Annotated in this window: 114 protein-coding genes and 1 tRNA gene (1 of these 115 only partly in view); 63 read left to right on the forward strand and 52 right to left on the reverse strand. The window is 65.0% G+C overall.

Features of this window, described 5'->3' with window-relative positions; all coding sequences use genetic code 11:
* On the reverse strand, positions 1-1,628 hold a 1,628-nt coding region (locus FHR70_RS20665; protein ID WP_183453779.1), incomplete at its 3' end, for a DNA translocase FtsK.
* Between the two features lie 179 nt (positions 1,629-1,807).
* Here FHR70_RS20665 and FHR70_RS20670 point away from each other — a divergent pair.
* The 3 genes from FHR70_RS20670 to FHR70_RS20680 are packed head-to-tail and all read left to right on the forward strand — an operon-like array spanning position 1,808 to position 3,777.
* The gene (locus FHR70_RS20670; RefSeq protein WP_183453781.1) at positions 1,808-2,188 is read left to right on the forward strand and encodes a DUF2946 family protein; all 381 of its coding nucleotides are present in this window, start codon (positions 1,808-1,810) and stop codon (positions 2,186-2,188) included.
* Positions 2,189-2,228: 40 nt separating this feature from the next.
* Entirely contained in the window at positions 2,229-3,167 is a 939-nt protein-coding gene (locus FHR70_RS20675; protein WP_183453783.1) for a DUF1775 domain-containing protein, read from the forward strand.
* A gap of 10 nt (positions 3,168-3,177) precedes the next feature.
* A complete protein-coding gene (locus FHR70_RS20680) occupies positions 3,178-3,777 on the forward strand; it encodes an SCO family protein (protein WP_183453785.1) in 600 nt (199 codons plus the stop codon).
* A gap of 278 nt (positions 3,778-4,055) precedes the next feature.
* Here the strand turns inward: FHR70_RS20680 and FHR70_RS20685 are convergent, their stop codons facing one another.
* The 3 genes from FHR70_RS20685 to tesB all read right to left on the reverse strand — a co-directional run bounded on the left by FHR70_RS20685 (position 4,056) and on the right by tesB (position 6,842).
* The gene (locus tag FHR70_RS20685) at positions 4,056-5,402 is read right to left on the reverse strand and encodes an ammonium transporter (RefSeq protein WP_183453787.1); all 1,347 of its coding nucleotides are present in this window, start codon (positions 5,400-5,402) and stop codon (positions 4,056-4,058) included.
* Positions 5,403-5,437: 35 nt separating this feature from the next.
* Positions 5,438-5,776, reverse strand: a complete 339-nt coding sequence (locus FHR70_RS20690; RefSeq protein WP_183453789.1) for a P-II family nitrogen regulator — start codon at positions 5,774-5,776, stop codon at positions 5,438-5,440.
* 205 nt (positions 5,777-5,981) lie between these two features.
* Positions 5,982-6,842 carry an acyl-CoA thioesterase II gene (gene tesB / locus FHR70_RS20695; RefSeq protein ID WP_183453790.1) on the reverse strand — a complete coding sequence of 287 codons (861 nt, stop codon included), beginning with the start codon at positions 6,840-6,842 and terminating at the stop codon, positions 5,982-5,984.
* A 148-nt stretch (positions 6,843-6,990) separates the two neighbouring features.
* Between tesB and FHR70_RS20700 the strand changes: the two genes are divergently transcribed.
* Positions 6,991-8,256, forward strand: a complete 1,266-nt coding sequence (locus tag FHR70_RS20700) for a ubiquinone biosynthesis hydroxylase (protein WP_183453792.1) — start codon at positions 6,991-6,993, stop codon at positions 8,254-8,256.
* Here the strand turns inward: FHR70_RS20700 and FHR70_RS20705 are convergent.
* Positions 8,253-8,684, reverse strand: coding sequence for a MerR family transcriptional regulator (locus FHR70_RS20705; RefSeq protein WP_183453794.1), 432 nt, complete (start codon positions 8,682-8,684; stop codon positions 8,253-8,255). The two genes, FHR70_RS20700 and FHR70_RS20705, sit on opposite strands and share 4 nt — an antisense overlap.
* Before the next feature lie 69 nt (positions 8,685-8,753).
* Here FHR70_RS20705 and FHR70_RS20710 point away from each other — a divergent pair, with 69 nt between their 5' ends.
* Together FHR70_RS20710 and FHR70_RS24420 are read left to right on the forward strand one after the other, a co-directional pair.
* Entirely contained in the window at positions 8,754-9,494 is a 741-nt protein-coding gene (locus FHR70_RS20710; protein WP_183453796.1) for a cation efflux transmembrane domain-containing protein, read from the forward strand.
* Between the two features lie 214 nt (positions 9,495-9,708).
* On the forward strand, positions 9,709-11,631 hold the full coding sequence (locus FHR70_RS24420) for a cadherin domain-containing protein (protein WP_343058858.1): 1,923 nt from the start codon (positions 9,709-9,711) through the stop codon (positions 11,629-11,631).
* Between the two features lie 99 nt (positions 11,632-11,730).
* Here FHR70_RS24420 and ppa read toward each other — a convergent pair whose 3' ends face one another.
* The gene (gene ppa / locus FHR70_RS20735; protein ID WP_183453798.1) at positions 11,731-12,264 is read right to left on the reverse strand and encodes an inorganic diphosphatase; all 534 of its coding nucleotides are present in this window, start codon (positions 12,262-12,264) and stop codon (positions 11,731-11,733) included.
* 248 nt (positions 12,265-12,512) lie between these two features.
* A complete protein-coding gene (locus tag FHR70_RS20740; protein WP_183453800.1) occupies positions 12,513-13,019 on the reverse strand; it encodes a GNAT family N-acetyltransferase in 507 nt (168 codons plus the stop codon).
* A 508-nt stretch (positions 13,020-13,527) separates the two neighbouring features.
* Here FHR70_RS20740 and FHR70_RS20745 point away from each other — a divergent pair.
* Together FHR70_RS20745 and FHR70_RS20750 are read left to right on the forward strand one after the other, a co-directional pair.
* Positions 13,528-15,312, forward strand: a complete 1,785-nt coding sequence (locus FHR70_RS20745) for a cadherin domain-containing protein (protein WP_183453802.1) — start codon at positions 13,528-13,530, stop codon at positions 15,310-15,312.
* Positions 15,313-15,763: 451 nt separating this feature from the next.
* On the forward strand, positions 15,764-18,103 hold the full coding sequence (locus tag FHR70_RS20750) for a calcium-binding protein (protein ID WP_183453804.1): 2,340 nt from the start codon (positions 15,764-15,766) through the stop codon (positions 18,101-18,103).
* A gap of 95 nt (positions 18,104-18,198) precedes the next feature.
* On the opposite strand, the gene acnA is transcribed toward FHR70_RS20750, so the two are convergent.
* On the reverse strand, positions 18,199-20,904 hold the full coding sequence (gene acnA, locus FHR70_RS20755) for an aconitate hydratase AcnA (RefSeq protein ID WP_183453806.1): 2,706 nt from the start codon (positions 20,902-20,904) through the stop codon (positions 18,199-18,201).
* A 219-nt stretch (positions 20,905-21,123) separates the two neighbouring features.
* Between acnA and ccmA the strand changes: the two genes are divergently transcribed.
* The 3 genes from ccmA to FHR70_RS20770 are packed head-to-tail and all read left to right on the forward strand — an operon-like array spanning position 21,124 to position 22,954.
* Positions 21,124-21,780, forward strand: coding sequence for a heme ABC exporter ATP-binding protein CcmA (gene ccmA / locus FHR70_RS20760; RefSeq protein ID WP_183453808.1), 657 nt, complete (start codon positions 21,124-21,126; stop codon positions 21,778-21,780).
* Positions 21,780-22,448: a heme exporter protein CcmB gene (ccmB, locus tag FHR70_RS20765; RefSeq protein ID WP_183453810.1), complete on the forward strand. Its 669-nt coding sequence runs from the start codon at positions 21,780-21,782 to the stop codon at positions 22,446-22,448. The genes ccmA and ccmB overlap by 1 nt, the downstream gene beginning before the upstream one ends.
* An 8-nt stretch (positions 22,449-22,456) precedes the next feature.
* On the forward strand, positions 22,457-22,954 hold the full coding sequence (locus FHR70_RS20770) for a GNAT family N-acetyltransferase (protein ID WP_183453812.1): 498 nt from the start codon (positions 22,457-22,459) through the stop codon (positions 22,952-22,954).
* Here FHR70_RS20770 and FHR70_RS20775 read toward each other — a convergent pair.
* Entirely contained in the window at positions 22,951-23,649 is a 699-nt protein-coding gene (locus tag FHR70_RS20775) for an ArsR/SmtB family transcription factor (protein ID WP_183453814.1), read from the reverse strand. The genes FHR70_RS20770 and FHR70_RS20775 overlap by 4 nt on opposite strands.
* A gap of 76 nt (positions 23,650-23,725) precedes the next feature.
* Here FHR70_RS20775 and FHR70_RS20780 point away from each other — a divergent pair, with 76 nt between their 5' ends.
* Together FHR70_RS20780 and FHR70_RS20785 are read left to right on the forward strand one after the other, a co-directional pair.
* The gene (locus FHR70_RS20780; protein ID WP_183453816.1) at positions 23,726-24,055 is read left to right on the forward strand and encodes an NIPSNAP family protein; all 330 of its coding nucleotides are present in this window, start codon (positions 23,726-23,728) and stop codon (positions 24,053-24,055) included.
* Complete coding sequence (locus FHR70_RS20785; RefSeq protein WP_183453818.1) at positions 24,052-24,417, forward strand: antibiotic biosynthesis monooxygenase family protein; 366 nt, start codon at positions 24,052-24,054, stop codon at positions 24,415-24,417. Before FHR70_RS20780 ends, FHR70_RS20785 begins: the two co-directional genes overlap by 4 nt.
* On the opposite strand, the gene FHR70_RS20790 is transcribed toward FHR70_RS20785, so the two are convergent.
* Positions 24,401-25,387: a M23 family metallopeptidase gene (locus FHR70_RS20790; RefSeq protein ID WP_183453820.1), complete on the reverse strand. Its 987-nt coding sequence runs from the start codon at positions 25,385-25,387 to the stop codon at positions 24,401-24,403. The two genes, FHR70_RS20785 and FHR70_RS20790, sit on opposite strands and share 17 nt — an antisense overlap.
* A 443-nt stretch (positions 25,388-25,830) precedes the next feature.
* Between FHR70_RS20790 and FHR70_RS20795 the strand changes: the two genes are divergently transcribed.
* From FHR70_RS20795 to FHR70_RS20805, 3 genes are read left to right on the forward strand one after another with little or no spacing between them, the layout of a single operon-like run.
* Positions 25,831-26,571, forward strand: a complete 741-nt coding sequence (locus tag FHR70_RS20795) for a heme ABC transporter permease (protein ID WP_183453822.1) — start codon at positions 25,831-25,833, stop codon at positions 26,569-26,571.
* 5 nt (positions 26,572-26,576) lie between these two features.
* Entirely contained in the window at positions 26,577-26,732 is a 156-nt protein-coding gene (ccmD, locus tag FHR70_RS20800; RefSeq protein ID WP_183453824.1) for a heme exporter protein CcmD, read from the forward strand.
* Positions 26,725-27,303 carry a DsbE family thiol:disulfide interchange protein gene (locus FHR70_RS20805; RefSeq protein WP_183453826.1) on the forward strand — a complete coding sequence of 193 codons (579 nt, stop codon included), beginning with the start codon at positions 26,725-26,727 and terminating at the stop codon, positions 27,301-27,303. The genes ccmD and FHR70_RS20805 overlap by 8 nt, the downstream gene beginning before the upstream one ends.
* Here the strand turns inward: FHR70_RS20805 and FHR70_RS20810 are convergent.
* Positions 27,269-27,757 (reverse strand): YaiI/YqxD family protein, encoded by a 489-nt coding sequence (locus tag FHR70_RS20810; protein WP_183453828.1) that lies wholly within the window; start codon positions 27,755-27,757, stop codon positions 27,269-27,271. The genes FHR70_RS20805 and FHR70_RS20810 overlap by 35 nt on opposite strands.
* A 137-nt stretch (positions 27,758-27,894) precedes the next feature.
* Between FHR70_RS20810 and FHR70_RS24555 the strand changes: the two genes are divergently transcribed.
* Entirely contained in the window at positions 27,895-29,238 is a 1,344-nt protein-coding gene (locus tag FHR70_RS24555) for an adenylate/guanylate cyclase domain-containing protein (protein ID WP_183453830.1), read from the forward strand.
* Between the two features lie 239 nt (positions 29,239-29,477).
* Here FHR70_RS24555 and FHR70_RS20820 read toward each other — a convergent pair whose 3' ends face one another.
* Together FHR70_RS20820 and ftsY are read right to left on the reverse strand one after the other, a co-directional pair.
* On the reverse strand, positions 29,478-30,074 hold the full coding sequence (locus FHR70_RS20820; protein WP_183453832.1) for a septation protein A: 597 nt from the start codon (positions 30,072-30,074) through the stop codon (positions 29,478-29,480).
* On the reverse strand, positions 30,071-31,399 hold the full coding sequence (ftsY, locus tag FHR70_RS20825; protein WP_183453834.1) for a signal recognition particle-docking protein FtsY: 1,329 nt from the start codon (positions 31,397-31,399) through the stop codon (positions 30,071-30,073). The genes FHR70_RS20820 and ftsY overlap by 4 nt, the downstream gene beginning before the upstream one ends.
* Positions 31,400-31,463: 64 nt before the next feature.
* On the opposite strand from ftsY, the gene FHR70_RS20830 reads away from it, so the two are divergent.
* Positions 31,464-32,159 carry an RluA family pseudouridine synthase gene (locus FHR70_RS20830; protein ID WP_183453836.1) on the forward strand — a complete coding sequence of 232 codons (696 nt, stop codon included), beginning with the start codon at positions 31,464-31,466 and terminating at the stop codon, positions 32,157-32,159.
* On the opposite strand, the gene mtaB is transcribed toward FHR70_RS20830, so the two are convergent.
* The 3 genes from mtaB to FHR70_RS20845 all read right to left on the reverse strand — a co-directional run bounded on the left by mtaB (position 32,145) and on the right by FHR70_RS20845 (position 35,089).
* The gene (mtaB, locus tag FHR70_RS20835; RefSeq protein WP_183453838.1) at positions 32,145-33,398 is read right to left on the reverse strand and encodes a tRNA (N(6)-L-threonylcarbamoyladenosine(37)-C(2))-methylthiotransferase MtaB; all 1,254 of its coding nucleotides are present in this window, start codon (positions 33,396-33,398) and stop codon (positions 32,145-32,147) included. The genes FHR70_RS20830 and mtaB overlap by 15 nt on opposite strands.
* A complete protein-coding gene (dapF, locus tag FHR70_RS20840; RefSeq protein WP_183453840.1) occupies positions 33,398-34,282 on the reverse strand; it encodes a diaminopimelate epimerase in 885 nt (294 codons plus the stop codon). The genes mtaB and dapF overlap by 1 nt, the downstream gene beginning before the upstream one ends.
* Positions 34,283-34,348: 66 nt before the next feature.
* On the reverse strand, positions 34,349-35,089 hold the full coding sequence (locus FHR70_RS20845) for a sulfite exporter TauE/SafE family protein (RefSeq protein ID WP_183453842.1): 741 nt from the start codon (positions 35,087-35,089) through the stop codon (positions 34,349-34,351).
* 215 nt (positions 35,090-35,304) lie between these two features.
* On the opposite strand from FHR70_RS20845, the gene FHR70_RS20850 reads away from it, so the two are divergent.
* Both FHR70_RS20850 and FHR70_RS20855 read left to right on the forward strand, forming a co-directional pair.
* On the forward strand, positions 35,305-36,084 hold the full coding sequence (locus FHR70_RS20850; protein WP_183453844.1) for a GyrI-like domain-containing protein: 780 nt from the start codon (positions 35,305-35,307) through the stop codon (positions 36,082-36,084).
* Between the two features lie 8 nt (positions 36,085-36,092).
* Positions 36,093-36,764 (forward strand): HAD family hydrolase, encoded by a 672-nt coding sequence (locus tag FHR70_RS20855; RefSeq protein WP_183453846.1) that lies wholly within the window; start codon positions 36,093-36,095, stop codon positions 36,762-36,764.
* Here FHR70_RS20855 and FHR70_RS20860 read toward each other — a convergent pair.
* Positions 36,721-37,785 carry an MBL fold metallo-hydrolase gene (locus tag FHR70_RS20860; protein ID WP_183453847.1) on the reverse strand — a complete coding sequence of 355 codons (1,065 nt, stop codon included), beginning with the start codon at positions 37,783-37,785 and terminating at the stop codon, positions 36,721-36,723. The genes FHR70_RS20855 and FHR70_RS20860 overlap by 44 nt on opposite strands.
* A 614-nt stretch (positions 37,786-38,399) precedes the next feature.
* Between FHR70_RS20860 and FHR70_RS20865 the strand changes: the two genes are divergently transcribed.
* The 6 genes from FHR70_RS20865 to FHR70_RS20890 all read left to right on the forward strand — a co-directional run bounded on the left by FHR70_RS20865 (position 38,400) and on the right by FHR70_RS20890 (position 42,429).
* Entirely contained in the window at positions 38,400-38,615 is a 216-nt protein-coding gene (locus FHR70_RS20865) for a glutathione S-transferase (protein WP_183453849.1), read from the forward strand.
* 2 nt (positions 38,616-38,617) lie between these two features.
* Complete coding sequence (ffh, locus tag FHR70_RS20870) at positions 38,618-40,171, forward strand: signal recognition particle protein (RefSeq protein ID WP_183454031.1); 1,554 nt, start codon at positions 38,618-38,620, stop codon at positions 40,169-40,171.
* A 73-nt stretch (positions 40,172-40,244) separates the two neighbouring features.
* Positions 40,245-40,604, forward strand: coding sequence for a 30S ribosomal protein S16 (gene rpsP, locus FHR70_RS20875; protein WP_183453851.1), 360 nt, complete (start codon positions 40,245-40,247; stop codon positions 40,602-40,604).
* An 8-nt stretch (positions 40,605-40,612) separates the two neighbouring features.
* Positions 40,613-41,296 carry a ribosome maturation factor RimM gene (gene rimM, locus FHR70_RS20880; protein WP_183453853.1) on the forward strand — a complete coding sequence of 228 codons (684 nt, stop codon included), beginning with the start codon at positions 40,613-40,615 and terminating at the stop codon, positions 41,294-41,296.
* Positions 41,293-41,976, forward strand: coding sequence for a tRNA (guanosine(37)-N1)-methyltransferase TrmD (gene trmD, locus FHR70_RS20885; protein WP_183453855.1), 684 nt, complete (start codon positions 41,293-41,295; stop codon positions 41,974-41,976). Before rimM ends, trmD begins: the two co-directional genes overlap by 4 nt.
* Positions 41,977-42,084: 108 nt before the next feature.
* A complete protein-coding gene (locus FHR70_RS20890) occupies positions 42,085-42,429 on the forward strand; it encodes a hypothetical protein (RefSeq protein WP_183453857.1) in 345 nt (114 codons plus the stop codon).
* Between the two features lie 64 nt (positions 42,430-42,493).
* Here the strand turns inward: FHR70_RS20890 and FHR70_RS20895 are convergent, their stop codons facing one another.
* A complete protein-coding gene (locus FHR70_RS20895) occupies positions 42,494-43,414 on the reverse strand; it encodes a DMT family transporter (protein WP_183453859.1) in 921 nt (306 codons plus the stop codon).
* A gap of 97 nt (positions 43,415-43,511) precedes the next feature.
* On the opposite strand from FHR70_RS20895, the gene FHR70_RS20900 reads away from it, so the two are divergent.
* On the forward strand, positions 43,512-43,988 hold the full coding sequence (locus tag FHR70_RS20900) for an Lrp/AsnC family transcriptional regulator (RefSeq protein ID WP_183453861.1): 477 nt from the start codon (positions 43,512-43,514) through the stop codon (positions 43,986-43,988).
* Between the two features lie 14 nt (positions 43,989-44,002).
* On the opposite strand, the gene FHR70_RS20905 is transcribed toward FHR70_RS20900, so the two are convergent.
* Entirely contained in the window at positions 44,003-44,956 is a 954-nt protein-coding gene (locus FHR70_RS20905) for a PLP-dependent cysteine synthase family protein (protein ID WP_183453863.1), read from the reverse strand.
* A gap of 104 nt (positions 44,957-45,060) precedes the next feature.
* Here FHR70_RS20905 and FHR70_RS20910 point away from each other — a divergent pair, with 104 nt between their 5' ends.
* The 3 genes from FHR70_RS20910 (at position 45,061) to leuC (ending at position 48,016) form a co-directional block, all read left to right on the forward strand.
* Positions 45,061-45,732, forward strand: a complete 672-nt coding sequence (locus tag FHR70_RS20910; RefSeq protein ID WP_183453865.1) for a winged helix-turn-helix transcriptional regulator — start codon at positions 45,061-45,063, stop codon at positions 45,730-45,732.
* A 269-nt stretch (positions 45,733-46,001) separates the two neighbouring features.
* The gene (rplS, locus tag FHR70_RS20915) at positions 46,002-46,379 is read left to right on the forward strand and encodes a 50S ribosomal protein L19 (protein WP_183453867.1); all 378 of its coding nucleotides are present in this window, start codon (positions 46,002-46,004) and stop codon (positions 46,377-46,379) included.
* A gap of 230 nt (positions 46,380-46,609) precedes the next feature.
* On the forward strand, positions 46,610-48,016 hold the full coding sequence (gene leuC, locus FHR70_RS20920; RefSeq protein ID WP_183453869.1) for a 3-isopropylmalate dehydratase large subunit: 1,407 nt from the start codon (positions 46,610-46,612) through the stop codon (positions 48,014-48,016).
* Between the two features lie 77 nt (positions 48,017-48,093).
* Here the strand turns inward: leuC and FHR70_RS20925 are convergent, their stop codons facing one another.
* Positions 48,094-48,387 (reverse strand): hypothetical protein, encoded by a 294-nt coding sequence (locus tag FHR70_RS20925; protein ID WP_183453871.1) that lies wholly within the window; start codon positions 48,385-48,387, stop codon positions 48,094-48,096.
* Positions 48,388-48,506: 119 nt separating this feature from the next.
* On the opposite strand from FHR70_RS20925, the gene FHR70_RS20930 reads away from it, so the two are divergent.
* From FHR70_RS20930 to leuB, 9 genes are all read left to right on the forward strand, one after another.
* Positions 48,507-48,782, forward strand: coding sequence for a hypothetical protein (locus FHR70_RS20930; protein ID WP_183453873.1), 276 nt, complete (start codon positions 48,507-48,509; stop codon positions 48,780-48,782).
* A 3-nt stretch (positions 48,783-48,785) separates the two neighbouring features.
* On the forward strand, positions 48,786-49,193 hold the full coding sequence (locus FHR70_RS20935) for a metallopeptidase family protein (protein WP_183453875.1): 408 nt from the start codon (positions 48,786-48,788) through the stop codon (positions 49,191-49,193).
* A gap of 139 nt (positions 49,194-49,332) precedes the next feature.
* Positions 49,333-49,935 carry a 3-isopropylmalate dehydratase small subunit gene (gene leuD, locus FHR70_RS20940; protein WP_183453877.1) on the forward strand — a complete coding sequence of 201 codons (603 nt, stop codon included), beginning with the start codon at positions 49,333-49,335 and terminating at the stop codon, positions 49,933-49,935.
* 31 nt (positions 49,936-49,966) lie between these two features.
* Complete coding sequence (locus FHR70_RS20945) at positions 49,967-50,347, forward strand: cupin domain-containing protein (RefSeq protein ID WP_183453879.1); 381 nt, start codon at positions 49,967-49,969, stop codon at positions 50,345-50,347.
* 80 nt (positions 50,348-50,427) lie between these two features.
* On the forward strand, positions 50,428-51,618 hold the full coding sequence (locus FHR70_RS20950; RefSeq protein ID WP_183453880.1) for a lytic murein transglycosylase: 1,191 nt from the start codon (positions 50,428-50,430) through the stop codon (positions 51,616-51,618).
* Between the two features lie 115 nt (positions 51,619-51,733).
* Entirely contained in the window at positions 51,734-52,474 is a 741-nt protein-coding gene (locus FHR70_RS20955; protein WP_183453882.1) for a metallophosphoesterase family protein, read from the forward strand.
* 3 nt (positions 52,475-52,477) lie between these two features.
* On the forward strand, positions 52,478-53,887 hold the full coding sequence (locus tag FHR70_RS20960; protein WP_183453884.1) for a serine/threonine protein kinase: 1,410 nt from the start codon (positions 52,478-52,480) through the stop codon (positions 53,885-53,887).
* Between the two features lie 97 nt (positions 53,888-53,984).
* Positions 53,985-54,374, forward strand: coding sequence for a RidA family protein (locus FHR70_RS20965; protein WP_183453886.1), 390 nt, complete (start codon positions 53,985-53,987; stop codon positions 54,372-54,374).
* 86 nt (positions 54,375-54,460) lie between these two features.
* Positions 54,461-55,567 carry a 3-isopropylmalate dehydrogenase gene (gene leuB, locus FHR70_RS20970; RefSeq protein ID WP_183453888.1) on the forward strand — a complete coding sequence of 369 codons (1,107 nt, stop codon included), beginning with the start codon at positions 54,461-54,463 and terminating at the stop codon, positions 55,565-55,567.
* Between the two features lie 46 nt (positions 55,568-55,613).
* Here the strand turns inward: leuB and FHR70_RS20975 are convergent, their stop codons facing one another.
* Complete coding sequence (locus FHR70_RS20975; protein WP_183453890.1) at positions 55,614-55,946, reverse strand: hypothetical protein; 333 nt, start codon at positions 55,944-55,946, stop codon at positions 55,614-55,616.
* A 272-nt stretch (positions 55,947-56,218) separates the two neighbouring features.
* On the opposite strand from FHR70_RS20975, the gene FHR70_RS20980 reads away from it, so the two are divergent.
* A complete protein-coding gene (locus FHR70_RS20980) occupies positions 56,219-57,343 on the forward strand; it encodes a sulfite oxidase (protein WP_183453892.1) in 1,125 nt (374 codons plus the stop codon).
* On the opposite strand, the gene FHR70_RS20985 is transcribed toward FHR70_RS20980, so the two are convergent.
* Positions 57,321-58,106 (reverse strand): hypothetical protein, encoded by a 786-nt coding sequence (locus FHR70_RS20985; protein ID WP_183453894.1) that lies wholly within the window; start codon positions 58,104-58,106, stop codon positions 57,321-57,323. The two genes, FHR70_RS20980 and FHR70_RS20985, sit on opposite strands and share 23 nt — an antisense overlap.
* A 382-nt stretch (positions 58,107-58,488) precedes the next feature.
* On the opposite strand from FHR70_RS20985, the gene FHR70_RS20990 reads away from it, so the two are divergent.
* A complete protein-coding gene (locus tag FHR70_RS20990) occupies positions 58,489-59,520 on the forward strand; it encodes an aspartate-semialdehyde dehydrogenase (protein WP_183453896.1) in 1,032 nt (343 codons plus the stop codon).
* A 50-nt stretch (positions 59,521-59,570) separates the two neighbouring features.
* On the opposite strand, the gene FHR70_RS20995 is transcribed toward FHR70_RS20990, so the two are convergent.
* The 4 genes from FHR70_RS20995 to FHR70_RS21010 are packed head-to-tail and all read right to left on the reverse strand — an operon-like array spanning position 59,571 to position 63,610.
* A complete protein-coding gene (locus tag FHR70_RS20995; protein WP_183453898.1) occupies positions 59,571-61,178 on the reverse strand; it encodes a glycoside hydrolase family 43 protein in 1,608 nt (535 codons plus the stop codon).
* A gap of 57 nt (positions 61,179-61,235) precedes the next feature.
* Positions 61,236-61,916 (reverse strand): carbonic anhydrase, encoded by a 681-nt coding sequence (locus tag FHR70_RS21000; protein ID WP_183453900.1) that lies wholly within the window; start codon positions 61,914-61,916, stop codon positions 61,236-61,238.
* Positions 61,917-61,931: 15 nt separating this feature from the next.
* Positions 61,932-62,873 (reverse strand): threonine/serine dehydratase, encoded by a 942-nt coding sequence (locus FHR70_RS21005; protein ID WP_183453902.1) that lies wholly within the window; start codon positions 62,871-62,873, stop codon positions 61,932-61,934.
* Positions 62,870-63,610: a DUF429 domain-containing protein gene (locus FHR70_RS21010; RefSeq protein WP_183453904.1), complete on the reverse strand. Its 741-nt coding sequence runs from the start codon at positions 63,608-63,610 to the stop codon at positions 62,870-62,872. The genes FHR70_RS21005 and FHR70_RS21010 overlap by 4 nt, the downstream gene beginning before the upstream one ends.
* Before the next feature lie 247 nt (positions 63,611-63,857).
* Here FHR70_RS21010 and FHR70_RS21015 point away from each other — a divergent pair, with 247 nt between their 5' ends.
* A complete protein-coding gene (locus FHR70_RS21015; RefSeq protein ID WP_183453906.1) occupies positions 63,858-64,742 on the forward strand; it encodes an HpcH/HpaI aldolase/citrate lyase family protein in 885 nt (294 codons plus the stop codon).
* A 3-nt stretch (positions 64,743-64,745) separates the two neighbouring features.
* Here FHR70_RS21015 and FHR70_RS21020 read toward each other — a convergent pair whose 3' ends face one another.
* From FHR70_RS21020 to FHR70_RS21035, 4 genes are read right to left on the reverse strand one after another with little or no spacing between them, the layout of a single operon-like run.
* A complete protein-coding gene (locus FHR70_RS21020; protein ID WP_183453907.1) occupies positions 64,746-64,967 on the reverse strand; it encodes a Trm112 family protein in 222 nt (73 codons plus the stop codon).
* Between the two features lie 10 nt (positions 64,968-64,977).
* Positions 64,978-65,649 (reverse strand): LON peptidase substrate-binding domain-containing protein, encoded by a 672-nt coding sequence (locus FHR70_RS21025; RefSeq protein ID WP_183453909.1) that lies wholly within the window; start codon positions 65,647-65,649, stop codon positions 64,978-64,980.
* Positions 65,650-65,675: 26 nt separating this feature from the next.
* Entirely contained in the window at positions 65,676-66,572 is an 897-nt protein-coding gene (gene trxA / locus FHR70_RS21030; RefSeq protein ID WP_183453911.1) for a thioredoxin, read from the reverse strand.
* 42 nt (positions 66,573-66,614) lie between these two features.
* A complete protein-coding gene (locus tag FHR70_RS21035) occupies positions 66,615-67,142 on the reverse strand; it encodes a prolyl-tRNA synthetase associated domain-containing protein (protein WP_183453913.1) in 528 nt (175 codons plus the stop codon).
* 149 nt (positions 67,143-67,291) lie between these two features.
* On the opposite strand from FHR70_RS21035, the gene FHR70_RS21040 reads away from it, so the two are divergent.
* A tRNA-Gly gene (locus FHR70_RS21040) sits at positions 67,292-67,366 on the forward strand.
* 149 nt (positions 67,367-67,515) lie between these two features.
* On the forward strand, positions 67,516-69,912 hold the full coding sequence (locus FHR70_RS21045; protein WP_183453915.1) for a transketolase-like TK C-terminal-containing protein: 2,397 nt from the start codon (positions 67,516-67,518) through the stop codon (positions 69,910-69,912).
* Positions 69,913-69,924: 12 nt separating this feature from the next.
* On the opposite strand, the gene FHR70_RS21050 is transcribed toward FHR70_RS21045, so the two are convergent.
* Positions 69,925-70,551 carry a LysE family translocator gene (locus FHR70_RS21050; RefSeq protein WP_183453917.1) on the reverse strand — a complete coding sequence of 209 codons (627 nt, stop codon included), beginning with the start codon at positions 70,549-70,551 and terminating at the stop codon, positions 69,925-69,927.
* Between the two features lie 190 nt (positions 70,552-70,741).
* On the opposite strand from FHR70_RS21050, the gene FHR70_RS21055 reads away from it, so the two are divergent.
* A complete protein-coding gene (locus tag FHR70_RS21055; RefSeq protein ID WP_183453919.1) occupies positions 70,742-72,523 on the forward strand; it encodes an ABC transporter ATP-binding protein in 1,782 nt (593 codons plus the stop codon).
* A gap of 15 nt (positions 72,524-72,538) precedes the next feature.
* Here the strand turns inward: FHR70_RS21055 and FHR70_RS21060 are convergent, their stop codons facing one another.
* The gene (locus FHR70_RS21060; RefSeq protein ID WP_183453921.1) at positions 72,539-73,261 is read right to left on the reverse strand and encodes a fused DSP-PTPase phosphatase/NAD kinase-like protein; all 723 of its coding nucleotides are present in this window, start codon (positions 73,259-73,261) and stop codon (positions 72,539-72,541) included.
* 304 nt (positions 73,262-73,565) lie between these two features.
* Between FHR70_RS21060 and FHR70_RS21065 the strand changes: the two genes are divergently transcribed.
* The 5 genes from FHR70_RS21065 to FHR70_RS21085 all read left to right on the forward strand — a co-directional run bounded on the left by FHR70_RS21065 (position 73,566) and on the right by FHR70_RS21085 (position 77,597).
* Positions 73,566-73,847, forward strand: coding sequence for an acyl carrier protein (locus FHR70_RS21065; protein WP_009490841.1), 282 nt, complete (start codon positions 73,566-73,568; stop codon positions 73,845-73,847).
* Between the two features lie 128 nt (positions 73,848-73,975).
* Positions 73,976-74,437 (forward strand): 3-hydroxyacyl-ACP dehydratase FabZ family protein, encoded by a 462-nt coding sequence (locus tag FHR70_RS21070; RefSeq protein WP_183453923.1) that lies wholly within the window; start codon positions 73,976-73,978, stop codon positions 74,435-74,437.
* Positions 74,437-75,555 carry a beta-ketoacyl-ACP synthase gene (locus FHR70_RS21075; protein ID WP_183453925.1) on the forward strand — a complete coding sequence of 373 codons (1,119 nt, stop codon included), beginning with the start codon at positions 74,437-74,439 and terminating at the stop codon, positions 75,553-75,555. The genes FHR70_RS21070 and FHR70_RS21075 overlap by 1 nt, the downstream gene beginning before the upstream one ends.
* Before the next feature lie 10 nt (positions 75,556-75,565).
* Positions 75,566-76,846, forward strand: coding sequence for a beta-ketoacyl-ACP synthase (locus FHR70_RS21080; RefSeq protein WP_183453927.1), 1,281 nt, complete (start codon positions 75,566-75,568; stop codon positions 76,844-76,846).
* Between the two features lie 4 nt (positions 76,847-76,850).
* On the forward strand, positions 76,851-77,597 hold the full coding sequence (locus tag FHR70_RS21085) for an SDR family NAD(P)-dependent oxidoreductase (RefSeq protein WP_183453929.1): 747 nt from the start codon (positions 76,851-76,853) through the stop codon (positions 77,595-77,597).
* Between the two features lie 147 nt (positions 77,598-77,744).
* On the opposite strand, the gene FHR70_RS24425 is transcribed toward FHR70_RS21085, so the two are convergent.
* Positions 77,745-77,867 carry a hypothetical protein gene (locus FHR70_RS24425; RefSeq protein WP_281381411.1) on the reverse strand — a complete coding sequence of 41 codons (123 nt, stop codon included), beginning with the start codon at positions 77,865-77,867 and terminating at the stop codon, positions 77,745-77,747.
* A gap of 6 nt (positions 77,868-77,873) precedes the next feature.
* On the opposite strand from FHR70_RS24425, the gene FHR70_RS21090 reads away from it, so the two are divergent.
* The 3 genes from FHR70_RS21090 to FHR70_RS21100 all read left to right on the forward strand — a co-directional run bounded on the left by FHR70_RS21090 (position 77,874) and on the right by FHR70_RS21100 (position 80,880).
* A complete protein-coding gene (locus FHR70_RS21090) occupies positions 77,874-78,896 on the forward strand; it encodes a zinc-binding dehydrogenase (RefSeq protein ID WP_183453931.1) in 1,023 nt (340 codons plus the stop codon).
* A 134-nt stretch (positions 78,897-79,030) separates the two neighbouring features.
* A complete protein-coding gene (locus FHR70_RS21095; protein ID WP_343058859.1) occupies positions 79,031-79,990 on the forward strand; it encodes a lipid A biosynthesis lauroyl acyltransferase in 960 nt (319 codons plus the stop codon).
* Between the two features lie 134 nt (positions 79,991-80,124).
* A complete protein-coding gene (locus FHR70_RS21100) occupies positions 80,125-80,880 on the forward strand; it encodes a DUF1223 domain-containing protein (protein ID WP_183453933.1) in 756 nt (251 codons plus the stop codon).
* Between the two features lie 46 nt (positions 80,881-80,926).
* Here FHR70_RS21100 and FHR70_RS21105 read toward each other — a convergent pair whose 3' ends face one another.
* The 3 genes from FHR70_RS21105 to FHR70_RS21115 are packed head-to-tail and all read right to left on the reverse strand — an operon-like array spanning position 80,927 to position 82,949.
* Positions 80,927-81,538 carry a TPM domain-containing protein gene (locus tag FHR70_RS21105; protein ID WP_183453935.1) on the reverse strand — a complete coding sequence of 204 codons (612 nt, stop codon included), beginning with the start codon at positions 81,536-81,538 and terminating at the stop codon, positions 80,927-80,929.
* The gene (locus tag FHR70_RS21110) at positions 81,539-82,339 is read right to left on the reverse strand and encodes a TPM domain-containing protein (RefSeq protein WP_183453937.1); all 801 of its coding nucleotides are present in this window, start codon (positions 82,337-82,339) and stop codon (positions 81,539-81,541) included.
* A gap of 4 nt (positions 82,340-82,343) precedes the next feature.
* Entirely contained in the window at positions 82,344-82,949 is a 606-nt protein-coding gene (locus FHR70_RS21115) for a LemA family protein (protein ID WP_183453939.1), read from the reverse strand.
* A gap of 147 nt (positions 82,950-83,096) precedes the next feature.
* On the opposite strand from FHR70_RS21115, the gene FHR70_RS21120 reads away from it, so the two are divergent.
* Positions 83,097-83,735 carry a LysE family translocator gene (locus FHR70_RS21120; protein WP_183453941.1) on the forward strand — a complete coding sequence of 213 codons (639 nt, stop codon included), beginning with the start codon at positions 83,097-83,099 and terminating at the stop codon, positions 83,733-83,735.
* Here FHR70_RS21120 and FHR70_RS21125 read toward each other — a convergent pair.
* Positions 83,710-84,204, reverse strand: a complete 495-nt coding sequence (locus FHR70_RS21125) for a hypothetical protein (RefSeq protein ID WP_183453943.1) — start codon at positions 84,202-84,204, stop codon at positions 83,710-83,712. The two genes, FHR70_RS21120 and FHR70_RS21125, sit on opposite strands and share 26 nt — an antisense overlap.
* Positions 84,205-84,313: 109 nt before the next feature.
* Here FHR70_RS21125 and FHR70_RS21130 point away from each other — a divergent pair, with 109 nt between their 5' ends.
* Positions 84,314-84,844, forward strand: coding sequence for a DUF421 domain-containing protein (locus tag FHR70_RS21130; RefSeq protein WP_183453945.1), 531 nt, complete (start codon positions 84,314-84,316; stop codon positions 84,842-84,844).
* 36 nt (positions 84,845-84,880) lie between these two features.
* Here FHR70_RS21130 and rlmN read toward each other — a convergent pair whose 3' ends face one another.
* From rlmN to FHR70_RS21145, 3 genes are all read right to left on the reverse strand, one after another.
* Positions 84,881-86,194 (reverse strand): dual-specificity RNA methyltransferase RlmN, encoded by a 1,314-nt coding sequence (rlmN, locus tag FHR70_RS21135; protein WP_210277729.1) that lies wholly within the window; start codon positions 86,192-86,194, stop codon positions 84,881-84,883.
* A gap of 140 nt (positions 86,195-86,334) precedes the next feature.
* Positions 86,335-87,060, reverse strand: coding sequence for a hypothetical protein (locus FHR70_RS21140; RefSeq protein ID WP_183453947.1), 726 nt, complete (start codon positions 87,058-87,060; stop codon positions 86,335-86,337).
* A gap of 309 nt (positions 87,061-87,369) precedes the next feature.
* Entirely contained in the window at positions 87,370-87,750 is a 381-nt protein-coding gene (locus tag FHR70_RS21145; protein WP_183453949.1) for a YkvA family protein, read from the reverse strand.
* 80 nt (positions 87,751-87,830) lie between these two features.
* Here FHR70_RS21145 and FHR70_RS21150 point away from each other — a divergent pair, with 80 nt between their 5' ends.
* Positions 87,831-88,616 carry an SDR family NAD(P)-dependent oxidoreductase gene (locus FHR70_RS21150; RefSeq protein ID WP_183453951.1) on the forward strand — a complete coding sequence of 262 codons (786 nt, stop codon included), beginning with the start codon at positions 87,831-87,833 and terminating at the stop codon, positions 88,614-88,616.
* Between the two features lie 57 nt (positions 88,617-88,673).
* Here the strand turns inward: FHR70_RS21150 and FHR70_RS21155 are convergent, their stop codons facing one another.
* The 8 genes from FHR70_RS21155 to FHR70_RS21190 all read right to left on the reverse strand — a co-directional run bounded on the left by FHR70_RS21155 (position 88,674) and on the right by FHR70_RS21190 (position 95,055).
* Positions 88,674-89,600: a calcium-binding protein gene (locus FHR70_RS21155; RefSeq protein WP_183453953.1), complete on the reverse strand. Its 927-nt coding sequence runs from the start codon at positions 89,598-89,600 to the stop codon at positions 88,674-88,676.
* Positions 89,601-89,870: 270 nt separating this feature from the next.
* On the reverse strand, positions 89,871-90,275 hold the full coding sequence (locus FHR70_RS21160) for a GFA family protein (protein ID WP_183453955.1): 405 nt from the start codon (positions 90,273-90,275) through the stop codon (positions 89,871-89,873).
* Between the two features lie 3 nt (positions 90,276-90,278).
* Positions 90,279-90,581, reverse strand: a complete 303-nt coding sequence (locus FHR70_RS21165) for a 4a-hydroxytetrahydrobiopterin dehydratase (RefSeq protein WP_183453956.1) — start codon at positions 90,579-90,581, stop codon at positions 90,279-90,281.
* A gap of 202 nt (positions 90,582-90,783) precedes the next feature.
* Complete coding sequence (locus FHR70_RS21170) at positions 90,784-91,800, reverse strand: YeiH family protein (RefSeq protein WP_183453958.1); 1,017 nt, start codon at positions 91,798-91,800, stop codon at positions 90,784-90,786.
* A 136-nt stretch (positions 91,801-91,936) separates the two neighbouring features.
* The gene (locus FHR70_RS21175; RefSeq protein ID WP_183453960.1) at positions 91,937-92,527 is read right to left on the reverse strand and encodes a histidine phosphatase family protein; all 591 of its coding nucleotides are present in this window, start codon (positions 92,525-92,527) and stop codon (positions 91,937-91,939) included.
* A gap of 38 nt (positions 92,528-92,565) precedes the next feature.
* Positions 92,566-93,102 (reverse strand): RNA 2',3'-cyclic phosphodiesterase, encoded by a 537-nt coding sequence (thpR, locus tag FHR70_RS21180; RefSeq protein ID WP_183453962.1) that lies wholly within the window; start codon positions 93,100-93,102, stop codon positions 92,566-92,568.
* A gap of 181 nt (positions 93,103-93,283) precedes the next feature.
* Positions 93,284-94,327, reverse strand: coding sequence for an NADP(H)-dependent aldo-keto reductase (locus FHR70_RS21185; RefSeq protein ID WP_183453964.1), 1,044 nt, complete (start codon positions 94,325-94,327; stop codon positions 93,284-93,286).
* 65 nt (positions 94,328-94,392) lie between these two features.
* Complete coding sequence (locus FHR70_RS21190) at positions 94,393-95,055, reverse strand: arylesterase (protein ID WP_183453967.1); 663 nt, start codon at positions 95,053-95,055, stop codon at positions 94,393-94,395.
* 72 nt (positions 95,056-95,127) lie between these two features.
* On the opposite strand from FHR70_RS21190, the gene FHR70_RS21195 reads away from it, so the two are divergent.
* The 3 genes from FHR70_RS21195 (at position 95,128) to FHR70_RS21205 (ending at position 99,428) form a co-directional block, all read left to right on the forward strand.
* Positions 95,128-95,820, forward strand: coding sequence for an ABC transporter ATP-binding protein (locus FHR70_RS21195; RefSeq protein ID WP_183453969.1), 693 nt, complete (start codon positions 95,128-95,130; stop codon positions 95,818-95,820).
* A 10-nt stretch (positions 95,821-95,830) separates the two neighbouring features.
* Positions 95,831-98,416 (forward strand): ABC transporter permease, encoded by a 2,586-nt coding sequence (locus FHR70_RS21200; protein ID WP_183453971.1) that lies wholly within the window; start codon positions 95,831-95,833, stop codon positions 98,414-98,416.
* Positions 98,417-98,645: 229 nt separating this feature from the next.
* Positions 98,646-99,428 (forward strand): Bax inhibitor-1/YccA family protein, encoded by a 783-nt coding sequence (locus tag FHR70_RS21205; protein ID WP_183453973.1) that lies wholly within the window; start codon positions 98,646-98,648, stop codon positions 99,426-99,428.
* Between the two features lie 66 nt (positions 99,429-99,494).
* Here FHR70_RS21205 and FHR70_RS21210 read toward each other — a convergent pair whose 3' ends face one another.
* Both FHR70_RS21210 and FHR70_RS21215 read right to left on the reverse strand, forming a co-directional pair.
* A complete protein-coding gene (locus FHR70_RS21210; RefSeq protein WP_183453975.1) occupies positions 99,495-99,821 on the reverse strand; it encodes a GYD domain-containing protein in 327 nt (108 codons plus the stop codon).
* 41 nt (positions 99,822-99,862) lie between these two features.
* A complete protein-coding gene (locus tag FHR70_RS21215; RefSeq protein WP_246408385.1) occupies positions 99,863-101,413 on the reverse strand; it encodes an MFS transporter in 1,551 nt (516 codons plus the stop codon).
* Between the two features lie 84 nt (positions 101,414-101,497).
* On the opposite strand from FHR70_RS21215, the gene FHR70_RS21220 reads away from it, so the two are divergent.
* Entirely contained in the window at positions 101,498-102,040 is a 543-nt protein-coding gene (locus FHR70_RS21220; RefSeq protein WP_183453977.1) for a GNAT family N-acetyltransferase, read from the forward strand.
* Here FHR70_RS21220 and FHR70_RS21225 read toward each other — a convergent pair.
* Together FHR70_RS21225 and FHR70_RS21230 are read right to left on the reverse strand one after the other, a co-directional pair.
* Positions 102,037-102,417, reverse strand: coding sequence for a DUF2794 domain-containing protein (locus tag FHR70_RS21225; protein ID WP_183453979.1), 381 nt, complete (start codon positions 102,415-102,417; stop codon positions 102,037-102,039). The genes FHR70_RS21220 and FHR70_RS21225 overlap by 4 nt on opposite strands.
* Positions 102,418-102,883: 466 nt before the next feature.
* Positions 102,884-103,900, reverse strand: coding sequence for a zinc-binding alcohol dehydrogenase family protein (locus FHR70_RS21230; RefSeq protein WP_183453981.1), 1,017 nt, complete (start codon positions 103,898-103,900; stop codon positions 102,884-102,886).
* 205 nt (positions 103,901-104,105) lie between these two features.
* Between FHR70_RS21230 and FHR70_RS21235 the strand changes: the two genes are divergently transcribed.
* From FHR70_RS21235 to FHR70_RS21245, 3 genes are all read left to right on the forward strand, one after another.
* Positions 104,106-104,456 (forward strand): winged helix-turn-helix transcriptional regulator, encoded by a 351-nt coding sequence (locus tag FHR70_RS21235; protein ID WP_183453983.1) that lies wholly within the window; start codon positions 104,106-104,108, stop codon positions 104,454-104,456.
* A gap of 117 nt (positions 104,457-104,573) precedes the next feature.
* Positions 104,574-109,397 carry an NAD-glutamate dehydrogenase gene (locus FHR70_RS21240; protein WP_183453985.1) on the forward strand — a complete coding sequence of 1,608 codons (4,824 nt, stop codon included), beginning with the start codon at positions 104,574-104,576 and terminating at the stop codon, positions 109,395-109,397.
* Positions 109,398-109,554: 157 nt separating this feature from the next.
* On the forward strand, positions 109,555-110,436 hold the 5' portion of the coding sequence (locus tag FHR70_RS21245; RefSeq protein WP_183453987.1) for an MFS transporter. Its footprint extends 534 nt past the window's final position; the window shows 882 of its 1,416 coding nt (coding positions 1-882); it begins with the start codon at positions 109,555-109,557; the stop codon falls past the right edge of the window.

The raw sequence follows: 110,436 nt of genomic DNA on the forward strand, positions 1-110,436 counted from the left end.
TTGGGGTCGACCATGATCAGCCGGCACTCGGCCGGGGTGAGGCGGTAGACCAGCGACAGGATCATGGTGTTGATCGCCACCGACTTGCCTGAGCCTGTGGTGCCGGCCACCAGCAGGTGCGGCATGCGGGCGAGGTCGGCGATCACCGGCTCGCCCCCGATGGTCTTGCCGAGGCAGAGCGCGAGCTTCTGCTTCGAGGTCTCGAAGTCCTGGGAGGCGAGGAGCTCGCGCAGGTACACGGTCTCGCGCTTGTGGTTGGGCAGCTCGATGCCGATGGCGTTGCGGCCCTGCACCACCGCCACGCGGGCCGAGACCGCGCTCATCGAGCGGGCGATGTCGTCCGCCAAAGAGATCACCCGCGACGACTTCGTCCCAGGCGCAGGCTCAAGCTCATAGAGGGTTACGACAGGGCCGGGATTGACCTTGGTGATGGCGCCGCGAACGCCGAAATCCTCGAGCGTGCCTTCGAGCAGGGCAGCGTTCTGCTCCAGGGCCTCGGCCGAGATCGTCGGACCGGCCGGACGCTTGGGCTCGGCGAGCAGGCCGAGCTGCGGGAGCTGGTAGTTCTCCTCATCCAGCAGCGAGGGCTGGGCCTCACGGGCCATGCGCTTGCCGGGCTTCGGCGCCGTATGCGCCGGCGCGACCCGGGTCGGGGCCGGCTCGGGCCGGGCGGCCGGACGGGCCGGCGGAACATCGTCCTCGTCCCAGGGAGCCTCGTCGTCATCGTGCATCGGAACGGCCGCGGGGGCCGGCCGCGGGCGTGGCGGAGCGCCGTCGAGGACGGGCTCGCGGCGAATCCCGGGCTGACGGGCGGAGCGCTTCACGGGTGCTGGCGTATCCTCATACTCCTCGTCGGGGGCGGCATGGCGGCCTTCCCGCCAACGACGGGCGGCAGCGCGCAGGCTCATGGCTCCGTGGGCCAGGGCCCCGAGGGACACGATGCCCCAGCCCGGCTCGTCGTGGCCGATCTCCTCCGCTTCGTCCCAGTCCTGGATCTTGCGGCGGCGCACCGGCACGGGATCCTCGATCTCCTCCGGCTCCTCGCGGTGCTTCTCGTCCGCAGATCCCAGGCCGCAGGCGGCCGAAAGGGTCAGGATGGCGACGCCCGCAAACAGGAAGCCCAGCACCGCGCTGGCCGGGCCGTTGGACAGCCCGGTGATGGCCTTGGCGCCGGCCAGGATCGCATCGCCGACCACGCCACCGAGACCCGTAGGCAGGGGCCAGCTCTGGGTCGGGGGCAGGGCGCTCGCCAGCGCCGTGGCGGCACCCGCGCCAATGACCCAGAGAGCGAGGCGCAGCTGCAGGCGGCCGAGCTCGCCCGATTTCATGAGCCGCCAGCCCCACAGCGCCAGGGGGAGCACCGCCGCGATGGCGCCCAATCCCAAAAGCTGCATGAACAGATCGGCCACGATGGCGCCGGGCCAGCCGATGAGGTTGCGCACGGGCAGATCGGTGGCGTTGTTCAGGCTCGGATCGTCCACCGACCAGGTGGCGAGCGCCACGGCGACCGCGCCCGCGAAGGCGATCAGGCACAGGCCCGTCAGCTCCTGGGCCCGGCGGGCCAGGAAGGCTCTCAACGAGCTGAAGAGGCCATCATAGGCGGAAGAAGAACGGCGGGCCGCGCGCATCAAACCACTCTAAAAAACCAACAGGACGAGACAGTATTGCCTGGATGCTAGCGCGGGCGGGTTAAGGGTCCTTTAACCGTAAGTGCATCGGGTGGGGAAAAGTGACCCCGGCAGTCCCGCAGCGTCAGTGGCCTTTTGCGCGGTTGACGCGCGCCGAGCAAAGGACCAGTGTCCCGGCCATGAGACGCAGGATTTCGGCACAGGGCTGGATGCGCGCCGTCATCGCGGCGGTGATGGCCTATGCCTTCGTCCTGCAGGCCCTGCTCATCTCCGCGAGCGGCGCCGTTCATGCGGCAGCAGCGGGCGACCCGCTCGGAATCATCTGTCTCCAGGACGGCTCCTCGGCGCCTGACCACTCCCCTGGCAAGGCCCATCAAAATCTCTGCTGCACGTTAAGCTGCCACGGCTCCGGGCCGGCAGGTCCGGTTCCGCTGGCGGTTCTCCTCGACCGGCTCGCACCCCTCGCCGTCGCAAGCGACCGCCGGGCGGATCCGCCGCAGCTTCGCCTCACCTCCAACGTCCTGCCCCTGGGATCACGCGCGCCGCCGCGCCTCGGCTGACCGCCGCCTTCGATCTCCCATTCTGCAAGGACTTCTATCCATGACTTCGTTTCGCCTCGGCGCGCTTGCTGGCGCGCTCATCGCCGTTTCCTTTCCCGCTCTCGCCCATGTCTCGTTCGAGAACGGCCAGGCGACGCCCAACTCCACCTACAAGGCGACCTTGCGCATCCCGCACGGATGCGGCGGCAAGCCGACCCTGAAGCTGCGCGTGCGGATCCCGGAAGGGATCGTCGCCGTCAAACCCATGCCGAAGGCCGGCTGGAAGCTCGAAACCGCCAAGGGCGCCTATGTACGCGCCTATCAGGTCCACGGCGAAGCGGTGTCCGAGGGCGTCACCGACATCGTCTGGACCGGCTCCCTCGATGACGCCCATTACGACGAGTTCGTGTTCCAGGCCCGCTTCACCGATGCCTACCAGCCGGGCGCCACGGTGTTCTTCCCCGTCGTGCAGGAATGCGACGGCACAACCGAGGAATGGACCCAGGTACCCGCCGAGGGCCAGGATCCGCACAGCCTCACATCGCCCGCACCCGGCGTGAGGATCATCGCGGCCACAGGTGCTGCACCGACCCCGGTCAAGGTTGGGTCGCTGACCCTCGAGCAGCCCTGGTCGCGGGCCACTCCGGGCGGCGCCAAGGTGGGCGGTGGGTATCTTCGCATCACCAACACGGGCACGGCGCCCGACCGTCTGATCGGCGGTTCGTTTGCCCTGGCCTCGAAGGTCGAGGTGCATGAGATGAAGCTCGAAGGCGACGTCATGCGCATGAAGCCGGTGGAGGGCGGGCTCGAGATCAAGCCCGGCGCCACGGTCGAACTGAAGCCGGGTGGGCTCCATCTCATGTTCATGGACCTGAAGGAGCCGCTGAAGGAGGGTCAGGTTCTCAAGGGAACGCTCACCTTCGAGAAGGCAGGTCCCATCGAGGTGGAATACAATGTGCGCGGCATGGGCGGGGCTGCTCCCGCCGAGCACAAGCACTGAGGAGGGAGCGATGAATCCGAGACGTCTTCTCATCCCGCTCCTCGTCTTCACGACGGGGCTACTGGTGCTCGTCGTCACGGCGGGCCTGCTTCTCTTCCCATCGGGGCCGCAGCAGAGCGCCGGCAAGGTGCCGATCGGCGGGCCGTTCAAGCTCACGAGCCATGAGGGCAAGCCGTTCACGGAAGCAGACCTGAAAGGAAAACCCTTCGTGGTGTTCTTCGGCTTCACCCATTGCCCTGAGGTCTGCCCGACGACGCTCTACGACCTGACCCAGGACATGGCGGCGCTCGGCAAGGACGGCGAAAACCTGCAGGCCGCCTTCATCACGGTCGATCCCGAGCGTGACACGCCGGAGCTGATGAAGACCTATCTGTCGTCCTTCGATCCGCGCATCGTCGGCCTCACCGGCACGGAGGAGGAGATCGCCGCGGCGGCGCGCACCTACAAGATCTATTACCGCAAGGTGCCGACCGACGGCGGCTATACCATGGACCATTCGGCGACGCTGTTCCTGATGGACAGCAAGGGCGAGTTCTACGGCACGTCCAACTTCCAGGAGCCGGAAGAGACGCGGCGCTCGAAGCTGCGGCAGTTGATCAAGAACGGGTGACGTCGTCTCATTAACACCCTCTCGTCATCCCCGGGCTTGTCCCGGGGATCCACGTCTTAACCCCGTGCAAAGACGTGGATGGCCGCAACAAGTGCGGCCATGACGGACAGGGTGTCATCCCCGGCGCACGAAGTGCGGGAAGGGGATCCATAGCGCAGAATGTGCAGGTGGATCCCCTTCCCCTCCGCTGACGCTCCGGCCGGGAATGACACTGAATGAGAAAAGCCCCGGCCGTATGACCGGGGCTTTTCCGTTTTGTGCCTCTGGAAGGCCGTTCTTCAGTAGTTGTAGGCGCGCTCGCCATGGTCGGCGAGATCGAGGCCTTCGCGCTCCTCGTCCGGCGTGACGCGCAGGCCCACGATGACGTCGGTGATCTTGAAGAGCACCACCGATCCGATGCCCGTCCAGACCAGGGTCACCACAACGGCGATGATCTGCGTCACCACCTGGCCGCCGATCGCGTACTCGCCGACGCCGTAACCGCCGAGCGACGGAGCGGCCACGATGCCGGTACCGATGGCCCCGATGATGCCGCCGACGCCGTGGATGCCGAACACGTCGAGCGCATCGTCATAGCCGAGCGCATTCTTCACGCCCGTCACCGCGAAGTAGCAGACCGCGCCGGCAACGAGGCCGAGCACGATGGAGCCCATCGGGCCGGCAAGGCCCGCAGCCGGCGTGATGGCAACAAGCCCTGCGACCGCGCCAGACGCGATGCCGAGCAGCGAGGCCTTGCCCTTGGCGAGCGCCTCCACGGTCATCCAGGCGAGGCCGGCGGCGGCCGGCGCCACGATGGTGTTGAGGAGCGCAAGAGCAGCGCCGCCCGTGGCCTCAAGATTGGAGCCCGCGTTGAAGCCGAACCAGCCGACCCACAGCAGGCAGGCGCCAACGAAGGTGAGCGTCAGCGAGTGCGGGGCGAGCAGGTCGCGGCCATAGCCGATGCGCTTGCCGATGAGCAGGGCGCCGACGAGGCCGGCCACGCCCGAGTTGATGTGAACCACCGTGCCGCCCGCGAAGTCGAGAGCCCCGAGACCGAAGAGATAGCCTTCCGAGAACCACACCATGTGGGCGATGGGCAGGTACACGAAGGTCAGCCACAGGCCGGTGAACAGCATCACGGCCGAGAACTTGATGCGCTCGGCGAAGGCGCCGACGATCAGCGCCGGCGTGATGGCAGCGAAGGTGAGCTGGAAGGCGATGAAGGTGAATTCCGGAATCGCCACGCCCTTGGTGAAGGTATCGGCGGTGGAATCCGTGGTCACGCCGGTGAGGAACGCCTTCGAGAAGCCGCCGATGATCGAGCCGAGCACGCCTTCACCGCCGGACGTGAAGGCCAGGGAGTAGCCATAAGTGACCCACAGGATTCCCACGAGGGAGAACACCGCGAAGATCTGCATGAGCACGGAGAGCATGTTCTTGGTGCGCACGAGGCCGCCATAGAACAGGGCCAGGCCTGGGATCGTCATGAGGATCACCAGAATGGTCGAGACGAGCATCCAGGCGGTGTCGCCCTTGTTGACCGTGGGAGCGGCCGCGGCAGCGTCCTGTGCCAAGGCCGGGTTGAGGGCCAGGAGACTTAAACCCAGCGCACCGAGCGCGGGCAGGAGGAGGGGACGGAAGGTCATCGGATCGAACCTCGGAAAATTCAGCAAAAAGAGGATTAAAGGGCGTCGCCATCGGTCTCGCCGGTGCGGATGCGGACCGCCTTTTCGAGCGAGGTGACGAAGATCTTGCCATCGCCGATCTGGCCCGTGCGTGCGGCCGCCGTGATCGCGTCGATCACCGGGTTGACCAGCTCGCTCGGCACGGCGACCTCGATCTTCAGCTTCGGCAGGAAGCTCACGGCATATTCGGCCCCGCGATAGATCTCGGTATGGCCCTTCTGCCGCCCGTATCCCTTCACCTCGGTCACGGTGAGGCCGTGCACGCCCAGGGTGGTGAGCGCGTCGCGCACTTCCTCGAGCTTGAACGGCTTGATGACCGCCATCACAATTTTCATGGGTTAGGCCCCCTTTGAACGTCTGCCCGAAAGCCCGGGCAGCGGTTTCCAGTGCGAACCCGACCTCAGGGACGGGTGTCGGGGGGCATTACGCAAGAAGCGTGCCAAGCCTTGCAGGACATGGCGAGACGCCGCTGCCTCTTTTCGAGGCACCGGAGAATTGGCTGGAAAATGGCTCTAGTGATGAATTTTTGGGCAGACGTCGTCAGCGCCGCCGCTCGCGGATGAGGCCTTCCTGGGCGACCGAGGCGATCAGGGTGCCGTCCTGACGGAAGATGAGGCCGCGCGACAGGCCGCGGGCGCCGCCGGCATTGGGCGTGTCCTGCGCGTAGAGCAGCCATTCGTCGGCCCGGAACGGCCGGTGGAACCACATGGCGTGGTCGAGGCTCGCCGGCTGGATCTCGGGCTCGAACACCGTCCGCCCATGGGGGATCAGGGAGGTGTCAAGGAGCGTCATGTCGGACGCGTAGGCCAGCACGCTCTGATGGATCGCCGGATCGTCCGGCAGGCGGCCGGTGGTCTTGATCCAGACGTGGAAGCGCGGTTCGCCCGGATCGCGGGACATGTAGCGGTTGAGCTCCACGGGGCGGATCTCCAGCGGACGCTCGCGCTCGTAATAGGTGCGCATGGGCTCCGGCATCTTGAGGATCAGTCCGCCCTTCACCTCCTCCTCGCTGGGGAGTTCGTCCGGCCCCGGCACCTTCGGCATCTCGGCCTGATGGGCGAAGCCATCCTCCTCCAGATGGAAGGACGACGACATGGAGAAGATCGCCTGACCGTGCTGGATCGCCAGCACCCGGCGGGTGGTGAAGCTTTTGCCGTCGCGGATGCGGTCGACCTCGTAGATGATCGGAACCTTGGGATCGCCCGGCAGCATGAAGTAGCAGTGGAGCGAATGGGGGTGGCGCCCCTCCACCGTGCGGGTAGCGGCCACCAGCGCCTGTCCGATGACCTGACCGCCGAAGACCCGCTGCCAGCCGCTTTTGGGGCTCTGGCCGCGAAACAGGTTCACCTCGAGCTGTTCGAGGTCGAGGATGGAGAGCAGGTCGGTGACGGCGCGGGACATGAGCCTCAAAAATCCTGTGATCGCGAAAGGTCATCCATCGGGGAGCGGCTTCGTCACGTCAAGCTTGACGCTGGTCAATGATTGGCTGACACCCACCTATAACGTCCAAGTCGGAACGTTTCTTCGACGAATGCACGGGAGAGGCTTGATGAGCGCAGCAACAGGTGTGGAGCGACCGCGCATCGTCATCGCCGGCGGCGGGCTCGCCGGATTGTCCCTGGCGCTGGCGCTCAAGACAGCGCTCGGTGGCGGGCTCGACGTTACCATGTGCGACCCGGCGCTGAAGCGCGATCCGCACGGCGACAAGCGCTCCTATGCGATTGCCGCGGCCGCGCGCCGGATGCTCACAGCCCTGAGCATATGGGATCAGGTGGCGGAGCGGGCGCAGCCCATCCTCGACATGGTGATCACCGACAGCCGCCTGCAGGATCCGGTGCGGCCAACCTTCCTGACCTTCGCGGGCGAGGTCGACGGCAACGAGCCCTTCGCTCACATGGTGACGGCCGGCGACCTGACGGCCGTTCTGCTCGAAGCCTGCCGTGCAGCCGACGTGGATTTGCGGCCCGAGGGCGTGAAGGGCTTTGCCGTTCAGGGCAGCCGCACGGACGTGACACTCACCGGCGGCGAGGTGCTGCCCGCCGCCCTGCTGGTGGCGGCCGATGGCGGGCGCTCGCGTCTGCGCGAGCAGGCGGGAATCGGCTGGATCTCCTGGCCGTACAAACAATCCGGCATCGTCGCCACCATCGCGCACGAGCGCGATCACGAGGGCAGGGCGGTCGAGCATTTCCTGCCCTCCGGTCCCTTCGCGATCCTGCCGCTGAAGCCCGAGGCGCAGGCCGACGGCAGCCTGAAACATCGCTCCTCCATCGTCTGGACCGAGCGGGCCGAGAACGTGCCGGCCCTGCTGGAATCGCACCCGGAAGATCTCCTCGTCGAACTGGAGCGGCGCTTCGGGCTGCAGCTCGGCAAGCTCGCCTTCGAGACGAAGCCGCAGGCCTTTCCGCTCTCCTTCGGCGTGGCGCGCTCTTTCGTGGCCGAGCGCCTCGCGCTGCTCGGCGACGCCGCCCATGTGATCCACCCGATTGCCGGCCAGGGGCTCAATCTCGGCCTGCACGACGCGGCGGCGCTCGCCGAGATCATCACCGATGCCATGCGGCTCGGCCTGGACCCGGGCGCGGCCGACGTGCTCGACGGCTATGAGCGTGCGCGGCGCACCGACATCACCGCCATGGGGGTGGTGACGGACGGGCTCAACCGGCTCTTTTCCAACGACGTGCTGCCCGTGCGCCTCGTGCGCGACCTCGGCCTCGGCCTCGTGGACCGCATGCCGGGCCTGAAGCGCTTCTTCATCCGCGAGGCGGCGGGACTGACCCGGCAGGAAGCCCCGCGGCTGCTCAGGGGCGAGGTTCTCTAACTCACCTTGCCATGCTCATGCCGGCACTGATCGTGATCGGCCAGCACCTGGATGATCCGGCATTCCCGCATGGGCCCGTGCCGGCACTCCTCCAGCATGTGCCGCAGCTCGGAACGCAGGAGCGTCAGCTGCGCGATGCGGCGCTCGACGCTCTCCAAATGCCGCAGCACGATCTGGTCCGCCGGATGGCAGGACTCGTCGGGCTGCGTGCTCAGACTCAGGAGCTCACGGATCGCCTCCACGTCGAAACCGAGATCCCGTGCATGACGGATGAAGCTGAGGCGGGACACGTCATCCGGGCCGTAGCGGCGCTGGCGCCCTTCCGTACGCGGCGGGGCATGCAGAAGCCCGATCTGCTCGTAATAGCGGATGGTCGGCACCTTCACGGCGACTCGGCGCGACAAATCCCCAATCGATAGATCCGTCATTTTTTCCTCTTGAACCTCTAGTCGCTAGAGATTGTAGAGATCACATCCGATGACGAAAAGGAGATTCGGATGAGTGAGGCCTGCGATCACCAGCACGGGGCATGCTGTACGTCCCACGACCACTCTGCGCATGAGGCCCATTTGGCGAAGGGGCATGCTCGTGCCGAGGAGGCCTGCGGCTGCCATGGCGGCGTGCCGGTCTTCGACGGGGTCGATCCGCGCTACAAGCGGGTGCTCTGGACGGTGATCCTCATCAATGCCGCGATGTTCGTGATCGAAATCGTGGCAGGGCACCTAGCCCGCTCGCAGGCCCTGCAGGCCGATGCCCTCGACTTTCTCGGCGATACGGTGACCTACGGCCTGAGCCTCGCGGTGATCGGTGCATCTCTACGCACCCGCGCCACCGCGGCCCTGTTCAAGGGCGTGAGCCTGTCGCTCATGGGCGCCTGGGTGCTGGGTTCGACCCTCTACCATGTGCTGGTCCTCGGTCTGCCGCGGGCCGAGATCATGGGGGTGATCGGTATTCTCGCGCTGGCCGCGAACGTCGCCAGCGTGCTCCTGCTGATGCGCTACAAGGACGGCGACGCCAATGTGCGCTCGGTCTGGCTCTGCTCGCGCAACGACGCCATCGGCAACATCGTCGTGACCCTTGCGGCCGGCGCCGTCTGGATGACGGGAAGCGCCTGGCCGGACCTGATCGTGGCAAGCCTCATGGCGGGGCTGTTCCTCTCCTCGTCCGCGCAGATCCTGCGACAGGCCTGGGCGGAATACCGGAGTGTCGAGAATGCGGCCTCTGTTCCGGCGGCGTGACAATACAGGAATTCGGCGCTGAAAATTCTAGCAACCTTTGCGTTCGCTCTCTTGGCCTCAAGGTCGCATCGGACTATTTCCTAGAGTTACGTAATAATATATATTTGAGGAGAAAGCCGTTCAAAGAACCGGATCACCTATGCCTAACATCATATACGACTCAGCCAACCATCTTCCGCCCACAAGCGGAACAAATGCCAGGCTCGAGTTGACTGTGGCGGGTCACCTATTCATCGACCTTGCCGTCACCAGCGACACCCTATCAGCCATCCGGGCGACCGCGACGCAAAGAATCTTCATCGGCAAAGACGGGAGTGCCATCGGCCAGCTTTACGGGATCGAACTCCTCGGAACTGCAAATGCGATCTACAACGAAGGCAAGATCGAATCGAAAACCAGCACCGCGATCAAGTTCTCGGGCGGCGGAGCGAATTCCGTCGTCAATTCCGGAATGATCATGGCCGTCGGCATGGCGATCCAGGGGAACAGCGGCAGCGATCGCATCACCAACACCGGCACGCTGCAAACGACCTCCGGGGCAGCGGGCGCCGTTCTCCTGGATCTCATGGGTGGAAACGATTTCTACGAGGGCATTGGGGGAAGCGCCATCGGCGGCATGATCAAGCTCGGGAGCGGAAACGATACCGCTTTCGGCGGGCTGGGAGACGAGACGTTCTCGGGTGGTGAGGGCACTGACTATATCGATGGTGGCGCCGGAAATGACATGGTGGATTATTCCGAAGCCACAGGCGAGGTGACCGTCAATCTCAGCCGGACGACATCACAATCGATTGGCAGCGGACAAGGCAGCGACACTCTCATCAACATCGAGAACGTGACCGGAAGCGCTCACGGCGACGACATCATCGGCAGCACGGGCAACAACGTTCTCTATGGCGGCGAGGGCGATGACATTCTTGAGGGCGGGCTCGGCAGCGACACGCTCGATGGAGGGACAGGAAACAACACGGCCCGGTATAGCGGCGCTGCCGCGGCCAAGGTCGATCTCAGAATTCAGGTTGCCCAAAGCACCAGCGGCTACGGCTCCGATACCCTGATCGGGATCGCGAATCTGATCGGCGGTACCGGTGCCGACCACTTCATCGGAAATGATTCAAACAACAAACTGGAAGGCAAGGCCGGCAACGACACGCTCGAAGGCGGCAAGGGCAACGATGCTCTCGATGGCGGCAGCGGGCAGAACACAGCCGTCTTTTCGGGTGTGCGCTCCAGCTACACGATCACGCACAACCAGGACGGCACCGTCACCATCGAAGATGGTCAAGCAGGAAGAGACGGTAAGGATACGCTCAAGGATGTGCGGTTCGTGCAATTTTCGGATCAGACCATCGCTCTCGTCAACAGCAATCCGGCCAGTGTCTCCCTGTCGAGCACGAGCATGTCCGAGAGCACGGCGGTGGGATCCTCGGTGGCGGATATCTACGGCAACGATCCGGACAGCGACAAGCTGACCTATCGCATCACGTCGAATCCGGATGGGCCGTTCGGCCTGGACAGCACCGGCAAGGAACTCGTCCTGGTCCGGTCTCTCGATTATGAGAAAGCCACTCAGCACGCGATCACCATCACGGCCTATGACGGCTATGGCGGCGAGTTCGCCAAAAACTTCACCATCAATGTCCGCAATGTCGTTGAGACGACCCCGTCGATCCGCACTGGCACGGCGCGGGCGGATTATCTGACGGGGGAATCAGGAAACGACCGGCTGTTCGGCCTGGGCGGCAACGATCAACTCTCAGGCCAGATCGGCAACGACACGCTCAGCGGAGGCACAGGCAACGACATTCTGACCGGCGGCTCCGGCAAGGACGTCTTCGTGTTCGATCAGAGGCTCAGTGCAAAATCGAACCGCGACTATGTCCAAGACTTCGTCCCGAAGGACGACACGATCCATTTGGCGAAGAAAGTGTTCTCGAAGCTCTCCAAGGGGACCTTGTCGAGCAAGGCCTTCGTGGTCGGTGATACCTTCAAGGATAAAGACGATCGGATTCTCTATCACAAAAAGGGCGGCGCCCTCTTCTATGACCCGGATGGATCCGGCTCCGCGAAGGCGATCCAGTTCGCCAGCATCTCGAAGAACCTGAGTATCACTCACAAGGACTTCTTCATCGTCTGATGTCGTGGGGCTGAAGCAGAAGAAAACCCGGCTCAGACATTGAGCCGGGCTTGATCTGAGAGGTCGACGAAAAACCGATCTCTTTCACTCAAAAGTGGATCACTTCCCGGCCTTCGCCCGTTCGACTGCCTCGACGATCAGGCGCCGGGCTTCTTCGGCGTCGCCCCAGCGGATGATCTTGGCCCACTTGCCGGGTTCGAGATCCTTGTAGTGCTCGAAGAAGTGCTCGATCTGCTTGATGGTGATCTCGGGAAGATCCGTGTAGTTCGCCACCCGGTCGTAGCGCTGGGTGAGCTTGCTCGACGGCACCGCGATGATCTTCTCGTCCTGGCCGCCGTCGTCCTCCATCACGAGAACGCCCACGGGGCGAACATTCATGACGGCGCCGGGGATGATCGCCCGGGTGTTGGCGATGAGCACGTCGCAAGGGTCGCCGTCACCCGACAGGGTATGGGGGATGAAGCCGTAGTTTCCGGGATACCGCATGGCGGTATAGAGGAAGCGGTCCACCACGAGGGCTCCGGATTCCTTGTCCATCTCGTACTTGATGGGCTCGCCGCCGATCGGCACTTCGATCACGACGTTCACGTCGTCCGGCGGGTTCTTTCCAATCTTGATCGCGTCAAGGCGCATAGAGCTGTTCTCCGGAACAAGGCTTGAGCATCCTCGCAGGCCGGGCGCCCCTGAGTGAAGGGGACACCGTGACGCCGGTGAAAATGCGGCAGAAGCTGGATTTGGGAGCGGCTTGAGCCCGATCGTCGGACGGCCACTCCGGAAGCTTGGACGCTTCACTAGCCGGAGCAGGCCCCGGCAACAAGGACCGGAGGTTGAATTTTTTGAGGTTTTGGCAGGAACGGGGCCCCGCCCGAGGCAAGCCGGCGTCAGCGGAAGAGATAGGCCACCTTGGCAAGCCGCGTTCCGCCGATGCGCTCCTCGACGCGGGCGACCGACTGCCCGCCCATGCCCTCATAGAAGGCACAGGCGCGGGTGTTGTCCTCGAGCGCCCAGACGACAATCCTGTCGAGTTCCTGGTGCCGGAGGTCGTTGCGCACCGCCTTGAACAGGCGCCGCCCGAAGCCGATGCCCTGGTATTCCGGCAGCAGGTAGAGCTCGTCGATCTCGCCGTTCGCCGGCAGGGACCGGTCGCGGCAGCGTCCGTAGGAGGCATAGCCCACGGCACCCTGGCCGAGATCCAGCACCACGAGCGGCCGCCCCCGGGACACCGTGGAGCGCCACCAGCGCTCGCTGCGCCGGGAGAACATTTTTTCCAGGGTCACACCCGGGATGATGCCGGAATACGCCTCCCGCCAGGCCGCGTCGAACACCTTCGACAGGGAAGCCGCATCGTCGGGCTTCGCATGACGGATATTGACGAGAAGGTCGCTCATGGCTGTGGCAAGCTGGTCAAGAGAGGCAATGGAAGCAGTTTCCGGGTGAATGGGTTAATGGGGCCTTAACAGCCCGGAAGTCGGCTCAGGAAAGCGTAGCATTTTCAAGGCCGGTCGGGGCGGGCCAAAGTGACGCAAGTCCTTATTCGGACATCGGGAGGGACAGCATCGACTACGGCGCGGATTGATGAGCGATCAAGCCGCATTGCGGGTTTCCCTTATTAAGGACGAGCCCCAACCCGTGGTAGGCCCTTGCGGTCAGCTCTTAAGATTTGGGCATTGCTGACAGGGGTAAAGGGGCATGGATACGCGTGGCATCGGGCAGGAAACTCGTCCGGTCGAAAACATTCGGCCGACTCGATGGCCGCATCGTCAGTGATCGCAATCGACGATCGCTGCCTCTCCTGAAGACGTCCTCGAACTCAGCATCCTCTGCCGCTCCCGGCCTCTCCGGTGAAGCCTGGAATGGCCCTGTGCCCATTCAACTCAACCAAGAACAGTAAGTCACATGGCAAACGTCGTCGTCACCACACCAAATGGATTCAACCCGTACTACTTCAACAACATCGTCCCTGAGACCCTCGTGTTGATCGACACGGAAACGGTGACGGTCCATGTGGACCTGGAATCCGGGTATACGATCCGCTTCGTCGGAACCGATCTGGTCATCGACATGGACATGCTCAACCCGTTCATCTCCGGGACAGTGACGGCGGTCTACATCGAGCACCTGGAGAACGACGAGAACGGAGTGACGACCGTCGAGGACGTCGCCATCACGGGCATCAGCGTTGACCTAGCCGATCTCGGCGGGCTCCTGGTCGCCGATCCATCGAGTGTCGAATACGGCTACAGCATCATGCGCTTCCTGATGTCCGGGAACGACAGCTACCTGGGCAGCAACGGGCAGGACGTCATCCTCACGGGTCTCGGCAATGACACGGTCGAGGCCGGCGGTGGCATAGATCTCATCTTCGTGGGGCCGGGTGCCGCGACCATCGATGGCGGCGATGGAGAGGACACCCTCAATCTGAACAACATCTTCAGCGGCAATCCCACAGCCGCCGCTGGTGTGAACATTGATCTCGCCGCCCTCAAAGGGACGAACAGTGACGGGTCGGCTCTCGTCATCTCGGGCATCGAGCATGTGAACGGCGGTGTCGGCAACGATACCATCACGGGTAATGCCCTCGACAACATTCTCGGCGGCAATGCTGGCGACGATTTCATCAAAGGCGGCGACGGCGACGACATCCTGCTGGGCGACGAGGGCAACGACACGCTCGACGGCGGAGCCGGCGATGACCTTTTCTACATCGGCGAGACGAGCCAAACGGCGTTCTACACCGGCAACAAGGTCCTGATCGGTGGCGCCGGCCGTGACCAAGCGATCCTGAATGGTGAGCTCTCCGAGTACACGTATCGTTTCGACGATGCCGGGCAGCTCGTCTTCACCCATAAGGCGTCGGGCGCCACTTACGCGCTGAGCGGGATCGAGACCATCTTTGACGGAATCGTCGAGCGTTCCGTTGACGATTTCCGCCCGGTTGTCACTCCGTCCAACACCGCTCCGACCTCCTTGACCCTCACCAGCGGCTGGGTCTGGGAGAACACGAACGGGAACAAGCCCGTCGGTGTGCTGGGTGCGAAGGATGTCGATGGCGACAAGCTGACCTACAGCCTCGTGGACGACGCGCGCGGCCGCTTCAAGATCGACGGAAACAAGCTGGTCGTCGCTGAAGGCGCCAATCTCGACTACGAGCAGGCCAAATCGCACATCGTGATCGTTCAGGTCTCCGACGGCCGTGGCGGTGCCTCCACGCAGACCTTCACGATCAGCGTTCGCGACGTCGCCAAGGAGAATGTGACGGGCGGCACGGGTGCCGACATCGTCAAAGGCGGTTCCGGCAGCGACAAGATCGGCGGCGGTCTCGGCAAGGATGTGTTGACGGGCGGCAAGGGCAAGGACGCATTCGTGTTCAACACGAAGGCATCCAAGACCAACGTCGACAAGATCACGGATTTCAACGTGAAGGACGATTCGATCTATCTCGACAATGCCATGTTCTCGAAGCTCGGGAAGAAGGGCAGCCTGTCTTCTCCGGCCAAGCTGAATAAGGATTTCTTCGTCACCGGATCGAAGGCCAAGGACAAGAACGACTATCTCGTCTACGACAGCAAGAAGGGCGTTCTGTCCTACGATGCCGACGGCTCGGGTAAAGGCAAGGCGGTGGAGATCGCCACGCTGTCCAACAAAGCCAAACTGACCGACGCGGACTTCTTCGTGATCTAAAACAAGAAGGGGCGCTTCATCGCTGAAGCGCCCCTTCTTGTTCAGCGCCCGCGCCTCGTCCGAAGCGCGGGCGCTTGCTTTTCCGCTTACACCGCGAGCCGGCCCAGGACGTGTGCAGGGTGCCGCCGTTGAGGAAGTATTCAATCTCCTCACGCGGCCAGTTTCCTTTAGGAAGTTTTGGAAAGGGGAAGAGTGCAACGGCGCTCTATCGCAAATTCCAAAAGACTCGCTTCATTGAAAACTAGAAAAATCGAGCATCATCTTATATGTTACATAGAAACATATAAGATGATTGCCTTCAACAGAAGCTTAGCCTTGTGCGGAAACGCACGTCATATCGTTAGGTCACCATCTATTCCTACCTCCGGCCGCAGGCACTGACTCTACGTCACACACCTTGTGAATCCACGCCTGCCGCTTTGCGTGACGTTTCATCACTGGAGGAAGAAGAATGACATTAGCGATCTGGGGCAGCGAGAAGTACGCGCGCCTGGGTGAAGATGGCGGCGCGTCGGTCTACCGACCGGCCCTGGCCACACTGCCGAACGGCGGCTACGTGATCGGCTGGCGCGAAGGCAATGCACTGAAGATCAAGGTCTTCGATGGCGCGGGGGATACGACCGGCACGGTCTATTATGTCGACCAGGCTGGCGCTGCATGGTCGCAGAACTACCTCGACATTCAACCGGTCGGCGACGACGGAAGTTTCGCCATCACATGGAACGTCACGGCGACGCATCCCAACTACGATCTCAAGACGCGGGTGTTCACGCCGGATGCCAACGGCAACCTGACGGGTGGAACCGTTCACACGATCGGGGCTGCCTTCTCGACCAGCAGCGTCTCGAACGCGTCGATGGCATCGCACGACAACGGTTACGTCGCCACCTACATGCAGGGGACGAACGTCGTTTTCGCCGTGCTGGATGAGAGCGGCGCAAAGGTTGCAAGCATCGACAGCATCGACAGCGGGTCTAATCTCAGATCCCCGGAAACCACGCGGATCGGGCAGGACAAGTATGTTGTCTCCTACGTGGAAGGCGACAACGTCATCTACCAGATCATCGACACGTCCCAGGCCCAGCCGACGGCTGTCGGAGTGCCCACGATAGCCGGACCTGGCACGGTCGCCGAGGTGGTCGGCATGAAGAATGCAGACGGAAGCCTCAATGGGCAATTCGCCATTGTCCGGCATATCGTCAACAGCAAATTCCTCTATGCCACCTTCTACGATGAGAATGGCGCGGCTCTTCCCGGGACGCAGCCGGTCCAGGTCACGGACGGTGCCTGGAACGAGAACGACTTCATGAGCATGACGTCGCTCAGCGGTGGCCGTGTTGCCGTCGCCTATACCGGTCAGGGCCCCAACCGGTATGATTGGATCGTCCTGAAGGTCGTCAGCCCGAACGGTGATGTTCAGACCCTCAACGTGAGTGGCAAGGGCGGGCAGGGCGAGCCGCGGCTGATGGAGATGGCCGATGGCCGGCTTGCGGTCAGCTGGGTCGACTCCACCGTGGGGCAAAGCGACGTGAAGACGATCATTGTTGATCCGCGCAATGCAGCCGTCACTGTGAATGGCACCGCGGGCAAGGATGTCTATGCCGGCACCGATTACAACGGCAATGTCCTCAATGGCGCAGCCGGTGACGACAAGCTCATCGGCGGCAGTGGCACCGACCGGATGAACGGCGGCGCCAACACGGACACGGTGTCCTACGAGAAGTCGAACGCCGCCGTGACGGTGAACCTCGCGACCCAGACCGGAGCCGGGGGACATGCGGCGGGCGATATCTACGACAGCATCGAGAATGCCATGGGCTCCGCCTACGGCGACGCCCTCTACGGCAATGCCGGCAACAACGCTCTCTGGGGCCTGGGCGGCAACGATGTCCTCTCCGGCGGCCTTGGCGCCGATACGCTCAATGGCGGTGCGGGCGACGACGTCTACTACCTGACCGATGCGGCCGACACCGTCATCGAGCAGGCCGGCGGCGGCACCGACACCATCGTGGCGAGCGTCAACCTGTCCTTGAGCGCCTACGCTCACGTCGAGAACATCGTCATGACAGGAACGGCCGGCCTCCAGCTGGTCGGGAGCGATTCGGCCAATGCGATCAATGGAAATGCCGGCAACAACACGCTCTATGGCGAGGGCGGCAACGACGTGATCGATGGCGGTGCCGGGGCCGATGCCATGTATGGCGGCAGCGGCAATGACACGTTCTACGTCGATCATGCGGGCGACAAGGTCATCGAGGCGAAAGGCGGCGGAACGGATGCAGTTTACACCTCCGTCAGCTTCGCTCTGGCGGCCGGCAACGAGGTGGAAATTCTCACCGCCACCGGTCGGTCGAACATCTCGCTGACCGGAAGCAGCACGGCCAACATCCTCACTGGCAATTCAGGCGCCAACAAGCTCTATGGCGGCCTGGGCAACGATCAGCTCAGGGGCGGCTCGGGCAAGGACGTGTTCGTGTTCGACACCAAGCCGAACAAGAGCACGAACGTGGACAAGGTGCTCGACTTCAAATCGAAGGACGACAGCTTCTACCTCGACAACAAATATTTCACCAAGCTGGGCTCCGGTACGGCCTCGAAGCCGAAGAAGTTCAACAGCGACATGTTCGTGGAGGGCAAGAAGGCGCAGGATCGGGAGGATCGGATCGTCTACGACAAGAAGACCGGATCGCTCTATTACGATGCCGACGGTACGGGAAAGAGCGCTCAGGTGAAGATCGCCACCATCGTCAACAAGGAGAAGCTCTTCTACCACGATTTCTTCGTGATCTGACGCGAAACGGAACAGGGCGCTCCATCGCTGGAGCGCCCTGTCGGTCTTTGACGCCCGCTCTCACATGAGAGCGGGCGTTTCATTCTGATTACGCTTTACGCCGCGAGCTGGCGCAGGACGTAGTGCAGGATGCCGCCGTTACGGAAGTACTCGACCTCTTCGAGCGTATCGATGCGGCACAGCACGGGAACGCGCTTCACCGAGCCGTCGGCGGAGGTGACCTCCATCTCCATGCGCATGCGCGGCTTCAGGTCGCCGGCGAGGCCCTTGATGGTGATGGTCTCGTCACCCTTCAGCTCCAGAGTCTCCCACGAAGTGCCCTGCTCGAACACGAAGGGGGCCACGCCCATGCCGACGAGGTTCGAGCGGTGGATGCGCTCGAAGCTCTCGGCGATCACGGCGCGTACGCCGAGGAGGTTCGTGCCCTTGGCCGCCCAGTCACGGGACGAGCCGGTGCCGTATTCCTTACCGGCGAGGATGACGAGCGGAACGCCCTCGTCTTTGTAGCGCATGGCGGCGTCGTAGATGAACATCCGCTCGCCCGACGGGTGATGGATCGTGTAGCCGCCCTCGACCACGTGGCCACTCTCGTCCTTCACCATCTGGTTCTTGATGCGGATATTGGCGAAGGTGCCGCGCATCATGACTTCGTGGTTGCCGCGACGGGTGCCGTACTGGTTGAAGTCGGCCACGCGCACCTGATGCGACTGCAGGTATTCACCGGCCGGCGAGGCGGCGCGGATGTTGCCTGCGGGCGAGATGTGGTCGGTGGTGATCGAGTCCTGGAACAGGCCGAGGATCCTGGCGTTCAGGATGTCCGTGACCGGCTTCGGGTCCTTGGTCATGCCTTCGAAGTAAGGCGGGTTCTGCACATAGGTCGAACCCATGTCCCACTCGTAGGTGAGGCCCGGCTCGAAGGTGACCTTCTTCCAGTTGGCATCGCCCGAGAACACGTCGGCGTAGCGGGTCTTGAACAGCTCGCTGGTGATCGTGCGGTCGATGAACTCCTGCACCTCGGCCGAGGAGGGCCAGATGTCCTTCAGGTAGACCGGCTTGCCGTCCGAGCCCGTGCCGAGCGGATCCTTGGCGAGGTCCACCAGCATGGAGCCGGCGAGCGCATAAGCCACCACCAGCGGAGGCGAGGCGAGGTAGTTCGCACGCACGTCCGGGTTCACGCGGCCTTCGAAGTTGCGGTTGCCCGAGAGCACCGACACGGCCACGAGGTCGTTGTCGTTGATCGCCTTGGAGATGTTCTCCGGCAGCGGACCCGAGTTGCCGATGCAGGTGGTGCAGCCGAAGCCCACGAGGTTGAAGCCGAGCGCATCGAGGTCGCCCTGGAGGCCGGCCTTCTTGAAGTATTCCTCGACGATCTGCGATCCGGGTGCCAGCGAGGTCTTCACCCACGGCTTGGACTTCAGGCCCTTGGCGACGGCGTTGCGGGCGAGAAGGCCGGCGCCGATCATCACGCTCGGGTTCGAGGTATTGGTGCAGGAGGTGATCGCCGCGATTACCACGTCGCCGTGGCCGAGATCGTAATTGGCGTTTTCCACCTTCACGCGCTTGCCGATCTCCTGCGCTTTACGGAACTCCTTCTCCATGGCGCCGAGGAATTCGGGCTTGGCGGTGTCCAGCGTCACGCGATCCTGCGGGCGCTTGGGGCCGGCGAGCGAGGGAACCACGTCGCCGAGATCGAGCTCGAGGGTGTCGGTGAAGACCGGGTCCGGGGTCTCAGGTGTAAGCCACATGCCCTGCGCCTTGGCATAGGCCTCGACGAGGGCCACGCGCTCGTCGGTGCGGCTGGTGGTGCGCAGGTAATCGATGGTCTTCACGTCGATGGGGAAGAACCCGCAGGTGGCGCCGTATTCGGGAGCCATGTTGCCGATGGTGGAGCGGTCGGCCACCGACATGTCGGTGAGGCCAGGGCCGTAGAATTCCACGAACTTGCCGACCACGCCCTTCTTGCGCAGCATCTGGGTGACGGTGAGCACGAGGTCGGTGGCGGTCACGCCTTCCTTCAGCTTGCCGGTGAGCTTGAAGCCGATCACCTCGGGGATGAGCATGGAGACCGGCTGGCCGAGCATGGCGGCCTCCGCCTCGATGCCGCCCACGCCCCAGCCGAGAACGGCCAGTCCGTTGACCATGGTGGTGTGCGAATCGGTGCCGACCAGTGTGTCCGGATAGGCGGTTTCTTCACCCGTCGCCGTGTCCTTGCGGGTCCACACGGTCTGGGACAGGAATTCCAGGTTCACCTGATGGCAGATGCCGGTGCCCGGGGGCACGACAGAGAAGTTCTCGAAGGCGGTCTGGCCCCACTTGAGGAAGCGGTAGCGCTCGCCGTTGCGCTGGTATTCCAGCTCGACGTTGCGGTCGAAGGCCTTGGGCGTGCCGAACTCATCCACGATCACCGAGTGGTCGATCACGAGATCGACGGGCACGAGCGGGTTGATCTTGCGCGGGTCGCCGCCGAGGTTCTTCATGGCGTCGCGCATGGCGGCGAGATCCACCACGGCCGGAACGCCGGTGAAGTCCTGCATCAGGACGCGGGCGGGCCGGTAGGCGATTTCCTTCTCGGCCTTGCCCTTGTTGTCGAGCCAGGCGGCCACGGCCTCGATATCGGCCTTGGTGACCGTGCGGCCGTCCTCGTAGCGGAGCAGGTTCTCGAGCAGCACCTTCATGGAGAAGGGCAGCTTCGAGGCGCCTTTCAGGCCGTTCTTCTCGGCCTCGACGAGGGAGTAATAGGTGTAGGACTTGTCACCGACCTTGAGGGTCTGGCGGGCATTGAAGCTGTTGTTGAGCGTCACGGCGAATCCTCGCGTGCATTTGGGTTACGAACATGTGTTCGGCCGAAAGCGCGATAAGCGCGCGCCGCTCCGGGGGTGCCCGGACAGGGGAGAAGCGCGCGAGGCGGATTGGACGCCTTGGCGCGCGGCGCAGCCAGGGGTGCTATAGATCATTTCCAACCATCCCGCTACACGGTTTAGAACGGTTCTGGGGTGCAAAGAGGGCAGGGGTATCGGGGTTTGCGTCTGAGCGTTAACAATTTGGCGTGCGAGCGGGGGGAGCGGCGCATCTTCGAGGGCGTTTCGTTCACGCTCTCAGCCGGCGAGGCCCTGGTGATCACCGGCCGCAACGGGGCGGGCAAGTCCTCGCTCCTCGACATCCTGGCCGGGCGACTTCATTCGGCGGGCGGCGCGATTCTCTTGGATGATGCCGGCGAGCGGGCTTTGCCCGAGTGCCTGCATTATGTGGGCCACCGCGATGCCCTGAAGGCCGCGCTTACGGCGGAGGAGAACCTCACCTTCGCCCGCGACTTCCTCGGAAACCCGGCTCTGAGGCCCCGCGAGGCCCTGGAGGCTGTGGGGCTGGCCCATGCGGCTCGCCTGCCGGTGGCCTATCTCTCGGCCGGCCAGCGCCGCCGGGTGGCGCTCGCCCGCCTGCTGGTGGCGCATCGGCCCCTCTGGCTCCTCGACGAGCCGACTTCGGCCCTCGACACCGCCTCGCAGGAGGCGCTGCGGCTGATTCTCGAACGTCACCGGGAGAGCGGCGGCATGATCGCGGCCTCGACCCATTCGCCGCTGTTCCTCAAGGATGCCAAGGAGATCCGGATCGAGCGCACCCCAAACCTTCCCCCCTCCGTGGGGGAGGGTGCCGAGCATAGCGAGACGGGAGAGGGCTGATGCTGAAATCCTTCAATGCCCTTCTCGTCCGCGACCTGAAGCTCGCCGCCCGCGTGGGCGGATCCGGCGTCATGGGGCTGATTTTCTTCCTGATGATCGTGACGCTGATTCCCTTCGCGCTCGGTCCCGACCTCAATCTGCTCTCGCGCATCGGCCCGGCGATCCTCTGGATCGCGGCCCTGCTCGCCACCCTGATCGGCCTCGACCGGCTGTTCCAGGCCGATCAGGAGGACGGATCGCTCGATCTCCTGCGCCTGTCGCACGCGCCACTGGAGATCGTGGTGCTGGCCAAGGTCATTGCCTATTGGCTCGTCACAGGCCTGCCGCTCGCCCTCGCGGCGCCCTTCCTCGGTTTTCTCGTGGCCCTGTCACCGGAGGCCATGCTCGCCATGGTGGCGACCCTGCTGGTGGGCACGCCCGCGCTCACCTTCATCGGGGCAGTGGGTGCTGCGCTAACCTCTTCCTTGAGGCGCGGCGGCTTGATTCTCGCGATCCTTGTGCTGCCCTTTATGATCCCGACCCTGATCTTCGGGGTCTCGGCCGCCAATGCGGCTCTCGGCGGGACGATTCCCTTCATGACGCCGTTCCTCGTGCTCGTGGCCCTGTCGCTGATCGCAGCGGTCGTCGGCACGGTAGGCGCGGCGGCAGCCCTGAGATCCGGAGAATAACAAATCCCATGGCCGAGCAACTCGTCATCCGCATGAAGCGTCCCCTCACCAAGCCCATCAGCGAGCCTGTCTGGCCGGCAGGGATCCGGCTGGTGCCGTTCGACCCTGATCGGCACGTGGAGAGGGTCCATGCGCTGCTCGTTGCCGCTTATGCGCAGGGGGGCGGCTTCATGGCGCCCTTCGAGGTCTGGTGGCCCTATGTGAAGAACAATCCGGAATACGATCCCGCCCTGTGCTTCATCGCCGAGACCGAGCCTGGAGAGGTCGTGGGCCTTGCGCTATGCTGGACGGACGCCTTCCTCAAGGATCTTGCCGTCGCCTCGGCCGTCCGTGGGCAAGGACTCGGCTCTGCCCTGCTGTGCCATGTCTTCCAGGTCTTTCGCGAGCGAGGAGCTCCCTTCATCGAATTGAAGGTTCATGCGGATAATCCGTCCGGGGCGGTGCGGCTCTACCGGTCCCATGGGTTCGAGGACGTCGAAACCTTCAAGCTCGCCATTCCGGCTTAAGCTGCCTCCGCCTCCTTGCGTGGCGGCATGAACGCCGCCTCGAAACCCTTCACCCCCTCGCAGGTGAAGGTGAGGACGCGCCCGGTCTCGCGACGGACCCAGCCTTTGTCGATCATGCGGGACAGGATCGCGGCCCCCAACGCGCCGCCGAGATGGCTGTGGCGCTCGCTCCAGTCGAGGCAGGCGCGGCAGACCGGACGGCGGCCTTTTTCGAGGGCCGCCAGATCGATGCCGAAACCGGCGAAGAAGGCGCGGCCCTTCTCCGTCAGGGCCAAGTCCTTCTCCCCTTCGATCAGGCACCGCTCCCGGGCTCCTTTCAGCAGCGCGACGCCGCGCTCGCCGGCGAGGTGGTCGTAGCAGATACGGGCGGAGCGGAGCGCCACGTCCTTCGGACCGGTGCGGACCCGCGTCGCGCCCGTGCGCTGGGCAAGGCCCATCAGGGCCTCCAGCACCTGGGCCACGTCGGAGCCTGAGAGCCGGAAATAGCGGTGCCGCCCCTGCTTTTCGGCCGTGAGCAGGTTGGCCGCATCGAGCTTGGCCAAGTGCCCGCTCGCGGTCTGGAGCGTGACGCCGGCCGCTTCGGCGAGTTCGCTCACGGTGAGCGCCCGCCCGTCCATGAGAGCGGTGAGGATGTTGGCGCGGGCCGGATCACCCAGGAGCGCGGCAACGGACGCAATGACGGGACCTTCTTTCATACTTCGATCATAGCCGAAGCATCGGAGGCGATCCATCGGCTAAGACCGAACTGTCTTAGTCAAAGGATGCCTATCGATGATCACCTGCTTCATCCGCTACGAGATCGACCCGTTCAAGGTCGAGGCCTTCAACGAATATGCCCGCATTTGGGGCCAGGCGATTCCCCGCTGCGGCGCCGATCTCATCGGCTATTATGCCCCGCACGAGGGCTCCAGCACATTGGCTTACGGCGTGTACACCATCAAAGACCTGGCCGCGTACGAGGCCTATCGCGAGCGCCTGAGGAACGATCCGCAGGGCCGCGCCAACTACGAGTTCGCCAAGCGGGAGCAGTTCATCCGCCGGGAGGACCGGACCTTCCTGCGCCTCGCCTCGGCGCCCCATGCGGAGTTGATCAAGCCATGATCGCAGTGATCTTCGAAGTCTGGCCGAACGGGGATGATGGGAAGCGGGATTATCTCGGCCTCGCGGCGGCGCTCCGCTCCGACCTCATTGCCATGGACGGCTTCATCTCCGTCGAGCGTTTCCAGAGTCTCACAGACCCGGGCAAGCTCCTGTCCCTGTCGTTCTGGCGCGACGAGGAGGCGGTGCGCGCCTGGCGCAACCTGCCCTCCCATCGCACCACGCAAGGGGCGGGCCGTGATGGCGTGTTTCGCGATTACCGTCTGCGGGTCGCGAGCGTGATCCGCGATTACGGCTTCAACGAGCGCGACGAGGCGCCCGCGGACAGCCGCACGGCGCATGAAGGCATCACGGGCGCAGGCTGATAGCGAAGGCCTGCTCGATGGCAGGCTTGCCGTCCCGCTCCACCCGGTAGACCGCCCGGTAGAGGCCGGGGCGGAAGCCACCCTCCGGCTGCTTCACGCCCGAAAACGCCATCCACTGCGCCTTGGCGCGGTCGAGGGGCGGGGCCTTGTTCTCGGCGAGCGGCTTGCCGTCGGGATCGAACAGGGTCAGCGTCTGCACGTCGCCGCCTTTCAGGCCGATGGCCCGCACATAGGCCACGAGGGCAGGGGATTTCGTGGTGGGCGTCTCCCGCTCGGCCGCTCCCGATTCGATGGCCGCCATGGTCACGGGGCCGGAGGCAAAGCCCTTGTTGAGCACCGTGCCGGCCTGATAGGCGAGCGCCCGCTGAGCGGAAGCCTCCCACAGGGACTTGCCGCCGCCGCAGGATTTGTCCGGCGCGCCATAGGCGAAGGGGTCGACCGGCTTGCCGTCCTTGATCACCGTGAAGTGCAGATGGGGATATTCGGTCAGGCCCGACAATCCGATCCGGCCAATCCTGTCGCCAGCCTTCACCTCGCGGCCGGACCGCACGGCGACGCTGCCCTTCGCCATGTGGCAATAGGCGGTGCGCCACCCCTGGCCGTGATCGATCACCACGGCATTGCCGCAGCCGATCTGGCTGATCTTGTCGCGTGTCTCCTCCGTGACGAAAGCGTCGGGCACGCCTTCGCGGGTGCTCGCGACTTTGCCATCGGCCGCGGCCACCACATCCACGCCAGCCTGCTGCGCCAGCATGTTCGGGATCCGGATGTCGGTGCCGTCATGGTCCTCATAGGTGAAGGTGCCGCATTGGTAGTCGCTCGCGGCCGGGGAGGGATCACGGTCCAGGTAGTTCTGGATGAAGCAGGTGCGCCCGATCTCGCAGGCGACCGGCAGGCGCAGGCTGATGTCCTGCGCCGAGACCGGGAGCGCGAGAGTGAGGCTGAACAAGCTTAAAAAGCCAAGGCGCATGATCGCTCCGTAACAGAGATGCACGAACTATAGGCTCCTTCGGATGGCGATTGAAAGGCGGAGAGGTCTCAGCCCCAGTGTCATTCCCGGCCGGAGCGTCAGCGGAGGGGAAGGGGATCCACCTGCACACTCTGCGCTATGGATCCCCTTCCCGACCTGCGACCGCCGGAGATGACACCCACTGCGTCCTGGCCGGACTTGTTCCGGCCATCCACGTCTTCGGAACCTCGGCGGCGACAAGACGTGGATCCCCGGGACAAGCCCGAGGATGACGTGAGAGGGTTATTGGTTTGCTGAAATGCTAAAGCCAAGATCCTACGCACATTTCCGGAATGCCCACCCGCTTTCAAAGCTTCTAGAAGCTCTCAATCTGGCGAAAACGTTATGCGGCTTGCGGCGATGACTCCGTTGCAGGCACAATCCAAGACCGCTACATCGAGCCCATGATCCGAGAGCTTGCCAATCCGACCCGCTTCATGAGCCTCAGCGGCACGCTGCTGCCGTGGGTGGGGGGCTTGGCTGCGCTTCTTGTGGCCGTGGGCCTCTATCTGGTCTGGTTCGCCGCGCCGGCCGACTACCAGCAGGGCGAAACGGTCAAGATCATGTATCTGCACGTGCCGGCGGCCTGGCTGTCCCTGTTCTTCTACATGATCATGGCGTCGTCCGCGCTCGGCACCCTGGTCTGGCGCCATCCGCTGGCGGACGTGTCGCAGAAGGCCGCCGCTCCCATCGGGGCGGCCTTCACGCTGATCTGCCTCGTCACCGGCTCGCTCTGGGGCAAGCCCATGTGGGGCACCTACTGGCAGTGGGATGCGCGGCTCACCTCCATGCTGGTGATGCTGCTGATCTATCTCGGGATCCTGGCGCTCTGGCGTGCCATCGAGGAGCCGAACCGGGCGGCCCGCGCCGTCTCGATCCTCACGCTGGTGGGCGCCGTGAACGTGCCCATCGTCAAGTTCTCGGTCGATTGGTGGAACACCCTGCACCAGCCGGCCTCCGTGTTCCGCATCGACGGGCCGACGATCCATCCCTCTATGCTCGTGCCGCTCCTGATCATGGCGGTGGCCTTCACCCTGATGGGTGTCGCGCTGCATCTTGCGGGCATGCGCACCGAGATCCTGCGCCGGCGCGTGCGCACCCTCACGATCCTCGAGGCCGAGCGCCTCGATGCACAGGCGGCCTGACCCTCATGTCGCACACGTTCTTCATTGCCTTTTCCTACATCGTGACCGCCCTGGTGATCGCGGGCCTGATCCTGCGCGCCGTGATCGACCACCGCATTCAGGTGCGCACGCTCGCGGACCTGGAATCCCGCGGCATCGGCCGGAGGTCCCGCCGTGGCTGAGGCAACGGAGCGCCCGCGGTCGCGCCTGATCTTCATCCTGCCCGGGCTCGTCTTTCTCGCCCTGGCGGGGCTTTTCTCCGTGCAGCTGTTCTCCGGCCGCAACCCGGCCGAGCTGCCCTCGGTTCTCATCAACAAGCCCGTTCCCACCTTCAGCCTCGCGCCGCTCGAAGGGCTTGTCGCCAACGGCCAACCCGTACCGGGCTTCTCCAACGAGGACCTGAAGGGGCGTGTCACGGTGGTGAACGTCTGGGCTTCCTGGTGCGGCCCCTGCCGCCAAGAGCATCCTTTGCTCGTCGATCTCGCCAAGGACCCGTCGATCCGGGTGGTGGGCATCAACCAGCGCGACAACCCGGACAACGCCCGCCGCTTCCTCGGCGCGCTCGGCAATCCATACGCTGCCGTCGGCGTCGACCCCAACGGCCGCGCCTCCATCGACTGGGGTGTCTACGGCGTGCCCGAAACCTTCATCGTCGGCCCCGACGGCACCATCCGCCACAAGCATATCGGCCCGCTGACGCCCGAGAATTTTGCGGGGTTTAAGGAGCGCCTGAGGCAAATCCCGCGCGCTTGAGGCGGTTGATCGCCACGTCCAACGCCGACAGGAAGGCCGAGCGGTCCTTGGGCGAGAACGGCTTCGGCCCGCCGGTCACGTCGCCCATGGCGCGCAAATCCTCCATCAGGTTGCGGGTCGCGAGCGCCATGCCGATGGAGGCCTCCGTGAAGGGCTTGCCCGTCGGGCCGATCACGTCGGCGCCGGCCGTCACGCAGCGGTGGGCGAGGGGAATGTCGGCGGTGATCACGATGGCGCCGCGCCGGGCGCGCTCGGCGATCCAGTCGTCGGCCGCATCGAACCCTGAGCTCACCACCACGCGCTCGATCAGCGGGCTCGGCGGCACCTGCAGGAACGCGTTCGACACCACGAAGACCTTCACCCGGTGGCGTTCGGCGACCTTGTAGATTTCCGCCTTCACCGGGCAGGCATCCGCATCCACATAGACGGTGATCGGTTGGACGGGATCGCTCATGAACTATATTCCTGTGGGATGCGGAGGCGCTGCTCAGCCTTGCCGTTAGGTCACGATCGCGTAACGGATCGGTAATGGAGGTTGAGGCACGTGCACTCCCTTAACGCATCAGCCCGCCCGAGAGCAAAAGGACGCCCGTGACTCCTCGATCCCGCATCCGCGCCGCTCTCGGCCTCCTCAACACCCTGAGGACCACGCCTTCGCTGAGCGATGCCACCCACCGGCTGATTCGCGAGGCCGATACCGGGGCGCTGCAGCGGGCCGGCATGGCCCGCATGGTCACCGGGGGGCTTCTGCTGCTGGCCGTCGTGGTCGCCACGGCCGGGGTCGAGCTCGACAACCCCGTGGCCCGCAAGCAGATCGCGGCCGCGGAGCTGACCCTCGCCCTGTTCGGGGCTTCCGGGTGGTTCGGCGCCTGGCTTGCTTCGAAGCGGATCGGTATTGCGCAATTGCCGGTCGTCACGGCGGTGACCGACGCCCTCCTGGTTCTCGGCAATCTCGCCTACAGCCACTGGGGCGCGGGGATTCCCGGCAGCCTCTTCGCGGCGTTTCCGGTGGCCTGGGTGGTGCCGATCACCATGGCGGCGGCGGCGATCCACTATCAGCCGCGGCTCCAAGCCTTCGTGGCCGCCATCTATGTGGTCGGCCTGACGCTGATCGCCTTCAGCGGCGGGTTCATGAGCATCGAGGAGCGGCAGCAGGATCTCGCCGCCATCGCGGGCCTGTTCTCCATGCAGACCAACATGGTCCGCATCGTCATGGTCTTTGCCGCCGGCCTGATCCTGATCCTCGTGGCGCGCCAGGGCCGGCTCATGCTGGAGCGGGCCGTGCGGGAGACCACGCTCAGGGCCAATCTCACCCGCTACCTGCCGCGGGAGCTCGCGCCCATTCTCACCGATCAGGCCTTCGCGTCCTTGCGCCAGGGACGGCGCATCCCAGTCACGGTGATGTTCGTGGACATCCGCGCCTCGACCAGCTTCGGCGAGACCATGGAGCCGGCCCAGCTTGCCGTCTTCATCACGTCCTTCCGCCGGCGCGTGCTGCGCGCGACCTCCCGGCACGGCGGCGTCATCGACAAGTTCACCGGCGACGGAGCGCTCATCCTCTTCGGCGTGCCGGGCGCGCGGGACGGGGATGCCAGCCGCGCGCTCGCCTGCGGCCGCACCCTTCTGACGCTGATCGAGCGCTGGAACGCCAAGCGCGGCTTCAACCCGCCCGTGCGGCTCGGCATCGGCATCCATACGGGCGACGTGTTCTGCGGGGTGGTGGGCGACGAGAGCCGACTCGAATTCACCGTGGTGGGCGAGACCGTCAACATCGCGTCCCGCATCGAGCAGGCGACGAAGGGCGCCGGCTGCGAGCTGCTGGCCTCGCAGGAGACCGTCATGGCGGCGGGCGAGGAGGCTCTCTGGACGGAGGTGGAGTGCGATCCGCTGCCGGGGGTCACGCGCAGGATGGTGCTGATGAAGCCGGTGGGGTGAGCTTCGTCTCACACTCGTCGTCATGGCCGGACTCGTTCCGGCCACCCACGTCTTCAGCAGGGTCAACATATACTCCAACCTCATCCTGAGGAGGTCGCGCAGCGGCCGTCTCGAAGGAGGTTCCAGTGCTCTCTGGAGGCTCCTTCGAGACGCAGCCTGACAGCTGCTCCTCAGGATGAGGTCTGAGGGTAAGAAGACGTGAATCTCCGAGACAAGCCCGGGGGTGACTTTGCGGGGCCTCAGACCTCTTCCGCCTTCTTCACCTCATGCTTGAGCAGCAGCGGCGTCTGCGCCAGGGCGAAGGCGATGGTCAGCGGCATGATGCCGAAGACCTTGAAGCTCACCCAGAAATCGGTGGTCTGCGTGCGCCAGACGATCTCGTTGAGGGCCGCGAGCGCGAAGAAGAACAAAGCCCAGCGTAAGGTCAGCTTGCGCCAGCCCTCCTCGGTGAGGTCGAACACGCTGTCGAGCACGATCTGCAGCAGGGGCTTGCGGAAATAGAGGCCGCCGAGCAGCACCAATCCGAACATTGTGTTCACGATGGTGGGCTTGAGCTTGATGAAGGTCTCGTCCTGCAGGAACAGCGTCAGCCCGCCGAACACCACCACCACAATGCCCGACACCACCGGCATGATCGGCAGCTTGCGGGTGAGCGCGTAGCTGATGCCCAGCGCGATCACCGTCGCCACGATGAAGATCCCCGTGGCGGCGAAGATACGCTGGTTCTCCGCGAAACCGAAGCGGTCGCCATAGGCGTTGCCGATGAAGAACAGGGCGAGCGGCCCGAGTTCCAGGGCGAGCTTGAGAAGGGGAGGGAGGCGTTTTTCGTCGGTCATGAATGTGCTTCTAACCCGGCAATGGCTTTAGCGAAATCCCGTGCGGTGAAAGGCTCCAGGTCCTCCACCCCCTCGCCGACGCCGATGAAGTGCACGGGGATGCGGAATTTTTCCGCCAGCGCCACCAGGATGCCGCCCCGTGCCGTGCCGTCGAGCTTGGTCATCACGAGACCGGTCACGCCCGCGGCTTTCTGGAACAGCTCGACCTGGCTGATGGCGTTCTGGCCCACGGTGGCATCGAGCACGAGGAGCGTGGCATGGGGCGCGGACGGATCGAATTTCTTCACCACGCGCACGATCTTCTCGAGCTCGGCCATGAGCCCGGCCTTGTTCTGCAGGCGGCCCGCCGTGTCGATGAGCAGCACGTCCGAGCCGTTGGCCTTCGCCTCCTGGAGCGCGTCGTAGGCGAGGCCCGCCGCATCCGCGCCCTGCTCGCGGGACAGCACCGGCGCGCCGACCCGCTCGCCCCAGACTTTGAGCTGCTCGATGGCAGCGGCCCGGAAGGTATCGCCGGCCGCGAGCATCACCTTCAAACCCTGGCTGCGGAACTTCTGGGAGAGCTTGCCGATGGTGGTGGTCTTGCCCGCCCCGTTCACGCCGATCATCAGGATGACGAAGGGTTTGTGCGACCGGTCGACGGTGAGCGGCTGAGCGACCGGCTGGAGGGTCTTCTCCACTTCGCCTGCCAGGATCGCCTTCACCTCCTGGGGCGAGATCTCCTTGTTGTAGCGCCCGGCCGAGATCGCCTCCGTGATCCGCATGGCGGCCGGAACGCCGAGATCGGCCTGGACGAGGGCATCCTCCAGCTCTTCCAAGGTGGCGGCGTCGAGCTTTCGCTTGGTGAAGAGGCCTGTCACGCTGTCGGACAGGGACGACGAGGTGCGGCGCATGCCGTCCGTGAGACGCTGCCACCAGCCGCGGGCCCCGGCTGGCGCGGGTTCGGGAACGACTTCGGCGGGGGCAGGCTCAGGCGCCGGCAGATCCGCGGCGGTGATGTCCGGGCGCAGCTCGGGACCGTGATCGGTGACGATGCGTGGCAGCGGCTCCTGCGGGTTGGTGCCCTCCGGATCCAGGCCTTCGACCGGCTGGAGATCGGCGCCGGCCAGCTCCGCCGGCGCCTTGTTCTCCTCGGGCGTGTCCGGGGAGGCGGTGGTCACCGTCGAGGGAGCGGCCGCGAGATCGTCCGCACCTGTCGTGGGCGGAGAGGGCATGGCCTCCGGTTCGCCGCCGGCCTGCGGCATTTCCGGCACGGGCTCGGGAGCCGTGGGTGCTTCAGCCTTGCGCCCGAACAGACGGGAGAGGAATCCGGGCTTGTTTTCGGCCATGCTCTGCGTGCCTTATGAATGCTGGTGCTTGATTTAGAATCGCTGCCTCGATAGCCGAGGCATCATGAATGCGGAAGAGATAGTCAACCGATTGCTGTATCGCGATGCCCTGATGCTCGTGATCGACAAACCGGCCGGCCTGCCGGTGCACCCGGGCCCCAAGGGCGGCGAGACCCTGTTTCATCATCTCGATTCCCTGCGCTTCGGTTTGCCGCGCCGCCCCGAAGCCGCGCACCGCCTCGACAAGGACACGTCAGGCTGCCTCGTGCTGGGGCGGCATCCCAAGGCCATCGCCCGTTTGAACGAGCTGTTCCGAAAAAATGAGGTCGACAAGGTCTATTGGGCCGTGGTCGAGGGCGGGCCGGAGGCGGAAGAGGGCGAAATCGATCTGCCCCTCGCCCCGAAATCCCCGGATCGCGGCTGGTGGATGAAGGTTGATCCGAAAGGCCAGCCCTCTCTGACCGAATGGCGGGTGCTGGGGCGGAGCGGCGGTCTCACCCTGCTCGAACTGCGCCCCATCACCGGACGCACCCATCAGCTGCGCGTCCATTGCCAAGCCTCGGGGTTTCCGATCCTCGGCGATCCGATTTACGGCACGGCCCCGCGCTTCGGCGGTCCGGGCCTGCACCTGCACGCCCACAGCGTCACCGTGCCGCTTTATCCGAAGAAGGACCCCATCATGGTGGAAGCGCCGGTGCCGGAGCATATGCGGGAGCGGGTGGAGGCGTGCGGCGTGCGGCGTGCCTTAAGCCGCCAATAATTCCTTGCCGTCGTGACCGGCGATCGTCGCCGGCACGATCTCGCCTGGCGTCATCGGTCGGTCAAAGCGCACCAGCGTGAACCCTTCCGTGCGGCCGAGCTGGTTGGACTCGATCAGCACGTTGCGCTGCGCACCAATCTCTTCGGCGAGATGCTTCAGCAGCGCCGCCTCGCCCTTCTCACGCAGCCTGCGCGCCCGCTCCTTCACCACGTCGCGGGCGACCTGCGGCATGCGGGCGGCGGGCGTTCCGGGGCGGGGGGAGAACGGGAAGACGTGGAGATGCGTGAGGCTGCATTCCTCGACGATGTCGAGGGAGCGGGTGAACATCTCCTCGGTCTCGGTCGGGAAGCCCGCGATGATGTCGGCGCCGAAGACCATGTCAGGACGCAACCGCTTCACCTGCTCGCAGAACGCGATGGCGTCGGCCCGCAGGTGCCGGCGCTTCATGCGCTTCAGCACCATGTCGTCGCCGGCCTGCAGCGAGAGATGCAGATGCGGCATCAGGCGGGATTCATTAGCGATCACGTCGAGCAGATCGTCGTCGGCCTCCACCGAATCGATGGACGAGATGCGAAGCCGCTCAAGCTCCGGCACGTGGCGCAGCAGACCCTTCACCAGGGTGCCGAGCTTCGGCTCGCCGGGCAGGTCCTTGCCGTAGCTCGTGATGTCGACGCCGGTGAGCACCACCTCGCGGGAGCCGTGCTCCACCAGGGTCCGCACCTGCTCCACCACCGCACCCATGGGCACGGAGCGGGAATTGCCGCGGCCGTAGGGGATGATGCAGAAGGTGCAGCGGTGGTCGCAGCCGTTCTGCACCTGCACGAAGGCGCGGGTGCGCCCGCGCATGCCGTCGATGAGGTGAATGGCGGTTTCCTTCACCGCCATGATGTCGTTGACCAGAACCCTTTCCGTGAGAGCGACGCCGAAATCGCGCATGCCGGCCCAGGTCTCGGCCTTCATCTTCTCATGGTTGCCGACGACTTGGGATACCTCCGGCATGGCTGCGAAAGTTTCGGGCTCAACTTGAGCCGCGCAACCCGTCACGATGATGCGCGCACCGGGCTTCTCGCGGGCGAGCTTGCGGATCGACTGGCGGGCCTGGCGCGTGGCTTCGCCCGTGACCGCGCAGGTGTTGACGATCACGACCTCGCCGAGGCCGGCTTCCTCCGCGTGGCGCTGCATGGCCTCCGACTCGTAGGTGTTGAGCCGGCAGCCGAAGGTGACGACCTCGACCGCCATCACGCCACCTCGGTGAAGAGGGCCAGGGGGAGGATGCCCTCGTGCTCCAGTTCGGTCGGGCCGGTCATGAGCACGTGATCGTCGCTCTCGCGCCACTCGATGACGAGGTCGCCGCCGGGCAGCGCCACAACGGCCTTGCGGCCGGTGAGCCCTTTTCGGGCGGCGGCCACCAGGGTGGCGCAAGCGGCCGAGCCGCAGGCGCGGGTGGCACCGGCGCCGCGCTCCCAGACGCGGAGCACGATGTGCTCGGGGCTTGTGACCTGGGCAAACGAGATGTTGGCGCGCTCCGGCAGGGCCGGATCGTGCTCGAAGATGGGGCCGATGGCGGCGAGGTCGTAGGCGAGCGCGTCCTCGACCCAGAAGATCACATGCGGATTGCCCATGCTCACAGCGGACGGCCCGTGCAGCTCAGGCGCGTCGGGCAGTCGGGTATCGAGGGCGATGGTGCGGGTGTCCGGATAGGGATCGCGCAGGGGGATCTCGTTCCAGGCGAGCCGCGGCGGGCCCATGTCGACGGTGAAGACCCGGTCGGAGACCCGCTCCACGGGCAGAAGCCCGGCCTTGGTCTCGAGCACCAGATCGCCTTCCACCGGCCGGCTCATGACAGGGTCCACCGTCATCGCCCAGGCGACGCAGCGGGTGCCATTGCCGCAGGCGCCGGATTCCGAACCGTCCGTGTTGTAGATGCGCATATAGGCATCGGTGCCGGGGGTGACGGGATCGTGCAGCACCATGAGCTGGTCGAAGCGCGAGCGCGGATCCGCCGCGATGGAACGCGCCTCCGCGGCGCTCACCCGATGGGGTGAGCCGCGCAGGTCGAGCACGGTGATCTCGTTGCCGAGACCGTTCATCTTCAGGAAGCGGCTGTTCGAAAGAGCACTCATGGGGCCGTATATGGCTGAAAACGCGGGGAATCGCGAGAGGCGTTGAAAAGCCCTGCGGCAATAATGTCAGAACGCCGCCAGGATCCGCGGAATGCTCGTGGCGATGATGAGGAGGCCGACAGCCACCATCAGCGGCCGGGTCGGCACACGACTCACCACCAGCCCGCCGAGGGGTGCTGCCAGCACGCCACCGACGATGAGGCCCGCCGCCGAGCTCAGCTCGGACCAGCCCAGGGTCACGATGAAGGTGGCCGAGATGACCGTGGTGACCAGGAATTCGGTGAGGTTCGTCGAGCCGATCACCTGCCGGGGCGCATGGCCCCGGCCGATCAGGGAGCTGGTGACGATGGGGCCCCATCCGCCGCCGCCCATGGCGTCGAGCAGACCGCCGCCTGCACCGATGAAAGGTACCAGTCGGTCGCTCACCTCCCGTGGCCAGAGGGGCCGGAACGCCTTGAAGAGGATGTAGAGGCCGATCGCCAGGAGATAAGCCGACACCAGGGGCTGGATGGTCTTGGCGTCGATACTGGCCAGAATGAAGGCCCCGATGCCGCCACCGATCATGCCGGCCGGCGCCAGCCGGGCCACGAGACGCCAGTTCACGTTGCGATGAGCCACATGGGAGGCTCCGGAGGCCGCCGTGGTGAAGATCTCCGTCACATGGGTGACGGCGCTCGCAGTGGCGGGCGGTACCCCGAAGGCCAGGAGGCTCGTGGTGGACAGCACCCCGAAGGCCATGCCGAGGGCCCCATCGACAATCTGAGCCCCGAAGCCGATCAGCGCAAAGATCAGAAAGTCTTCCGTCATGGATGAGCCCACAGGCGAGGGGACGAAGCACGAGCATATGGCATCGGCCCCAGCTTCCGGGAGAGCCTTGCGCTGTCAATCAGACCAAATGTTGGGCAGCCCTGCTGCAATCCGTCTCTCCACAGCGGCGCGGAGATGCTCTCGCGGCTGCTTCGAAAGCCTTCTATGTTGCAGCACGATATCCCTTCTTGATTCGCGGGTAAGGCGTTCTTCTCATGCGGCTGCGCTTCTTCCATCCTGTTCTCGTCCTGGCCCTCTGCTCCGGGGTGGCGCTGGCGCAGACGCCTCCGCCCGCAAGCCCGCCCCCGGCCGCGCCCGAAGCGGCCGCGCCTGCGCCGGCTGCCCCTCCACCGGCTGCGTCGCCGGCCCAACCTGCTCCGGCCGCTCCGTCGGAGAATCCGGCCCAGCCGCAGCCTCCCGCGACGGCTCAGCCCGCACCCGTCGTTCCGGCGCCGACGGCTCCCGCCAGCCCGGCTCCGGTGCAGGATGCCGCCCGCTCGACCCTGTTCCCGAACCCGAGCGATCCGACCGGCGTAGAGGAGGGTGTGCTCATGCCCAAGACCACGGTGGTGCTCGCCGGCATCAGCACCTGGGACGAGGCCTTCGACAACCTGAAGAACGCTTTCTCAAAGATCGACGGCGAGATGAAGAAGGCCGGGATTGCGCCCGCAGGCCGGCCGCTCACGATCTTCGTCGACACCGACGACAACGGCTTCAAATACGAGGCCATGGTGCCGATCGCCAAGGTGCCGGAGGGTAAGACCGAGCTGACGCCTGAGATCAAGTTCGGCCGCACGCCGGAGGGCAAGTCCTTCCGCTTCGTGCACAAGGATGCCTATGACGAGATCGACGGCACCTACGAGACGATCACGGCCTATCTCGACATCAAGGAGATCGTGGCCAAGGACGCGTTCATCGAGGAATACGTGAGCGACTTCACGGATTCGCAGGACACCAATTTCGAGGTGAACATCTACGTTCAGCCGAAGGAATGAAGCCTGCGATGATCGCTCTTTTCGACCTCGACGGGACCCTGACGGATCCGAAAACCGGCATCACTCGCTCGGTCCAATATGCGCTTGAGCGAATGGGGCGTCCCGTTCCGGAAGCGGACGAGCTGACCTGGATGATCGGGCCGCCGCTGATTGCGGGCTTCACGAAGCTTTTGGGTATGGCCGACGAAGCGCCGGAGGCCGTTCGGCTCTACCGTGAACGGTTCAGCGATGTCGGGCTGTTCGAGAACGAAGTCTATGCCGGCATTCCGGCTGTGCTCCGGATTCTTCAGGACAAGGGCATCCGCCTCTACGTCGCGACCTCGAAGCCGCATGTCTTCGCGCGGCGGATTCTCGATCATTTCGAACTGTCGCGCTTCTTCGTTGGGATTTACGGCTCCGAACTCGACAACCGCAATGCCGACAAGCGCGATCTCATCCGGCACATCCTCGAGCAGGAGCGCTTCGACCCGGCGCAGGCCGTCATGATCGGCGACCGGGAGCACGATGCCATCGGGGCAAAGGCCAACGGCATCATGAGCATCGGCGTCACCTGGGGCTACGGCTCCCGCGAGGAACTGCTGGCCGCAGGAGTTGCCTGCCTCGTGGACGATCCCCAGGCGCTGGAGGAGCTGGTCGTCACGCTGACGGCTCCCAAGCCTCACCGGGCCGCAACGCTCTGAATCGGTCTTCCGGAATCTCAGCCGTCTGCAAGGCGACGGCCAGTTCTTGCGGCGGCTCCTCGATGCCCTCGTCGGTGAGCCGGAACGTGCCCCAATGGTGGCCTAGCGCCTGATCGGCTTCGACGATGCGCAGCACCTTCACGGCATCCTCCGGGTTCATGTGCTGCGGCTCCATGAACCAGCGCGGCTCATAGGCGCCGATGGGCAGATGCGCGAGGCGCGGCCTGCCGAAGCGCTCCCGAACGCCGTGAAAGATCTTGCCGTCGCCGAAGCCCGTATCGCCGATATGGTAGATCACGCCCGCCGGCGTCGTGAGCACAAAGGCGCACCAGAGCGCCATGCGCCGGTCGTTGATGCCGCGCGCCGACCAGTGATAGGCGGGTTCCAGATGGGCCGTGACGCCGTTACCAAGCTCGACCGATCCGCCCCAGTCTCGCGTCTCGACCGGGATCTCCGGATGCTCGGCCCGGATCACCGCGTCGTTGCCGAGCGGTGCCACGAATTTCGGCCGGTGCCGCTGCCAGAGCCTCCCCAGGGTCTCGGTGTCGAGATGGTCGTAGTGGTTGTGCGTGATCAGCACCACGTGGATCGGCGGCAGGTCGTCAAAGGCGATACCGGGCGGGTTGACCCGCGTCGGGCCGGCGAAGGAGACGGGGCTCGCCTTCTCGGAAAAGACCGGATCGACCAGGATGTTGAGCCCCGCCACCTGGATCAGGAACGACGCGTGGCCGATGAGCGCCGAGCGCAGGCCGGCCACCTCCGCCGGGGGCTTGTCCCGGAAGGGACTCGGGAAGCTCTCGGGCCAATCCCTCCGACCGCCCTGAAGCCGCCAGCGCGCCAGTTCGAGCAGCCCCTTGTCCTGCGGCTGGCCAGGCGTGAAGAACCGTACCCCGTCGAAATGGTCGCTGACCGGACCGTCGTAATAGCGGTTTTTCGAGCGCGCGGCGGTCATCCAGCCCAGGGCCCCGGTAACGGTGACGACAGGAAAGCCTAGCGCTTTGATCAGGGTACGACGGTTCATCGGTGCAGGGATCCTCGGCGAAGCTTTAAGCGTGGGGATGCGAAGGAGGATCGGCAAGTGTTTGTGTGTTTCCCTCCCCCTTGCGGGGAGGGGCAGGGGTGGGGGTGGTTCGGCTAGGTGAGCGGCTAATCTACCTGGATGCTGTAGCAAGCCGCACGCTTCCTGAATAAAGCACGGCGCTCTGACTTTGCGACCCCCACCCGGCCGCTTCGCGGCTGCCCCTCCCCGCAAGGGGGAGGGAAAGGACGCGCCGTCTCAGTCCAACGATCCCGGATCTTCGCTACGCTTCGTCCGGGATGACCGCAAGCTTGCTTCAATGGCTCTTTTCCTTGACTCTGCTGCCCTTTTCCCTTAAGCGCTGGCCGCAAATCTGTAGAGCGAGCCCATTTGAGCCGCCGACCAGCCCGAGAGGCTGGAGGTCAACGTCCGACAGCGCGATGCGCCCTCGGGCGCGCTTTCATTTGGGTTTCTCCACACACAGACCCTCATCCTGAGGCGCCTGCACAGCAGGCGTCTCGAAGGAGGGTCCAGCGTGCACTGGAGACGCCTCGTCCTTCGAGACGGCCTGACGGCCTCCTCAGGATGAGGCTAGGAAGGTGCCAAGGGATGAACGGATGTCGGACAAGACTTTGCGCATCGAGGACGCGGTCAACGAGACCTGCCCGTGGTCGGGGCAGCCGATCGCGGCGGATTCGCTCACCCTCTATCGCGGCGAGGTGGTCGGCTTCTGCAATCCCGGCTGCCGCGACAAGTTCGAGGCGGCCATAAGCCACTTTGAAAAAGCCCTCGAGGATCGCGATGTACCCCTCATCGCAAGAGGAATTGAGTGATCATGTTCGAAGGCCTGTCCGATAAGCTTTCCACTATCCTCAACGGGCTGACGCGCCGCGGCGCGCTCACCGAGGAGGATGTCAACGCGGCCCTGCGTGAGGTTCGCCGCGCCCTGCTCGAGGCCGACGTGGCCCTCGAGGTGGTGCGCTCCTTCACCGATAAGGTGCGGGCCCGCGCGGTCGGCGCCGAGGTCGTGAAGTCGGTCTCGCCGGGCCAGCAGGTGGTCAAGATCGTCCACGACCAGCTCGTGGAGATGCTAGGCGCGGACGCCGAGATCATTGATCTCAACGCCGTGCCCCCCGTGGGCATCCTCATGGTCGGTCTCCAGGGCTCGGGCAAGACGACCACGACAGCCAAGATCGCCCGGCGCCTGAAGGATCGCGAGAACCGCAAGGTGCTCATGGCCTCCCTCGACACCCGCCGCCCCGCCGCCATGGAACAGCTCGCGGTGCTGGGCAAGCAGGTGGGCGTCGATACGCTGCCGATCGTGGCCGGCCAATCGGCGGTGCAGATCGCCCGCCGCGCCATGGAGGCGGCTCGGCTTGGCGGCTACGACGTGGTCATGCTCGACACCGCCGGCCGCGTCACCGTGGATGAGGCCCTCATGGTGGAGGCCGCTGAGGTGCGCACCGCCACCGGCCCGCACGAGGTGCTGCTCGTGGCCGATGCGCTCACCGGCCAGGACGCGGTCAACACCGCGCGCGCCTTCGACCAGCGTCTCGGCGTTACCGGCATCGTGCTGACCCGCATGGACGGCGACGCCCGCGGCGGCGCGGCCCTGTCCATGCGCGCCGTGACCGGCAAGCCGATCAAGCTCATCGGCACGGGCGAGAAGGTCGATGCGCTCGAGGAGTTCCATCCTTCGCGCGTCGCCAACCGCATCCTCGGCATGGGCGACATCGTCTCACTCGTCGAAAAGGCCGCCGAGAACTTCGACGCCGAAAAAGCCCAGCGCATGGCCGACAAGATGCGCAAGGGCAAGTTCGATCTGGAGGATCTGCGCGACCAGCTCGCCCAGATGGAAAAGATCGGCGGCATCGGCGGCATGCTCGGCATGCTGCCCGGCATCGCCAAGATGAAGTCGCAGCTCGAGAACGCCAATCTCGACGACAAGGTCATCAAGCGTCAGCGCGCCCTCATCGACTCCATGACCCCGGCCGAGCGCCGCAACCCGGACATCCTCAAGGCCTCGCGCAAGAAGCGCATCGCGGCCGGTGCCGGCATGAAGGTCGAGGACATCAACAAGCTTCTGAAGATGCACCGCCAGATGGCCGACATGATGAAGATGATGGGCGGCGGTAAGGGCAAGGGCATGGCCGGCCAGCTCGGCAAGATGTTCGGCCTCGGCGGCGGCATGGGTGGCATGCCCCAGCCGACGCCGGAGCAGATCGAGGCCCTGCAGAAGCAGATGGGCGGCAAGCTGCCCGACTTCCCCGGCGGCGCCGGCGGTCTTCCGTCGATGCCGAAAGGCGTGCCGGGCCTTCCGGGTCTGGGTGCTGGCAAGATCCCCGGCCTGCCAGGCATTGGCAGCTTCCCGTTCGGGAAGAAGAAATAGGTTTCGTCGTTCCCGCCTGCGCGGGGATGACACGAAGGCAAGTTTGATCACAGGACACCAAAAGGAGTATCCCATGTCCCTGAAGATCCGTCTCACCCGTGGTGGTGCGAAGAAGCGTCCCTACTACCGCATTGTTGTCGCCGACTCGCGCTCCCCGCGCGATGGCCGCTTCATCGAGAAGGTCGGCACCTACGACCCGATGAAGCCGAAGGACGATGCCGGCCGCGTCGTTCTCGAGACCGAGAAGATCCAGGCTTGGCTCGCCAAGGGCGCCCAGCCGACCGACCGCGTCCTGCGCTTCCTCGATGCCGCCGGCCTTCTGAAGCGTCCGGCCCGCAACAACCCGCAGAAGGCGGTGCCTGGCAAGAAGGCCCAGGAGCGCGCCGACGCCAAGGCCGCGGCTGCTGCCGCCGGCGAAGGCGAGGCTGCGTAAGCTTCGATATGAAGCGGGGGCGCAATCCATCCTCCCCTGGAGGGGGAGGGTCGACGCTGCGTGAGCAGCGGCGGGGTGGGGTGGAAACACCTCGCCCTGCAAGGTCGCGCTCCCACCCCGCCCCGGACCGCAGCGTCCAGCAACGAAACGATCTCGTCCTTGTGGGCGAGTTCGGCCGCGCCCATGGCCTGAAAGGCGAGGTGCGGCTGAAATCCCATACGGGCGAGCCACAGGCGATTGCCGATTACCGGCCGCTGATCGCCAGCAATGGCAAAACCTATTCCTTGAAGAATGTGCGGACCGCTCCCGGCGGCGCACCCGATCTGCTCATCGCGGTCGTCGATGGCGTTTCCACGCGCGAAGCCGCTGAAGCGCTCAACCGCGTGCAGCTTTACGTCGAGCGCGACAAGCTTCTTCCGCCCGACGAGGACGATGAATTCCTGCTCGCCGACCTGATCGGCCTCACCGTTCACAACGAAGCCGGCGAGATCATCGGCACCGTAGTGGCGGTGCCTAATTACGGCGGCGGCGATCTTCTCGAAATCGCGCCTGTTCCGAGCGGCCCAACTGCGCTCCTGCCTTTCACCAAGGCCTTCGTGCCGGTGGTGGATGTCGCGGCAAAGCGCATCGTGGCCGCGCCGCCCGACGACCTGTTCGAGCCCGCCAAACCTCAGCCCGAGGATGAGGCGTGAGCTTTTCTGCCACCATCCTGACCCTCTATCCGGACATGTTCCCGGGCCCGCTCGGAATGTCGCTCTCCGGCGATGCGCTGGCGCGGGGCGTGTGGTCGCTCGAAGCGAAGAACATCCGCGATCATGGCCTCGGCCGCCACCGCACCGTCGACGACACGCCGGCCGGCGGCGGTCCCGGCATGGTGATCCGCTGCGATGTGCTGGCCTCCGCGATCGATGCGAATGTGCCCCTCGACGATCCGCGCCCGAAGCTGCTCATGAGCCCGCGCGGCCGGCCACTGACGCAATCATACGTGCGCGAGCTCGCGGCCGGTCCCGGTGTCGTCATCGTCTGCGGCCGTTTCGAGGGCGTGGACGAGCGCGTGATCGAGGCGCGTGGCTTAGCTGAGATCTCCATCGGCGACTACGTGCTCTCCGGCGGCGAGATGGCCGCCATGATCGTGCTCGACTCTTGCGTGCGGCTCCTGCCCGGCGTCATGGGCAAGGAGGCGTCGGGCACCGAGGAGAGTTTTGAATCGAACCGCCTCGAATACTCGCACTACACCCGTCCCCGCGAGTGGGAGGGAAGGCCCATTCCCGACGTGCTGCTCTCCGGCAATCACGCCCTGATTGAGCGCTGGCGCCGCGAGGAATCGGAGCGCATCACCCGCGAGAGAAGGCCGGATCTGCTGGAGCGCTAGAGTGTCTCCGGTGCTGGACGTCCGAAGGACTCGATGCGGCGCACCTGCGGAACGGCAACGGCCGTCAGGGGATTGATGGAACGGGGCCCTCGATCATGGGAGATCGGCATGGTCAGTCGCATCATTCTCGGCACGACACTCGCCTTCGTGGTCATCAGCCCCAGCCTGGCCGGACCCTGCACGCAACGGCTCGCCGACCTGGAGAAATCCATCTCGGCGCGGCAGGAGGGAGGCGGCCCCGCGCTCGATGCACCGGCAACAACGGGTTCGGCCGCCCAGGGTTCGTCGTCGGCGTCAGGACAAGGCGCGAACGTTACGGCCCAGAGCCAAGGCCACAACCAGGCCATGCAGATGATCCAGCAGGCGAAGCAACTCGACCAGCAGGGCAAGGAAGCCGAATGCATGGACATGGCCGGCAAGGTCCAAGCCATGGCTCCTCCCGCGACCAAGTAGGCAGCGGATTGTTCCCGCGATCGATGCCGCCGTGTTTCCTGGTCCACGGCGGCATCGAAACACCTCACGTCTTGGCAGGCTGCGCGTGCTGTCCCGTGCCGGAGCGGCTCATGCGAAGACGCCACTTGAGATTCACGCCTGCGCTGCCGAGCAGGATCAACCCGATGCCGCTCCACTGGCCGAGAGACAGATCGCGGCCATAGGCCAAGTAATCCACCAGAATGGCAACGGCCGGGTAGGTGAACGACAGCACGGCGATCACCGGCGTCGGCAGCTTCTGGAGCGCCGCGTACAGGAAGATGTACATGATGCCGGTGTGCACGACGCCGAGCACCACGAGGTAGCTCCATTGCAGGGAATGCGTCGGCAGGCTGGAGAAGTCCGCCAGCGGCAGAAGCATCGCGGTACCGAGCACGGCCTGTACGAGCGCGATCACGTGCGGTGGAATGCCTTTGAGCTGCTTCACGATGACTGATGCCACCGCATAGAGAAAGGCTGCTCCGAGCGCCTGCAGCAGCCCGATCCCATAGCCGCTGCTCCAGGAGAGGCCGCCAGCCTCGACCTGGGTGACCATGAGAAGCCCCACAAAGGCAAGGGCGATGAAGCCGAACGCGTCTCCTGTCGGCCGCTCGCCAAACAGGATCATTCCGAGCAGGATCAGGAAGAAGGGCTGGGTGTTGTAGACGGCGGTCGCGATCGAGATCGAGGCGTGCCCGTAGGACGAGAACAGCAGCACCCAGTTGAGCACGATGGCCGCACCGCTCAAAAGGGCGAGCATCAGCGTCCGGGTCGAGAACGGCCAGGGCGCGAGCAGGCCCTTCGCCCAGCAATAGGCGAACAGACTCAAGGCCCCGAACAGGCAGCGGAAGAACACCACGTTCCAGACGATCTGGCCGGATTCGACGACGAAGTACCCGATGGTGCCCGACAGCGCCATGGCGGCGATCATCTCCAGCCGTCCCGAAAATTCCACCTGCGATTTCATCGCTGCACCTCCTGTGACGAGGGCAGAACTTTATCTTTTGTCGCGAGAGGCGTACTCTCAGGATCGAAAGCGGTTCAACCTTTTGGCCTTCGAAGCAATGGCGATTTCAGCAAAGAACCTTAAAAGCAGAAACTCGGCTCTGGACGAGATCGACCAGGCGCTGATCGCGCTGCTCAGCGACAACGCCAGGCTCTCCAACGCGGAGCTCGCCCGGAGCGTGGGCCTGTCGGCGCCGAGCGTCGCCGAGCGGCTGCGGCGGCTGGAGGAAGACGGCGTGGTCAAGGCCTACACGGTCGAACTCGACCCGAGGGCCCTGGGCTACACCCTGACGGCCATCGTGCGCATCCGGCCCCTGCCGGGGCAGTTGCACCACGTGGAAAAGCTTCTGGTCGATAGCCCTGAGGTTATCGAATGCGACAAGGTCACCGGAGATGACTGCTTCGTGGCGCGCTATCTCCTGCGCTCCATCGACGAGCTCGATCCGATCCTGGAGCGGATCGCGCAGCGCGCCCAGACCAGCACCTCCATCGTCAAGGCATCCCCGATCAAGCGTCGCCTGCCGCCCATTCGCTGAACGGGGCTTCAGTGTCAGGAATGCTTGTCTGCTGTGAGCCTTGCCCCGAAGGTCTTCAGGTACTTCATCCCCGTGTCGCACATGACCGTCACGATGGTTGAACTCGGCCCAAGTTTTTCCGCCAGCCGCAAGGCCGCAACGACATTGGCGCCTGTGGAGGTGCCGGCGAACAGGCCCTCCTCGCGGGCGAGGCGGAAGGCCATCGCCATGGCGTCTTCCGTCGAGACGCGTTCGATCTCGTCGGCGGTTTTCTCCTGCCAGAGCGGCACCACATAGCCCGCACCGATGCCGTCGATCTTGTGGGCACCGGAAGGGCCGCCGGAGAGCACGGCGGATTCAGCGGGTTCGACGGCAACAGTCTTTATCGCATCGCGATGATGTCTCAGACGCTCGGTGATGCCGCGCAACGATGCCGCCGTGCCCACGCTCTGGACAAAGCCGTCGATCCAGCCTGCCGTCTGCTCCCAGATCTCGTCCGCCATGCGGTGATAGGCGGCGAGCTGATCCCGGTTCCTCATCTGATCGGTCCAGAAGGAGCCTTTTGCCTCTGCGATGATGCTGGCCTGCTCGATCATGTCCTTGGTGAGCTTTTCCGTCATGCGCCCGCTGTCGCTTTCCACGATGTGCAACGTCGCGCCGAGCAGCTGCATGTGGTCGAGCTTTTCTTGGCTGAAGGCATCCGATGTCACGATGTCGAGCGGGTAGCCTTTCACAGCACAGACGAGCGAGAGCGAGACGCCGGTGCTGCCGCCGGTATATTCGACCACGGTGCCGCCGGGCTTCAGGCGCCCATCCGCTTCGGCCGCCTCGATCATGGCAAGCGCCATGCGGTCCTTCATGCTGCCGGTGGGGTTCTCGCTCTCCAGCTTCAGCAGGATGCGGGCGCCATTGGCCGGCAGGATATGGCGCAGGGCAACCAGCGAGGTGTTGCCGATGCGATCGAGAATGGTGCGGGGCAGTGGGGTCATGGTTTCCATCCAAGAACTCTGTCTTCGTTAAGCCGAGGCCGCCGGCCTGTCAGGTCCGGAATCCGGACTTCTCCAGCTTTCCTCGCCATGATAGCGCTTGGTCCATGGCAGATTACGGTCAGTTCTGTTCCGTGGCCCGCGCCCATGAGGCCATTGGCGGGCGCTGGACCCTTCTCGTGGTGCGCGAGCTTTTGTGCGGCAGCCGCCGCTTCAACGACATCCGCCGCGGCATCCCGCGCATCTCCCGCACCATGCTGTCCGAGCGCCTGCAGGCGCTGGTGCATGTCGGGGCCGTGTCGCGCATCGAGGGCGAGCACGGTCCCGAATACGCGCTGACGGAGTCAGGCCGGGAGCTGATGGGCATCGTGAGCGCCCTCGGCACCTGGGGCCAGCGCTGGCTGCCGCGCCACGCGGCGGATGAGGATCTCGACCTCGAACCCGTCCTCGTCGACATGCAGCGGCGGGTGCGCACCGAGGCCCTGCCGCCGGAGCCCATGGTCATCCGTTTCGAGGTCGAGGGGCAGCGCCAGCCGCGTTTCCTGCTGCTGAAGGAGGCCGAGGTCTTGCTCTGCACGCAGAACCCCGGCTTTCCGGAGCCGCTCTGCGTCAGGACCCCCCTGTCCGCCTTGGTCGCCTGGTGGCGGGGCGACGTGACATTTGGCGAGGCGCAGCGGATGGGCCTCGTGGTGGAAGGGCCTCGGGCCTTGGCAAAGGCGTTCCCGAGCTGGTTCGAACGCTATCTGTTTGCTGAGATTAAGCCTGCTGCGAAGGCTTAAAGACTGGTCATCCCTGACGGCGCAGCCGATCCGGGAACGTCTGTAGGATATAACGCTGGCCTGCCTCTCCCTCAGGGAGAGGTGAAGGAGCCACTCTGGTCCAGCGATCCCGGATCTCCGCTACGCTCCGGCCGGGATGACGGAAGGCGGACAGGCTCGACAACCCACCCAAACTCCTGTATAGGCGCGGCCTCAACTTAAAACAGGACGCCGAAATCCCGCGGGCTTGGGGCTTGCCTTGAGACCTTGCAACGGCAGGAGTTAAGACCATGAACATCATTCAGCAGCTCGAGCAGGAGCAGATTGCCAAGCTCGCCAAGACGATCCCCGATTTCCAGCCCGGCGACACCGTCATCGTCAACGTGAAGGTGAAGGAAGGCGAGCGTTCGCGTATCCAGGCCTACGAGGGCGTCTGCATCGCCCGTTCGGGTGGCGGCCTCCACGAGAGCTTCACGGTCCGCAAGATTTCCTACGGTGAAGGCGTCGAGCGCGTGTTCCCGCTGTACTCGCCGAACGTCGACTCGATCAAGGTCGTGCGCCGCGGTGCCGTCCGTCGCGCCAAGCTCTATTACCTGCGCGACCGTCGCGGCAAGTCGGCCCGTATCGCCGAGCGCGCCGAGAAGAAGACCCAGGCTGCAGCCGAGTAAGGCTCCACTTCTCAGGCAAAGTTTTCCGAAAGCGCGGTGCAAACCGCGCTTTTTTGCTGATGGACGAAGCTTCGCGAGAAATCCGACGCGACAAAAATATAATTGCGCGTTCTATCCTGTCTGCTATGCGATCATTTCAAGGCGGTGTGCGCTCAGGGTATCTTCTCCGGAGGGCGGCAAATCGCTAAACACGCATAAATCACCTTTGTCGAGACCGTTGGAAGAGCACCATGGCCAAAGCCCGCACCCTCTATGACAAGATCTGGGACGATCACGTCGTCGATCAGCAGGATGATGGGACGTGCCTTCTCTACATCGATCGCCACCTCGTCCATGAGGTGACCAGCCCCCAGGCCTTCGAAGGCCTGCGCATGACGGGCCGCAAGGTGCGCCAGCCGCAGAAAACCCTGGCCGTGGTCGACCACAACGTGCCTACCTCCGACCGCTCGCACGGCATCGAGGATCCTGAAGCTGCCACCCAGGTGGCCGCTCTGGCCCAGAACGCCAAGGATTTCGGCGTCGAGTACTACAACGAGCTCGACACCCGTCAGGGCATCGTCCACGTGGTCGGCCCCGAGCAGGGCTTCACGCTACCGGGCATGACCATCGTGTGCGGCGACAGCCACACCTCGACCCACGGCGCCTTCGGGTCGCTCGCCCACGGCATCGGCACCTCGGAAGTCGAGCACGTGCTCGCCACCCAGACGCTGATCCAGAAGAAGGCCAAGAACATGCGCGTGACCGTGGACGGGCAGCTGCCCGCCGGCGTCACCGCCAAGGACATTATCCTGGCCATCATCGGCGAGATCGGCACCGCCGGCGGCACCGGCCACGTGATCGAATATGCGGGCGAGGCCATCCGGTCCCTGTCGATGGAAGGCCGCATGACGATCTGCAACATGTCGATCGAGGGCGGTGCCCGCGCCGGCATGGTGGCGCCCGACGAGAAGACCTATGCCTATCTGAAAGGTAAGCCCAAGGCCCCGAAAGGCGAGGCCTGGGATGCAGCCGTGCGCTACTGGGACTCGTTGCGCACCGACGAAGGCGCGTTCTTCGACACCGAGATCCGCCTCGATGCCGCGAATCTGCCGCCTATCGTCACCTGGGGCACGAGCCCTGAGGACGTGATCTCCGTCACCGGCGTGGTGCCGAACCCGGACGACATCCAGGACGAGAACAAGCGCCGCTCCAAGTGGCGGGCTCTCGAATATATGGGCCTCACCCCCGGCACGAAGATCACCGACATCACCCTCGACCGCGTGTTCATCGGCTCCTGCACCAACGGCCGCATCGAGGACCTGCGGGAAGTGGCCAAGGTGGTCGAGGGCAAGCGCGTGGCCGAAAGCGTCAACGCCATGATCGTGCCCGGTTCCGGCATCGTGAAGATGCAGGCCGAGGCGGAAGGTTTGGATAAGATCTTCAAGGCGGCCGGCTTCGACTGGCGCGAGCCGGGCTGCTCCATGTGCCTGGCCATGAACGCCGACCGCCTCGCCCCAGGCGAGCGCTGCGCCTCCACGTCGAACCGCAACTTCGAGGGCCGCCAGGGCTTCAAGGGCCGCACCCACCTCGTCTCGCCCGCCATGGCGGCGGCAGCGGCGATCGCGGGCCGCTTCGTGGACATCCGCACCTTCGGCTGAGCCACTGCTCTGAACAAACGAAAAGGCCGTGGCTCGAGCGACCCACGGCCTTTTTCCATTGGCAAAGCCTTTCGCCCTTAGTCCACATAGACCCGGCGGCCAGCCACCACCTCGCGGCAGCGCTCGACCGGACGGCGGACGACCACGCCGTTCCGGCGGACCCGCTCCTCCATCATCGTGCGGCACACGGTGCGGGTGCGGGCGGGACGCACCACGCGGCGCTCGATGACGCGCTCGCGATAGGCGGGGCGGTTCTGCTCCAGGCGAACGCCGTTCGGGCCGATCCGCACATCAACGCCCTGGGCTGACGCCGTTCCGGCGCCGAGGACAGTCAACCCGGCTACAGCCAGGACACCAAGAATCGTACGCATTGTTGCCTCTTCAAGAATTGGTTATCCGGGGCTGTTAACGGCTGGGCGCCGGAGGCGTTCCGTTGCGAAGTTGCCGATCAGGCGTCATGGTGAAGCCAATATTAAGCCGGGAGAGACCGATGAACGACCGTGAGCGTGAGGCTCGCGAAGCCGCCGAAGCCCGCGCGGCCCTGGAGCGGGTGCAGCGGGACACGGACACGCTGGGCTCCTCGGCGCTCGCCCGCATGGGCCGGCGGGCCGGCAATCATTTCGGTGCCAGGGATGCCGTGGGTACGGGCGAGGACGGCAGTACCGACCTGATCGAGCTGTGGGGCCGGCGCATCGGGCGCTCCCTCTCCCTGATCGGCGTCGTGATCCTCGGCTTCTGGCTCCTCGTTCAGCTCGATATCCTTTAGGTCATGGCCGATCTCGCCACCCTCCAGGCCCCCTCCCTCGACGACATGGAAGCCCTGGCCCAGGACGCCTATGCCCGCCTGCCGGCGGAATTCCGCGCCCTATGTGAGGGTGTGGTGATCCGGGTCGAGGATTTCCCCGATGACGACACGATGCGGGAGATGGACTGCGAGACGCCCTTCGATCTCCTGGGTCTTTTTCGCGGCATCGGCCTCGCCCAGGGCGGCGCCATGATGCAGACGGGCCAGTTTCCCAACATGGTCTGGCTCTACCGCCGCCCGATCCTGGATTACTGGGCCGAGCACGAGGAGGCCTTGGGGTCCATCGTCACCCATGTGCTGGTCCACGAGATCGGTCATCATTTCGGCCTCTCCGACGAGGATATGGAAGCCATCGAGGCGGCGGCCGCTTGAGCCTCATAAAATTGCGTCTCAGAACCGGCAGACGACAATTCTTTGCGTGCCGCGACCATCGTTGCCCTAGCCGTGTTCAAAAGCCTTTGATATGAGGCCTTGAAAGCGGCTCAGGCGCTGCCCGAAGGAACAGAGGATCATGGATAAGTTCACCGTGCTGGAAAGCGTCGCGGCGCCGCTGCGGATCATTAATATCGACACCGATATGATCATCCCCAAGCAGTACCTGAAGACGATCAAGCGCACGGGGCTCGGCACCGGCCTCTTCTCGGAGATGCGCTACCGCGAGGACGGCTCGGAGAACCCGGATTTCGTCCTCAACCAGCCGGCCTACCGCAACGCCAAGATCCTGGTTGCAGGCGACAATTTCGGCTGCGGCTCGTCGCGCGAGCATGCCCCCTGGGCGCTGCTCGATTTCGGTATCCGTTGCGTGATCTCGACGAGCTTCGCCGACATCTTCTACAACAACTGCTTCCAGAACGGCATCCTGCCGATCAAGGTCTCGCCGGAAGACCTGGAAAAGCTCTTCGACGATGCCAGCCGCGGCGCCAACGCCACGCTCACCATCGACCTGGAGAACCAGGAGATCCGCGGCCCCGACGGCGGCAAGATCACGTTCGACATCGACCCGTTCAAGAAGCATTGCATGCTCAACGGCCTCGACGGCATCGGGCTCACCATGGAAAAGGCCTCCGCCATCGACTCGTTCGAGAAGAAGCTCTCGGAGCGCGCCTGGGCTTAAGCTATCATCCTCACCCTCATGAGGTTGAGCAATGACTGACGGAAAGCCACGGGTTCTGAACCGCGCCGATTGGGCGACCCATCCCAGCCTGTTCTGGAAAGGCCATGTCGAGGGGCATACCCTCGGCACAGGCGCGACCGTGCTGTTCTATTCTACGGAAGAGGTCGGCGGCGGGCCGAAATGGCACGTTCACCCCTATGACGAGATCTTCATCATCCGCGAGGGGCGGGCGCTCTTCACCGTAGGCGAGGAGCGCTTCGAATGTGAAAAGGGCCAGGTCGTTTTCGGACCGGCCCATGTTCCGCACAAGTTCGTCAATCTCGGCCCAGGGCGGCTGGAGACCACCGACGTTCATGTGAACGACCGCTGGATCCAGTGCAATCTTCCCGATCCGGAGATCGAGGCAGTTTGAGCCAAGGCCCGTCATGACGAAAGCGTGAGGTGCGGCTCCGTTTTCACAAGATTAACCAAATTCCCTGCAATCTGCCCGGCATGAAAAAGCTTCTTGCCCCCGCTCTCCTCGTTCTCGCCGGCCTCTCTGCCGCCTCGCCGGCTGCCGCCCAGGCCGATTTCGGCTCCTGCCTTGCCGGTCTGAGATCCCAGGCCGCCGCCAAGGGCATTTCCGGCCAGGCTTTCGATGTTGCAACCCGCGGTGTCGCGCCGGATCTGACGATCCTCGACCTCATGAGCAACCAGCCGGAGTTCAAGACGGCGATCTGGGATTACCTCGCGGCCCTCGTGGACGACGAGCGGGTGCAGGACGGCCGCACCGCCATGCGCCAATGGGGTCAGGCCCTGGCCTCGGCGGAGGCGCGCTTCGGCGTCGACCGCCATGCGATTGCGGGCGTCTGGGGCGTGGAATCCAACTTCGGCAAGGATATCGGTGGCCGGCCCCTCGTGCAGTCGCTCTCGACCCTTGTCTGCTATGCGCCGCGCCGCAACGAGTATTTCAAGGGCGAGCTGATGGCGACGCTCAAGATCGTGCAGGACGGGGACATCAACCCGGCCAATCTGCGTGGCTCCTGGGCCGGCGCCTTCGGCCACACCCAGTTCATGCCCTCTACCTTCCAGCGCCTCGCCGTCGACGGTGACGGCGACGGGCGTCGCGACATCATGAACTCCGTGCCGGACGCGGTGCATTCCACGGCCAACTTCCTGAAAAAAGCCGGCTGGGTGAACGGGCTGCCCTGGGGCTACGAGGTGCGCCTGCCGGAAAACTTCAACGCGAAGCTCGCCGGCCGCAAGAACAAGAAGCCGCTCGCCACCTGGGCCGCCATGGGGGTGCGCCGCCTCGACGGACGACCGCTCCAGGGCGGCTATTCGGCCGGCATCCTTATTCCGGCGGGCGTGAACGGCCCCGCCTTCATCGTCACCAAGAACTTCGACGCGGTCTATTCCTACAACGCCGCCGAATCCTATGGGCTCGCCATCGCGCTTCTCGGCGACCGGTTGAAGGGTTTGCCCGGCATCCAGGCCGCGTGGCCGACCGACGATCCGCCGCTCTCCCGCGCCCAGCGCCGCGAGCTGCAGCAGCTGCTTACCGCCCGCGGCTACGATGTGGGCGAGCCGGACGGCAAGATCGGCTCCAAGACCCGCGAAGCCATCAAGGACGTGGAGCGCCGCATCGGCCTCGAGCCGCGCGGCCGGCCCGGCGGCAAGGTGCTGGAGGCGTTGCGGGGGTAAAGCATCGGGCCCAAAAGTAGACACCACTTTTGGGATCCATCTGATGCGTCTTCTTTAATCCTGCCGCCCATCGGCCAGCTTGCGGTGGCGATGCGTTTGGAGTTGAACTGCTCCCATGCTCATCGCCATCCTCACCGACATTCACGGCAACCGGGAAGCACTCCAAGCCTGCCTCGCCCATGCGCGCCTGCTCAAGGTCGATCAGTTCGTCTTCCTCGGCGATTATGTCGGCTACGGGGCCGATCCGGCCTGGGTGGTCGATACGATCAGGACCCTCGTGGACCAGGGCGCCGTCGCGCTGCTGGGCAACCACGATGCGGCTATCGACGGGTCGGACGAGGACATGAACAGCACGGCCCGCGAGGCGCTGCGCTGGACCCGCGGGCAGCTCGGGCCCGAGCAGCGCCGGTTCCTGGCCGATCTCCCGCTCATCCATGAGGACGGCAACGTCCTCTATGTCCATGCCAACGGCTATGCCCCAAAGACCTGGGACTACATGGACGGGCCCATGGCGGCGATCCGGCATTTTTCCCGGGTCGAGGCGCACATCACCTTCTGCGGCCATGTGCATGTGCCCATGCTCTACCACATGAGCACCACCGCGAAGGTGGGCACCTTCTCGCCGGTGGCGAACAACGACATCCCGCTGCTGCCGACCCGCACGTGGCTTGCCGTCATCGGCGCCGTCGGGCAGCCGCGGGACGGGGTGGCGGCGGCGAACTACGCTGTCTTCGACACGGCCCGCCAGACCTTGCGCTATCTGCGCGTGCCCTATGACACGGCGACCGCCGCCCGCAAGGTCAGGGAGGCAGGACTGCCCGAAAAGCTGGCGCTCCGCCTCGAGCAGGGCCGCTGACGCATGCGCTGGCGTCTTGAACCCGGCCAAGTGATCGATGGTTTCACGCTGCAGGAGCACATCAGCACGGGCGGCATGGCGCTGCTCTGGATCGCGACCCGTGAGGATGATCCGACGCCGCTTGTCATGAAGATCCCGCTGCTCCTCGACAGCGACGATCCATTGCCCATCGTCTGCTTCGAGACCGAGCAGATGATCATGCCTCGCCTGACCGGTCCGCATGTACCGCGCTTCGTGGCGGCCGGGCCTCTCGACCCCATGCCCTATATCGTCATGGAGCGGATTCCCGGCGAGTCCCTCAAGAGCCGCCTCGACGAGGTGCCGCTGCCCTGGCCGGAGGTGGTCGCGACGGGTGCGAAGGTGGCCCGTGCCCTGCACGACCTGCATCTGCAGAAGGTCATCCATCTCGACATCAAGCCGAGCAACGTGATGATCCGCGAGACCGGCGAGGTCGTGCTCATCGATTACGGATTCGCCCGGCACGAGCAATTGCCCGATCTTCTCGCCGAGGAGTTCCGCGAGCCGTTCGGGACCACGCCCTATATGGCGCCCGAGCAGGTGCTGCAGGATCGCGCCGATCCGCGCAGCGATCTCTTCGCCCTCGGCGTGATGCTGTATTTCTTCGTCACCGGCGAGCGCCCCTTCGGCAACCCGCGCGGCGGCCAGATCCGCAAGCGCCTGTGGCGCGATCCGGTGCCGCCGCGGGCGCTTGCCCCCGACTGTCCGCCCTGGCTGCAGGAGATCATCCTGCGCTGCCTCGAGGTCGATCCGAAAGACCGCTACGCCACCGCCGCCCAGCTTGCCCTCGACCTGGACAACCCCGATCAGGTGAAGCTCACCGAACGGGCCGAGCGCCTGGAACGCGATAGCGGAATGAAGACGTTCCGGCGCTGGCTCAAAGCCCGGAAGGCACAGCCGCTGGAGACGCCCAACATCGCCGGCCAGCTCTCCCGCGCGCCCATCGTGCTTGCCGCCGTGGACCTCTCGCCCGGAGCTGAGGATCTCGCCGAGGCCCTGCGCCTGATGGTGCAGCGCGTCCTCTCGCTTGAGACGGAGGCGCGCATCGCCTGCGTGAATATCCTGAAGACCTCACGCATCGCCGTCGACATCCTGGAGGATGCGGAGGGCAACAGCCTCCACGTCCAGCGTCTCGTGCAGCTCCAGCACTGGGGCTCGTCGCTGGAGATCCCGGATGAGCGCATCTCCTACAGCGTGCTGGAAGCACCCGATCCGGCAGCTGCGCTCGTCGATTACGCCCGCCACAACAATGTCGATCACATCGTGATCGGCGCGCGCGCCTCCTCGGCGCTCAGGCGCTATCTGGGGAGCGTGTCGTCCCAGGTGGTGGCGGAGGCGCCTTGCTCGGTGACGGTGGTGCGAACGCCCAGGGATCGCAGGGAAGCGAACGGTTGATCGGCTGTCTTTCCGGCTCTGGCCGGGGCTGGGCTCCAGAGCCTTGCGCGCAGTCAAACCATATTGCTACGCTTGTTCCGACATCAGGGGACCGTTCATGACGCGACAGCTTCTTTCCTCCGGCTCTCCCATGGAGAAGGCTTACGGCTACTCGCGCGCCGTTGTGCAGGACCCTTGGATCTTCATGGCCGGTACCACCGGTTATGATTATGAGACGATGCAGATTCCGGACGATGTCGTGCAGCAGACGCGTAACTGCTGGAAGACGATCGAGCATTACCTCAAGGAGGCGGGCTCGAGCCTCAAGGATATCGTGCGCGTGACCTATTATGCGACCGATGAGGCCGATTCCGAAGCGATCCTCCAGATCTGCGGGGAAATCCTTCGCGATATCCGTCCGGCATCGACCTATGTGATCATCAAATCGCTCGTCCTTCCCCAGATGAAGATCGAGATCGAGGTCACCGCCCTGAAAGGCTCCGCCTAACGGCCAACGCGATCAGCGCTTGCCAAGCAGCCTGTTCGGGCTTTTAAGAGCCCTGCATTCGATCACAGCAGAACAGGGGTCTTCCCATGGCAACGCACAAGCTTCTCCTTCTCCCCGGCGACGGCATCGGCCCGGAGGTCATGCGCGAGGTCGAGAAGATTGTGGGCTGGTTCCGCAAGCGCGGCGTGGGCTTCGAGACCGAGACGGATCTCGTCGGCGGATCGGCCTATGACGCCCACGGGGCGTCGATTTCCGAAGATGCCATGAAGCTGGCTCAGGCAGCCGATGCGGTGCTCTTCGGCGCGGTCGGCGGCGCGAAGTGGGACAGCGTGCCTTATGCGGTCCGCCCAGAAGCGGGCTTGCTTCGCCTGCGCAAGGATCTCGGCCTGTTCGCGAATCTTCGCCCGGCGATCTGCTATCCGGCGCTGGCGGACGCCTCCTCGCTCAAGCGCGAGGTGGTGGAAGGCCTCGACATCATGATCGTGCGCGAGCTCACCGGCGGCGTCTATTTCGGCGAGCCGAAGGAGATCGTGACCCTGGAGGACGGCTCCCAGCGCGCGGTCGACACGCAGATCTATCACACGCACGAGGTCGAGCGCATCGCGCGCGTGGCCTTCGATCTCGCCAGGAAGCGCCGCAACAAGGTCTCGTCGGCCGAGAAGTTCAACGTGATGAAGACCGGCGTGTTCTGGCGCCAAGTCGTAGGCCGCATCCACAAGAACGAGTTCTCGGACGTGGAGCTGGAGAACGTGCTCGCCGATAACTGCGCCATGCAGCTCGTGCGCTACCCGAAGCAGTTCGACGTGATCGTCACCGACAACCTCTTCGGCGACATTCTGTCGGATATCGCAGCCATGCTCACCGGCTCGCTCGGCATGCTGCCCTCCGCCTCGCTCGGCGCGGAGGATCCGGCCACCGGCCGGCGCAAGGCGCTCTACGAGCCCGTCCACGGCTCCGCGCCGGACATCGCCGGCAAGGGATTGGCCAACCCCATCGCGATGATCGGCTCCTTCGGCATGGCGTTGCGCTATTCCTTCGGTCTCCTCGACGAGGCGGACCGCTTGGACCGGGCCATCGCCAGCGTGCTGGCCTCCGGCACTCGCACCAAGGACATCGCAGCCCCCGGCGCGAATGCGGTGGGCACCCAGGATGTAGGCGACGCTATCGTCAAGGAGCTGGAGGCCCAGTCCTAACGGCAAAAGCCCGGGTCATGCCCGGGCTTTTCGTTTCAGGAACGATCTATCGGATCGAGCCTGTCGCCTCGACATCCGGAACGCCGAACATGGGGAACGGGTTGCTCGCGCCGATGAACGGTCCGCCGATCGGATCAGGGAGCGATCCCTCCCCGAAGCGGTCGCGCTGGTAACCCCAAGGCGGGTTCGCCACGGCGGAGATCATCGGCGCCGTGACGTAGCGGTTCATCGAGCCGACCGGCGCCACCGGACCCGGATCGAGAAAGCTGCGGGGCTGCACGCGAAGAACGAGGGGACGGTCCTGTGCCTGTGCGTCCGCCACCGGGACGGTCGCGAGCGCAGCCAGGGAAGCCAGACCCAGAAGGGCAAAGCGGCGCATGGTAAAACCTCCAGAAGGGCGCCCGATCTCGCCATCGATGCGCCGGCGTTGTTACGCTTGAATACTGTCAGAACAAGCCGACCACCGTTAAATTGGTTCCGTCGCAGGCGCATCGTGCGGACCCAGCGGGCCGCGATAGCGAAAAGTGGACCCGGTTTTTCCGGTCCACACGATATGCTGCTTAAGAGACTGAGCATCGAACCCAAAAGTGGTGTCCACTTTTGGGTTCGATGCTCATAGCGTTCACTGCAAGGTGAGAAGGACAGCGTGCGATGCAGCACAAGCGTGAAGGGCGAAAAGGCCTCGAAGGCAAGGATGGCTTGAGCCTGCTGGGCGACGTGCCCCTCGTGGCCGAAACGCCCGAGGAGCTTCTCGACGACGAGACGACCCCCATCGCGCGCTTCTTCGTGCGCAACAACGGCCTGCTGCCCCAGCCCGTGACAGATGTGGACGGCTGGACCTTCACGGTCGACGGCGAGGTGGAGCGCCCGCTCACACTCTCGCTGGCCGACCTGAAGAGCCGCTTCCCGCAAAAAACCTTCCGCATGGTGCTGGAATGCGGCGGCAACGGCCGCTCGTTCTTCGAGCCGAAGGCCGAGGGCAACCCCTGGACCAACGGCGGCGTCGGCTGCGCGGAATGGACGGGCGTGTCCTTGGGCGACGTGCTGCGCGAGGCGGGCCTCAAGGAGACCGCGCTCTTCACGGGCCATTTCGGCGCCGATCCGGATAAGACCGGTAGCTTCGAGCAGCAGGCCATGTCCCGCGGCGTGCCGATCGCCAAGGCCCTGGAGGAGCACACGCTCCTGGTCTGGGCCATGAACGGCGAGGCGCTGCCCTTCCTCCATGGCGGGCCTTTGCGCCTCATCGTGCCGGGCTGGCCCGGCTCGCTCAGCCAGAAATGGCTCAAACGCATCTGGATCCGCGACCGCGAGCATGACGGGCCCGGCATGACCGGCCTGTCTTACCGCCTGCCGGTGCGCCCGCTGGCCCCCGGCGCGGACGGCACGGACGTCGAGATCCGCATTCTCGAATCGATGCCCGTGCGCAGCATCGTCACGGCGCCGGCGGACGGCAGCCACTATCCAGTAGGCACGCGCAGAATCGAGGTGCGCGGCGCGGCCTGGGCGGGTGATGATGATGTAGCGCGGGTCGAGGTCACCCTCGACGGTGGCGCCACCTGGATCGAGGCCACGATGGCGGGGCCGCGCAACCGCTACGATTGGGCGCGCTGGCAGGCATCTCTGACCCTACCCGGCGAGGGCTATTACGAGATCTTTGCCCGCGCGACCGACAGCCAAGGACGGGCCCAGCCCTTCCGGGCCGCGAACTGGAATCCGAACGGCTACGGCTGCAACGTTATGCACCGGGTGGTGGTTAAGGTCGGGCCGGCGGCCTGACGGCCACGGAGGCAGTGCGGGCGCCCGGTCCGCAGGCTTCGGTCCGGCTGCGCTCTGCGCGGACGAAAGCCGCCTTCAGGGAGGGGCTCGCGCTGCCGGCCAGCGTGATGCCGTCGATGAAGCAGGCCAGCTGCGCATCGTCCGGCGCCGAGGAACCGCAGAGCCAGCCTTGGAAGCTGAAATCTGCCTCTGCATCGGACAAGCGGAAGGCCTGACAGGCCTGCTCGCCCCTGGCCGCCAGGGTCATAGAAGCAACTTCCAGGGTGCCGAACTTTGTCGCCACCGTCCGGCCCTGGCCCTGATGCGCGACGGCGAGGCCCGCGCGGGCGGCTCGGCGCACGATATCGATATAGAAGCTTCCCGCCGTCTCGGGCTGTCCCTGCACGAGCGACACCTGAGCATAGCGGAAGTCGCCGAAGCGGCCGAGAACCATGGTATCCTCCCGGGCGCCATTCGTGTGCTGGCGCGCCTCCGTCGCTGAGGCGCCCGCGAGGGCATACGGGGCAGGGGTGGCCGGGACCGGCTTCCAGGCCGGGGCAGGTGCGATCAGAACGGAGGAGGGCACCTCCTTCGAGCGCTCAGCCGGGCGGTGAGTCGGTTCCTGCTGCAGGGCCAAGTAGGCGAGACCCGCGATGCTGCAGGAGCACATCACGATCAGCCGCAGCCAGGACCCACGCCTGCGCCTTACGCGACGGGCCGGACGCTCGTCGATCCAGTCGGCGAGATCCTCCTCGTCCCATTCGGCATAGGCCGCCCTCGGCATCGCTGAAATCCATCAAACCCGGTGATTGCTCATCCCGTGTTCTATCGTGACATCGCGAGGGCTTCGAAAGCTTTTGCTAAGCAAGGTAAACCGAAGGTTAAGCGATCTCGGAGCTCTTAGACCAAGTGCCGCAAAGAGAATGCTTGACGCAGGCGAACCTTTGGTGTGTTGGTGAAGGCATCGAGGCCGCAAACAGGCTTCGGATGGACGATGGCAATGGCGCTGCTCACTCAGACGACGAGCAAAACGAAAACCGCCACGACGGCTGTGAAAACAGCCGAATAAGCCTCGTCGTCCCCGGTCCTCTCTCCCACGGGGCGAGAGGCGACACCCGAACAGGGTTTTCACGTTTTCCGGGGAGAGCCGCAACAGGAGAAGTCACATGGGTTTCAAGATCGCCGTCGTCGGTGCGACCGGCAATGTGGGCCGCGAGATGCTGAGCATCCTCGCCGAGCGGGCCTTCCCGGCCGATGAGGTGGTGGCGCTGGCCTCCCGCCGCAGCCAGGGGACGGAAGTCTCCTACGGCGACAAGACGCTCAAGACCAAAACCCTCGACACCTATGACTTTTCCGACGTGGATATCTGCCTCATGTCCGCCGGCGGCGAGGTCTCCAAGGAGTGGTCGCCGAAGATTGCCGCTCAAGGGGCGGTCGTGATCGACAACTCCTCCGCTTGGCGCTACGACGCCGACGTGCCCCTGGTGGTGCCGGAGGTGAATGCCGAAGCCCTGCGCGACATGAAGAAGGGCATCATCGCCAATCCGAACTGCTCCACGGCCCAGCTCGTGGTGGCCCTCAAGCCACTCCATGACCGCGCCACCATCAAGCGCGTGGTGGTGGCCACCTACCAGTCGGTCTCCGGCGCCGGCAAGGACGGCATGGACGAGCTCGACCGTCAGACCAAGGCGCTCTACTCGCTCCAGGACGTGCAGGAGAAGAAGTTCCCCAAGCGCATCGCCTTCAACCTGATCCCGCAGATCGACGTGTTCATGGAGGACGGGTACACGAAGGAAGAGTGGAAGATGACGGCCGAGACCAAGAAGATTCTCGACCCGAAGATCAAGCTCACCGCCACCTGCGTGCGCGTGCCGGTCTTCATCAGCCACTCGGAAGCGGTCAACGTGGAATTCGAGAACCCGATCACGGCGGATGAGGCCCGCGACATCCTGCGCGCGGCCCCCGGCATCATGGTGATCGATAAGCGCGAGCCCGGCGGCTACATCACCCCGCACGAGGCCGCTGGCGAGGACGCCACCTACATCTCCCGCATCCGCGAGGACATCACGGTCGAGAACGGCCTGTCCTTCTGGTGCGTGTCCGACAACCTGCGCAAGGGCGCGGCCCTGAACGCAATCCAGATTGCCGAAGCCATGGCCAATCGCGGCCTGCTGAAGCCGAAGAAGCAGGCGGCGTAAGCGACCTGCTCATCAAAACGAAAAGGCCGCCTCCGGGCGGCCTTTTTGCATCAAGCCCCGGACGTATCTTCGCGATAGCTGAAGAAATCGAAATCCGCCGGCAGGGCGCGGCCCGTCATGTCGTGGGCGGCCATGCCGACAAAGGCTCCCGTGAACGACCCATGGGCGCCAGGACCGGCCTCGTCGGACAGGATGCTCGCATCGAGAACCGGGCCGACCGGTGTCCAGGTCACGCCGTCCTGCGACCAGCGGAACTGCAGCTCCGCCAGACGCACATCAACGCCGAGATGAACCGGGTCGGTTGCCGGCAGGGGCAGGTCGCCCTCAAGCGCATAGGTCATCAGCGCGTCCGGGTGATCGCCCAGGCAGGAGATGACCTGCAGCACGCGCCGTCCGTCGTCATCGGCGGAGACAGCCAGATAGTGGAAGCGGGCGCGGTCGTAATAGCAAATGAGGCCCGCCAGCTGCTGATAGGTCTCGGGCCGGAACTCCATCGAGGTCTCGGCCGAATAGACCCAGGCGGTCTGGCGGCGGGCCACCAGCGCCTGCTCGAACCAGCTGCCGATCGACTCGCGCCCGTAGAGCCGTAAGTGGCCGGGGCGCGCCGAGAGCGAAAAGATCCGTTCCGGCTCGGGCGTGCGCAGCCACTGGAACGAGGAGGGGAGTTCGGCCTCGTCGAAATCGTGGCGCTCGGGCTCCGGCGGGAAGGGATGGGACGGAAGGTTGGGGCCTTCCACCACGATGGCCGGCACCTGGCCGCCCTGCGCCAAATAGAGCCAGCCGTCCTCCCCCCAGACCACCCGCTGGATCGCCGTTTCGCGGCCCAGCGGCGAGCGCCGCGTTCCCGGCAGGGGGCGGCTGCACAGGTGGGTGTGGAACACCTCGCCCGTGGAGGTCTCCACATAGAAGCCGTGGCCCGCGCGCTGGAGCGGCGCGTCCGGAGCGTCCTTGCTGGTGATGAGATGGGTGTTGGGGTGAAGCTCGTAAGGCCCGTCGATGGTGCGGGAGCGCGCCATCGTGACCGCATGGTTGTAGGCGGTGCCGCCTTCGGCAACGGTCAGGTAGTACCAGCCGTTACGCTTCCACAGATGCGGGCCTTCGACGAGCCCGAGCGGGCTGCCCTTAAAAATGTTCTTGATGGGGCCGACGAGGCGCTGCTCGGCGGGAGAGTATTCCTGGAGCAGGATGCCGTCGAACGAAGAACGGCGGCGGCGGTGGTCCCACACCATGTTGACGAACCACTTGCGGCCGTCCTCGTCGTGGAACAGAGACGGGTCGAACCCGGAGGAGTTCATATAAACGGGATCGGACCACGGGCCTTCGATGGACGGTGCCGTGACCAGATAGTTGTGCGTGTCCTTGAAGTTGCCGAGGCGCCGCTTCACGTCGGTGTAGATCAGCCAGAACAGGCCGTCCGCGTAATTGAGCGCCGGCGCCCAGACGCCGCAGCTGTCGGGGTTTCCGCGCATGTCGAGCTGGGACGCGCGATTGAGCGGGCGGCCTGCCAGCCGCCAGTTCACGAGATCGCGCGAGTGGTGGATCTGCACCCCCGGATACCACTCGAAGGTGGAGGTCGCGATGTAATAGTCGTCGCCGACCCGGCAGAAGGCCGGATCCGGGTTGAAGCCCGGCAGGATGGGATTGCGGATGGTGGCCATGAATTCTTCCGGTGAACCGACGGGACGGCGAAGGATCGCAGAGGTGGCCGGAAGATCCTAGCCCTCCACCTCCCGGGCGGAAAACATCGACACGCGCTCCGGCATGGTCTCCACCGCCGGCTTGAACTCGCCGGTCTCGGGATCGCGCACCAGCAGAACGCCATTTGCGACGCCGAAATAGGCGCCGTGAAGCTGAAGCTTGCCGCGCTCCACCAGGATGCGCACGCAAGGAAACGTCATCAGGTTCCGAAGGCTGTGCTCGATGGCGGCGAATTCGAGGCGGGTCACATACTCAGACAATTCCATATCGCCGCGTGGGCCGACGCGCTCGCCCGCAGGGGCGATCATGCTCATCCAGCGGCCGATGAAATCGCCCGGCGACAGCGGGGCCGTCTCGTCCGCGAAGGCCCGGATGCCGCCGCAGCGGGCATGACCCAGCACCACGATGTGCTTCACGCGAAGCGCCTGCACGGCGAATTCGAGCGCCGCGGACGTGCCGTGAAACTCACCGCCCGTCTCGAAGGGGGGAACGAGATTGGCCACGTTGCGCACTACGAACAATTCGCCGGGGCTCGCGTCGAAGATGACTTCGGGCGACACGCGGCTGTCGCAGCAGCCGATCACCATCACCTCCGGCGACTGGCCCTTCTCGGCGAGTGTCTCGAAGCGGTTCTTCTCGCGCGGGAAGCGGTCATCGAGAAACGCGCGGTATCCTTCGGTCAGGCGGGTCGGGAACATGGGTCGTCCTTACGATTACGGATGCACGAGTTCGGCGAGCTTCTGGAGTTCGACATTGGCTCCGCACAGCAGCACGCCGATTCTTTCACCTGATCGTGGCATATAGGCGCCTGACACCAGCGCGGCCAGAGCCGCCGCGCCGCCGGGCTCGGAGGCGATGCGGTAGTCGCGCCAGAGCAGCCTTTGCGCATCGCGGATGGCCGCGTCCGCGACGAGCGCCACGTGATCGACGCTCTTGCGGCAGACCTCGTAGACCAGATCGCCGGTGTTCTTGGCGCCGAGCGAATCGGCCGCCACCGAATCGATCTCCACATCCACCGGGCCGCCGGCTTGAAGCGCTGCATGGAGCGCCCGCGAGCCTTCCGGCTCCACGCCCACCACCTTCACGCGACCGGTCCACCAGCTCGCCACGCCGCTGATGAGGCCACCGCCGCCCACAGCCACGAGCACTGTGTCGAGGGCAGGAGCATCCTGCTCCCATTCCAGCGCTGCCGTGCCCTGGCCGATCATAGTGCTTTCCGCCGCAAAGGGATGAATGCGCAGGGCACCCGATTCGGCCACGTATTGGTCGCAGGCTTCCTGGGCGTCCGCATAGCGCGCGCCGCCGATCACCACCTCGGCCCCGTGCGAGCGGATGACCGCGATCTTGGCGGGGCTCGAGATCTCCGGCACGAAGATGCGCGCCTTCACGCCAAGCTGGCTCGCCGCATAAGCGACCGCCGCGCCGTGGTTGCCGCCGGAGGCCGCCGCCACCCCGGCGGACGGCACCTCCTGCGACAGGAGGGCGTTGAAGGCGCCGCGCGTCTTGAACGAGCCGGCATGCTGCAGGAACTCGAGCTTCAGGCTCACCGGCCCGTCATGGCCGAAGGCGCTGTCCTGGTTCAGGACCGGCGTGCGGCGCACGTGCGGGGCGATGCGGGCATGGGCGGCTTCGATCTCGGCACGAGTGATGGTCATGATCTGCGGAGCGTCCAGATGGCGACCGGCAGGCCGTGGACGTCGCGGCCGGGCGGGTCGGGAAAGGGTTGTCCTCCACCTCTCGCGATATCGAGCGCCACGGTCAACCCCGCCAGAGCATCGAGCAGGTCGTCCGCAGCCGCACCGCGGGGAGGAGGTGCGTGGATCAGATGATCGGGCAGGAGGCCGGATTGCTTGAGAAGTCCGCGCCGCAGGGCCATGCCCGGTCCATAGGGCACGCCCTTGACCTTCTTCGGCTGATCGAGCGCCTTAGCATTGTTCAGGGCCCAGAAGGCGAGTTCCGGATGCACCTCGTACACCCGCGTCACCAGATCCGGCCGGGCGCGCAGCAGGGCATCGATCTCGCGGATCTTGGGGAAGATCGCAAAGCCCTGGCGCGAGACTTTTCGCGATGGCTCGGATGTGGCGGCCGCGATTGTGCAGGCCTCTCCATAGTCCTCGGCCTCCACGGCGCGGCGCGAGGGAATGGCGAAGACGGAGGATTGCCGCTGACCGAGGAGGGGACGAATCAGCTGCTCCGGCAGCCTGCCTGAGCCTTGCGTGCGCTCCGGCAGGCCGATGGGCATGTCAACGGCGATCACCTCGGGCTTTTCGGGCGCGTCGGCGATGGCAGCAAGGGTGGGCACCGTCACGATGCGGTACGCCTGCGGCTCGTCCACCCGCATGAGCACCGCGATCCAGCCGGCCCTGCAGCCATCGACGCCTGCCACCCACATTCCTCTCACCTCCACCTGTCGCCGCTGGGCTCGTTCCGGAGATTCCTGTCTTTACGCACTCTCACCTCATCCTGAGGAGGCGCGCAGCGCCGTCTCGAAGGAGCCTCCAGAGAGCACAGGAACCTCCTTCGAGACGCAGCCTCAAGGCTGCTCCTCAGGATCAGGGTGGAGCCAAACAGGCCGGGAATGACACTGTTCTTCGAATGGGACCACGATTAAAACCGATCCGCATCGTGAGGAAGATTCCATGACCACCATTCGCCCGCGCCGTTCCGCGCTCTACATGCCGGGCTCCCATGCACGCGCCATCGAGAAGGCCAAGACGCTCGCCGCCGACGTGGTGATCTTCGACCTCGAGGACGCGGTGGCGCCGGACGTGAAGGCTGAGGCGCGCGAGCGGGTCTGCACGGCGGTGCGGGCCGGCGGCTATGGGAAGCGGGAACTCGTCATTCGCATCAACGCTCTTGAGACGCCTTGGGGTGAGACGGATCTCGCGGCCGCCATTGCGGCGGCGCCCGATGCGATCCTCGTCCCGAAAGTGTCGTCCGCCGAGATGCTCGCGGCGGTAGGGTTGCGCCTGCGCCGCTTAAGCGCCGCGGAACGCACCCGCGTCTGGGCCATGATCGAGACGCCGCTGGCGATCCTCAATGCGGAGTCAATTGCGAGCGCGGCGCGGGACGTCGACACGCGGCTCGACTGCCTCGTCATGGGCACGAACGATCTCGCCAAGGACACCCGTGCCCGCCTGCTGCCCGGACGCGCCGCGATGCTGCCCTGGCTCATGACCGCGCTTGCCGCCGCCCGCGCTCATGGGATCGACATCCTCGACGGGGTCTATAACAGCCTGTCCGATGCGGACGGCTTCCGCGCCGAATGCGAGCAGGGCCGCGATGGCGGCTTCGACGGCAAGACGCTGATCCACCCGGATCAGATCGCCGCCGCGAACGAGATCTTCGCGCCGTCGGCTGAGGAGGTCGAGAGTGCGCGTGCCATCGTGGCGGCCTTCGAGCAGCCGGAGAATGCCGGCAAGGGGGCGATCAATCTGGGCGGCCGCATGGTCGAGCGGCTGCATGCCGAGATGGCCAAGCGCGTGCTGGCGCTGACGAACGCGATTGCGGGAAAAGCAACCTAAGCGTCAATCCCCCAGCGGCCGCGCCTCTTCCGGCAGCATGATCGGGATGCCGTCGCGGATCGGATAGGCGAGCTTGGCGCGGCGGCTGATCAGCTCCTGGCGGGCGGCGTCGTATTCCAGCGTTTCCTTGGTCAGCGGGCAGACGAGAAGCTCCAGGAGCTTGGGGTCGATCCGCGTCGCCTCCACAGGCTGGGGCGTGTCCGGTTGAGGCGTATCGGGTATCATGGGACCGTTCCTATTGCATAGTCGAATCGGAGCCGGCGCTGCTGCGGGCGAGCTCGATCTCGGTGAGGGCGATGAGCACTTCCGCGCGCGACTTGAGATCGGGCGCCTCCAGCAGCGCCTGCTTCTCGCGAATTCCGAAGGGGCTCATCATGCAGAGCGCATTCACGAGGGCCTCGTTGGGCGCTTCCTCGATGCCGCGCCAATCGACCTTCACATGCACGGCGTCGACGAAGTTCCGCAGGGCCTTCACCACGCCGGCACGGTTGACTTCCGTCTCGCCGGCGCGGGCCGTGAAGTCGGACGCGAAGGGCTCGAAACTCACGCGGCAGCGGCGGAAGAGATCGATCGGCGGCAGCTCCTCCTCGATGCGGAACCGCGCGATGCCGATCAGCGTGATGAGATAGCGCCCGTCGCCGGTCTCGGCGAATTGGGTGATGCGGCCGGCGCAGCCGACCCGGTAGAGCTTCGGCACCGTCGTGCCGGGATCGTTGTCCGCGTCGGGCTGCACCATGCCGATGATGCGGTCGGTCTTGAGCGCGTCGTCCACCATCGCGAGATAGCGCGGCTCAAAGATGTTGAGCGGCATCTGTCCGCGCGGGAGAAGCAGCGCGCCGGGAAGGGGAAAGACCGGAATGACCGACGGGCAATCCTCCGGCCCTCGGTATGCCGCGTTCATTCCCATTCCGATCTCCCCAAACTAAGGGCGCGTCAGGAGAACAGGAGCGAGGAAAGCCTCCGCCGCCCTGCCAGCGTCATCTCGTCCATCGGGCCCCAGGCCTCGAAGAACTGAACGAGCTGCTTGCGCGCGCCGTCCTCGTTCCAATTGCGGTCGCGCCGGACGATTTCAAGGAGGTGATCAACAGCTTCTCCGCGCCGCCCGCGGGCGTTCAGCCCGATGGCGAGATCGAAGCGCGCCTGATGATCCATGGGATCGCCCTCGACCCGGCGCTGCAGGTCCGCGAGGTCGCCGAGCGAGCCCGCCTGCTCGGCGAGTTCGATGGCGGCGCGGGCGCCGGCGATGGCCGGGTCATTGGCCTTCGCCTGAGGCGCCATGGCGAGGAAGCGCTTGGCGCCCTCCAGATCGCCCACCTCCACATGGAGCTTCACGAGGGCCGCGAGCGCCGTGAGGTTCTCCGGGTCCTGAGCGAGCACGGCCGAATAGAGCTCGGCCGCTCCTCCGATATCGCCTTCAGCCAGCAGGCGGTCGGCCTCGGCAAGGATCTCCTCTGCGGCGCTTGGGCCAAGCGGGCCGACGAGGCGTTCGATGAAGCCCTTGATCTGGCTTTCTGGCAGGGCGCCCATGAAACCGTCCACCGGCTGGCCGCGCTGAAAGGCGAAGACCGCGGGAATCGACTGCACGCCGAGCTGGCCGGCGATCTGCGGATGCTCGTCGATGTTCATCTTCACGAGCTTCACCTTGCCGCCGGCCGCCCGCACGGCCTTTTCCAGAACCGGCGTCAACTGCTTGCAGGGGCCGCACCAGGGCGCCCAGAAATCCACGAGCACCGGCTGCTGCATGGACTCGGTCAGAACGTCCTGGCGGAATGCCGCCGTGGTGGTGTCCTTCACCAGATCGTCGGAGGGGGCGGGGTTGTCGGAGAGCATGCGATCCTCGAATCGAGAGAAGAACCAGCTTTAGATGGGAGCTTAAGCGCTGTCTGGCAATTCCGCCGGTGGCTCCGGCAGGCGCAGGATCAGCGGATCATGTCCCGTGGCGCGCAGAAACGTCACCAGATCCTCCCGGGACACCCCGGTGGTCATGGAATTGATGAGCGGATGGAAGTTCACCCGCTCGTGTTCCATGAGGTTGGCATCGAGCACCATCGTGACCTTGCCGTCCGTATCGTTCACCACCGCGAAGGCCGTGACGGAACCGGGCTCCACCCCGAGCAAGGCACGCAGCTGCTCGGCGGAGCCGAAGGACAGACGGCCCGAGGCGCCGAGGACCTCGTGCATTCGCTTGAGGTCGATCGCCGTATCGTGCTTGGCGGAAATCAGGAAGAAGCGGCCCTTCTTGTCCTTGACGAACAGGTTCTTGGAATGGGCGCCCGGGATCCGCTCCTTGACGGATGCCGATTCAGCCACCGTGAACACGGGCTCATGCTCCACGGTCTCGGTCTTGATGCCGAGCGAGGACAGGCGATCCAGGAGTTCCTGCGGGGACAGATGGGCCAAGCTTGCAACCTCCGTGTCGGCTCGCCTTCTAGCGACCGGATGAAGCAGGCTCAAGGGTTAGCTCGAAAAGATCGGCATGCCCCTCTTGCAATGCGCGTCGTTTTGGGGCAAATCACGGGCCTCGCAACGATGCCACGGCATCGCGGAGCGCGGGTGTAGCTCAGGGGTAGAGCACAACCTTGCCAAGGTTGGGGTCGAGGGTTCGAATCCCTTCGCCCGCTCCAATTTCTCTCAGATACTGAGAGATTTACGAAGGCCCGCCATCAGGCGGGCTTTTCGTTTTTTCAGCCTCTCTTCAAGATCCTGTCCGAACCTGGGGCCTCGCTTCGGAAAACCATTGGGCGTATATCTCGGCAAAACCGGGAGGGACCCTATGGCTGACGCACGGCACCTGAGCATCTTGAAGGAACTCGAGCGCAAGGTGCTCTGGCTCTCCACCTGGACCATTCATAACGCCAATCATCTGCGTCCCAATGAGGACGGGATGAAGATCGGCGGGCACCAGGCTTCCTCCGCGTCCCTCTCGACCATCCTGGCGGCGCTCTACTTCTCGGTGCTGCGCCCCGAGGACCGGGTGGCGGTGAAGCCCCATGCCAGCCCGATCTACCACGCGATCCAGTATCTCTTCGGCCGACAGACCCGCGAGAAGCTGGAAAATTTCCGCGGCTACAAGGGTGCGCAATCCTATCCGTCCCGCACCAAGGACATCGACGACGTCGATTTCTCCACCGGCTCGGTAGGACTGGGCGTCGCCCAGACGCTGTTTGCCAGCCTCGTGCAGGATTACGTGAAGGCCCATGGCTGGGCGAAGGACAAGCCGGAAGGCCGCATGATCTCTCTAGTGGGTGATGCGGAGATGGATGAGGGCAACATCTTCGAGGCCCTGCTCGAGGGCTGGAAGCACGGCATCCGCAACACGTGGTGGATCATCGACTACAACCGCCAGAGCCTCGACGCGGTGATTCGCGAGGGCCTGTGGCAGCGCTTCGAGGCGCTCTTCCGCAATTTCGGCTGGGACGTGGTGGTGCTCAAGCACGGCTCCCTGATGCAGGAGGCCTTCAAGGAGCCCGGCGGCGACAAGCTTCGCGACTGGATCGATTCCTGTCCCAACCAGCTCTATTCCGCCCTGACCTATCAGGGCGGCGCCGCCTGGAGGAAGCGCCTGCTCGACGATCTCGGCGACCAGGGGCCGGTCACCCGCCTCATCGAGAAACGCTCAGACGAGGAGCTGGCCGAGCTCATGGCCAATCTCGGCGGTCACGACCTCCCGAGCCTGCTCGACGCCTTCGAGAAGGCGCGCCAGCATGATCGCCCGGTCTGCTTCCTCGCCTACACCATCAAGGGCTTCGGCCTGCCGCTCGCCGGCCACAAGGACAACCATTCCGGCATGCTGACGCCTTCCCAGATGGAGTCCTGGCAGAAGACGCAACGTGTGCGCCCCGGCCACGAATGGGACAAGTTCGAAGGGATGAAGACATCCCAGGCGGAGATCGAGCGCTTCCTGAGCGAGGTCCCTTTCATCCAGAAGGGCACCCGCCGTTATGCCGCGCCGCCCGTGCCGGTGCCCGAAAAGCTAGCCTTCCCGGCCAATCCGGCCATGTCGACCCAGCAGGGTTTCGGCCTCATCCTCAACGAGCTGGCGCGCGCGGACAGCCCGCTCGCCGCGCGGGTCGTCACCACGGCGCCGGACGTGACCGTCTCGACCAATCTCGGCGCCTGGGTGAACCGGCGTGGGCTCTATGCCCGCGAGAGCCTTGTCGATACCTTCAAGAAGGAGCGGATTCCCTCCACCTATAACTGGGAATTCTCGCCATCCGGCCAGCATATCGAGCTCGGCATCGCCGAGATGAACCTCTTTATCGTGCTCTCGGCCCTCGGCCTGTCTCATTCCCTCTTCGGCGAGCGGATCCTGCCCATCGGCACCCTCTACGACCCGTTCATCTATCGCGGGGCCGACGCCCTGAACTATGCCTGCTACCAGGATTCCCGCTTCATGATCGTCGCCACGCCCTCCGGCGTGACGTTGGCTCCGGAGGGAGGGGCGCACCAGTCCATCGGCACGCCGCTGGTCGGCATGGCGCAGGATGGGCTGGCCTCCTTCGAGCCCGCTTTCGTGGACGAACTCGCCGTGATCATGCGATGGGCCTTCGACTACATGCAGCGCGAAGGCGAAGGTGAGCCGAACGAGAGAACCTGGCTGCGCGACGAGACCGGCGGCTCGGTCTACTTGCGCCTGTCCACCCGCACCCTGGAGCAGCCGCAGCGCGAGATGACGCCGGAATTGGCCGACGACATCATGGCCGGCGCCTATTGGCTCCGGAAACCCGGCCCGAACGCTCAGGTGGTCGTGGCCTATACGGGCGCGGTGGCGCCGGAGGCGATTCAAGCGGTGGGGCTCATGGCCGAGGACCGGCGCGACGTTGGGCTGCTCGCCATCACGTCCGCCGACCGGCTCAATGCCGGCTGGACGGCGGCGCACCGCGCCCGCGAGCGCGGCCTTGTTCATGCCCGTTCCCATGTGGAGCGTCTGCTCGCCGACGTGCCGCCCCATTGCGGTCTGGTGACGGTGATCGACGGCCACCCGGCGACGCTCGCCTGGATGGGCTCGGTCATGGGCCATCGCACCCGCTCGCTAGGCGTGGAGCATTTCGGCCAGACCGGGACGGTCAAGGACCTCTACCGCCATTTCGGCATCGACGCCCAGGGCATCATCGCGGCCGCCGAGATGATCGCTCCCGGCCGCCCGATCCGGCATTTGAAGGCCGTGTGACCGGCTTCAGCCTTAGGTCTGCCCTGTGCGCAGGGCTACCGCTGCAACACCGGCGCCTATCAACAGGCTACCGCCGGTTCGGTTGATCACGCGCATGGTCCGGGGGCTCTGCACCATGCCGCGCGCCCGTGAAGCGATGAGCGCGTAGGTGAAGGCGTTCGCAACGGCCAGCGTCAGGAAGGTTGCCGCGAAGATGCCGACCTGGGGCAGGAGAGGCAGCCCAGGATCGATGAACTGGGGCAGGAACGCCACGAAGAAGGTCAGGCCCTTCGGGTTGAGCGCCGTCACGATCCAGGCATGGCCCAGCATCCTGAGAGATGAGGCCGCATCGGCGCGCGGCTTGGCATCGAGGGTGCCGCCGGCCCGCCAGAGCTTGATTCCCAGCCAGACGAGATAGGCGGCACCGCACCATTTGAGAATCGTGAACAGAGTGGCCGATGCGGCGAGCACGGCTCCGAGGCCGAGGAGCGACAGGGCCATGGCGGTGAAATCGCCGAGCGCCACTCCCACGGCCATGGGCAGAGCCGTGCGCCAGCCCTGGCCGAGGGCATAGGATACGACCAACAGGATCGTCGGCCCAGGAATGACCAGCAGGATAACGGAGGCCGCCGCGAAGGCGAGCCAAGTCTCGAATGTCATGATGGCCTCTTCCTCTCCTAAGATCCTGCCATACAGCCATGGGAAAGGATGGATTGTCGAGGGGCCGCAGCGCGCTGCCCGGAGAGCGGCAAAGCATCGCTGAGGCTCTGAAACTATTCCGAAAGATTTGCGGCCGAATGGTTCACATGCTAACCGCGGGCCTTACCAAATCAGGGGTTTCACAGAGTCCATGGCGTCCAAGAGCATCCTTCGGGGGGATACCCTTCCCTTGATCAGCCGTCTGTGGCGGGACTGGATGCGTCCGCATCGGAAGACGCTCGCCGTGGTGGTCCTGCTGGTCGCCCTGGTGTCCGGCTCGACCGGCCTCTACCCGGTCCTGATCAAGGCGGCATTCGACGCTTTCGACGTCAAGGATGCGCAGGCCATCATGCTGGCCCCGCTCTTCGTGATCGCCGTGACCTCCGTGAAGGGCTTTTCGCTGCTGGCGCTTACCGTTCTGACCAACAAGGTGGTGACCCGGATCGAGGCCGACATGCAGACGGCCCTCTATGGGCACATGATCGATGCCGATATCTCCCAGATCGATCGCGAGAGCCCGGCGGCCCTCACCCAGCGCTTCACCACGGACTTCTCCTTTATCCGGGAGGCGCTCACCCGCCTCTCTACGGTGTTTCTGCGCGAGTCGACGACCCTCATCGCCCTGATCGCCGCCATGCTCTGGATCGATCCGGTCCTGACCATCGTGGCGGCCGTGATCGCGCCCTTCTTCGCATACCCGGTCAGCAAGATCGGCCGGAAGCTGCGCCGGGTGGCCGCCTCGACCCAGGAGCAGACCGGCGTCATGGCGAGCCTCATCACCGAGAGCCTTGCCGGCACCCGCATCGCCAAGACCTATGGGCTCGAGGGCTATCTGAAGGCCAAGGCCGCCAGGACCTTCGACGACGTCCGCGGCCTCAAGATGAAGGCGGCCAATGCCCGCGGACGGATGGATCCGGTGCTCGAGACGGGCGGCGGCCTCGCCGTGGCGATCGTCCTGATGCTGATCGGTCAGCGCATTCTCTCGGGCGCCAGCTCCGTGGGCGATTTTACCGGCTTCGTCAGCGCCCTCGTCATGGCGGCGCATCCGGTCCGGGCGCTCGGCAACCTCAACGCTATCGTCCAGGAGGCCGCGGCCGCCCTGCAGCGCACCTTCGACGTGATGGATCAGGCGCCCCGGATCCAGGACAAGCCGGGCGTCGAGCCCCTGCGGCTGACCGGCGGCGAGATCCGGTTTGCGGACCTGTCCTTCTCCTATGATGGAGAGGCGGCGGCCCTCGACCATGTCGATCTGGTTGCCGAGGCCGGGCAGACGACGGCCCTGGTGGGCCGCTCCGGCTCGGGCAAGTCGACGCTCCTGTCCCTCGTGCCGCGCCTGTACGACGCGACGAGAGGCACCGTGCTGATCGACGGGCAGGACGTGCGCGACGTCTCCCTGGCGAGCCTGAGGCAGGCTGTCGCGGTGGTGAGCCAGGATGTGATCCTCTTCGACGATACGATCCGGGCAAACATCGCCTTCGGACGGCCCGGCGCCTCCGACGAGGAGATCGTGAACGCCGCCAAGGCGGCGGCGGCCCACGACTTCATCATCCGGATGCCGGAAGGCTACGACACGGTGGTCGGGCCGGGCGGCGGCCGCATGTCGGGCGGTGAGCGCCAGCGCATCTCGCTCGCCCGCGCCTTCCTGAAGGACGCGCCGATCCTGCTCCTCGACGAGGCGACGAGCGCCCTCGATTCCGAATCGGAGCGGCTGGTGCAGGATGCCATCCGCAAGCTCATGAAGGGCCGCACCACCCTGGTGATCGCCCACCGCCTCTCGACGGTCCGCAATGCGGAGAAGATCGTCGTGATGGAAAAGGGCCGGGTTGCGGAAACGGGTACGCACGAGGCTCTCATCGCCAAGGCGGGCGCCTATGCTCGCCTGCACCGCCTGCAGCTGTCCGACGACAGCGAGCCCAGCCTGGCAATGTCCTAAACAACCTCCTGCGGCCTATTCGCGCCGCAGGATCCTGTCGACGAGCAGATGGGACCAGAAGCCGGGGCGGAAATTGCGCTCCAGATCGTCCGCGTCGTACTGCGTCTCGATCCAGGTGAGGAACGGGATCCCCTTGGCTTCGCCCTCGCGGCGGTAGAGGTCGAAGAACGCGTCCAGGATGCCGGTCTTCGAGAACCGGAAATGGCCATAGCGCATGGACAATTGCTGCTGGGCCTCGTCGATGGACTTGCCCTCATAGACGATCAGGTAGAGAGCGGCCACGAAGCCGGCCCGGTCGGCCCCCGACTTGCAGTGCAGAACCGCCGGGTATTCGATCGTGTCGAAGAAATCCTTGGCACTGAGCAGGGTCTTGCGGTCCGGGGCGCCCCGGGAACGAACGACGAATTCGACCAGGTTGATGCCGAGGCGGTCGCACATGTCCTTCTGGAGCTGCCACGAGCCGTGCTCCCGGCCGCCGCGCAGGTTGACGATGGTCCGCACGCCTTCGGCCTTGAGCGCCGCGATCTGATGCGGAGCGGGTTGGGCGGAGCGCCACACTCGCTCGGTGACCCGGTGCTTGTTCAGGTAGAAGAGGCGAAAGACGCCATGATCGACCAGCAGCATGTTGGTCCAGGCCTGCAGACGGCCGAACGTACCCTCGATCGGCCTATTCCATCGGGCAATGCGGGCCATGCGTCGCGCGCGGCGGACGGCAGGTCGGCGGAACCTGTTGAGCACGTTGAATCAGCAATCCGTTAAAATGTAAGGTAATTCAGGTCGAGGTTCAGGGCGGTCCTTATCGACGATGAGTAAGGATTAATCAATCACCCGCTCCTCTGATCATCGCCGCGGGTGAAATTTCCCGAGCTTCACCTTCAGGGAGCCCACGGGAATGCAACCAATCGGTTGCCGCCCTGCGGCCTGTCGTGTAAGGGGTGCGTTTCGAAACAACCCTCCTTGGCGAAAAGAGCGGCTGGATACCGGGCTTCAGGGCTTCCCGGCGCTGTATCGTTGAGACCAATCACTTCAGGAGAGCGGCGTCATGTCGTCCACCTTCGAGACCGTCGCCGGCATCATTTCAGAGACCGCCGATATCCCGCGCGAGCAGATCACCCCCGAGAGCCACGCCATCGAGGATCTGGGCATCGACTCGCTCGCCTTCCTCGATATCGCGTTCGCGATCGACAAGGCCTTCGGGATCAAGCTTCCCCTGGAGCAGTGGACCCAGGAAGTGAACGAGGGCAAGGCTCCGGCCGAGGAGTACTTCGTCCTGAAGAACCTCGTGGCGCGCATCGACGCGCTGGTGGCCGCCAAGCAGGCTTAAAAGACAAGACAACTATCCCGGCGGGCCGGCCGATTGAAGCCGGTCCGAAGAGGCGATCCATCAAGCGCCCCGCCTCATGGATTCTCTTCCCATTGAACTTGCCGGGAGCAAGAGGGTAAGAGAGCCGGATGCGCCTCGAATATTTTGAAATGATCGACCGGGTGACGAGCCTCGACCGCGAGACCAAGCGGATCGAGGTGACCTCCGTGGTCCCGCAGGAAAGCCCGGTTTTCGAAGGGCATTTCCCCGGCCACCCTCTCGTGCCCGGCGTTCTCCTCACCGAAACCATGGCCCAGGCCTCCGGCTATCTCGTGCTGGGCCTCATGGGCTTCACCCACATGCCGTTCCTCATGGGAGTCGACAAGGCGCGCTTTCGCACCTTCGTCGGACCGGGTACGGTGCTCACCGTCACGGCGCAGCTGGAGCACGAAGGCTCGGGCTATGCGGTGACGAAGGCCAGGATCACGGCCGAGGGCAAACCGATCTGCGACGCGGAGCTGCGTTTCCGGATCATGCCCTTTCCTGACGGCATGGACGGTCTGATGCGCGCTCAAGCCAAGCGCATCGGCCTCCTGGAGGAGAGTGTCTGATGCGGGATGTCGTCATTACGGGAGTGGGCCTCGTCTCCTCGGCCGGAGAAGGCCTGGAGGCGCATCTGACGGCGCTTGCCGGCGGCGCTCCGAACACGGATGCGACCAGTTTCGAGCCTTTCCCGGTGCACCCGGCGGTAACCCTCGAATGGGACCGGCAGATCCCCAAAAAATCCGACCAGCGCCAGATGGAGCCGTGGCAGAAGCTCGGCTGCTATGCGGCTGGCCTCGCCCTCGACGCCGCCGGCGCCAAGGAGGATGCGGCCTTGAAGAGCCGCATGCAGCTCATCGTCTCGGCCGGCGGCGGCGAGCGCGATTACGCCGTCGACGGGCAGATCCTGACCGGATTGCGGAAGGCCGACAATCCCGGCGTCTTCCTCAACGAGCGCCTGATGGGCGACCTGCGCCCGACGCTGTTTCTCGCGCAGCTCTCGAACCTCTTGGCCGGCAACATCTCCATCGTCCATGGAGTCACGGGCGCCTCCCGCACCTTCATGGGCGAGGAATCGAGTGGCGTCGATGCCATCCGCATCGCCCGCGAGCGCATCGCCTCGGGCCAGGACGACATCTTCCTCGTCGGCGGCTCGTACAATGCCGAGCGCCCCGACGTGCTCCTCATCTACGAGATGGGCGGTTTCCTCTGGAAGAAGCCTTACGCGTCCGTCTGGGAGCGTTCCGCGGAGGGCGGCATGATCCTCGGATCGGGCGGCTGCTTCCTGGTGCTCGAATCCCGCGAGCACGCCGCCGCGCGCGGCGCAAAGCCCCTTGCGGTGATCGCGGGCGTCGCCTCCGACCGCAGCCGCCGTAAGCCGGGCAGCGTCGAGGGCGCGCTTCATGGCCTTTCGCAGCAGCTTGGAGCCAAGCCCGATCTGGTGCTGTCCGGCGCCACGGGCATCAAGGGCATCACGGACGAAGAGCAGGCCGCCCTCAAGGACATCGCGCCGGGCGCGGCCGTCCATGCAACCGGCGATCTCGTCGGCCACACCATGGAGGCCCAGGCGCCCATCGGCGTCGCCCTGGCCGCGGGCCTGATCGCGGGGGGCAAGGCCGGTGAAGTGCTCGTCACCTCCATCGGACATTGGCGCGGCGAAGGCGCCATCCGGCTCACCAAGGCTTGAGGAGAAGGCTATGGCGCTTCGCGACACGAAAGGCCGCCCGCTCGTTGCCGTCACCGGCATGGGCGTGGTCACGTCCCTCGGCCAGGGCAAGGACGACACCTGGGCCGCTCTGACGGCTGGCCAGTCCGGCATTCACCGCATCGAGCGCTTCCCCACCGAGGGCCTGCGCACCACGATTGCCGGCACCATCGACTCGGTCGATGTGGAGCCCTTCTGCGCCCCCATGCTGTCCGAACGGCTCGCCATGCTGGCGGCCGAGGAGGCGGTAGGGCAGTCGGGGCTGGCCTCCAGCGACTTCCCGGGTGCCCTCTTCATCGCCGTGCCGCCGGTCGAGATGGAATGGCCGCAGCGCGAAGCGCTCGCCAAGGCCTCGGGTCAGGAGGGTGATGTCACCTACAAGGACCTGCTGAAGGCAGCGGCCTCAGGCGAGTTCAAATCCTGGCACGACCTGTTCATCTTCGGCACGGTGGCCGACCGGGTCGCCGACCGCTTCGGCACCAGGGGCTCGCCGATCTCGCTCTCGACCGCCTGCTCGTCCGGCGCCACGGCGATCCAGCTCGGCGTCGAGGCGATCCGCCGGGGCGAGACGGATGCGGCTTTGTGCATCGGCACCGACGGCTCCGTGAATCCGGAATCGCTGATCCGCTTCTCCCTGCTGTCGGCGCTCTCGACCCAGAACGAGAACCCCGAGGGCGCGTCAAAGCCCTTCTCCAAGAACCGCGACGGCTTCGTCATGGGCGAGGGCGGAGCGGCCCTCGTGCTGGAGAACGCGGAATCCGCCAGGGCGCGCGGCGCCAAGATTCTCGGCTACGTGCTCGGCTGCGGCGAGAAAGGCGACGGCTTCCACCGCACCCGCTCCTCGCCGGACGGCATGCCGGCCATCACGGCGATCCGCGAAGCCCTGGCCGATGCGGGCCTCGCGCCGGATAACATCGACTATATCAACGCCCACGGCACCTCGACGCCGGAGAACGACAAGATGGAGGCCATGAGCTGCACCGCCGTGTTCGGCGAGCGCATGGCGAGCGTTCCGATCTCCTCCAACAAGTCGATGATCGGACACACGCTCACCGCCGCCGGCGCGGTCGAGGCGGTGATGTCGCTCATGACCATCGGCACCGGCCGCATCGCGCCGACGATCAACTATCAGGTGCCGGATCCGGCGATTCCCCTCGACGTGGTGCCCAACGTCGCCCGCGACGCCAGCGTGTCCTACGTGCTCTCCAATTCCTTCGGCTTCGGCGGCCAGAACACCTGCCTCGTCTTCGGGGCCGAGCCGAAAGGGGCTTGAGATCATGACACGGGTTCTGGTGACGGGCGGGGGCAAGGGCGTTGGCGCTGCCATCGTGCGGGCGCTCGTGGCCGCCGGCCACGACGTCGACTTCACCTACCGCTCATCCGGCGATGCCGCGAAAGCATTGGCCGACGATCTGATGCAGGCCAATCCCGCCCGCACCATCAAGGCCCATGAGGTCGATCTCGCCGACAAGGCCGCCCTCGAGGCCTTCTGCGAGATGCTGGAGGGCGATAGCTTCTTCGGGCTCATCCACAATGCCGGCCAGCCCTACGATGCGCTCGCCGCCATGATGCAGCAGGACAAGGCCGAAGCCGCCATGCAGGTGAACTTCTGGTCGCTCACCCGCATCGCCAAGGCGCTCATGCGCGGCATGATCCGCGCCAAGCAGGGCCGCATCGTCGCCATCGGGTCGGTGGCGGCGCTCCAGGGCAATCCCGGCAATGCGGCCTATGCGGCCTCGAAAGGCGCGCTGATCTCCTACTGCCGCACGCTCTCGGTCGAGACCGCCAAGCGCGGCGTCACCGTCAACGTGATCGCCCCGGGCTTCATCGATACGGACATGATGGCCCCTTACGCGGCCTATCGCGACAACATGGAAAAGCAGATCCCAGCCGGGCGGTTCGCCAAGCCGGAGGAGATTGCGGGCCTCGCGGCCTTCCTGATGAGCGAGCCCGCCGCCTACATCACCGGCGCGGTGCTGCCCATCGACGGCGGGCTGACGTCCATGCTGGGCGTGCATCGGTAAAAACAGTGTCTTCCCGGGGCTGCAGAGCAGAACCCGGGATCGCACGACGAGAATAGCGCCTTGCTCTGATGGCGATCCCGGATCGCCTGCGGCGTCCGGGATGACGCGCGATGTCGGCAGGAAACTTGCCATACGCTCTCGCGCCCTTTAAGCCGCCGCAAACAATTTCTCCGCGTCATGGCCGGGCTTGTCCCGGCCATCCACGTCTTCCAGCAAGGTTAAGACATGGGTCCCCAGAACAAGTCCGGGGATGACGATGAACAGGATCATTCTTTCATGCGCTCCCTCCAGCTCTTCGGCGACCGTGACCTTCGCATCACCGAGATCGACGCCCCGTCGCCGCCCGGTCCGGGCGAGGTGCAGGTGCGGGTCAAGGCGCTGGCGCTGAACTTCCTCGATGTCTGGGGCTTTCGCGGCATGGCGTTCGCCAAGCGAAAGATGCCCCAGGCCGTGGGCGTCGAGGCTTCGGGCGAGATCGCCGCGGTGGGCGAGGGCGTGACCCGGTTCAAGGCGGGCGACCCAGTCACCATGTACGGGGCCGAGACCTGCGGCCATTGTGCGGCCTGCCGCAAAGGCTGGGACAATCTGTGCGAGAATGTCGCCGGCATCATGGGCTTCCATATCGACGGCTTCGCCCGCGAGCTGATCAACCGGCCGGAGCGGCTCGTGATCCCGGTCCCCAAGGGCGTCAGCTTCGAGCAGGCGGCCTGCGCGCCCATCGGCTTCGGCACCGTGCAGCATATGCTGTTCGACAACGCCAAGCTCGAGCCCGGCGAGTCGATCCTGGTCCATGCGGGCGGGTCCGGCATCGGCACGGCGGCGATCAAGATGGCCAAGGCCATCGGCTGCACGGTCTATACGACCGTGGGCGACGACGAGAAGGGCGAGAAGGCGAAGGCCTTGGGCGCCGATCACGTGATCAACTACCGCACCGAGCGCTTCGAGGGCGAGGTGCGCAGGCTGACCAAGCGCAAGGGCGTCGACGTGGTGTTCGAGCATGTGGGCGCGGAAACCTGGAACGGCTCGCTCCTGTGCCTCAAGCGGGGCGGCCGTCTCGTCACCTGCGGGTCGACTTCGGGCGTGTCCGCCACCATGAACCTGATGCAGCTCTTCCAGCAGCAATACCGGATTTTTGGGTCCTTCGGCTGCCGGATCGAGAACATCAGCCAGTCCCTGGACAAGATGGCTCAGGGCATGACGCCGGTGATCGACGCCGTCTTCCCCCTCGACGAGTTCCAACAGGGGCTTGAGCGGCTCGAGGGCAGAAAGGTTTTCGGCAAGGTGATCGTGACGTTCTGACCCGCCATAAGGCCTTTAGAACAATTCGCCGCGACCCCAGATCTTGACGAAACGGGCTCCCCGCGAAAAAGACGCGGGGCCTTTTCTTTTCAGCCGGCCTTTAAGCCAGCTCCCCATCGCAGGACAGATACCACGTGCAGCAGCCCCACCGTCCCCGCAGCCTTGTCTCGCGCCTCACGGAGACGGTCATGGTCGGCGTCGTGCGCGGCGTCTTCGGCCTGGCGCGTGCCTTGGGTCCTGAGCGCTCCGGTGCCGTAGGCGCTGCGATCACCCGTACCTTCGGCCCCCTGCTCAAGGCACACAAGACGGCTCTGAACAACATCCGCGCCGTCTACCCGGAGAAACCGGAAGCCGAGATGAAGGCGCTGGCGCTCGCCGCCTGGGACAATCTCGGCCGAACAGGCGGTGAATATCCGCATCTCGGGCGCCTGTTCGATTTCGATCCCGACAGCGAGATCCCCGGCCGCACCGAGGTCGATGGGATCGATCACTTCCTTAAGCTTCGCGACGACGGCAAGCCGGGTCTGATCTTTTCGGCGCACCTCGCCAACTGGGAGCTGCCGGCCATCTGCGCCGCCCGCTTCGGGCTCGACACCACGGCGGTGTTCCGCGCGCCCAACGACCCGGCCATCGCCCGCGTGCTGCACGAGATCCGCAGCGAGACCATGGGCAATCTGGAAGCGGCCCGGCAGGGTGCGGCCTTTGCCATGCAGGGGGCGCTCGAGAAGGGTGGGCATCTCGGCATGCTCATCGACCAGCATTTCACCCGCGGGGTGATCGTCAACTTCATGGGCCGCCCGGCCCTGGTGAACCCGATCCTGGGAAAATTCGCACGCCGGTTCGACTGCCCGGTTCACGGAGTGAGGGTGATCCGTTTGCCGAACCATCGCTTCCGCCTCCAGCTCACGCCGCCTCTGGAACTGCCTCGCGATCCGGATGGCCAGATCAACGTGCAGGGCGCCATGCAGGCCATGACCTCGGTGGTGGAGGAATGGGTGAAGGAATATCCTGAGCAGTGGCTGTGGATGCATCGCCGCTGGCGGGTGCCTGCCAAAGCATCGGACCCAAAAGTGGAATCCACTTTTGGGATCTGATCCGATGCTCCGATCGTTGAAATGCGCATCGTCGTGCGCGACCCGAAGGGCCGCATCAGCGAATAACTGGATCCACTTTTTCGCACGATGCGCTGGCGCTCAAGGTAACGTGAGTTCACCTTGAGGCGGAATTCGTGTTCGATGGCGGCATCATGGTGTTCCGATTGAGATTGACGCTGGCGGCTCTTGGATTGGCCGCGTTCCTGCAGCCCGCTCTGGCAGAACCACCACGCGCGGTGGTCGAGCTCTTTACGAGCCAGGGCTGCTCCTCCTGCCCGCCGGCGGACGAGCTTCTGGTCGAATATTCCCGCCAGTCCGATATCGTCGCCCTGTCGCTGCCGGTGAATTACTGGGATTATCTCGGCTGGAAGGATACCCTTGCCCACGTGGCCTTCACCGAGCGCCAGAAGGCCTATGCCCATTCCCGCAACGACCGGCAGGTCTTCACGCCGCAGATGATCGTCAACGGCAAGAAATCCTCCATCGGGTCCGACCGGGCGCAGATCGAGAAGGCGATCCAGGTCACCACCAAGGGGCGCAGGACCCTGCCGGTGAACGTCGTCCTGAACGAACAGAACGGCACGGTCTCGATCGCCATCGAGGAGACCCCGGACACCACACAGCGGGAGGCCGAAATCTGGATCCTGCCGGTGCTGAAATCCCAGACGGTGCCGATCGAACGCGGTGAGAACAAGGGCAAGACGATCACCTACGCGAATGTGGTGCGCGGCCTGAACCGGGTCGGCGAGTGGCGCGGCGGTTCCGCTCGCTTCCAGGTGCCGCTCGACATGGCCCGCCAGGGCGGCGACACCTATGTGGTGCTCCTCCAAGGCACGGACGCGGCCCGGCCCGGTCTTATCCTTGGCGCGGCGAAGGGGCCGGGTCTGTAGCATCGGCCCCAAAAGTGGAAGGCCCTTTTGGGATCCATCCGACGCTCTAATCCAGCAGAATGACCTTGTTGGGCAGCTCGTCCACGTCGTCGAGGCGGGGAGGGGCGTGCCGGGCCAGGATCGCGCCCGTGCGCCGGAGGGCCTGCTCCAGCCCCTCGATCATCCGGCCGTTGCGGATCGCTGCCGTCAGGTCCGCGACGATGCCGGCCCAGATCCCCGGATCGACGCGGTCCGCCACGCCTGTATCGGCCAGAATCTCCGCATGGCGCTCGGCAAGGGCCAGATAGATCAGCACGCCGGTCTTCCCCCGCGTGCGGGTCATTCCACGCCGCAGGAACTCGCGCGAGGCCGCCTCATGGGCCTGGTTATGCTTGAGGGAGCGCGGCACCAGGGCAAAGCGCAGCTTCGGCCAGGAGAGGACGAGGCTTAAAGTGAGCGCCACCGCGAGCTGGATCAGGAAGATGCGCGAGGTGCCGATGCCGGTCAGCCAGATCAGCGGCCAGGGCGTGACGAGCGCCGCGAGCATCGCCCAGAGCAGCGGGACGGCGCGGTAGTGCCCGGCCTGCTCGGCGATCACGAGAACGATCTCGCCGGAGGTCTCGTCCTCCACGTCCCCGATCACGCCGGCCAGTCGGGCCTGCTCCTTGGCTGAAATCATCTACCAGCTCCCCGAAGCGCCACCGCCGCCCGACGAGCCGCCTCCTCCCGAGAAGCCTCCCCCGCCGGACCATCCTCCACCACCGCCACCCGACCAGCCACCGCCGCCCCACCCGCCGGTGGTGACGATCCACGGACCATGGCGGCCTCGCCGGATCCCCTGCCTGCGGCCCGCGCCCATCAGGCGCGAGATCAGAAAGAACAGGATCAACAGGATGATAAAGGCGATAACGGGATCGATGGTGGTGGTGTTGTCCTCACGCACCTGGGCCCGGCGCTGCCATTCTTCCGCATCGCCCGTGAGGATCGACAGGATGGCATCGGCGCCCGCTTCGATGCCGCCCGCGAAATTGCCCTTCTGGAACTGGGGCGCGATGGCCGTGGTGATGATGACCTTCGAAAGGGCGTCGGTGAGGGCGCCCTCAAGCCCGTAGCCCACCTCGATGCGGACTTTCCGCTCCTGCGGCGCCACCAGGAGCAGGGCGCCGTTGTCCTTGTCCTTCTGGCCGATCTGCCAGTGCCGGAACAGGCGGTTGGCGTAATCCTCGATCTCATACCCCTCCAGCGAGCGCAGGGTCGCGACCACCACCTGGTCCGTGGTCTTGTCCTCATGCGCCTTGAGCTTCGCCTCCAGCGCCGCCCGCTCTTCGGGCTTCAGGAGGCCCGCTGCATCGACCACGCGGCCGGTCAGCGGTGGGAAAGTCTGAGCGAGGGCAGGGAGGGAGAAGAGGAGGAGCAGGGCGATGAGGAGCGCCGCCCGGCTCTCCCTCTCACGCAAGCGGAAAGACAACGCGCCTGACATACCGTCAGAATTTCACTGGCGGCGGGCGGTCCGATCCGGCAGTCGCGGCAAAGGTCTCCATGGGCTTGGCTTCGGGGTAGAGAATGCCGGCGATCCAGCGTCCGGGGATCGTGCGCAGCTCCGTGTTGTAGGCCTGCACGGATGAGATGTAGTCGCGCCGGGCAACGGCGATGCGATTCTCCGTGCCCTCCAGCTGCGACTGCAGGGCCAGGAAGTTGGCGTTGGATTTCAGCTCCGGATAGCGTTCGACGGTGGCGAGCAGCCGGCCCAGCGCCCCGGAGAGCTGGTTCTGCGCCTCCTGGAACTGACGGAATTTTTCGGGGTCCGTGACGGTGGAGGCATCGACCTGCACCTGCGTGGCGCGGGCGCGGGCTTCGGTCACCTGGGTCAGCACTTCGCGCTCCTGCTGGGCGAAGCCCTTTACCGTCTCGACGAGGTTGGGAATGAGATCGGCCCGGCGCTGATACTGGTTCTGTACCTCGCTCCAGGCTGCCTTGGCCTGCTCCTCCAGGGTCGGGACGTTGTTGATGCCGCAGGCCGACAATCCGAACGCCAGGATCAGGCCCATGAGGCCCAAGCGGATCCGGGCGGCTGAGAGCAATGCGGTCATGTCGGTCCTTTTCGCGATCTTCTGGGTTCTTCTTACCCCACCCGGATCAACACATGGAGCAGGGGCGGCGTTTCAACAAGCGGCTTTGGGGTGGCCGTGCACACCGGATTGAGGCATGATCTTGCCGTTTTCGCCCGGAATCGCCCCATGACCTTCCTGCCTGACACAAGCACTCTCCTCGCCTACACGGTGGCGGCGATCCTGCTTTTCATCACGCCGGGTCCCGACATGAGCCTGTTCCTGGCGAAGACCATGGCGGGCGGGCGCAAGGCCGGCATGGCCTCGATGCTGGGCGCAACGGCGGGATGCTGCATCCATACCTTGCTCGCGGCGTTGGGGCTTTCGGCCCTCCTGGCGGCTTCCGTGACCGCTTTCACCGTGCTGAAGATCGTCGGCGCGCTCTACCTGCTCTGGATGGCGTTCGATGCCGTGCGCCACGGTTCGGCTCTGAATGTGAAGGAGGAGACCCGGGCGGAGGTCTCGTTCTGGAAGACCTTCTTCATGGGAGTGGGCATCAATCTCACGAACCCCAAGGTGGTGCTGTTCTTCGTGACCTTCCTGCCGCAATTCGTGGACGCGAGCGATCCGCATGCGGCCGACAAGCTGCTGTTCCTCGGCCTCTACTTCGTCGCGCTGAACACCCCGATGGGCGCGCTCATGATCCTGGGCGCCGACAAGGTGATCTCGCTCCTGCGCGGCCACCCGAGGTTCATGCGCGGGATCGATTATTCCTTCGCCGGCCTGTTCTCGGTCTTCGCCGTCAAGATCCTGACGACGGCGCGGTAGGCTCGGACCGTCTCGGCTCGCGCCCGCCGATGATCGCCCAATAGACGAAACCGGCGACGGCGCCGGTAAGCCCCAGCACGAAGCTCACATGCAGCTCCTCTGGGCTGGCGATCCGCGCCTGTCCGCGCAGGATCCACGGCACCGCCGCCGTCAATATGCCGGTGGCGAGCATGTGCCAGAGAAGGCTGCGCATCCCCAGCACCTCGCTGACGATGGCGACCAGCAGCGGAGGGAAGATCAGCAGCGTGAACATGATCCGGCCGACGGCCAGGAACGCGTCCTCCACGATAGGGCCGGGATCCTCGGCCGCAAACACCGCATCGATCAGCGACCAGAAGCCGACGAAGAGCGTGTCGCCGGTCAGCAGCGCCATCACCGGATCGAACACCGAGGCGACGAGGAAGAACGTGCCGCTCGCACCGACGGCGATGAGGAGCGCGAAGGGAATGAGGATGAGCCAGCGGATCATGGGCCGTCTATAGCACGAGGCTTTCCGGAAAGCTTTCCCAAGCGTGGCCCGAGAATGGCCGTCTCCGTCCCGAGCCCTAGTTTCCAAGCTGAACCGCAAGGGAGGGGTCATGGACGTCGATTGGGCCGCCATGTTCGTGCCGGAGCATTCTCTTCTGGAGATCGTCGCCCGGGGCACGATCATGTACATCGTGCTGTTCACGATCCTGCGTTTCTTCATGAAACGGCAATCGGGCGTCATCGGGATCGCCGATCTGCTCGTCATCGTGCTCATCGCCGATGCGGCCCAGAACGCCATGGCGCACGAGTACAAGTCGATTCCCGAAGGCGTGCTCCTCGTTCTCACCATCGTATTCTGGAACTTCGCCATCGACTGGCTCGGCTACCACGTCCCCTTCATCCAGCGCTTCACCCGTCCGCCGCCGCTGCAGCTGATCAGGGATGGACAGTTTCTGCGCCGGAACATGCGCCAGGAGATGATCACGGTCGAGGAGCTCATGAGCCAGCTGCGCCAGCAGGGCATCGACGATCCGTCCGATGTGAAGAAGGCCTTCATCGAAGGCGACGGCCGGATCAGCATCATCCGCCATGACGGCGGAGAAACGGGCGGAAAGAACGACGACCCGCGCGCGGTGACATGAAAAGGCCGGCGAATCCGCCGGCCTCATCAGCAGGAGTTATTCCCCGATCCCCACCGCGTAGACGCCCTCGGCGCCGATGCCCTGTTCGGCCATCATGCGGGCGCGGGCCCGCAGCTTCTCGGTCTCGCTCTTGAGCTGGCCGCAGGCGGCCAGGATGTCGCGGCCGCGGGGGGTGCGCACGGGCGAGGCATAGCCGGCCCGGAATACGATCTCGGAGAAGCGCTCGATCCGTTCCCAGTCCGAGCACTCGTATTTGGAGCCGGGCCAGGGATTGAAGGGGATCAGGTTGATCTTCGCCGGAATGCCCTTCAGCAGCTGGACGAGCTTGCGGGCGTCGGCGTCCGAGTCGTTCACACCTTTCAGCATCACGTATTCGAAGGTGATGCGGCGCGCGTTCGACAGGCCGGGATAGGCCCGGCAGGCATCGAGCAGCTGCTTGATGTCGTATTTGCGGTTGATCGGCACCAGCTCGTCGCGCAGCTCGTCGCGCACGGCGTGGAGCGAAATCGCCAGCATGGTGTTGGCCTCGGCCCCGAGGCGCTCCATCTGCGGCACGACCCCGGAGGTGGAGACGGTGATGCGCCGGCGCGAGAGGGTCAGGCCCTCGCCGTCCGACATCACGTCGATGGCGGCGACCACATTGTCGGTGTTGTAGAGCGGCTCGCCCATGCCCATGAACACGATGTTGGACACGAAGCGTCCACCGTCACTGGGAACGAAGGCGCCTTCCGGCGGGGTTGCGCCGGGCCAGTCGCCGATGGAGTCGCGGGCGACGATGAGCTGAGCCACGATTTCGGCCGAGATCAGGTTGCGCACGAGGCGCTGGGTGCCTGTGTGGCAGAAGGAGCAGGTGAGCGTGCAGCCGACCTGGCTCGACACGCAGAGCGTGCCGCGGTCGACCTCCGGAATATACACGCACTCGATCTCCGCGCCCTTGTCGAGGGGGCCGGTAGAGGCCATGCGGATCAGCCACTTGCGGGTACCGTCCTTCGAGACCTGCTCGGAGACCACCTGCGGACGGGCGAGCGTATAGGCGGCTGCCAGCTTCGTGCGCAGCTCCTTGCCCATATTGGTCATCTCGGCGAAATCCCTGGCGCCGCGGAAATAGATCCAGTGCCAGAGCTGGGCCACACGCATCTTGAGCTCGCGCTCCGGCACGCCGATCTGGCTAAGCGAGTCCTTCAGCTGGTCGCGGGTGAGGCCGACGAGCGAGGCGCCGCCGGGGGCAGCTCCCGCCGCGACGGTCAGTTCCGCGGTCTTTTCGATGAACCCGGCCGCGCGCGCGGCATCGCTCACGGCAACAGGAGCCGCATTGGGGTTGCGCTTGGCGATGTCGAGCACCGTCGCCATAGGAGATCATGCCTTCGTTGTTGGGAGTTCGGCGGTCTTATAACACGATTGCGCCGGAAAAGTGAGCGTCGAAACGCAAAATCCGGGCCTCAGGCCCGGAGATGCTCATAGAAGGATCGATTTTCAACCGTGCAAGGGCCTTACGAGGCACATTCCTTACGGGCGTGCTCCAAGGCCTTGGTGAAGCCGTTGAGGGAATAGCGGTCGGTCAGGTTCGAGCCGCGGGCCGACTGCGTCTTCACCGTCATGGTGCCGCTCTTCGCCATGGTGGCGATGGCCTGGCCTTCCTCGGCCGGGTTCTTCAACCAGGCGTTGGTGGCCTTGGCCACGAGGGCGTAGGACGTGTTACCCACGGAGACTTCGGCTGGGCCGTTCTCCTTAGCCGTGAAGCCGAACTCGAACGCCACTTCGTTCTTCACGTTCTCAGCCGGCCGGAAGGAGACGAAGAGATAGGCCGGATCGCGGCTGACGCCCTTGGGCGTCCAGTCCTTCGGGCGGCTCAGCGCATAGCAGATCTTCGAGCGGCCGCTCTGGGCCATGTAGACCTCCCAGTCGCCATAGGAGGTGACAAGCGAACCGCCGGGACTTGCGGCCCGGGCCGGCTTGGCCGCGGTGGCGGCCGCCGCCGCTCCGGCCGCTGCCGCTGCGGCAGGCTTGGCGGGCGTCGACTTGGCCGGTGTCGTTTTGGCGGGAGACGGCTTGGCCGCGCTGGCTGCCGGCTTGGCGGCAGGCTTAGCCGGAGCAGAACGGGTCGAAGGCTGCGTCGAACGCTGGGCCTGAGCCAGGGCTGCAGGTCCGGTGCCGATGACGACGAGGGCGGAAAGGATGCCCGCGGCGATGCCGCGCTGGAAAGATGCAGGAATCATGGGGCGGACCATAAAGGCGGATGGTTAAGAACTTTTCACCATCTCCGTTAGGACGGTGCCGGGACATTGGCGATGCGTCGAAACGTGGCGGTTGCTTCAAGAATGTCTGTTCCGGCTGAACCGCAGCCCAATAAAAAGGGCCGCCTGAGCGACCCGTTCAGTAATCTTCAAAGCTTGTTCGTTTTTGAAATGCCGGAGGAGTTGAAATCACTTTCTTGCTAACGGGAATCACTTATATCGACATGCAGTAACATTGCAATAAGTATATATTCTCTTTCGGCTTCGCGGCACAGCACTGTCGCTGAGCTTTCACTCCTGCGTCTCGGCCAAGGTCTTTCTCGCCTTCTCCCTGTGCTCTTCCGTGATTGAGCCGGCGACCTGCGTGATGGCTGCGGCGAGCACGGCGGCATCGTCGGCGAAGCCGATCAGGGGCAGAAGGTCCGTGATCGCGTCGGTCGGGAATACGAAATACGCGATGGCGCCCAGGAGAATCAGCTTCACGCGGCTGGGGGTCGACGGGTCGGTGGCGCAGTAGAAGGCGGCCACGAGATCCTCCGCAAAGGGGATCTTGCCCGCGACGTGCTTGAACTTCTGCCAGAAGCGGCGCTTGAGGCCCTCCTCGTCGCGAGTCGCCTGGCGCATGGCCTCCATCTCGGCCTTGGAGAAAGGCTTCATGAAGGGTTCGCTCATCCGGTCTGTTCCTTCCATGGTCTGCGTTCCCGTTCCGTCGAGGATACCGTAAGACGTGTCCCGACACAGGGAGAAAAGCGATGAAGCTCGACAAATTGATGGCAGCCGTCGTCACCGGAGGCGCTTCGGGCCTCGGCGAGGCCACGGCCCGCATGCTTGCTGCCAGCGGCGCGAAGGTGGCCATTCTGGATATGAACGCCGAGCGCGGCGAGCAGGTTGCCAAGGAAATCGGCGCGGTCTTCTGCCGGGCCGACGTGACGGACGAGGCGTCCATCGATTCGGCGCTGGCTCAGGCCCGGGCCGCGAACGGCATCGAGCGCATCCTCGTCAACTGCGCTGGCATTGCGCCGGGCAAGCGCACGGTCTCGAAGAAGCGCGAGACCGGCGAGCTGATCCCGCACGATCTCGCGAGCTTCCGCCGCGCCGTCGAGATCAACCTGATCGGCACCTATGCGATGATCTCGAAATGCGCCGCCGCGATGGCGGGCCTCGATCCCGTGACGCCGGACGGCGGGCGCGGCGTCATCGTCAACACCTCGTCGGTGGCGGCTCAGGACGGGCAGATCGGGCAGGCGGCCTATTCCGCCTCCAAGGGCGGCGTGCTGGGCCTGACGCTTCCCGTCGCGCGCGATCTCTCGGGCTTCGGCATCCGGGTGATGACCATCATGCCGGGCCTGTTCCACACGCCGCTCTTTGAAGGCATTGCCGAGGATTACCGCAAGGCCCTGGAAGCCAACGTGCCGTTCCCGTCGCGTCTCGGCCGCCCCGAGGAATATGCGAATCTCGTCAAGGCGATCATCGAGAACGACATGCTCAACGGCGAAGGCATCCGCCTCGACGGGGCGCTGCGCATGCAGCCGAAGTAAGTCAGCATTCATAGGCAGGCTGTCGTTGTGACAGCCCGCCCGCTCCAGCGGTGGTGACTATAGCACGAAGTCAGCATGAGTCAGGTTGAGGCCCTTGCCGAGCTTCGCCACTTGGATGGCGGCCTGGGCTCCCGTGCCATCGGCATCGAAATAGAGCTTCCCGTTGTCCACATTGTAGAAGATGCGGGTGTCCGCATCGCGGGCCAGGGCTCCGATGTGAAAAGCCTTTTCGGCCAGGAAGCCACCCTCTTTGGAGCTGCTGAGGCCAGGCCCCAGCAAGCTGATCTTGTCCTGCCCTGCCGCGAAGTCAGTGATGGTATCGATGTTGCTGCGGCTCTTCGCCGACTTGAGAGCGAAGGCGAAGGTGTCACTGCCGCTGCCACCGGTGAGACGATCGTTGCCAAGCCCACCCGTCAGCAGGTCGTCGCCATCGCCGCCGTTGAGCAGGTCGTTGCCGATGCCACCATCCAGCACGTCGTTGCCGGCCCGGCCCCAGAGCGTATCGCGGCCTGCGTCACCGAAGAAGCTGTTGTCGACATCGTTGCCTTTGAGCGTATCGGCCTTGAGAGTGCCGATCAGGTTCTCGATCGACACGAAGGTCTTCGTGCCGACGCGCGTGTTCTGAGCGCCGGTGAGGGCGAAGTCCACCCGGGCGCCGCTTCGAGGCATCCACATGACTGTATCGGTCGACAAAGCGGCCGTATCGATGCCCTCGCCGCCATCGAGCAGGTCGTTGCCAGGACCGCCGATGAGCGTGTCGTTACCGGCGCCTCCATAGAGTTTGTCGTGACCGTCGGCTCCGCCGCGATTGCCGAGACCGAAGAGAAGGTCGTTGTTTGCGCCGCCATTGATGGTGTCGTCACCGCGGGTTGCAAACAGCACGTCCTTTCCGTCAGTGCCGTCCATGACGATGCTGAATTTCTCGGGTTCCGGCGGTGTTTGAGTCGGCTTTATCTTCTTGGGTGTGAGGATCGATTTTGCCATTGGATTGCTCATAACTTCATAAAGCATTGCATAATTAGCAACAAAGTTACATTAAATGATGATAGTGGGATTCAGTCAAGTTGAAATTGCAGAAAATGTTCTTTAATATTGTAACAACACAGAAAAGAGAGTAAATTTTGGAATATAATCGTATTAATTACTCTCTAAATTTAATTACTCTCTAAATAGAGAGTGAGAAGCCAAGATATCTCAACAATTCAAGAAAATATTCTATTGATAGAGAGTATGATCTTTGAGTGACGATAGTCCTCAGGCAACCTTGCCCCGATGCTCAGTAAGGCTCCTGACATCCGAGATGCAGAGCCAGCGCTCGCGGCGCTTGGCACAGGCTTCATAGGTGGGCGTGAACAGGTTCGGCTCGTCGAAGGCGCCGAGCTTGATCTCGATCTCGTCGCCCGCATCCCGGTCGAACACCTGCGAGCCGCAGACGGGGCAGAAGCAGCGCTCGGATTCCGGCGTGGCAGACCAAGTCTTCGTTTCACCCGTGATCGTCACCTGATCGACAGGGTAGATCACGAACCCGTTGAAGGGCGCGCCGCTGATCTTGCGGCAGGTCATGCAATGGCACAGGCCAACGCGCTTCGGTTCGCCTTGAGTCTGGAACGTCAGCTGGCCGCAGGCGCAGCCGCCCGTCAGGATGCGGGGCTCAGCCATGGCCTACCTCTTCGTCAGCCCGGCGGCCATCTGGTCCATGCGCTGCGCGAGTTCGACATCGCGACGCGTGAGGCCCTTGGCATCATGGGACGCGAGGGTGACCTCGACCCGGTTGTAGGTGTTCGACCATTCGGGGTGGTGGTTCATCGCCTCGGCGGCGAGCGCCACGCGGGTCATCCAGCCGAAAGCCGCGCTGAAATCGTCGAAGACATAGCGCTTCGTGATCGCGTCGCGGCCTTCGACCATCGCCCAGCCGTCGAGGGCGGGCAGCAGTTCCTGGCGCTCAGAATCGGATAATCGGGGCATCGGCGGTCTCACCTTGAGAAAACATGTCTCCTAAAGCATCGAACCCAAAAGTGGATTTGCACTTTTGGGGTCCATCCGATGCTTCCTCCATGAATGAGAGCATCGTTCGGAGCGGAAAACCGGGGCCACTTTTCGCTAGCGCGGCCCGCTGGGTCCGCACGATGCTCTAGTGATGACGCCGCAACGCACAGTTTCAAGGGCATCACGCGATGCCGAGCAGCCGGATGAGCCCCAGGCTGATCGCGATCAGCACCAGAAGAGAAAGCGTCACGGCGAGCGTCACCCGCCCGCCGACCTTAGCCAGCACCTTGAGATCCACGCCAAGCCCCAGGGCCGCCATCGAGATGATTGTGAGAAGAGTTGCAGTCGGCATCACGACCTGCAGGAGCGCCTCGGGAATGGCACCGAGGGAGCGCAGCAGTGCGAGGCCTAGGAAGCCGATGATGAACCAAGGCACAAGCCGGCCAAAAGCAAGGCTTGGTTTCGCTCCTTCCGCCTGTCGGCCTACCACGACCGATAGCGCGATCACCACCGGACCCAGCATCAGCACACGCACGAGCTTCACGAGGGTGCCGAGCTGTGTGCTCACAAGGCCGACCGGCACCGTGGCGGCGAGCACCTGCGGCACGGCGTAAACGGTCAAGCCCGCCAGCACGCCGTACTGCGTCATCGACAGGCCGATGAGCGGCACCAGCACGGGCAGGGCGAGCACGACGATCACGCCCAGAATGGCCGTGAAGGCGATGGAGGAGGCCACATCCGCAGGTCTCGCGCCGATCACTGGCGCAACCGCCGCAATCGCCGAGTTGCCGCAGATCGCGTTGCCGCAAGCCACCAGCACCGCCATGCGCTTCGGCAGGCCGAGCACCCGCCCGATGGCATAGCCGGCGCCAAGGGCCAGGACCACCACGACGGCAATGCCCAGGATGAGGCCAAGGCCCGCATCGAGCACCGCCTGGAAGCTGATCGAAGCGCCAAGCAGCATCACGGCGATCTCGAGCAGGGTTTTGGCGGAAAACCCGATGCCGGGAGCCCAGCGCCTGTCAGGGCTCCATAGGGTTCGAACAATAGTGCCGAGCAGAATCGCGATGACGAGAGCCTCAAGCCAGGGCCGGCCGGTCCAATGCTCCTCGATCCACTGGAGACCCATGGCGGCGAACGCAATCGCTGCGCAAAGGGCAACGCCCGGCGCCAGTTGCGCGATGCGGTTGGAGATCATGGGATCGGTTCAGTCCTGGTGTCGTGAGAGGGGCTATTCCCAAGACATGACGGATGCAAGTGTGAAAAGCGGCAGTGTCATCCTCAGGACAAGCCGAAGGCGAGCCCGGAATGACAATGGGGATTCTGGTGCACACTCAAACTGCGAACCCGTCCTCGATCGCGCGCCAGTCCTGCGTCAGCGTGAACGTGCTGCGATCGATGACGATGAAGCATCCGCCGCCGGGATGCTGCGGGCGGCTTTCCTGCCCGATCTCGACCTGCTGCAGATGAGCGGTGAGCAGGCAGCCGACGGCGCCGTGGGAGACGACTACGATGTCACCGGAGGTCTGGTCCTCCCGCAGGATTCTGCCGACGGCGGTCACGATCCGTGTCTGCGCGTCGATGGCGCGCTCCCAGCCGCGAATGCTCTCGTGCGGCCGCCCGAAGAATTCACGCACCACCGTCCAGAATTCCGGCGGGGCGATGAAGCCCGTGGACGAGCGGTCGTTCTCGCCGAGATCGTCGTGCGCTTTGTAGGAAAGTCCGAGCCGCTCGGCCACGATCGCGGCACCATCCGTGGCCTTGCGCTCCGTGCTGGCATGGACGGCCGTGACGTTGCGGTCTGCGAGCAGATCCACGAACCGCTCCATGCGGGCGCGCCCAATGGCGTTCAGAGGCCATTCGGGGATCGGTTGGCTTGGATCGATGACGACTTCCGGATGGGTGATGAAGATAAGAGACGCCATGAGCAGGCTGTAACAGGCCTGCATCAGGAGATCGAGGCCTAGCTTAAGGGATAAGCCGCCTCGATCACGTAGGGCCCACCGCCCACGGAGGCGCGGGACGAGTAGAGCACGAACCGGTCGGCCGTGAAGGTGAGCCTGGGAAAGTGGCCGCGGGTTGCGATGTAATCCGCCACATCGACAGGTGAGACGTGTTTCAGGCGCGCCAGGGTGATGTGCGGGGTGAACTTGCGCGTCTCAGGGTTCAGGCCGACCTGGCGTAGGAGGCGTTCCTGCTCCGCCTGCAGCTCGTTCAGCTCGCCGTTGCCGGAGGTTCGGGCGAAAACCGCCCGAGGCTTTCCCCCGCCGAAGCTGTCGAGCCCATCGATAGTGATGGTGACCGGAGCCCGTTGGCGCCTCTCGCCGAGAATCGACGTGACATCGTCGGCCATGCGCTCATCGATATCGCCGATGAAGCGCAGGGTCAGGTGGTAGTTCTCAGGGTCGATCCAGCGTGCACCGGGAAGCCCACCGCGAAAGCTCGACAACGCCAAGGCGATCTCGGGCGGAATCTCGATGCCGGTGAACAGGCGTGGCATGCGGCACCTCCCGAGGTTGCTGATGTCGATTCAGACGATTGGTGCGAGGGGTTTGTTCCGGATCCTCAGGTGTCATCCCCGGCGGTCCGTAGGACCGGGAAGGGGATCCACGATCATCCGCAGCGCTATGGATTCCCTTCCCCTCCGCTACGCTCCGGCCGGGAATGACACCGGGGTGTCGTCACGGACACGGATTGCAGTGCTCGACGTGGATGGCGTCGATGCGCTTCTCCAGTTCCGGCGTGATCGTGACGTCGATGGAGGCGATGTCCGTCTTCAGCTGCTCCATGGAGGTGGCGCCGATGATGTTGGACGTCACGAACGCGCGGGAGTTGACGAAGGCCAGTGCCATCTGGGCCGGGTCGAGGCCGAATTCCTTGGCCAGCGCGATGTACTTGCGGATCGCCGCCTCGGCGGTCGGGTTCTCGTAACGCTGGCCGCGCTCGAACAGGGTCGTGCGTGCGCCGGCCGGGCGTGCGCCGTCGAGATACTTGCCCGTGAGATAGCCTTGAGCCAACGGCGAATAGGCGAGCAGGCTCACGTTCTCATGCATCGTCACCTCGGCCAGAGCCACCTCATAGGTGCGGTTGAGGAGGTTGTAGGCGTTCTGAATCGACTGCACCCGCGCCAGTCCCTTGGCGTCCGCGTGCTTGAGGAAGGTCATGGTGCCCCAGGCACTCTCGTTGGAGAGGCCGAAATGACGGATCTTTCCTGCCTTCACCAGGTCGGTCATGATCTCGACCGTCTCGGCGATGGGATGGGAGGGGCCGTCCTGATGGCGGAAGATCGTCGGATTCGAGCCCCAGGGCATGGGCCGGTCGGGCCAGTGGATCTGGTAGAGGTCGATGTAGTCGGTCTGGAGCCGCTTGAGGCTCTTGTTCACCGCCTCCTCGATCTGCTTGCGCGACAGCTCCGCCTTGGAGCCGTCGTCGCGGAACCAAGTGTTGTCGGACCGCCCCACCACCTTTGAGGCGAGGATCACCTTGTCGCGGGTGCCGCGGGACTTGAACCAGGAGCCGATGATCCGCTCCGTCGAGCCTTGGGTCTCCGCGCGGGGCGGGATCGAATAGAGCTCGGCGGTGTCGAAGAAGTTGACGCCCTGGTCGAGGGCATAATCCATCTGCGCGTGACCATCGGTCTCCGTGTTCTGCTGGCCCCAGGTCATCGTGCCAAGGCAGATGAGGCTGACATTGAGGTCCGTGCGGCCGAGGCGGCGGTATTCCATAGGCATAAGCTCCTCACGACGGTAATCGCCGCCGCGTTCAGGCAGGAAGGGGGCGCCGACCGGGATCAGCGCTGGGCAAGACGGGCGAGAAAGCTCTCGACGGTGGGCAGGATGCGCTCGACGATGATCTCTACGCCCTTGGCCGTCGGGTGCAGGCCGTCGGGCAGGTTGAGGGACCGCTCGCCGGCGACTCCGTCCAGAAAGAACGGGTAGAGCACAAGGTCGTGCTTCTTCGCAATGTCCGGATACACGCTGTCGAACTTCTGCACGTAGTCCGGCCCGAGATTGCGCGAGGCATACATGCCGGCCAGCATGACTGGGATGTTGCGGCTTTTAAGCTGCTCGACGATGGCTTCCAGGTTTTTGCGGGCGAGCGCCGGGTCGAGCCCGCGCAGCATGTCATTGGCGCCGAGTTCCAGGATCACCCCATCGGTGCCGTCGGGAACCGACCAATCGAGCCGGTCGAGGCCGCCGGAGGTGGTATCGCCGGAGACGCCTGCATTGGCGACTTCCACCTTGTACCCCTTGGCCTTGAGCGCCCGCTCCAGCACCACCGGGAAGGCGGCCTCCTGCGGCAGGCCATAGCCTGCGCTCAGACTGTCGCCCAGGGCCACGAGGCGGATCGGCTGGCTCTGCGCCTGAGTGGCCGGAAGAGGGGCGATCATGGCGGCAAGCGCCGCCGCACACGCAAAAATGATCGTCATGAATGGGCCGGATTGGCGCTTCATCGATAGGCTTCCCATATCTGCCGGACTAGAACCGGGAAAATTTCAAGTTTCCAACAGATCGGGTGAACGGGCATGCAGGACAAGGCCATCGCGCTGCACGATGTCGATTTGAGCCTCGGGCGCGGGGCCGCGCGGGTGCATATCCTCAAGGGCATCTCCCTCGATATCCCCAAAGGCGAGGCGGTGGGGCTCGTCGGTCCTTCAGGCTCGGGCAAGTCGACCCTGCTCATGACCATGGCCGGCCTTGAGCGCCCCGATTCGGGAAAGGTCGTCGTCGACGGCACCGATTTGTCGGGCCTCGACGAGGATGCGCTGGCGCGGTTCCGGGGCCGGCGCATCGGCATCGTGTTCCAGTCCTTCCACCTCGTGCCCACCATGACGGCCCTGGAAAACGTGGCGCTGCCCCTGGAGCTTGCCGGGGAGGACGACGCTTTCGAGCGGGCTGAGGCCGAACTGCAGGCCGTAGGCCTTAGCCATCGTCTCCATCACTATCCGGCGCAGCTCTCGGGTGGCGAACAGCAGCGGGTGGCGATTGCCCGCGCCATCGTGCCTAATCCGGCCATCCTCGTGGCCGACGAGCCCACCGGCAACCTCGACGAGAACACGGGCGGGTCCATCGTCGATCTGCTCTTTGCCCTCAAGCGCGACCGCGGCGCCACCCTGGTTCTGGTGACCCACGATCTCAACCTCGCCCGCCTCTGCGACCGCATGGTGCGCCTGCGCTCTGGCCAGCTGGAGGCCGATGCCGCCTCCGCCGTGGCGTAAGGAAAAACCCATGCACGGCACCCTTCCGGCCACGCCGCAGAAGCGCTCTCCGTCGTCCCGCCTGCCGCTCCTGCTGCGCCTGGCGCTGCGCGAGCTGCGCGCAGGCCTCAAGGGCTTCGGCATCTTCCTCGCCTGCATTGCACTGGGCGTTGCGGCCATTGCCAGCGTCTCGTCCCTGTCCCGGTCGCTCACGGAGGGCATTTCCCGCGAGGGACGCCGCATTCTCGGCGGCGACATGGCCTTCTCTCTGATCCAGCGCGAAGCGGCCGGACCTGAGCGGGCGTTCCTTGAATCGAAGGGCCGGGTCAACGTGATTGCCACCATGCGGGCCATGGCGGTGGCGGGCGACAAGGGTTCCGGGCTCGTGGAGATGAAGGCGGTCGACGCCGGCTATCCCACGGTCGGCGACCTCGAAACCGATCCGCAGCTTCCCCCCGCCGAGCTCTTCGCCGAGCGGGGCGGCGCCTTCGGAGCGGCGGTGGATCCGGCGCTCCTCGCGCGGCTCGACCTCAAGGTGGGTGACCGGGTGACGGTGGGCGCCGCCAATGTGGAGCTGCGGGCGCGTCTCGTGTCCGAGCCCGACAAGATCGCCGACGGCATCGGCTTCGGACCGCGTCTCCTGCTCTCGCAGGAAACGCTTGCCGCCACCGGCCTCGTTCAGCCCGGCAGCCTCGTACGCTGGACCTACCGGCTCACCCTGCCGCCCGAGCAATCGACGGAAGAAGGCCTGAACCGGATCGAGGCCGAGGCCGGCCGCGTCCTGCCGGAGGCCGGCTGGAACATCCGCACGCGGCTCAACGCCGATCCGCGCTTTGCCCGCAACATCGAGCGCTTCACCCAATTCCTCACGCTGGTCGGCCTCACAGCTTTGCTCGTGGGCGGTGTCGGGGTCGCCAATGCGGTGCGCGGCTTCGTCGACCGCAAGCGCGCCTCCATCGCCACCCTCAAGAGCCTCGGTGCTCCCGGCGGTCAGGTGGTGATGCTCTACCTGACGCAGGTGATGCTGATCGCCATCGTGGGCATCGGCATCGGCCTCGCCTTCGGGGCGGCCCTGCCGTTCGTGATCACCGGACTGTTCGGCCATCTCCTGCCGATCCCGATCCAGCCGACGCTGGCCTGGAGCGAGCTCGGCATCGCGCTGCTCTATGGAGCGCTCACCGCGCTGGTCTTTGCCATCGCGCCCTTAGGGAGAGCCCATGACGTGCCGGTCTCCGGCCTGTTCCGCGACCAGATCGACCCGGAGCGGCGCTGGCCGCGCAAGCGCTATGTGACGGCGCTGGCGCTGTCCGTCGTGGCGCTCGTGGGCCTGTCGCTGCTGGCGGCGTACGACCGGCGGATTGCCCTGATGTTCGTGGGTGCGGCCGCCGGGTCGTTCCTGCTTCTGCGGCTCGTTGCCATGGGAATCATGGCACTCGCCCGCCGCCTGCCGCGCCCCCGCAGGACGGCACCGCGGCTCGCGCTCGCCAACATCCACCGGCCCGGTGCGCTCACGCCCTCCCTGGTGCTGTCGCTGGGGCTCGGGATCACGCTTCTGGTCACGCTGGCGCTCATCGACACCAACCTGACGCGCCAGTTGACGCAGAGCCTGCCGCAGCGGGCGCCGAGCTTCTTCTTCCTCGATATCCCGAACCAGCAGGCCGATGCCTTCGAGAGCTTCCTGAAGCAGCAGGCGTCCGACGCCCAGATCGAGCGCGTGCCGATGATGCGCGGTCGTCTCGTGACCCTGGGGGGGCGGCCCGTGGCCGAGATCAAGGCTGGCGAGGACATCGTCTGGGTGCTCTCGGGGGATCGCGGCATCACCTATGCCAAGGTGCCGCCGGAGGGCTCGAAGATCGTCCAGGGCGAATGGTGGCCGGAGGATTATCGCGGCAAGCCGCTGGTCTCCTTCGACCGGAAGATCGCCGAAGGCTTGGGCCTCAAGATCGGCGACGAGATCACCGTCAACGTGCTGGGGCGCAACATCAGCGCTACGATCTCCAACCTGCGCGAGGTGGAATGGCGTTCCATGGGCATCAACTTCGTCATGGTGTTCTCGCCCAACGCCTTCGCGGGAGCGCCGCACACGCATCTCGCCACCGTCACCTTCCCGAACGGCTCCGACGCGGCGCTCGATGCAAGAATCCTGCGCAGCTCCGCCCAGGCCTATCCCATGGTCACGAGCGTGCGGGTGAAGGATGCCCTGGAGGCCGTCAACGACGTGGTCTCGCAGCTCGTCATGGCGATTCGCGGCGCCAGCTCCATTGCGTTGATCGCAAGCCTTCTGGTGCTCGCAGGCGCGCTCGCCGCCGGCCACCGGGCGCGGCTCTACGATGCGGTGGTGCTGAAAACCTTAGGCGCCACCCGGACCCGGCTGCTCTCGGCCTATGCGCTCGAATACGGTCTCTTAGGCGCCGCAACCGCCGTATTCGGCCTGTTGGCAGGATCGCTCGCCGCCTATTTCATCGTCGACCGCGTCATGAACCTAAGCTTTACCTTAGATCTCTCGGGCGCCATCTTGGCTTCAGCCTTGGCCGTTCTGGTGAGCGTCGGATTAGGGCTGGCGGGAACCTGGCGTATCTTAAGTCAAAAACCGGCCCAGTATTTAAGAAATCTTTAAGCGGCGCGCAGCCGGTCGCGTTACAAAGGAGCGCGAAAAGCTTGATGAGGAGCAGCATCAACTCTGCTCTTCATTTTTCTTGGTTCACGAAGATTTGAAGCTTGACCTTGCCCCTTGCGGAAAAGGGGGCGTCCCCTCATATTTTGCATGTCGCCGACAAACGCGGCGGCCAAGGGCTGATTTCCAGCCCTTCGAGGGAACAACGGGATACCGCGAGGAAAGGACTTCGATGCAACCGTATGAGCAAAACCAAAACGCCTATGGCACCGGCTTTGCCCGGACGGCGGCTCAGGTCGATCAGGGCCTGCGCGCCTTCATGCTCGGCGTCTACAACAACATGGTCCTGGGCCTTGCCATCTCGGCCCTGGTCGCGCTCGGCATCAACATGCTGGCCACCACGAGCGATCCGTCGCAAGCGGTTGCCCGGATGGGTGGTGTCGGCCTAACCCAGTTCGGCGCGACCCTGTATGGCTCGCCCCTGATGTGGGTCGTGGCGCTGGCGCCTCTGGCCTTTATCTTCTTCTTCTCGTTCCGGATGGACCGGATGACGGCGGCCGCTGCCCGCGGCACCTTCTTCGCCTTTGCGGCGGTGATGGGTGCTTCGCTGTCGACGCTTCTCATCCGCTACACCGGCGCGAGCGTCGTCCAGGTGTTCTTCATCACGGCCGCGGCCTTCGGCTCGCTGTCGCTGTGGGGCTACACCACGAACCGCAGCCTGTCCGGCATGGGCTCGTTCCTGATCATGGGCCTCGTCGGCCTGATCCTGGCCTCGATCGTGAACATCTTCGTCGCGTCGAGCGCCCTGCAGTTCGGCATCTCGGTGATCGGCGTGCTGATCTTCGCGGGCCTCACGGCCTACGACACGCAGAAGCTGAAGGAGATGTACCTGTACGGCAACTTCGACTCCGAGGCTGCCGCCAAGGTCTCCGTGTTCGGCGCCCTGACGCTGTACCTGGACTTCATCAACATGTTCCAGTTCCTCCTGGCTCTCGTGGGCAACCGCAACGAGTAAGGACGAGCGGATCGTTTGATCACGAAGCCCCGGCCGAAAAGCCGGGGCTTTTGTTTTAGCGGAGCTCTAGGATCCTGGCGGGCGGTATTTGACCGACTTCGCCTTCCCGAGAGCTGACATCAATTCCTCGACGCTGAGGAGGACTGTCGTCTCGGTGGAACGGAGCGCGCCTCCTGCTCCGATGGCGAGCACGACCGCCGCCATCGACACGTTGTCCGGTGCCTCCCATAGATTCCAGCCATCGTGTTCGCCGAAGGCGTACCAGAATCCGTGCAGCTTTCCCCCGACCGACTCGATATACGAGCTCGCCGCCGCGCGTCGGTCCTCGGGGTTCTCGATCAGGCGCGCCCAGGTCTCGGGCGTGTAGCTGAAGCGTGTGAGATACATGGCCATGGCTCACCTCGTCCGTCAGAGTTTGGCCCCAGCAGACGCAGTTAACCCTCAAATGAAAGGGGTGGCGAGTCACTTGCACAACGATAGCCGAAATAGGCGCTCACCGCCGCCGCAGCGGCGCAGATCAGCGCGACCAAGCCGAACCCGCCGATCATGGCCGTGGCATAGATCTCTCTCACGCCATTGGACGGCGACACCGACATTGGCGGCGCGGTGCCGAAGGTCGCCTGCGTGAAGAGATCCGCCATCTCCGGGCTGGCCCAAGAGGCGGCGTACTGGAATCCCAAAGTGGCGACGACGCCGAGACCGGCGACGGCGATCAGGCCTGCGACGCGGGAGATCGCGTTGTTGATTCCCGAGGCCACGCCGATCCGGTCGTCGGGCGCGGCATTCATCACCGTGGTCGACAGGGGCGCGACCGTGATGCCCATCCCCAAGCCCATCAGGGCCATGACCGGCACGACTGCGAGCCAGTAGCCGCCATGGACGACGGCAGGGGCCAGAAGCGCGAAGCTTAAGGAAGTGATGAGCGGCCCAACCGTGAGGAGCATGCGGGTGCCGAACCGGTCGGTCATGACGCCGCCGAGGCGGGAGAGCACGGCCATGACGAGCGTAAACGGCAGGAACACAGAGCCTGCCCGCGCGGCGGAATAGCCATGGGCTTCGATCAGCACCGTGGGCAGGAAGAACAACGCCCCGCTGAGCGCGAAGTAGAGCAGCAGGGTCAGCGCATTGACGTTGGCGAAGGCGGGAACGCGGAACAGGTCGAGCGGCATCATCGGGGTGGCGCTGTGCCTTTCGTGAAGCACGAAGAGGACGAGGATCACGGCGCCGGTCATCGCCGGCAGGAGAGCGGTGCTCCGCTGAGCATCCCGTTCACCAAGCGCCGTCAGCCCATAGGCGAGGAGGCCGAGCCCCAGGACCGCAAGGACAGCGCCGAGCCAGTCCATGGTGGCATCTTCCAGGGTCGGGCTTTCCGGCACATGCCTCCAGCAGAGCCAGAGCGCCAGCACGGCCACCGGAACGTTGATCCAGAAGATCGCCTGCCATGGGCCGATATCGATCAACCATCCGCCGAGGATCGGCCCGAGCGCCGCCGCGATGGCGGACGCGGCCGCCCAGGTGCCGATGGCCTTGCCCCGGGCATCCGGCGGGAAATGGGCGCTGATGAGCGCCAAGGAGCCCGGCACCAGCAGGGCGCCGCTGACACCCTGACAAGCCCGGGCCACGATCAGCATCCCGGCGGACTGCGATAGGCCGCACCACAGGGATGTCAGGCCGAAGCAGGCGATGCCGATCATGAAGATTCGTCGCAGACCATAGGCATCGCCGGCCGCACCGCCGAGGAGCAGGAAGGCGGACAATGTCAACGCGTAGGCATTGGTGACCCATTGCATCTCGGCCAGCGACGCCTGCAGGCTCTCGCGCATCTGCGGGATCGCGACGGTCACAATGGCCCCGTCGGCAAACACCATGCTGGAGCCGAGGATCGCGCTCCAGACGACATAGTTCTGCGCACGGGATGTGACGGCCGGCTGCATTTCGCCTGGGCTGAGCTGGTTCACCCGCAACCCCTTCTCATGATGTTTCATGCTAATCCTGAGGAAGGAATAAAGACAGCCCTGGCGAGCCCGCGCCACTTCCAAGGCAACCTGAAAATGGTCTAGAGAAGGGGCATGAGCTTCGTCATCCGTCCTTCTCGCGAAACCGATATCACTGCCATCACGGCGATCTATGCCCATGCGGTGACGCATGGCACGGCATCCTTCGAGCTTGATCCTCCCGCAGACGCCGAGATGACGCGCCGCCGCGATGACATTCTGAAAGGCGGCTATCCCTATCTCGTGGCGGAGCGGGAGGGGGAGCTTCTTGGCTATGCCTATGCGGGCGCCTACCGCACACGACCTGCCTATCGCTCCACGGTTGAAGACTCGATCTATGTTGCGCCGTCAGCACAGGGCCAGGGCATCGGGCGCGCTCTCCTCGTGGCGCTGATCGAGCAATGCGAAGCGCTGGATTTCAGGCTCATGGTGGCGGTGATCGGCGATGAGGAGTCGCACGGCTCCATCGGTCTGCACAGAAGCCTCGGCTTCGAGCCCGCCGGCATTCTCAAGGGCATCGGCTACAAGCACGGACGCTGGCTCTCCACCGTGCTGATGCAGCGCCCGCTCGGACGCGGAATGGGCGAGCCGCCGACCCGACCTATCCCTGCAAACTAATTCGCCACCACCTTGGGCTTGTCGAGCACGCGCAGCACGCGGTCGAGTTCGTGCCCGCGCTTGAGGATCAGGCCGGTCGAGACGATAACCGAATACGCGCCCTGTTTCTTGGCGAGTTTCGGGTCTTTTTCGATGCGGTAGAGAGGCATTTCCGACGTGCGGCGGAAGATGGAGAACACGGCCTTGTCCGGCATGAAGTCGATGGCGTAATCGCGCCATTCGCCGGCAGCCACCATGCGGCCGTAGAGGTTGAGAATGGCCTGCAACTCGGAGCGGTCGAAGGACACCTGTCTCGGCGCGGCGGGGAAGGGCACGATATGGGCCGAGCCCTGGCCCAAGCCGCCGCGCAGCGGCTCTGCGATGTCACCTTCGCTCATGATGCCTCCCATGGCTGTTAACATCACCTGATGATGGGCTGAGGCGGCTAACGGATCAACCCGTCAGGACACAATGAATCACCGCCTCCTTTGCAAATCTTATTCCTGCCTCATTCGCGCCGAAATGGAGCCGCACTGAACCCCGTAAATACTCAAGTTGCCTCGACGGCCCGGCTCATCGAATGGCCTGGACACGTCAGCCCCCCAGCCCTCCGGGTCGTTTGGAGAGCCGGGCCACAACAGTCGAGACACAGGGCTGCCTTACGGGGCAGCCTTTTCTTTTCAAGGGTTTGCGATCTGATGGATCGCGAACCCTTCTTTTCTCGCGAAGCGATTGAGCAAGAGCTCATACTCTTCCACGTTATGGCCGGGCCTGTCCCGGCTATCCCAATGTGAAGAGCGCTGCGTCTTCCAATTGGGATCACCGGCACAAGGCCGTGATGACGAAAAGCGGATCGGAGGATCCTCAGAACCCCGACAGCACGATCTTGCCGCGCGTGCGGCCGCTCTCGATGAGCGCGTGCGCCCGCTTGAGGTTGGCCGCGTTGATCGGTCCGATCACATCCGAGAGTGTCGTCCTGATCGTTCCTGCATCCACCAGCCGCGAGGCCTCGGTGAGAATCTCGTGCTGGCGTGCCATGTCGGCGGTCTGGAAGGTCGAGCGGGTGAACATGGATTCCCAGTGGATCGACCCGCTCTTTCCTTTCAAGAGGCTGATGTCGAGGGGCGCCTTCGGGTCGTCGATGAGCGCGAAGCGCCCTTGAGGCGCAATGGCTTTGGCGATTTCTGGAAAATGCGTGTCCGTATGGGTGATCGAGAACACGAAGGCCGGTGCGCCGATGCCGAGGGCTTCCACCTGAGCGGCCAGCGGCTGGCTATGATCGATCACATGATGAGCCCCAAGTTCTTTGGCCCAAGCCTGCGTCTCGGGACGCGAGGCGGTGGCGATCACGGTCAGGTCCGTCAGGTGGCGCGCCAGCTGAAGGGCCACGGAGCCCACGCCGCCGGCCGCGCCGACGATCAGAAGAGCATGAGCCGCGCCCTTGACCGGGCGCTTCACGTCCAGCCGGTCGAACAGGGTCTCCCAGGCGGTGAGCGTGGTGAGCGGCAGGGCGGCCGCCTCCTCGAAGCTGAGGGATTGGGGCTTTCTCCCCACCAGCCGCTCGTCGACCACATGGAATTCCGCATTGGTGCCCTGACGCGTAATCGCCCCGGCATAGAACACCTCGTCGCCCTCCTTGAAGAGGGAGACCTCCGCGCCCACCCCGCGCACGATGCCGGCGGCATCGAACCCCAGTACCTTCACGCCGCCCGGCTCGGGTTGGGCCCGCATGCGGACCTTGGTGTCCACGGGATTCAAAGACACAGCCTTGATTTCAACGAGCAGATCGCGCGGGCCCGGCTCGGGCCGGGGCAGCTCGACGTCGATGAGGGAGGCATCCTGGTCGATGGGAAGGGATTGGTGGTAGCCGACGGCACGCATGGCTTGTCTCCTGTTCGCGCATCGTGCGGAAAAGTGGACCCGGCTTTCCGGTCCACACGATGCGCCTTTTAAAAGCTAAGCATCGAATAGATCCCAAAAGTGGCCTCCACTTTTGGGTCCGATGCTATAGAACCATAGTTGAGCATAGTGTCTGAGGGCGCAAGAACGCACAAAAACAGCCCATAGTGTCAAAAAGGATACCGTAATGCCAAAGGTGTCTTCGAAGGTTCCGGGGGTCCAGGGATGCGCTGTCGAGCGCACGCTCAGCCTCATCGACGGCAAGTGGAAGATCGTCGTGCTGTACAAGCTCCTGCGCGGAACGCTTCGCTTCAACGAGCTGCGCCGGCTCATCCCCAACGTTACGCAGCGCATGCTCACGCACCAGCTGCGCGAGCTCGAGGCCGACGGGCTCATCGTCCGCAGGGTCTATGCCCAGGTTCCGCCGAGAGTCGAATATTCCCTGTCGGCCCGCGGCCGGAGTCTTGAACCGGTGCTCATGGCCATGAAGCAATGGGGTGATACGAATCTTTCGTCTCAAGGTGCTCAGGCAGCCTAAAGTGTGCGCGCGCGGCAAGAACTTAACCCTACACGGCGCACCTTCGCAGGCTGTCCTTGCGCCGCCTGCCGCTCTGTGGCAACGCTCCCGCAACAACGACAATCAGAGGATACGCGCATGAAGCTGGATACACCGACCAGCGGAAGCGAGTTGACGGCCGAAGCCGTCGCCGTGCTGGAAGCCGGGCACAAGGCCACCCCTCCCACCTTTGTGCGCGACCTCTATGGGCGGGTGCCGTCCGAGGATCTTGCCTTCTACTCGCCCAAGTCCTTGGCTGACCTTGCGGCGGAAGCCTTCGAGCATCTCAAAGCCTCCCGCACTGCCGAGGGCGCGGATGTCCGCCTCCTCGACGTGGAGGTCGAGCGCGACGGCCGGCGCCAGGACGTGACGGTGCTGGAGATCGTCAACGAGAACATGCCGTTCCTGCTGGATTCGACCCTGGCCGAGATCGTCGACCAGGGTTACGATCCGCTGCTCGTGGCCCATCCGATCCTGGCCGTGGAGCGCGACGCGAGCGGTGCCCTGGTCCGCCTTGTGGGCGAGGCCACGGCGGCCCTGCGGCTTGGCGTGAAGCGCGAGAGCTTCATCCATATTCACCTGCCCCGCATCGACGATGCCGACACCCGCACACGGCTGATCGAGGCCATGCGGCGGGTCCACAGTGACGTGTCCCTGGCCGTGCACGACTGGCCGGGCATGCGCGCCCGGGTCACCGAGATCGTGCACAATTACCGCCTCAACCCGCCGCCGCTGCCGGACGACGAGGTGAAGGAGGCCATCGCCTTCCTCGACTGGATCGCACGGGACAACTTCACCTTCTTAGGGTTGCGCGAATACCGCCTGCCGTCCGGCGATACCGCGGCCGATCCGGTGGAAGGATCGGGACTGGGCCTCCTGCGCGACCCGAACGTGCGCGTGCTGCGCCGCGGGAGCGAGCTCGTCGCGATGACGCCGGAAATCCGCGCCTTCCTGGCGCGTCCCCAGGCGCTCATCATCACCAAGGCGAATGTGAAGTCCCGCGTCCACCGCCGGGCGCATCTCGACTACATCGGCATCAAGCTTTTCGACGGCAACGGCCATCTGCAGGGGGAGCTGCGCATCGTCGGCCTGTTCACCGCGAGCGCCTACACCAACACCACCGGCGAGGTGCCGTATCTGCGCCACAAGGTGGCGAAGGTCACGTCTCGTGCGGGCTTCGATCCAGCGAGCTATGCGGGCCGCGCGCTTCTCAACGTGCTCGAGAATTATCCGCGCGACGAGCTGTTCCAGATCGACGAGGACACGCTCTACCACTTCGCCATCGACATCATGAATCTGTCGGAGCGCCCTAGAGTGCGCGTGCTGGCGCGGGCCGACGAGTTCGACCGCTTCGTGTCGGTGCTCGTGTTCGTGCCCAAGGACCGTTACGACACGCAGGCGCGCCTGCGTATCGGACAGTTCCTCGCCGGCATTTATGAGGGACGCGTCTCCGCATCCTATCCGTCCTATCCGGAAGGCCCGCTCGCGCGCACCCACTACATCATCGGGCGCGATGAAGGGCACACCCCGCAGGTCACCCGCGAGACTCTGGAAAAGGGCATCTCGGCCATCGTGCGCACCTGGAGCGATGCGCTGCGCGACGCGCTCGACGCCTCTGTCGGCGGCGCAAAGGCGCGCGCGCTTGCATCCCGCTATGGCGAGGCCTTCAGCGCTGCATACCGCGAGGCCTTCGGGGCCGAGCAGGTGATCCAGGACATCAGCCTGCTGGAGCAGCTCTCGGAGGCGCGCCCCCGCGCCGTCGATCTCTACCGCCGCGAGGGCGATCCCGAGACCCGCGTGAACCTGAAGGTGTTCTCGCTCAACCAGTCGATGCCGCTGTCGGACCGCGTGCCTCTCCTGGAAAATCTCGGCTTCCGCGTGGTGAACGAGCGAACCTATCGCGTGGCCTTCACGAGTGCGGACCGGGTGTGGCTCCACGACATGACCCTGGAGCGCGCCGCAGGCGGTACGATTGAGATCGACGAGATCCAGGCGCTCATCGAGGCGGCGCTGCTTGCGCTGTTCCGTGGCTTGGCCGAGTCCGACGGCTTCAATCGTCTCGTGCTCGAAGCCGGTCTCGGCTGGCGCGACGTTGCCATGATCCGGGCCTTCGGGCGCTACCTGCGCCAGATTCAGGTCACCTACGCGCAGGATTACATCGCCGAAACGCTGGCGCGCCACGGCGCGATCGTGGCCGATCTCGTCAAACTCTTCTATGCCCGCTTCGACCCACGGCACGAGAAGGGCCGCGAGGCCGCCGAGGCTTCCATCCGCGAGCGGATCGAGGAACAGCTGAAGCAGGTCACCAGCCTCGACGACGACCGGATCCTGCGCCGTTTCATCAACCTAATCGACGCCGCGACCCGCACCAACTTCTTCCAGCTCGAAGACAACGGCCTGCCGCGCCAGACCATCGCGTTCAAGTTCGAATGCGCCAAGGTGGAAGGGCTGCCGCTGCCCCGGCCTCTCTATGAGATCTTCGTCTATTCGCCCCGCGTGGAAGGCGTGCATCTGCGCTTCGGCAAGGTGGCGCGCGGAGGGCTTCGCTGGTCCGACCGGCCGCAGGATTTCCGCACCGAGGTGTTGGGCCTCGTGAAGGCGCAGCAGGTCAAGAACGCCGTCATCGTGCCGGTGGGCGCCAAGGGCGGCTTCGTACCCAAACACCTGCCGCCCGCAAGCGACCGGCAGGCTTGGCTCGCCGAGGGCACCGAGAGCTACCGCATCTTCGTGCGCACCATGCTCCAGCTCACCGACAACATCGTGGGCGATCATATCGTCCCGCCGCCGGATACGGTACGCCACGACGGCGACGATCCCTACCTCGTGGTCGCGGCCGACAAGGGCACAGCCACCTTCTCGGACACGGCGAACGCGCTCTCCATCGAAAAGGGCCACTGGCTCGGCGATGCCTTCGCGTCCGGCGGCAGCCAGGGCTACGACCACAAGAAGATGGGCATCACGGCCCGCGGCGCCTGGGAGGCGGTGAAGCGCCACTTCCGCGAGATCGACATCGACATCCAGACCACCCCGGTCACCGTGGCGGGCGTGGGCGACATGTCCGGCGACGTGTTCGGCAACGGCATGCTGCTGTCGCGCGCCCTCAAGCTCGTGGCGGCCTTCGACCACCGCGACATCTTTCTCGATCCGAACCCGGATCCGGAAAGCTCGTTTAACGAGCGCGAGCGCCTGTTCAATCTGCCCCGCTCCAGCTGGCAGGATTACGACAAGGCGCTGATCTCGGCGGGCGGCGGCGTGTTCTCGCGCAGCGCGAAATCGATCCCGCTGTCGGATGAGATGCGCGCTCTGCTCGACCTCGACAAGCCGCAGGCAACGCCGGCCGAGGTGATGAACGCCATCCTGAAAGCCCGTGTCGACCTGCTCTGGTTCGGCGGCATCGGAACCTATATCCGCGCCTCGACCGAGACCGACGAGCAGGTGGGCGACCGCGCCAACGATCCGATCCGGATCACCGGGCCGGACGTGCGCGCCAAGGTGATCGGCGAGGGCGCCAATCTGGGCATGACCCAGCGCGGGCGCATCGAGGCGGCCCAGAAGGGCGTGCGCCTCAATACGGATGCCATCGACAACTCGGCGGGCGTGAACACCTCCGACGTGGAGGTGAACATCAAGATCGCGCTCACCACGCCGGAGCGCGACGGGCGCCTCTCCGAAGATCAGCGCAACGCGCTGCTCGTGGACATGACGGAAGATGTCGCAGCACTCGTGCTGCGCAACAACTACCTGCAGACCCTGGCGCTCTCGCTCTCCGAGCAGAACGGCCTCGCCGATCTCGGCTTCGCCCGCCGGCTCATGCACATGCTGGAAGCGGATGGCCGTCTTAACCGCGCCGTGGAATACCTGCCCGACGACTCGACCCTCACGGAACGCGCCCGCCGCGGCGAAGCGCTGACGCGACCGGAGCTCGCGGTGCTGCTGGCCTATGCCAAACTCTCCCTGCATGACGCGCTGCTGGAAAGCCCGGTGCCGGACGATCCCTATCTCGGCAAGGAGCTCGACCGCTATTTCCCGGCCGAGATGCGCGAGCGCTTCCCCGATGCCATCGCCAGCCATCGCCTGCGGCGCGAGATCATCGCCACGCAGCTTGCGAATGCCATCATCAACCGGGGTGGCCCCACCATGGTGGCCCGTCTCGTGGATCAGACCGGCGCGGACGCGCCGACCATCGCGGCGGCTTACGCGGCCACCCGCGACTCCTTCAACCTCACCGAGATGAACCTCGCCATCGATGCCCTCGACGGCATCGTGCCGGGCCAGGTGCAGCTGCGCCTCTACGGCGAATTGCAGGATCTGCTCATGAACCGGATCGTCTGGTTCATCCGCAACGTGGATTTCGCCAACCATTCCCTCGACCAGATCATCGGCACCTACCAGGCTGGAATCGCTGAGGTCGAGCAGAGCCTGCACAATGCGCTCTCGCCCGAAGCCAGGGCGGTGTGGGAGGCGCGCACGAAGGCGCTGGTGGACGAGGGCGTTCCCGAGGGGCTGGCGCGGCGCATCGCGTCCCTGCCCGATCTCGTGGCTGCGCCCGATATCGTGCAGACGGCGCAGAAGACCGGCAAGCCCGTCGCCGACATCGCCTGCACGCACTTCGCGCTCGAGGCCTCCTTCCGTCTTGGTGCACTCATCGGTGCCGCGCAGGAGATCAGCGTCAGCGATTACTTCGACCGTCTGGCGCTGGACCGCGCCGTCGACAGCATCGCCTATGCTCACCGCGGCCTGACAGCAGAAGTGGCCTCCCAGGACATGTCGGGCATCGAGGCGGTGCGCGCCTGGAGCGAGAAGCGCGGCCAGGATGTCAACCGCATCCGCAGCGCGGTCGACGGCATCGTATCGTCGGGCCTGACCCTGTCCAAGATCACCGTGGCGGCAAGCCTTTTGGGCGATTTGGCGCGCACGACTTAAAACGGTCTGCTCGAGACGCATTAAGCTCTCCTCCCCCTTGCGGGGGAGAGGCAGAGAGGCGCAGGTGTCATCCCCGGCGGCCGTAGGCCTGGAAGAGGATCCGCGACTGGGTGCAGCGATATGGATTCCCTTCCCATTCGCTGCGCTCCGGCCGGGAATGACAGAGAAGCATCGAAGTGGGAAGCAAAGCCCCGTGAGAGACACCGACACCCTCGCGCCCTCACGGCAGGCTTCGCGTCCCGCGATCCTGGGCTGGCTCCTGTTCGACTGGGCCTGCCAGCCCTTCTTCACGCTGGTCACCACCTTCGTGTTCGCACCCTATTTCGCGTCGGCGCTGGCCTCCGATCCGGTGACCGGCCAAAGCCTCTGGGGCTATGCGACGGCGGCGGCGGGCCTCGTGCTCGCCATCCTGTCGCCGGTGCTCGGCTCCATTGCCGATGCCACCGGACCGAAGAAGCCGTGGATCGCATCCTGCGGCCTCGTGCTGATCCTTGCCTCCTTCGCGCTGTGGTATGCCGCGCCCGGGCAATCCTATGCCATTCCCATTGCGCTCGTCGGCTTCGCCTTCGGCACGGTGGCCGTGGAAGTGGCTGCGGTGTTCAACAACGCCATGATTCCGCATCTCGTGCCGCCGGAGCGCTACGGCCGCCTCTCCGGCACCGGATGGGCCATGGGTTATCTGGGCGGGCTCGTGTCGCTCGTGATCGTGCTGGGCTTTCTGGCCGCCGATCCTGTGTCGATGAAGACCGTGTTCGGCCTGGGCCCGCTCTTTGGCCTCGATCCATCGACGCGCGAAGGCGACCGCATCACCGGACCGTTCTCGGCTTTGTGGTTTCTTCTCTTCGTGCTGCCGCTGTTTCTGTTCACGCCGGATGTTCCCCGCTCGGGCATGAGCCTGAAGAATGCCGCGCAAAACGGGTTCTCGCAGGTGAAAAGCACCATCGCGGATGCGCGGCGGCACCCGAGCGTCGGGCGCTTTCTCCTCGCCAACATGGTCTATCAGGATGCGCTCGTGGCGCTCTTCGCCTTCGGGGGCATC

The organism is Microvirga lupini, from assembly GCF_014191055.1.
Classification (GTDB): Bacteria; Pseudomonadota; Alphaproteobacteria; order Rhizobiales; family Beijerinckiaceae; genus Microvirga; species Microvirga lupini_A.

Coding starts and splice junctions, on each gene's coding strand:
- FHR70_RS21010 (WP_183453904.1), bottom strand. CDS start 63,610: ATGTGGGTGGCAGGCGTCGATGGCTGCAGGGCCGGCTGGATCGCGGTG.
- FHR70_RS21020 (WP_183453907.1), bottom strand. CDS start 64,967: ATGATACCCGATACGCCTCAACCGGACACGCCCCAGCCTGTGGAGGCG.
- FHR70_RS20955 (WP_183453882.1), top strand. CDS start 51,734: ATGCTCATCGCCATCCTCACCGACATTCACGGCAACCGGGAAGCACTC.
- ftsY (WP_183453834.1), bottom strand. CDS start 31,399: ATGGCCGAAAACAAGCCCGGATTCCTCTCCCGTCTGTTCGGGCGCAAG.
- FHR70_RS21125 (WP_183453943.1), bottom strand. CDS start 84,204: ATGATCCGCTGGCTCATCCTCATTCCCTTCGCGCTCCTCATCGCCGTC.
- FHR70_RS20705 (WP_183453794.1), bottom strand. CDS start 8,684: ATGACGGATCTATCGATTGGGGATTTGTCGCGCCGAGTCGCCGTGAAG.
- FHR70_RS20865 (WP_183453849.1), top strand. CDS start 38,400: ATGTCGGACAAGACTTTGCGCATCGAGGACGCGGTCAACGAGACCTGC.
- FHR70_RS20960 (WP_183453884.1), top strand. CDS start 52,478: ATGCGCTGGCGTCTTGAACCCGGCCAAGTGATCGATGGTTTCACGCTG.
- tesB (WP_183453790.1), bottom strand. CDS start 6,842: ATGTCCCGCGCCGTCACCGACCTGCTCTCCATCCTCGACCTCGAACAG.
- FHR70_RS21215 (WP_246408385.1), bottom strand. CDS start 101,413: ATGAAACATCATGAGAAGGGGTTGCGGGTGAACCAGCTCAGCCCAGGC.
- FHR70_RS20690 (WP_183453789.1), bottom strand. CDS start 5,776: ATGAAAATTGTGATGGCGGTCATCAAGCCGTTCAAGCTCGAGGAAGTG.
- FHR70_RS21075 (WP_183453925.1), top strand. CDS start 74,437: ATGCGGGATGTCGTCATTACGGGAGTGGGCCTCGTCTCCTCGGCCGGA.
- FHR70_RS20830 (WP_183453836.1), top strand. CDS start 31,464: ATGAATGCGGAAGAGATAGTCAACCGATTGCTGTATCGCGATGCCCTG.
- FHR70_RS20985 (WP_183453894.1), bottom strand. CDS start 58,106: ATGCCGAGGGCGGCCTATGCCGAATGGGACGAGGAGGATCTCGCCGAC.
- FHR70_RS20710 (WP_183453796.1), top strand. CDS start 8,754: ATGAGTGAGGCCTGCGATCACCAGCACGGGGCATGCTGTACGTCCCAC.
- FHR70_RS20935 (WP_183453875.1), top strand. CDS start 48,786: ATGGCCGATCTCGCCACCCTCCAGGCCCCCTCCCTCGACGACATGGAA.
- thpR (WP_183453962.1), bottom strand. CDS start 93,102: ATGCCACGCCTGTTCACCGGCATCGAGATTCCGCCCGAGATCGCCTTG.
- FHR70_RS21085 (WP_183453929.1), top strand. CDS start 76,851: ATGACACGGGTTCTGGTGACGGGCGGGGGCAAGGGCGTTGGCGCTGCC.
- rlmN (WP_210277729.1), bottom strand. CDS start 86,194: ATGGCGACGGTGCTCGACATCGCCAAGCGCAACCCCAATGCGGCTCCT.
- FHR70_RS20795 (WP_183453822.1), top strand. CDS start 25,831: ATGATCCGAGAGCTTGCCAATCCGACCCGCTTCATGAGCCTCAGCGGC.
- FHR70_RS20905 (WP_183453863.1), bottom strand. CDS start 44,956: ATGACCCCACTGCCCCGCACCATTCTCGATCGCATCGGCAACACCTCG.
- FHR70_RS20980 (WP_183453892.1), top strand. CDS start 56,219: ATGCAGCACAAGCGTGAAGGGCGAAAAGGCCTCGAAGGCAAGGATGGC.
- FHR70_RS20750 (WP_183453804.1), top strand. CDS start 15,764: ATGACATTAGCGATCTGGGGCAGCGAGAAGTACGCGCGCCTGGGTGAA.
- FHR70_RS20965 (WP_183453886.1), top strand. CDS start 53,985: ATGACGCGACAGCTTCTTTCCTCCGGCTCTCCCATGGAGAAGGCTTAC.
- FHR70_RS21005 (WP_183453902.1), bottom strand. CDS start 62,873: ATGACCATCACTCGTGCCGAGATCGAAGCCGCCCATGCCCGCATCGCC.
- FHR70_RS20850 (WP_183453844.1), top strand. CDS start 35,305: ATGCGGCTGCGCTTCTTCCATCCTGTTCTCGTCCTGGCCCTCTGCTCC.
- leuC (WP_183453869.1), top strand. CDS start 46,610: ATGGCCAAAGCCCGCACCCTCTATGACAAGATCTGGGACGATCACGTC.
- FHR70_RS20745 (WP_183453802.1), top strand. CDS start 13,528: ATGGCAAACGTCGTCGTCACCACACCAAATGGATTCAACCCGTACTAC.
- FHR70_RS21015 (WP_183453906.1), top strand. CDS start 63,858: ATGACCACCATTCGCCCGCGCCGTTCCGCGCTCTACATGCCGGGCTCC.
- ppa (WP_183453798.1), bottom strand. CDS start 12,264: ATGCGCCTTGACGCGATCAAGATTGGAAAGAACCCGCCGGACGACGTG.
- trxA (WP_183453911.1), bottom strand. CDS start 66,572: ATGCTCTCCGACAACCCCGCCCCCTCCGACGATCTGGTGAAGGACACC.
- FHR70_RS21070 (WP_183453923.1), top strand. CDS start 73,976: ATGCGCCTCGAATATTTTGAAATGATCGACCGGGTGACGAGCCTCGAC.
- FHR70_RS20780 (WP_183453816.1), top strand. CDS start 23,726: ATGATCACCTGCTTCATCCGCTACGAGATCGACCCGTTCAAGGTCGAG.
- FHR70_RS21210 (WP_183453975.1), bottom strand. CDS start 99,821: ATGGCCATGTATCTCACACGCTTCAGCTACACGCCCGAGACCTGGGCG.
- FHR70_RS21235 (WP_183453983.1), top strand. CDS start 104,106: ATGCCAAAGGTGTCTTCGAAGGTTCCGGGGGTCCAGGGATGCGCTGTC.
- FHR70_RS21200 (WP_183453971.1), top strand. CDS start 95,831: ATGCACGGCACCCTTCCGGCCACGCCGCAGAAGCGCTCTCCGTCGTCC.
- FHR70_RS20740 (WP_183453800.1), bottom strand. CDS start 13,019: ATGAGCGACCTTCTCGTCAATATCCGTCATGCGAAGCCCGACGATGCG.
- FHR70_RS21115 (WP_183453939.1), bottom strand. CDS start 82,949: ATGACCGCATTGCTCTCAGCCGCCCGGATCCGCTTGGGCCTCATGGGC.
- FHR70_RS21190 (WP_183453967.1), bottom strand. CDS start 95,055: ATGAAGCGCCAATCCGGCCCATTCATGACGATCATTTTTGCGTGTGCG.
- rimM (WP_183453853.1), top strand. CDS start 40,613: ATGAAGCGGGGGCGCAATCCATCCTCCCCTGGAGGGGGAGGGTCGACG.
- leuB (WP_183453888.1), top strand. CDS start 54,461: ATGGCAACGCACAAGCTTCTCCTTCTCCCCGGCGACGGCATCGGCCCG.
- FHR70_RS21065 (WP_009490841.1), top strand. CDS start 73,566: ATGTCGTCCACCTTCGAGACCGTCGCCGGCATCATTTCAGAGACCGCC.
- FHR70_RS21045 (WP_183453915.1), top strand. CDS start 67,516: ATGGCTGACGCACGGCACCTGAGCATCTTGAAGGAACTCGAGCGCAAG.
- FHR70_RS21050 (WP_183453917.1), bottom strand. CDS start 70,551: ATGACATTCGAGACTTGGCTCGCCTTCGCGGCGGCCTCCGTTATCCTG.
- FHR70_RS21220 (WP_183453977.1), top strand. CDS start 101,498: ATGAGCTTCGTCATCCGTCCTTCTCGCGAAACCGATATCACTGCCATC.
- FHR70_RS21080 (WP_183453927.1), top strand. CDS start 75,566: ATGGCGCTTCGCGACACGAAAGGCCGCCCGCTCGTTGCCGTCACCGGC.
- FHR70_RS21240 (WP_183453985.1), top strand. CDS start 104,574: ATGAAGCTGGATACACCGACCAGCGGAAGCGAGTTGACGGCCGAAGCC.
- FHR70_RS21105 (WP_183453935.1), bottom strand. CDS start 81,538: ATGATTTCAGCCAAGGAGCAGGCCCGACTGGCCGGCGTGATCGGGGAC.
- FHR70_RS20990 (WP_183453896.1), top strand. CDS start 58,489: ATGGGTTTCAAGATCGCCGTCGTCGGTGCGACCGGCAATGTGGGCCGC.
- FHR70_RS20945 (WP_183453879.1), top strand. CDS start 49,967: ATGACTGACGGAAAGCCACGGGTTCTGAACCGCGCCGATTGGGCGACC.
- FHR70_RS21055 (WP_183453919.1), top strand. CDS start 70,742: ATGGCGTCCAAGAGCATCCTTCGGGGGGATACCCTTCCCTTGATCAGC.
- FHR70_RS20895 (WP_183453859.1), bottom strand. CDS start 43,414: ATGAAATCGCAGGTGGAATTTTCGGGACGGCTGGAGATGATCGCCGCC.
- FHR70_RS20855 (WP_183453846.1), top strand. CDS start 36,093: ATGATCGCTCTTTTCGACCTCGACGGGACCCTGACGGATCCGAAAACC.
- FHR70_RS21000 (WP_183453900.1), bottom strand. CDS start 61,916: ATGTTCCCGACCCGCCTGACCGAAGGATACCGCGCGTTTCTCGATGAC.
- FHR70_RS21170 (WP_183453958.1), bottom strand. CDS start 91,800: ATGATCTCCAACCGCATCGCGCAACTGGCGCCGGGCGTTGCCCTTTGC.
- FHR70_RS21175 (WP_183453960.1), bottom strand. CDS start 92,527: ATGGCGTCTCTTATCTTCATCACCCATCCGGAAGTCGTCATCGATCCA.
- ccmD (WP_183453824.1), top strand. CDS start 26,577: ATGTCGCACACGTTCTTCATTGCCTTTTCCTACATCGTGACCGCCCTG.
- FHR70_RS21090 (WP_183453931.1), top strand. CDS start 77,874: ATGCGCTCCCTCCAGCTCTTCGGCGACCGTGACCTTCGCATCACCGAG.
- FHR70_RS20845 (WP_183453842.1), bottom strand. CDS start 35,089: ATGACGGAAGACTTTCTGATCTTTGCGCTGATCGGCTTCGGGGCTCAG.
- mtaB (WP_183453838.1), bottom strand. CDS start 33,398: ATGGCGGTCGAGGTCGTCACCTTCGGCTGCCGGCTCAACACCTACGAG.
- dapF (WP_183453840.1), bottom strand. CDS start 34,282: ATGAGTGCTCTTTCGAACAGCCGCTTCCTGAAGATGAACGGTCTCGGC.
- FHR70_RS20820 (WP_183453832.1), bottom strand. CDS start 30,074: ATGACCGACGAAAAACGCCTCCCTCCCCTTCTCAAGCTCGCCCTGGAA.
- leuD (WP_183453877.1), top strand. CDS start 49,333: ATGGATAAGTTCACCGTGCTGGAAAGCGTCGCGGCGCCGCTGCGGATC.
- FHR70_RS20770 (WP_183453812.1), top strand. CDS start 22,457: ATGGCCGAGCAACTCGTCATCCGCATGAAGCGTCCCCTCACCAAGCCC.
- ffh (WP_183454031.1), top strand. CDS start 38,618: ATGTTCGAAGGCCTGTCCGATAAGCTTTCCACTATCCTCAACGGGCTG.
- FHR70_RS20775 (WP_183453814.1), bottom strand. CDS start 23,649: ATGAAAGAAGGTCCCGTCATTGCGTCCGTTGCCGCGCTCCTGGGTGAT.
- ccmB (WP_183453810.1), top strand. CDS start 21,780: ATGCTGAAATCCTTCAATGCCCTTCTCGTCCGCGACCTGAAGCTCGCC.
- FHR70_RS20860 (WP_183453847.1), bottom strand. CDS start 37,785: ATGAACCGTCGTACCCTGATCAAAGCGCTAGGCTTTCCTGTCGTCACC.
- FHR70_RS24425 (WP_281381411.1), bottom strand. CDS start 77,867: ATGATCCTGTTCATCGTCATCCCCGGACTTGTTCTGGGGACCCATGTC.
- FHR70_RS20680 (WP_183453785.1), top strand. CDS start 3,178: ATGAATCCGAGACGTCTTCTCATCCCGCTCCTCGTCTTCACGACGGGG.
- FHR70_RS21160 (WP_183453955.1), bottom strand. CDS start 90,275: ATGGCTGAGCCCCGCATCCTGACGGGCGGCTGCGCCTGCGGCCAGCTG.
- FHR70_RS20910 (WP_183453865.1), top strand. CDS start 45,061: ATGGCAGATTACGGTCAGTTCTGTTCCGTGGCCCGCGCCCATGAGGCC.
- FHR70_RS21150 (WP_183453951.1), top strand. CDS start 87,831: ATGAAGCTCGACAAATTGATGGCAGCCGTCGTCACCGGAGGCGCTTCG.
- FHR70_RS20675 (WP_183453783.1), top strand. CDS start 2,229: ATGACTTCGTTTCGCCTCGGCGCGCTTGCTGGCGCGCTCATCGCCGTT.
- FHR70_RS21195 (WP_183453969.1), top strand. CDS start 95,128: ATGCAGGACAAGGCCATCGCGCTGCACGATGTCGATTTGAGCCTCGGG.
- rplS (WP_183453867.1), top strand. CDS start 46,002: ATGAACATCATTCAGCAGCTCGAGCAGGAGCAGATTGCCAAGCTCGCC.
- FHR70_RS21165 (WP_183453956.1), bottom strand. CDS start 90,581: ATGCCCCGATTATCCGATTCTGAGCGCCAGGAACTGCTGCCCGCCCTC.
- FHR70_RS21120 (WP_183453941.1), top strand. CDS start 83,097: ATGACCTTCCTGCCTGACACAAGCACTCTCCTCGCCTACACGGTGGCG.
- FHR70_RS20670 (WP_183453781.1), top strand. CDS start 1,808: ATGAGACGCAGGATTTCGGCACAGGGCTGGATGCGCGCCGTCATCGCG.
- FHR70_RS21025 (WP_183453909.1), bottom strand. CDS start 65,649: ATGGGAATGAACGCGGCATACCGAGGGCCGGAGGATTGCCCGTCGGTC.
- FHR70_RS21185 (WP_183453964.1), bottom strand. CDS start 94,327: ATGGAATACCGCCGCCTCGGCCGCACGGACCTCAATGTCAGCCTCATC.
- FHR70_RS21205 (WP_183453973.1), top strand. CDS start 98,646: ATGCAACCGTATGAGCAAAACCAAAACGCCTATGGCACCGGCTTTGCC.
- FHR70_RS20790 (WP_183453820.1), bottom strand. CDS start 25,387: ATGCGCCTTGGCTTTTTAAGCTTGTTCAGCCTCACTCTCGCGCTCCCG.
- FHR70_RS20975 (WP_183453890.1), bottom strand. CDS start 55,946: ATGCGCCGCTTTGCCCTTCTGGGTCTGGCTTCCCTGGCTGCGCTCGCG.
- FHR70_RS20930 (WP_183453873.1), top strand. CDS start 48,507: ATGAACGACCGTGAGCGTGAGGCTCGCGAAGCCGCCGAAGCCCGCGCG.
- FHR70_RS21110 (WP_183453937.1), bottom strand. CDS start 82,339: ATGTCAGGCGCGTTGTCTTTCCGCTTGCGTGAGAGGGAGAGCCGGGCG.
- FHR70_RS20890 (WP_183453857.1), top strand. CDS start 42,085: ATGGTCAGTCGCATCATTCTCGGCACGACACTCGCCTTCGTGGTCATC.
- FHR70_RS20925 (WP_183453871.1), bottom strand. CDS start 48,387: ATGCGTACGATTCTTGGTGTCCTGGCTGTAGCCGGGTTGACTGTCCTC.
- FHR70_RS20685 (WP_183453787.1), bottom strand. CDS start 5,402: ATGACCTTCCGTCCCCTCCTCCTGCCCGCGCTCGGTGCGCTGGGTTTA.
- FHR70_RS21225 (WP_183453979.1), bottom strand. CDS start 102,417: ATGAGCGAAGGTGACATCGCAGAGCCGCTGCGCGGCGGCTTGGGCCAG.
- FHR70_RS21140 (WP_183453947.1), bottom strand. CDS start 87,060: ATGATTCCTGCATCTTTCCAGCGCGGCATCGCCGCGGGCATCCTTTCC.
- FHR70_RS20810 (WP_183453828.1), bottom strand. CDS start 27,757: ATGAGCGATCCCGTCCAACCGATCACCGTCTATGTGGATGCGGATGCC.
- FHR70_RS21155 (WP_183453953.1), bottom strand. CDS start 89,600: ATGGCAAAATCGATCCTCACACCCAAGAAGATAAAGCCGACTCAAACA.
- FHR70_RS21130 (WP_183453945.1), top strand. CDS start 84,314: ATGGACGTCGATTGGGCCGCCATGTTCGTGCCGGAGCATTCTCTTCTG.
- rpsP (WP_183453851.1), top strand. CDS start 40,245: ATGTCCCTGAAGATCCGTCTCACCCGTGGTGGTGCGAAGAAGCGTCCC.
- FHR70_RS20995 (WP_183453898.1), bottom strand. CDS start 61,178: ATGGCCACCATCCGCAATCCCATCCTGCCGGGCTTCAACCCGGATCCG.
- FHR70_RS20900 (WP_183453861.1), top strand. CDS start 43,512: ATGGCGATTTCAGCAAAGAACCTTAAAAGCAGAAACTCGGCTCTGGAC.
- FHR70_RS20700 (WP_183453792.1), top strand. CDS start 6,991: ATGAGCGCAGCAACAGGTGTGGAGCGACCGCGCATCGTCATCGCCGGC.
- FHR70_RS20785 (WP_183453818.1), top strand. CDS start 24,052: ATGATCGCAGTGATCTTCGAAGTCTGGCCGAACGGGGATGATGGGAAG.
- FHR70_RS21145 (WP_183453949.1), bottom strand. CDS start 87,750: ATGAGCGAACCCTTCATGAAGCCTTTCTCCAAGGCCGAGATGGAGGCC.
- FHR70_RS21230 (WP_183453981.1), bottom strand. CDS start 103,900: ATGCGTGCCGTCGGCTACCACCAATCCCTTCCCATCGACCAGGATGCC.
- FHR70_RS20950 (WP_183453880.1), top strand. CDS start 50,428: ATGAAAAAGCTTCTTGCCCCCGCTCTCCTCGTTCTCGCCGGCCTCTCT.